This window comes from Achromobacter sp. NPDC008082 (assembly GCF_042957345.1).
GTDB lineage: Bacteria > Pseudomonadota > Gammaproteobacteria > Burkholderiales > Burkholderiaceae_B > Achromobacter > Achromobacter kerstersii_A.
Genome location: NZ_JBIBIB010000001.1, coordinates 1081937 through 1194786, shown reverse-complemented (window position 1 = coordinate 1194786; position 112850 = coordinate 1081937). Strand labels below are relative to the sequence as shown.

At 64.6% G+C, this 112850-nt stretch carries 105 protein-coding genes (2 of these 105 running past the window's edge); 51 read left to right on the top strand and 54 right to left on the bottom strand.

Annotated elements, in window-relative coordinates; translation table 11 throughout:
* Both ACFZAI_RS05270 and ACFZAI_RS05265 read left to right on the top strand, forming a co-directional pair.
* Positions 1-628: the 3' portion of a hypothetical protein gene (locus ACFZAI_RS05270; protein WP_391565921.1), read on the top strand. It extends 236 nt beyond the left edge of the window; 628 of the gene's 864 nt are visible here — the last part of the coding sequence; the start codon falls outside the window, past its left edge; its stop codon occupies positions 626-628.
* Positions 625-1593, top strand: a complete 969-nt coding sequence (locus ACFZAI_RS05265; protein WP_391565920.1) for a hypothetical protein — start codon at positions 625-627, stop codon at positions 1591-1593. Before ACFZAI_RS05270 ends, ACFZAI_RS05265 begins: the two co-directional genes overlap by 4 nt.
* Here ACFZAI_RS05265 and ACFZAI_RS05260 read toward each other — a convergent pair.
* Together ACFZAI_RS05260 and ACFZAI_RS05255 are read right to left on the bottom strand one after the other, a co-directional pair.
* Positions 1574-2089 carry a GNAT family N-acetyltransferase gene (locus ACFZAI_RS05260; RefSeq protein WP_391565919.1) on the bottom strand — a complete coding sequence of 172 codons (516 nt, stop codon included), beginning with the start codon at positions 2087-2089 and terminating at the stop codon, positions 1574-1576. The two genes, ACFZAI_RS05265 and ACFZAI_RS05260, sit on opposite strands and share 20 nt — an antisense overlap.
* A gap of 169 nt (positions 2090-2258) precedes the next feature.
* A complete protein-coding gene (locus ACFZAI_RS05255) occupies positions 2259-2828 on the bottom strand; it encodes a helix-turn-helix domain-containing protein (RefSeq protein ID WP_391565918.1) in 570 nt (189 codons plus the stop codon).
* A gap of 73 nt (positions 2829-2901) precedes the next feature.
* On the opposite strand from ACFZAI_RS05255, the gene ACFZAI_RS05250 reads away from it, so the two are divergent.
* From ACFZAI_RS05250 to ACFZAI_RS05215, 8 genes are all read left to right on the top strand, one after another.
* Entirely contained in the window at positions 2902-4446 is a 1545-nt protein-coding gene (locus tag ACFZAI_RS05250; protein ID WP_391565917.1) for a phospholipase D family protein, read from the top strand.
* A 170-nt stretch (positions 4447-4616) separates the two neighbouring features.
* Positions 4617-5327, top strand: coding sequence for a 2OG-Fe(II) oxygenase (locus ACFZAI_RS05245; protein WP_391565916.1), 711 nt, complete (start codon positions 4617-4619; stop codon positions 5325-5327).
* 2 nt (positions 5328-5329) lie between these two features.
* Positions 5330-5989, top strand: coding sequence for a DNA oxidative demethylase AlkB (alkB, locus tag ACFZAI_RS05240; protein ID WP_391565915.1), 660 nt, complete (start codon positions 5330-5332; stop codon positions 5987-5989).
* Positions 5990-6078: 89 nt separating this feature from the next.
* The gene (locus tag ACFZAI_RS05235) at positions 6079-7080 is read left to right on the top strand and encodes a formylglycine-generating enzyme family protein (RefSeq protein ID WP_391565914.1); all 1002 of its coding nucleotides are present in this window, start codon (positions 6079-6081) and stop codon (positions 7078-7080) included.
* Between the two features lie 60 nt (positions 7081-7140).
* On the top strand, positions 7141-7527 hold the full coding sequence (locus ACFZAI_RS05230; RefSeq protein WP_054422682.1) for a VOC family protein: 387 nt from the start codon (positions 7141-7143) through the stop codon (positions 7525-7527).
* An 18-nt stretch (positions 7528-7545) separates the two neighbouring features.
* Positions 7546-8355, top strand: a complete 810-nt coding sequence (locus ACFZAI_RS05225; RefSeq protein ID WP_391565913.1) for an AraC family ligand binding domain-containing protein — start codon at positions 7546-7548, stop codon at positions 8353-8355.
* A gap of 135 nt (positions 8356-8490) precedes the next feature.
* Positions 8491-8859: a cupin domain-containing protein gene (locus ACFZAI_RS05220; RefSeq protein WP_391565912.1), complete on the top strand. Its 369-nt coding sequence runs from the start codon at positions 8491-8493 to the stop codon at positions 8857-8859.
* Positions 8860-8902: 43 nt separating this feature from the next.
* Positions 8903-9649 carry an SDR family oxidoreductase gene (locus tag ACFZAI_RS05215; protein WP_391565911.1) on the top strand — a complete coding sequence of 249 codons (747 nt, stop codon included), beginning with the start codon at positions 8903-8905 and terminating at the stop codon, positions 9647-9649.
* A 6-nt stretch (positions 9650-9655) separates the two neighbouring features.
* On the opposite strand, the gene ACFZAI_RS05210 is transcribed toward ACFZAI_RS05215, so the two are convergent.
* The gene (locus tag ACFZAI_RS05210) at positions 9656-10189 is read right to left on the bottom strand and encodes an MgtC/SapB family protein (RefSeq protein ID WP_391565910.1); all 534 of its coding nucleotides are present in this window, start codon (positions 10187-10189) and stop codon (positions 9656-9658) included.
* Positions 10190-10338: 149 nt separating this feature from the next.
* On the opposite strand from ACFZAI_RS05210, the gene ACFZAI_RS05205 reads away from it, so the two are divergent.
* Positions 10339-11121: an SDR family oxidoreductase gene (locus tag ACFZAI_RS05205; RefSeq protein ID WP_391565909.1), complete on the top strand. Its 783-nt coding sequence runs from the start codon at positions 10339-10341 to the stop codon at positions 11119-11121.
* A 5-nt stretch (positions 11122-11126) separates the two neighbouring features.
* Here ACFZAI_RS05205 and ACFZAI_RS05200 read toward each other — a convergent pair whose 3' ends face one another.
* Positions 11127-11825, bottom strand: coding sequence for an HAD family hydrolase (locus ACFZAI_RS05200; protein ID WP_391565908.1), 699 nt, complete (start codon positions 11823-11825; stop codon positions 11127-11129).
* A 243-nt stretch (positions 11826-12068) separates the two neighbouring features.
* On the opposite strand from ACFZAI_RS05200, the gene ACFZAI_RS05195 reads away from it, so the two are divergent.
* Positions 12069-12707: a 2OG-Fe(II) oxygenase gene (locus ACFZAI_RS05195; RefSeq protein WP_391565907.1), complete on the top strand. Its 639-nt coding sequence runs from the start codon at positions 12069-12071 to the stop codon at positions 12705-12707.
* 8 nt (positions 12708-12715) lie between these two features.
* On the opposite strand, the gene ACFZAI_RS05190 is transcribed toward ACFZAI_RS05195, so the two are convergent.
* Together ACFZAI_RS05190 and ACFZAI_RS05185 are read right to left on the bottom strand one after the other, a co-directional pair.
* Positions 12716-13600, bottom strand: a complete 885-nt coding sequence (locus tag ACFZAI_RS05190) for an alpha/beta fold hydrolase (RefSeq protein WP_391565906.1) — start codon at positions 13598-13600, stop codon at positions 12716-12718.
* A gap of 17 nt (positions 13601-13617) precedes the next feature.
* The gene (locus ACFZAI_RS05185; RefSeq protein ID WP_391565905.1) at positions 13618-14673 is read right to left on the bottom strand and encodes a sugar phosphate isomerase/epimerase family protein; all 1056 of its coding nucleotides are present in this window, start codon (positions 14671-14673) and stop codon (positions 13618-13620) included.
* A 110-nt stretch (positions 14674-14783) separates the two neighbouring features.
* On the opposite strand from ACFZAI_RS05185, the gene ACFZAI_RS05180 reads away from it, so the two are divergent.
* Positions 14784-15380 carry a TetR/AcrR family transcriptional regulator gene (locus ACFZAI_RS05180; protein WP_391565904.1) on the top strand — a complete coding sequence of 199 codons (597 nt, stop codon included), beginning with the start codon at positions 14784-14786 and terminating at the stop codon, positions 15378-15380.
* 65 nt (positions 15381-15445) lie between these two features.
* Here ACFZAI_RS05180 and ACFZAI_RS05175 read toward each other — a convergent pair whose 3' ends face one another.
* Positions 15446-16468, bottom strand: coding sequence for a Bug family tripartite tricarboxylate transporter substrate binding protein (locus ACFZAI_RS05175; RefSeq protein WP_391565903.1), 1023 nt, complete (start codon positions 16466-16468; stop codon positions 15446-15448).
* A 96-nt stretch (positions 16469-16564) separates the two neighbouring features.
* On the opposite strand from ACFZAI_RS05175, the gene acnA reads away from it, so the two are divergent.
* Genes acnA through ACFZAI_RS05160 form a run of 3 tightly spaced genes read left to right on the top strand, consistent with a single transcriptional unit; the run spans position 16565 to position 21178 of the window.
* The gene (acnA, locus tag ACFZAI_RS05170) at positions 16565-19225 is read left to right on the top strand and encodes an aconitate hydratase AcnA (protein ID WP_391565902.1); all 2661 of its coding nucleotides are present in this window, start codon (positions 16565-16567) and stop codon (positions 19223-19225) included.
* On the top strand, positions 19222-20118 hold the full coding sequence (locus ACFZAI_RS05165) for an FCD domain-containing protein (RefSeq protein WP_391565901.1): 897 nt from the start codon (positions 19222-19224) through the stop codon (positions 20116-20118). The genes acnA and ACFZAI_RS05165 overlap by 4 nt, the downstream gene beginning before the upstream one ends.
* 4 nt (positions 20119-20122) lie before the next feature.
* Positions 20123-21178, top strand: coding sequence for a lactonase family protein (locus ACFZAI_RS05160; RefSeq protein ID WP_391565900.1), 1056 nt, complete (start codon positions 20123-20125; stop codon positions 21176-21178).
* Positions 21179-21265: 87 nt separating this feature from the next.
* Here ACFZAI_RS05160 and ACFZAI_RS05155 read toward each other — a convergent pair whose 3' ends face one another.
* From ACFZAI_RS05155 to ACFZAI_RS05145, 3 genes are all read right to left on the bottom strand, one after another.
* A complete protein-coding gene (locus tag ACFZAI_RS05155; protein WP_391565899.1) occupies positions 21266-23731 on the bottom strand; it encodes a TonB-dependent siderophore receptor in 2466 nt (821 codons plus the stop codon).
* A 96-nt stretch (positions 23732-23827) separates the two neighbouring features.
* The gene (locus ACFZAI_RS05150; RefSeq protein ID WP_391565898.1) at positions 23828-24799 is read right to left on the bottom strand and encodes a FecR domain-containing protein; all 972 of its coding nucleotides are present in this window, start codon (positions 24797-24799) and stop codon (positions 23828-23830) included.
* Entirely contained in the window at positions 24796-25317 is a 522-nt protein-coding gene (locus tag ACFZAI_RS05145) for a sigma-70 family RNA polymerase sigma factor (RefSeq protein ID WP_391565897.1), read from the bottom strand. The genes ACFZAI_RS05150 and ACFZAI_RS05145 overlap by 4 nt, the downstream gene beginning before the upstream one ends.
* 144 nt (positions 25318-25461) lie before the next feature.
* On the opposite strand from ACFZAI_RS05145, the gene ACFZAI_RS05140 reads away from it, so the two are divergent.
* Positions 25462-27111, top strand: coding sequence for an ATP-binding protein (locus ACFZAI_RS05140; protein WP_391565896.1), 1650 nt, complete (start codon positions 25462-25464; stop codon positions 27109-27111).
* 63 nt (positions 27112-27174) lie between these two features.
* Here ACFZAI_RS05140 and ACFZAI_RS05135 read toward each other — a convergent pair whose 3' ends face one another.
* The 9 genes from ACFZAI_RS05135 to ACFZAI_RS05095 all read right to left on the bottom strand — a co-directional run bounded on the left by ACFZAI_RS05135 (position 27175) and on the right by ACFZAI_RS05095 (position 38036).
* Positions 27175-29718 carry a TonB-dependent siderophore receptor gene (locus ACFZAI_RS05135; RefSeq protein WP_391565895.1) on the bottom strand — a complete coding sequence of 848 codons (2544 nt, stop codon included), beginning with the start codon at positions 29716-29718 and terminating at the stop codon, positions 27175-27177.
* A 141-nt stretch (positions 29719-29859) separates the two neighbouring features.
* Positions 29860-30879, bottom strand: a complete 1020-nt coding sequence (locus tag ACFZAI_RS05130; protein ID WP_391565894.1) for a FecR domain-containing protein — start codon at positions 30877-30879, stop codon at positions 29860-29862.
* Positions 30876-31385 (bottom strand): sigma-70 family RNA polymerase sigma factor, encoded by a 510-nt coding sequence (locus ACFZAI_RS05125; protein WP_391565893.1) that lies wholly within the window; start codon positions 31383-31385, stop codon positions 30876-30878. Before ACFZAI_RS05125 ends, ACFZAI_RS05130 begins: the two co-directional genes overlap by 4 nt.
* Before the next feature lie 160 nt (positions 31386-31545).
* Positions 31546-33930 carry a ferric-rhodotorulic acid/ferric-coprogen receptor FhuE gene (gene fhuE, locus ACFZAI_RS05120; RefSeq protein WP_391566272.1) on the bottom strand — a complete coding sequence of 795 codons (2385 nt, stop codon included), beginning with the start codon at positions 33928-33930 and terminating at the stop codon, positions 31546-31548.
* A gap of 152 nt (positions 33931-34082) precedes the next feature.
* Positions 34083-35159 carry a FecR family protein gene (locus tag ACFZAI_RS05115; protein WP_391565892.1) on the bottom strand — a complete coding sequence of 359 codons (1077 nt, stop codon included), beginning with the start codon at positions 35157-35159 and terminating at the stop codon, positions 34083-34085.
* Positions 35156-35659 carry an RNA polymerase sigma factor gene (locus ACFZAI_RS05110; protein WP_391565891.1) on the bottom strand — a complete coding sequence of 168 codons (504 nt, stop codon included), beginning with the start codon at positions 35657-35659 and terminating at the stop codon, positions 35156-35158. Before ACFZAI_RS05110 ends, ACFZAI_RS05115 begins: the two co-directional genes overlap by 4 nt.
* Before the next feature lie 93 nt (positions 35660-35752).
* Positions 35753-35995, bottom strand: a complete 243-nt coding sequence (locus tag ACFZAI_RS05105; protein WP_054422718.1) for a hypothetical protein — start codon at positions 35993-35995, stop codon at positions 35753-35755.
* A gap of 263 nt (positions 35996-36258) precedes the next feature.
* On the bottom strand, positions 36259-37140 hold the full coding sequence (locus ACFZAI_RS05100) for an SPFH domain-containing protein (RefSeq protein WP_391566271.1): 882 nt from the start codon (positions 37138-37140) through the stop codon (positions 36259-36261).
* 260 nt (positions 37141-37400) lie between these two features.
* Complete coding sequence (locus ACFZAI_RS05095) at positions 37401-38036, bottom strand: DUF4375 domain-containing protein (RefSeq protein WP_391565890.1); 636 nt, start codon at positions 38034-38036, stop codon at positions 37401-37403.
* Positions 38037-38210: 174 nt separating this feature from the next.
* Between ACFZAI_RS05095 and ACFZAI_RS05090 the strand changes: the two genes are divergently transcribed.
* Both ACFZAI_RS05090 and ACFZAI_RS05085 read left to right on the top strand, forming a co-directional pair.
* Positions 38211-39275, top strand: a complete 1065-nt coding sequence (locus tag ACFZAI_RS05090; RefSeq protein ID WP_391565889.1) for a M4 family metallopeptidase — start codon at positions 38211-38213, stop codon at positions 39273-39275.
* Positions 39272-39604: a protealysin inhibitor emfourin gene (locus ACFZAI_RS05085; RefSeq protein WP_391565888.1), complete on the top strand. Its 333-nt coding sequence runs from the start codon at positions 39272-39274 to the stop codon at positions 39602-39604. The genes ACFZAI_RS05090 and ACFZAI_RS05085 overlap by 4 nt, the downstream gene beginning before the upstream one ends.
* 12 nt (positions 39605-39616) lie before the next feature.
* On the opposite strand, the gene ACFZAI_RS05080 is transcribed toward ACFZAI_RS05085, so the two are convergent.
* A complete protein-coding gene (locus tag ACFZAI_RS05080) occupies positions 39617-40747 on the bottom strand; it encodes an MFS transporter (RefSeq protein ID WP_391566270.1) in 1131 nt (376 codons plus the stop codon).
* Between the two features lie 227 nt (positions 40748-40974).
* Here ACFZAI_RS05080 and ACFZAI_RS05075 point away from each other — a divergent pair, with 227 nt between their 5' ends.
* Entirely contained in the window at positions 40975-41778 is an 804-nt protein-coding gene (locus ACFZAI_RS05075) for an AraC family transcriptional regulator (protein WP_391566269.1), read from the top strand.
* A 127-nt stretch (positions 41779-41905) separates the two neighbouring features.
* Here ACFZAI_RS05075 and tam read toward each other — a convergent pair whose 3' ends face one another.
* Positions 41906-42685, bottom strand: coding sequence for a trans-aconitate 2-methyltransferase (tam, locus tag ACFZAI_RS05070; RefSeq protein ID WP_391565887.1), 780 nt, complete (start codon positions 42683-42685; stop codon positions 41906-41908).
* 168 nt (positions 42686-42853) lie between these two features.
* Entirely contained in the window at positions 42854-43840 is a 987-nt protein-coding gene (locus ACFZAI_RS05065) for a TerC family protein (RefSeq protein WP_175170124.1), read from the bottom strand.
* Positions 43841-43946: 106 nt separating this feature from the next.
* Here ACFZAI_RS05065 and ACFZAI_RS05060 point away from each other — a divergent pair, with 106 nt between their 5' ends.
* From ACFZAI_RS05060 to ACFZAI_RS05050, 3 genes are all read left to right on the top strand, one after another.
* Positions 43947-44840: a LysR family transcriptional regulator gene (locus tag ACFZAI_RS05060; RefSeq protein WP_391566268.1), complete on the top strand. Its 894-nt coding sequence runs from the start codon at positions 43947-43949 to the stop codon at positions 44838-44840.
* Between the two features lie 83 nt (positions 44841-44923).
* Positions 44924-45325: a hypothetical protein gene (locus ACFZAI_RS05055; RefSeq protein ID WP_391565886.1), complete on the top strand. Its 402-nt coding sequence runs from the start codon at positions 44924-44926 to the stop codon at positions 45323-45325.
* A 51-nt stretch (positions 45326-45376) separates the two neighbouring features.
* Entirely contained in the window at positions 45377-45985 is a 609-nt protein-coding gene (locus ACFZAI_RS05050) for a hypothetical protein (protein ID WP_391565885.1), read from the top strand.
* On the opposite strand, the gene ACFZAI_RS05045 is transcribed toward ACFZAI_RS05050, so the two are convergent.
* Positions 45986-46387 carry a hypothetical protein gene (locus tag ACFZAI_RS05045; RefSeq protein ID WP_391565884.1) on the bottom strand — a complete coding sequence of 134 codons (402 nt, stop codon included), beginning with the start codon at positions 46385-46387 and terminating at the stop codon, positions 45986-45988.
* Between the two features lie 165 nt (positions 46388-46552).
* Here ACFZAI_RS05045 and ACFZAI_RS05040 point away from each other — a divergent pair, with 165 nt between their 5' ends.
* The 3 genes from ACFZAI_RS05040 to ACFZAI_RS05030 all read left to right on the top strand — a co-directional run bounded on the left by ACFZAI_RS05040 (position 46553) and on the right by ACFZAI_RS05030 (position 49602).
* Positions 46553-47839: an SH3 domain-containing protein gene (locus ACFZAI_RS05040; RefSeq protein ID WP_391565883.1), complete on the top strand. Its 1287-nt coding sequence runs from the start codon at positions 46553-46555 to the stop codon at positions 47837-47839.
* 24 nt (positions 47840-47863) lie between these two features.
* Positions 47864-48466, top strand: coding sequence for a YdcF family protein (locus ACFZAI_RS05035; protein ID WP_391565881.1), 603 nt, complete (start codon positions 47864-47866; stop codon positions 48464-48466).
* A gap of 92 nt (positions 48467-48558) precedes the next feature.
* Positions 48559-49602: a histone deacetylase family protein gene (locus tag ACFZAI_RS05030; RefSeq protein ID WP_391565880.1), complete on the top strand. Its 1044-nt coding sequence runs from the start codon at positions 48559-48561 to the stop codon at positions 49600-49602.
* 111 nt (positions 49603-49713) lie between these two features.
* Here the strand turns inward: ACFZAI_RS05030 and ACFZAI_RS05025 are convergent, their stop codons facing one another.
* Positions 49714-51048: an MFS transporter gene (locus ACFZAI_RS05025; protein WP_391565879.1), complete on the bottom strand. Its 1335-nt coding sequence runs from the start codon at positions 51046-51048 to the stop codon at positions 49714-49716.
* A gap of 132 nt (positions 51049-51180) precedes the next feature.
* Between ACFZAI_RS05025 and cyoA the strand changes: the two genes are divergently transcribed.
* The 5 genes from cyoA to ACFZAI_RS05000 all read left to right on the top strand — a co-directional run bounded on the left by cyoA (position 51181) and on the right by ACFZAI_RS05000 (position 56160).
* Positions 51181-52224 (top strand): ubiquinol oxidase subunit II, encoded by a 1044-nt coding sequence (gene cyoA / locus ACFZAI_RS05020; RefSeq protein ID WP_391565878.1) that lies wholly within the window; start codon positions 51181-51183, stop codon positions 52222-52224.
* A gap of 73 nt (positions 52225-52297) precedes the next feature.
* Positions 52298-54301, top strand: a complete 2004-nt coding sequence (gene cyoB, locus ACFZAI_RS05015) for a cytochrome o ubiquinol oxidase subunit I (protein WP_391565877.1) — start codon at positions 52298-52300, stop codon at positions 54299-54301.
* On the top strand, positions 54294-54935 hold the full coding sequence (cyoC, locus tag ACFZAI_RS05010; protein ID WP_054422759.1) for a cytochrome o ubiquinol oxidase subunit III: 642 nt from the start codon (positions 54294-54296) through the stop codon (positions 54933-54935). Before cyoB ends, cyoC begins: the two co-directional genes overlap by 8 nt.
* Entirely contained in the window at positions 54932-55375 is a 444-nt protein-coding gene (cyoD, locus tag ACFZAI_RS05005; RefSeq protein WP_391565876.1) for a cytochrome o ubiquinol oxidase subunit IV, read from the top strand. Before cyoC ends, cyoD begins: the two co-directional genes overlap by 4 nt.
* Positions 55375-56160: an SURF1 family protein gene (locus ACFZAI_RS05000; protein WP_391565875.1), complete on the top strand. Its 786-nt coding sequence runs from the start codon at positions 55375-55377 to the stop codon at positions 56158-56160. Before cyoD ends, ACFZAI_RS05000 begins: the two co-directional genes overlap by 1 nt.
* Here the strand turns inward: ACFZAI_RS05000 and ACFZAI_RS04995 are convergent.
* The 3 genes from ACFZAI_RS04995 to ACFZAI_RS04985 form a co-directional block, all read right to left on the bottom strand.
* Entirely contained in the window at positions 56157-57848 is a 1692-nt protein-coding gene (locus tag ACFZAI_RS04995; protein WP_391565874.1) for a nicotinate phosphoribosyltransferase, read from the bottom strand. The two genes, ACFZAI_RS05000 and ACFZAI_RS04995, sit on opposite strands and share 4 nt — an antisense overlap.
* A 22-nt stretch (positions 57849-57870) precedes the next feature.
* Complete coding sequence (gene prs / locus ACFZAI_RS04990) at positions 57871-58713, bottom strand: ribose-phosphate diphosphokinase (protein ID WP_391565873.1); 843 nt, start codon at positions 58711-58713, stop codon at positions 57871-57873.
* A gap of 96 nt (positions 58714-58809) precedes the next feature.
* Complete coding sequence (locus ACFZAI_RS04985) at positions 58810-59463, bottom strand: NUDIX domain-containing protein (RefSeq protein ID WP_391565872.1); 654 nt, start codon at positions 59461-59463, stop codon at positions 58810-58812.
* A 276-nt stretch (positions 59464-59739) separates the two neighbouring features.
* Here ACFZAI_RS04985 and ACFZAI_RS04980 point away from each other — a divergent pair, with 276 nt between their 5' ends.
* Positions 59740-60849, top strand: coding sequence for a porin (locus ACFZAI_RS04980; RefSeq protein WP_391565871.1), 1110 nt, complete (start codon positions 59740-59742; stop codon positions 60847-60849).
* A gap of 47 nt (positions 60850-60896) precedes the next feature.
* Here the strand turns inward: ACFZAI_RS04980 and ACFZAI_RS04975 are convergent, their stop codons facing one another.
* The gene (locus ACFZAI_RS04975) at positions 60897-61568 is read right to left on the bottom strand and encodes an ankyrin repeat domain-containing protein (RefSeq protein WP_391565870.1); all 672 of its coding nucleotides are present in this window, start codon (positions 61566-61568) and stop codon (positions 60897-60899) included.
* A gap of 149 nt (positions 61569-61717) precedes the next feature.
* On the opposite strand from ACFZAI_RS04975, the gene ACFZAI_RS04970 reads away from it, so the two are divergent.
* A complete protein-coding gene (locus ACFZAI_RS04970; RefSeq protein WP_391565869.1) occupies positions 61718-63100 on the top strand; it encodes a ParB/Srx family N-terminal domain-containing protein in 1383 nt (460 codons plus the stop codon).
* Positions 63101-63146: 46 nt separating this feature from the next.
* Positions 63147-63590: a gas vesicle protein gene (locus tag ACFZAI_RS04965; RefSeq protein WP_391565868.1), complete on the top strand. Its 444-nt coding sequence runs from the start codon at positions 63147-63149 to the stop codon at positions 63588-63590.
* Between the two features lie 39 nt (positions 63591-63629).
* Here the strand turns inward: ACFZAI_RS04965 and ACFZAI_RS04960 are convergent, their stop codons facing one another.
* Positions 63630-64439: a hypothetical protein gene (locus ACFZAI_RS04960; protein ID WP_391565867.1), complete on the bottom strand. Its 810-nt coding sequence runs from the start codon at positions 64437-64439 to the stop codon at positions 63630-63632.
* A 287-nt stretch (positions 64440-64726) separates the two neighbouring features.
* Between ACFZAI_RS04960 and ACFZAI_RS04955 the strand changes: the two genes are divergently transcribed.
* The 5 genes from ACFZAI_RS04955 (at position 64727) to ACFZAI_RS04935 (ending at position 73712) form a co-directional block, all read left to right on the top strand.
* Complete coding sequence (locus ACFZAI_RS04955; RefSeq protein ID WP_391565866.1) at positions 64727-67561, top strand: ATP-binding protein; 2835 nt, start codon at positions 64727-64729, stop codon at positions 67559-67561.
* Positions 67562-67563: 2 nt separating this feature from the next.
* Positions 67564-68781, top strand: coding sequence for an EAL domain-containing protein (locus ACFZAI_RS04950; RefSeq protein ID WP_391565865.1), 1218 nt, complete (start codon positions 67564-67566; stop codon positions 68779-68781).
* A 14-nt stretch (positions 68782-68795) separates the two neighbouring features.
* On the top strand, positions 68796-72191 hold the full coding sequence (locus ACFZAI_RS04945) for a response regulator (protein WP_391565864.1): 3396 nt from the start codon (positions 68796-68798) through the stop codon (positions 72189-72191).
* Between the two features lie 54 nt (positions 72192-72245).
* On the top strand, positions 72246-72896 hold the full coding sequence (locus ACFZAI_RS04940; protein ID WP_391565863.1) for a response regulator: 651 nt from the start codon (positions 72246-72248) through the stop codon (positions 72894-72896).
* Between the two features lie 120 nt (positions 72897-73016).
* Positions 73017-73712 carry a pentapeptide repeat-containing protein gene (locus tag ACFZAI_RS04935; RefSeq protein ID WP_391565862.1) on the top strand — a complete coding sequence of 232 codons (696 nt, stop codon included), beginning with the start codon at positions 73017-73019 and terminating at the stop codon, positions 73710-73712.
* Between the two features lie 12 nt (positions 73713-73724).
* Here ACFZAI_RS04935 and ACFZAI_RS04930 read toward each other — a convergent pair whose 3' ends face one another.
* The 8 genes from ACFZAI_RS04930 to ACFZAI_RS04895 all read right to left on the bottom strand — a co-directional run bounded on the left by ACFZAI_RS04930 (position 73725) and on the right by ACFZAI_RS04895 (position 81771).
* Entirely contained in the window at positions 73725-75962 is a 2238-nt protein-coding gene (locus ACFZAI_RS04930; protein WP_391565861.1) for a phosphocholine-specific phospholipase C, read from the bottom strand.
* A 50-nt stretch (positions 75963-76012) separates the two neighbouring features.
* Positions 76013-76192, bottom strand: a complete 180-nt coding sequence (locus ACFZAI_RS04925; RefSeq protein ID WP_391565860.1) for a hypothetical protein — start codon at positions 76190-76192, stop codon at positions 76013-76015.
* Positions 76193-76367: 175 nt separating this feature from the next.
* On the bottom strand, positions 76368-77333 hold the full coding sequence (locus tag ACFZAI_RS04920; protein WP_391565859.1) for a GNAT family N-acetyltransferase: 966 nt from the start codon (positions 77331-77333) through the stop codon (positions 76368-76370).
* Between the two features lie 141 nt (positions 77334-77474).
* On the bottom strand, positions 77475-77912 hold the full coding sequence (locus tag ACFZAI_RS04915) for a nuclear transport factor 2 family protein (RefSeq protein ID WP_391565858.1): 438 nt from the start codon (positions 77910-77912) through the stop codon (positions 77475-77477).
* The gene (locus tag ACFZAI_RS04910; protein ID WP_391565857.1) at positions 77909-79138 is read right to left on the bottom strand and encodes a class I SAM-dependent methyltransferase; all 1230 of its coding nucleotides are present in this window, start codon (positions 79136-79138) and stop codon (positions 77909-77911) included. Before ACFZAI_RS04910 ends, ACFZAI_RS04915 begins: the two co-directional genes overlap by 4 nt.
* A complete protein-coding gene (locus ACFZAI_RS04905) occupies positions 79128-79958 on the bottom strand; it encodes a DUF1365 domain-containing protein (RefSeq protein ID WP_391565856.1) in 831 nt (276 codons plus the stop codon). The genes ACFZAI_RS04910 and ACFZAI_RS04905 overlap by 11 nt, the downstream gene beginning before the upstream one ends.
* Positions 79955-81244, bottom strand: a complete 1290-nt coding sequence (locus tag ACFZAI_RS04900) for an NAD(P)/FAD-dependent oxidoreductase (protein ID WP_391565855.1) — start codon at positions 81242-81244, stop codon at positions 79955-79957. Before ACFZAI_RS04900 ends, ACFZAI_RS04905 begins: the two co-directional genes overlap by 4 nt.
* Positions 81241-81771, bottom strand: coding sequence for a chalcone isomerase family protein (locus tag ACFZAI_RS04895; RefSeq protein WP_391565854.1), 531 nt, complete (start codon positions 81769-81771; stop codon positions 81241-81243). Before ACFZAI_RS04895 ends, ACFZAI_RS04900 begins: the two co-directional genes overlap by 4 nt.
* 118 nt (positions 81772-81889) lie before the next feature.
* On the opposite strand from ACFZAI_RS04895, the gene ACFZAI_RS04890 reads away from it, so the two are divergent.
* Positions 81890-82510 (top strand): TetR/AcrR family transcriptional regulator, encoded by a 621-nt coding sequence (locus ACFZAI_RS04890; protein ID WP_391565853.1) that lies wholly within the window; start codon positions 81890-81892, stop codon positions 82508-82510.
* A 9-nt stretch (positions 82511-82519) separates the two neighbouring features.
* Here the strand turns inward: ACFZAI_RS04890 and ACFZAI_RS04885 are convergent, their stop codons facing one another.
* Together ACFZAI_RS04885 and ACFZAI_RS04880 are read right to left on the bottom strand one after the other, a co-directional pair.
* Positions 82520-83188 carry a DNA-3-methyladenine glycosylase I gene (locus tag ACFZAI_RS04885; protein WP_391565852.1) on the bottom strand — a complete coding sequence of 223 codons (669 nt, stop codon included), beginning with the start codon at positions 83186-83188 and terminating at the stop codon, positions 82520-82522.
* On the bottom strand, positions 83185-83595 hold the full coding sequence (locus tag ACFZAI_RS04880; protein WP_391565851.1) for a lysozyme inhibitor LprI family protein: 411 nt from the start codon (positions 83593-83595) through the stop codon (positions 83185-83187). Before ACFZAI_RS04880 ends, ACFZAI_RS04885 begins: the two co-directional genes overlap by 4 nt.
* A gap of 130 nt (positions 83596-83725) precedes the next feature.
* On the opposite strand from ACFZAI_RS04880, the gene ACFZAI_RS04875 reads away from it, so the two are divergent.
* Entirely contained in the window at positions 83726-84535 is an 810-nt protein-coding gene (locus tag ACFZAI_RS04875; RefSeq protein WP_391565850.1) for a metallophosphoesterase, read from the top strand.
* On the opposite strand, the gene ACFZAI_RS04870 is transcribed toward ACFZAI_RS04875, so the two are convergent.
* From ACFZAI_RS04870 to ACFZAI_RS04860, 3 genes are all read right to left on the bottom strand, one after another.
* Positions 84532-86697: a TonB-dependent siderophore receptor gene (locus ACFZAI_RS04870; protein ID WP_391565849.1), complete on the bottom strand. Its 2166-nt coding sequence runs from the start codon at positions 86695-86697 to the stop codon at positions 84532-84534. The two genes, ACFZAI_RS04875 and ACFZAI_RS04870, sit on opposite strands and share 4 nt — an antisense overlap.
* A gap of 208 nt (positions 86698-86905) precedes the next feature.
* Positions 86906-87514 (bottom strand): hypothetical protein, encoded by a 609-nt coding sequence (locus ACFZAI_RS04865; RefSeq protein ID WP_391565848.1) that lies wholly within the window; start codon positions 87512-87514, stop codon positions 86906-86908.
* A 14-nt stretch (positions 87515-87528) separates the two neighbouring features.
* Positions 87529-88578 (bottom strand): NADP(H)-dependent aldo-keto reductase, encoded by a 1050-nt coding sequence (locus tag ACFZAI_RS04860; RefSeq protein ID WP_391565847.1) that lies wholly within the window; start codon positions 88576-88578, stop codon positions 87529-87531.
* Between the two features lie 143 nt (positions 88579-88721).
* Here ACFZAI_RS04860 and ACFZAI_RS04855 point away from each other — a divergent pair, with 143 nt between their 5' ends.
* A complete protein-coding gene (locus tag ACFZAI_RS04855; protein ID WP_391565846.1) occupies positions 88722-89498 on the top strand; it encodes a hypothetical protein in 777 nt (258 codons plus the stop codon).
* 100 nt (positions 89499-89598) lie between these two features.
* Here ACFZAI_RS04855 and ACFZAI_RS04850 read toward each other — a convergent pair whose 3' ends face one another.
* The 5 genes from ACFZAI_RS04850 to ACFZAI_RS04830 form a co-directional block, all read right to left on the bottom strand.
* Complete coding sequence (locus tag ACFZAI_RS04850) at positions 89599-90048, bottom strand: GNAT family N-acetyltransferase (protein WP_391565845.1); 450 nt, start codon at positions 90046-90048, stop codon at positions 89599-89601.
* Positions 90049-90079: 31 nt separating this feature from the next.
* Positions 90080-92608: an excinuclease ABC subunit UvrA gene (gene uvrA / locus ACFZAI_RS04845; protein ID WP_391565844.1), complete on the bottom strand. Its 2529-nt coding sequence runs from the start codon at positions 92606-92608 to the stop codon at positions 90080-90082.
* A 177-nt stretch (positions 92609-92785) separates the two neighbouring features.
* Positions 92786-94330 carry a hypothetical protein gene (locus ACFZAI_RS04840; RefSeq protein WP_391565843.1) on the bottom strand — a complete coding sequence of 515 codons (1545 nt, stop codon included), beginning with the start codon at positions 94328-94330 and terminating at the stop codon, positions 92786-92788.
* A gap of 216 nt (positions 94331-94546) precedes the next feature.
* Positions 94547-95353 carry an alpha/beta fold hydrolase gene (locus ACFZAI_RS04835; RefSeq protein ID WP_391565842.1) on the bottom strand — a complete coding sequence of 269 codons (807 nt, stop codon included), beginning with the start codon at positions 95351-95353 and terminating at the stop codon, positions 94547-94549.
* Positions 95354-95445: 92 nt separating this feature from the next.
* On the bottom strand, positions 95446-97305 hold the full coding sequence (locus ACFZAI_RS04830) for a methyl-accepting chemotaxis protein (RefSeq protein ID WP_391565841.1): 1860 nt from the start codon (positions 97303-97305) through the stop codon (positions 95446-95448).
* A 232-nt stretch (positions 97306-97537) separates the two neighbouring features.
* On the opposite strand from ACFZAI_RS04830, the gene ACFZAI_RS04825 reads away from it, so the two are divergent.
* The 3 genes from ACFZAI_RS04825 (at position 97538) to ACFZAI_RS04815 (ending at position 102001) form a co-directional block, all read left to right on the top strand.
* The gene (locus ACFZAI_RS04825) at positions 97538-98221 is read left to right on the top strand and encodes a LuxR C-terminal-related transcriptional regulator (RefSeq protein ID WP_391565840.1); all 684 of its coding nucleotides are present in this window, start codon (positions 97538-97540) and stop codon (positions 98219-98221) included.
* A gap of 167 nt (positions 98222-98388) precedes the next feature.
* Positions 98389-100176: a 7TM diverse intracellular signaling domain-containing protein gene (locus ACFZAI_RS04820; RefSeq protein WP_391565839.1), complete on the top strand. Its 1788-nt coding sequence runs from the start codon at positions 98389-98391 to the stop codon at positions 100174-100176.
* 4 nt (positions 100177-100180) lie between these two features.
* A complete protein-coding gene (locus ACFZAI_RS04815) occupies positions 100181-102001 on the top strand; it encodes a hybrid sensor histidine kinase/response regulator (protein ID WP_391565838.1) in 1821 nt (606 codons plus the stop codon).
* Positions 102002-102034: 33 nt separating this feature from the next.
* On the opposite strand, the gene ACFZAI_RS04810 is transcribed toward ACFZAI_RS04815, so the two are convergent.
* The 5 genes from ACFZAI_RS04810 to ACFZAI_RS04790 form a co-directional block, all read right to left on the bottom strand.
* Positions 102035-103075, bottom strand: a complete 1041-nt coding sequence (locus tag ACFZAI_RS04810; protein ID WP_391565837.1) for a hypothetical protein — start codon at positions 103073-103075, stop codon at positions 102035-102037.
* Positions 103076-103111: 36 nt separating this feature from the next.
* Positions 103112-104158: a FecR domain-containing protein gene (locus ACFZAI_RS04805; RefSeq protein ID WP_391565836.1), complete on the bottom strand. Its 1047-nt coding sequence runs from the start codon at positions 104156-104158 to the stop codon at positions 103112-103114.
* 8 nt (positions 104159-104166) lie between these two features.
* Positions 104167-104679 carry a sigma-70 family RNA polymerase sigma factor gene (locus ACFZAI_RS04800; protein ID WP_391565835.1) on the bottom strand — a complete coding sequence of 171 codons (513 nt, stop codon included), beginning with the start codon at positions 104677-104679 and terminating at the stop codon, positions 104167-104169.
* Positions 104680-104833: 154 nt separating this feature from the next.
* The gene (locus tag ACFZAI_RS04795; RefSeq protein WP_391566267.1) at positions 104834-105841 is read right to left on the bottom strand and encodes a Dyp-type peroxidase; all 1008 of its coding nucleotides are present in this window, start codon (positions 105839-105841) and stop codon (positions 104834-104836) included.
* A gap of 150 nt (positions 105842-105991) precedes the next feature.
* Positions 105992-106756: a MipA/OmpV family protein gene (locus ACFZAI_RS04790; protein ID WP_391565834.1), complete on the bottom strand. Its 765-nt coding sequence runs from the start codon at positions 106754-106756 to the stop codon at positions 105992-105994.
* Between the two features lie 132 nt (positions 106757-106888).
* On the opposite strand from ACFZAI_RS04790, the gene ACFZAI_RS04785 reads away from it, so the two are divergent.
* The 6 genes from ACFZAI_RS04785 to ACFZAI_RS04760 all read left to right on the top strand — a co-directional run bounded on the left by ACFZAI_RS04785 (position 106889) and on the right by ACFZAI_RS04760 (position 111884).
* On the top strand, positions 106889-107557 hold the full coding sequence (locus ACFZAI_RS04785) for a response regulator transcription factor (RefSeq protein ID WP_391565833.1): 669 nt from the start codon (positions 106889-106891) through the stop codon (positions 107555-107557).
* A complete protein-coding gene (locus ACFZAI_RS04780) occupies positions 107554-108909 on the top strand; it encodes an ATP-binding protein (RefSeq protein ID WP_391565832.1) in 1356 nt (451 codons plus the stop codon). The genes ACFZAI_RS04785 and ACFZAI_RS04780 overlap by 4 nt, the downstream gene beginning before the upstream one ends.
* A gap of 198 nt (positions 108910-109107) precedes the next feature.
* Positions 109108-109707 (top strand): DUF6088 family protein, encoded by a 600-nt coding sequence (locus ACFZAI_RS04775; RefSeq protein WP_391565831.1) that lies wholly within the window; start codon positions 109108-109110, stop codon positions 109705-109707.
* A complete protein-coding gene (locus ACFZAI_RS04770) occupies positions 109697-110749 on the top strand; it encodes a nucleotidyl transferase AbiEii/AbiGii toxin family protein (protein ID WP_391565830.1) in 1053 nt (350 codons plus the stop codon). Before ACFZAI_RS04775 ends, ACFZAI_RS04770 begins: the two co-directional genes overlap by 11 nt.
* Positions 110750-110816: 67 nt before the next feature.
* On the top strand, positions 110817-111482 hold the full coding sequence (locus tag ACFZAI_RS04765; protein WP_391565829.1) for a GntR family transcriptional regulator: 666 nt from the start codon (positions 110817-110819) through the stop codon (positions 111480-111482).
* 39 nt (positions 111483-111521) lie between these two features.
* Positions 111522-111884 (top strand): hypothetical protein, encoded by a 363-nt coding sequence (locus tag ACFZAI_RS04760; protein ID WP_391565828.1) that lies wholly within the window; start codon positions 111522-111524, stop codon positions 111882-111884.
* A 195-nt stretch (positions 111885-112079) separates the two neighbouring features.
* Here the strand turns inward: ACFZAI_RS04760 and ACFZAI_RS04755 are convergent, their stop codons facing one another.
* Positions 112080-112748, bottom strand: a complete 669-nt coding sequence (locus tag ACFZAI_RS04755) for an RraA family protein (protein ID WP_391565827.1) — start codon at positions 112746-112748, stop codon at positions 112080-112082.
* Between the two features lie 36 nt (positions 112749-112784).
* Positions 112785-112850: the 3' end of a tripartite tricarboxylate transporter substrate binding protein gene (locus ACFZAI_RS04750; protein ID WP_054422832.1), read on the bottom strand. Its footprint extends 900 nt past the window's final position; the window shows 66 of its 966 coding nt (coding positions 901-966); its start codon lies beyond the right edge, outside the window; its stop codon occupies positions 112785-112787.

Sequence of the window (112850 nt, the reverse complement as noted above, 5' to 3'; positions counted from 1 at the left end):
CCTAGGCCTTACCCCAGGCGGATGGGCAGTCATTGCCCTCCTCGCAATGGGTGCCGTCATCTACTTCACCCTTCAAGCCGATGACGCCCAGCACAGCCCAATTGAGATCTGGCTCAAGCACACTGCCTGGGGCGTAGTTACGCCACGATTCACGCTGGCGCAAGAATTGGATGCCTGGCACAGCTTGCACTTCAGCCCCCGCATTACGCCAAAGTGGGAAGCCCATCGCGGTATTGCAGGTACTTTGCGTTTGCATTGCACCCTGCCCGAGGTGTATGGGCAGAGCGACTTTCAATCCAAAATCCACGTCACGCTCTACGGCGCGCCCCTGAAGTCCGTAGATGCCGCCGCCGCGTTGCGCACGCCCGGCGCTATCGTGGATCTCAACACGCAGTACGTCATCGGCCCATTGACCGATGGCCCGGGCGCCGATCGCGGATGGCGCATCGGCATGCACGAAGATGCCAAGGTCAAGCTGGAGTATCTCTACCGGCCCGATCCCGAAAACCTGCCTTCAATTGGTCTGGAACAACCAGGCGCGCCAGACCCGCTGGTGTTCACTTCATCGAGCTTTCTTTTTGACTCCATCGACCCCGCCAAGCTTGCTCCCGTCAAGGCTCCGAAATGAGCCAGGACAACGACATCATCAAGAAGCTCCCTCGCAGCCTGTTTCTCGGAGCCAGAAAATTCGCTCGACAGCACTTGACGGCCGACGATGTGCCCATGGGCGGAGCGCGGCTTCCCGAAATAATCGGACTACGCCGAATAAATGATCAATGCATAGAGCTGGAACCCTACGGTAACCAGGTGAGAAGCAACCACGCCAGAAGCATCGGATTCCTTTTCTCCCTGGGCGTCGCCCTTGCGATATTCATCGCTTGGATAATGCCTCCCCCCGTTCCCGCGTCGGTATGGACCCTGTTGGGACTAATGCCGTTGATCGTCGCAACCTTTGGTGGCGTCATGTACCTCTGCGTCGGCAAGCTGTCGGGCCAATTCCGTGGCGGCTTCGTTCGTATCCATCGCGGCACCCGCAAACTCTATTTCGTCATGCCGCATGATGCGTACCTGCTGACACTGGAATGGGACCAGCTTCAAGCCATGGCCGGATATATTCCCATCGTGGGTGCGGGTGGCTACACAAGCCGTTATCCGTTGTACCTGCTCGCCGTCGACTGGAACCCAACTCCGCCGCGGGAAGTCTGCGTCGCCTGCGGCAATCTTGGCTGGCGTGATGATGGAGATTCCGCCAAACAACTGTGGGACTGCCTACAAGTCTTTATGGAACACGGCCCAGCATCCCTGCCAAAGCCACCACCCATTCCTGCCCGTCTTTCACGTATACAGACCTTCCTGCACGGCTATCGCGAATGGGCTGAAAACTTCAGCCGCGACCTCGCCACGCCTAGAGCCAAGAGATGGGCGCCGCTGATGATCCCCGCCAAGATTCTTGAACTGATGTTCGTGGTGATCCCCGACAGCCTCGCCGAGTTCATCGAATACAACGTGCCCTACACGTCCTTCCCCAAAGAGATCGACGAACTCTGTGGCTTCGCCGACCCCCTGCCCCCGATCACACGCGCTTGTACATGATCGTTGTCGCATCCAGCTTGCCCGCATCATGCGGGTCGCGGCTGAAGCCGGGGATCTGGCCTACCGTCACGTAACCCAGCGACGCGTATAGGGGTTCTGCGCTGTCGCCCGTGCGCGTGTCCAGCGTAAGTAACGTGCGGCCAAGCTGGACCGCCTGCGCTTCGGCCGCGCGCATCAGTTCGCGCGCGATGCCCTGGCGGCGAAACGCGGGGTGGACGAGCAGTTTGCGGAATTCGGCGCGATGCGGCTGGTTGGGCGGCGTGTCGATGTCCAGTTGCACCGCTCCCGCGATGCGGCCGTTCTGGCGCGCCACCCACAGCGACAGCTTGCCGCCTTCCACGGCTGGCAGGACCTTGTTGCGCCAGAAGGCTTCGGCGTCTTCGGGCGAATACGGCAGGACGAAGCTGACGCTGGCGCCGCCGTGCACGCAGGCGTGCAGCACGGCGCCCAGTTCATTCAGGCAGGCGCGGGCGGCTTCGGCCGACAGCGGGATCACTTCTATCCCGCTCGCTTGGGTCCGGCTTGTTTCAGTCCGGCTTGTTTCAATCCGGCTTGTTTCAGCCCGGCTCGCTTCAGTCCGGCCCTCGGGGGTCTGGGCCGATTCAATCCGGCTCGCTTCAATCCGGTTCACTTCAGTACTTGCTTGGTCTAGGCTCATGGCGGGTTCAGACGATGAAGAGCAGATAACGGGCGCCGCGGTGCGGCGGGGTGACAAACAGGCTGGCGCCAAAGAGCTGGTAGCGCAGGCAGTCGCCGGGGGCCAGGTCATACGTCTGGCCATCGACGGTGATGCGCAGTTCGCCTTCAAGCATCAGCAGATGGTGCTCAAGACCCGGGCGGGGGGATTGTTCGTAGGCGATGCGTGCGCCGGGGGCCAGTTCGCAGGCCAGGACTTCGCCCGCCAGTTGCTGGGCGGGCGGCGACACCGAGCGGCGGCGAAAGCCTGCGCTGTCGTCGACCCACACGGCTTGCGCGTGTTCGGGCACCAGGGGCGCGAAGTCGTCTTCAACCATCATCATCAGGCGCGACATGGTCAGGCCGTGCGCCGCGCATAGTTTGCCGAGCACGGCGGCGGTGGGGCTGACCTCGGCGTTTTCCAGGCGCGACAAGGTGGCGCGGCTGACGCCCGCCACGCCCGCAAGTTCATCCAGCGACCAGCCCCGCTCTAGGCGCAGGGCTTTCAGGCGCTGGGCGATGCGGCGGTCAAGATCCGTGTCGAGATTCGTATTTTCCATATCCGGGAATTTCTCTCAAATGCGAAAACCTGTCAAGCGCCAGGGCTGGCGGAAAATTTCGGCACAATACGGCATGCTTCTGGCCAAACCCCTCCTCATGACCGCCCTCTGCCTTTCATTTTTAAGCGGGTGCAGCCTGCCCCCGCTGGACAAGCGCAGCGAATCTACCGCGCTGACGCCCGAGCAATCGGCGGATACGCCGCTGGGCCGCGGCATCGCTCCCGTGGCGGCGGTGCATCCCGGCAAGTCGGGCATCCACCCGCTGGCCGACGCTTATGACGCTTTCGCCGCGCGCATGATGCTGGCGCGCGCGGCCGAGCGCAGCCTGGATGTGCAGTACTACATCTGGCACAACGACATGACCGGCACCATGCTGCTGGAAGCGCTGCACGAAGCTGCCGACCGTGGCGTGCGCGTGCGCCTGCTGCTGGACGACAACGGCACGGCCGGGCTGGACCCGGTGCTATCCGCGATGAACGAGCACACCAATATCGAGGTGCGGCTGTATAACCCCTTCGTGCTGCGCTGGCCGAAGCCGCTGGGCTACGTCACGGATTTCAAGCGGTTGAACCGCCGCATGCACAATAAGTCCTTCACCGCCGACAACCAGGCCACCATCATCGGCGGGCGCAATATCGGCGACGAGTATTTCGGGGCCACTACCGACGTGCTGTTCACCGACCTGGACGTGCTGGCCATCGGCGCGGCCGTGAATGATGTGTCGATGGATTTCGACCGCTACTGGGCCAGCGATTCCGCCTACCCGGTGGATCGTTTGTTGAAGCCGGCCGAACCTGGGGCACTTCAGGCCCTGGCGCAACAGGCCAGCAAAGTCGAGCGCTCGCCCGAAGCCGCCGCCTACGCCGAAGCCATGCGGCAGTTGCCCTTCATCCGGCAACTGATGCAGGGCGATCTGACCCTGGAATGGGCGACAACCCGCATGGTCAGCGACGACCCGCGTAAAACGCTCGGCACCGCGCCGCCCGAGGCCATGCTGCCGCATCAGCTGCATGAAATCATCGGCGCCCCCAAGACCGACCTGGAACTGGTGTCCCCGTATTTTGTGCCGACGGCAACCGGCACGGAGGCTTTTGCGAAGCTGGCGCAACGCGGCGTCAAGGTGCAGGTGCTGACCAATGCGCTAGAGGCGACCGACGTGGCCGTGGTGCATTCCGGTTACGCCAAGCGCCGCAAGGATTTACTGGCGAGCGGCATCGAACTGTTTGAAATGAAGCGCAAGGCGGGAGGTGTGGAGCGCAACAAAAGCATGGGTCCGTTCGGCAGCTCGGGCTCAAGCCTGCACGCCAAGACTTTCGCCGTGGACGGAGAGCGCATTTTTGTGGGGTCGTTCAACTTTGATCCGCGTTCGGCCACGCTGAACACGGAACTGGGCTTTGTCATCGACAGCCCCACGCTGGCCAGCCGCATTGCGCAGGCGTTCAAAGAAGACATTCCGAATGTGGCGTACCGGGTTTGCCTGGACGACAAGGGCGATCTCTATTGGCTAGAACAACGCGACGGCAAGACCATTCGCCATGACACCGAGCCGGGCACGACGATGTGGAAACGGTTTTCGGTATGGTTCGTGTCGCTGCTGCCGCTGGAGCCGCTGCTTTGAAGCCAGCGCAACAAGCGGAGTTCGGCGTGAGCCGCGCGGGCGTAGACTGAAAGTTTCTGCCGCATGAGCTGGGACTGCTGCCTCGGGCCGCGATCTGCCGCAACAAAGCCGCATACCAAGCCGCATACCAAGCCGCACACAAAGCCGCAACAAAGCCTTAACGAAACCCCATGACCGCCCTGCCCGCCGCCCCCTTGCCTGACCTGGATTGGACCGCGATCACCCATTCTTTGGATGCGCACGGCAACGCGATTGCGCCCGCGCTGCTGACGCCGGCGCAATGCATCGCACTGGCGGCGGGCTATTCAGCGGCGGACCGTTACCGCAGCCGTATCGTGATGGCGCGCCATGGCTTCGGGCGGGGGGAATACCAATACTTTGCCTATCCGCTGCCGCCCCTGCTGCAAGACTTGCGCACGTCGCTGTATCCGCGGCTGGCGCCGATTGCCAACCGATGGAACCGGCAGATGGGCATCGCCGTGCAGTACCCCGACGATCACGCAGCCTTTCTGCAACGCTGCCATGACGCCGGACAACGGCGGCCCACGCCCCTGATCCTGCAATACGGCCCTGGCGACTACAACTGCCTGCATCAGGACTTGTACGGCGAACATGTGTTTCCGCTGCAAGTCGCCATTTTGCTGTCACGCCCCGGTGAAGACTTCACGGGCGGCGAATTCGTCATGACCGAAACCAGCAGCCGCGAACAGCGCGCCGAGGTTCTGCCGCTGCAACAGGGCGATGCGCTGATCTTCACGGTGAACCAACGCCCGGTGCCAGGCGTGCGCGGGTGGCGCAAGACCGCCATGCGGCACGGCGTCAGCGCCCTGCGCAGCGGGCGGCGCCACACGCTGGGCCTGATCTTTCACGACGCCCAATAGCCATGCCCCCCACCCTTGATCTGTTTGGCGACGACGACACCGCGCAGCAAGGGCGCGAGGCGATCGGCCCGCAGTCCTTTGTGCTGCGCAGCTTTGCGCTGCCCTACGCAGACGCGCTGCTGCAAGGCGTGGACGACGTCACGGCGCAATCCCCCTTCCGGCATATGGACACCCCGGGCGGCTACACGATGTCGGTTGCGCTGACCAATTGCGGGCAGCTGGGCTGGACGACGGATGCACGCGGCTATCGCTACGCGCGCATCGACCCGATGACCGGTCAACCCTGGCCCGATCTTCCAGACGCCTTTCTGCGGCTGGCCCAGGCGGCGGCAGCCGAAGCCGGCTTTCCGGGTTTTACGCCGGATGCCTGCCTGGTCAACCGGTACGAGCCGGGTTCGCGGCTGTCGCTGCATCAGGACAAGAACGAACGCGACTACGACGCGCCCATCGTGTCCGTGTCGCTGGGCATGCCGGCCATGTTCCTGTTTGGCGGCAACGAACGTGCCGACAAGGCCCTGCGCGTGCCGCTGTTTCATGGCGACGTCGTGGTCTGGGGCGGCGTAGACCGGCTGCGCTATCACGGCGTCATGCCCATGAAAGACCTGCCGCATCCCAAGCTGGGCAGTCAGCGCATCAACTTCACGCTGCGCAAAGCGGGCTGACTATCAGGGTTCCCCGCGTCTGGCAGCGTCCGCGCGGCGGCCCTACTATGGCGCACCTTTGGCCCTGCGCCCCGCGCGCCGACATGCTCATGCCTTCCCTGCGCCCCCGTCCCCGTCTGTTGCTTGCCTGCCTGCTGCTATCGGCCCCGGCGTGGTCCGCCGAGCCTGCCGCAGTGATCGAAAATTCGCTGGGCATGCGATTCGTTCATGTGCCGGCTGGCACGTTTCAGATGGGCAGCGACGAATCGGCCGCGACCCTGGCCCGCGACTACCCGCAATATCCCAAAGACCGCTTCGCCCAGCTGTTTGACGAAGCGCCCGTGCACACCGTGCGGATCACGCGCCCGTTCTATCTGGAGCGCACCGAAGTCACGGTGGGACAGTTCCGGCGCTTTATCGAAGCATCGGGCTACGTGCCAGAGTCCGAGGCTGACGGCACGGGCGGCTACGGCTACAACGCCGCCTACGACCCCGACAAATCCGAACGCGGCGACGCCTTCGAAGGACGCGACCGGCGCTATTCCTGGAAGAACCCCGGCTTTGCGCAGACGGACGACCACCCTGTCGTCAACATCAGCTGGAACGACGCCACCGCGCTGGCCCGCTGGCTGACCCAGACAGAGGGGCACGTCTACCGCCTGCCCACGGAAGCCGAATGGGAATACGCCTGCCGCGCCGGCACCCGAACGCGGTATCAGAATGGCGATGACCCCTTGAACATGCCCGATGTGGGCAATGGCTTTGACGCCGACGCCGAACCGCTGTGGCCGAAATGGCACGCTTTTGCCTCGCCCCGCCACGATGGCCACGCCTTCACGGCGCCTGTCGCCAGCTACGCGCCCAACGCCTTCGGCCTGTACGACATGCACGGCAACGCCTGGGAATGGGTGTCGGACTGGTACGGCGAAGACTATTACGCGCACTCGCCCGCTGATGACCCGAAAGGTCCGGACAGCGGCAATGTGCGGGTGCGGCGCGGCGGCTCCTGGCATACCTGGGCGCTGTACACGCGCTCGTCTTACCGCAATTGGAATACCCAGGAAACGCGTTACCCGCTGGTCGGCCTGCGGCTATTGCGCGAGGCCGATTAAGGGAAAGCCCGCCCGACGGGTTAGCATAGCCGCACGCTTAACCTCAAAGAGAGTCCTGACATGCATTCGCTGGGCCGTCTCGTCCTTCTCGTGAACGACTACGACACCGCCATTTCCTTCTATCAAGACAAGCTGGGCATGGAGGTGTTCGTTGATATGCCCGTGGGCCAGCAACGGTATGTGCACCTGCGCCTGCCGGAACAACCCGCGGTGGGCGTCTGGCTGTTGCAAGCGCTGACCCAGGCGCAACGCGACCGCGTCGGCGACCAGACCGGTGGCCAGCCGGTGGGCGTGTTCTACACCGACGACGTGGTGCGCGACCACAGCAACTTCGCCGCCCGCGGCGTGCGCTTCACCAAAGAGCCCGTCCATGACGACACCACGGTTTACGCCCACTTCATCGATCTGTACGGAAACGAATTCGTACTGGTGCAGGTGAAGAAGTAAGCCCTACGCACGTCCGCCATGGCAGCCGCCACACCGAAACAGGACTGGATACTCCGCGCCGCGCCTGGTGGCCACGTGGAGCGCATCGAAGCCTACTTCGGCGGCCATGGCTACGACATGCACCGCCACGACACGTACGCCATCGGGCGCACGCTGTCGGGCGTGCAAAGCTTCAACTACCGGCGCGACTATCGCCATAGCCTGCCCGGCGGCACCATCGTGCTGCATCCCGACGAGCCCCACGACGGGCAAGCCGGCACCGACGCCGGCTTTCACTACCGCATGATTTACGTTGAGCCCGCGCTGATTCAGCAGATTCTGGGCGGCCGGCCCTTGCCGTTCATCGCGGGCGGCATCTCGGACGACGTACGGCTGCGGGCGGCAAGCGACACCCTGCTGCAAAGCACGCGCGCGGCCATCGACCCCTTGCAGGAAGACGACGCGCTGTATGAGCTGGCGCAGGCGCTTAGCGCCGCGGCCGGACGCCCCCAAGGCCGGCGCCGCCCCAACTACCCGGCCGCCGAACGCGCCCGGCAGTTCATCCATGACGCGCTGGATCAACCCTTCACGCTGGACCAGCTGGCGCACGCCGCCGGCCAGGACCGCTGGACCTTGTCGCGGGATTTCCGCGCGCTGTTCGGCACCAGCCCCTACCGCTACGTGATGCTGCGCCGCCTGGATCTGGCGCGCCGGCTGATCGCCACCGGCCTGCCGCTGGCGGCCGCTGCGGCCACGGCCGGCTTCACCGACCAGAGCCATCTGACGCACCGCCACGTGCAAACCTACGGCATGACGCCCGACCGCTGGCGGCGCATGCTGCACGCATAGCGCAGGCCCGGCTTTCGTTAACAAGCCGCCGAGACGCGGCCAAGCAGCCACCGGCGAAAACCTGCAAGAACGTACAAGACGGCGCGCCTGGCCGCGCCCTATGCTCAGGCATCTTCCACTCCAGCAGGTGCGCCTATGTCCCCGATTCCCGCCATCAACATCGCCGGCAAACTGTCGCTGTTTTCTGAACAGTGGCGCCCCAAGGTCATTGCGCAGATGAACGACTACCAATTCAAGGTCGTCAAGGTGCAGGGCGAATTCGTCTGGCACAGCCATGCGGATACCGACGAGACGTTCATTGTCATCAGCGGCCGGCTGCGCATCGACTTGCGCGACGGCCATATCGATCTTGGCCCCGGTGACATGACCGTCATTCCCAAAGGCGTAGAGCACAAGCCCTGCGCGGTTGACGAAGCGCATCTGATGCTGGTGGAACCCTGTGGCGTCGTCAATACCGGAGATCAGGGCGGCGAGCGCAGCGCCCCGAATGACGTCTGGATTTGATGCTGGCCATTCTGCTACCGTGAAGAACACGCAGGAGAAAATCATGTCCAGAGTCATGCTTGTCACCGGCGGCAGCCGGGGCATTGGCGCCGCCGTCGCCAAACTTGCCGCCCGCCGCGGCTACGCCGTGGGCGTTAACTACCGCACCCATTCCGACGCCGCCGATGCCGTCGTCGCCGAGATCCAACGCGAAGGCGGCAACGCGCTGGCCATTCAGGCTGATGTGTCGCAGGAAGATCAGGTTGTCCACATGTTCCGCACGCTGGACGACCGGCTGGGCCGGCTGGATGCGCTGGTCAACAACGCGGGCATTCTTGAAACCCAGATGCGGCTGGATCAAATGGATGCCGACCGCCTGATGCGCGTGCTGTCGACAAACGTGATCGGCGCATTCCTGTGCGCCCGCGAAGCCGTGCGGCGGATGTCGACACGCCATGGCGGCCAAGGCGGCGCCATCGTCAACGTGTCGTCTGCGGCTGCGCGGCTGGGTTCGCCCAATGAATATGTGGATTACGCCGCCTCGAAAGGCGCGCTGGACACGCTCACGATCGGGCTATCCAAGGAAGTGGCGCCGGAAGGCATTCGCGTAAATGGCGTACGCCCCGGCACCATCTACACCGACATGCATGCCAGCGGCGGCGAACCCGGCCGGGTGGATCGGCTGAAGAACGTGATCCCGCTGCGCCGGGGCGGCTCGGTGGACGAAGTGGCGGGCGCGGTCATGTGGCTGTTCTCTGACGAAGCGGGTTACACCAGCGGCTCGTTCATCGACGTGTCCGGCGGCAGTTGAGGCCATTCAACCATTGCGTACCGGCTTGCCGTCAGACGCGATCACGTTTTTTTCCTGCTTGGCGGAGATGCGCGCCTCAACGCGGCGCAACACCGCCAGCACGAATAGCGCCAGCAAGGTGCTGACCAGCGCCGTGGCCTCGCGGCCCATGCCTGCGGCGACGCCAATGGCCGCCGTCATCCAGATGCTGGCCGATGTGGTCAGGCCGTGGATCTCGCGTTCGTTGCTGAGCTTGATGATGGCGCCCGCGCCCAAAAAGCCGATGCCGGCGATCACCCCTTGCAGCACGCGGCTGATGTCGCCCACTTGCATGCCGCCTTGCAACGGCACCAGCACAAAGATGGCCGCGCCCAACGCCACCAGCATGTGCGTGCGCAAGCCCGCGGCCTTGCCGCTGCGTTCGCGCTCATACCCCAGCAAGCCGCCCAAGATCACCGCCATGCCTAAGCGCAGCACGATGCGCGTGGCTTCGCCGACGTCAGGAATATCCGCAAATTCGCTACGCACGGTGGACCAGATTTCCAGCCAGATTTCCGTCATCGCCGCTTCCTCTTGGCACAGGTGAAACGCAGCATAGCAGGGTGCCGCGGCGAAACGCCATGACGCTTTCAGGCTGACAGGAAAGTCGCATCTGGTTTACAACCATCGAGTGCGCCGCGCGTGCGGGCGTGAACCAACAGGAGGTTTCCATGGACTTGCAGCTGGCCGGAAAGCGCGTGCTCATCACGGGCGCATCCAAGGGCATAGGCTTGGCGTGCGCCATCTCCTTTGCGCGCGAAGGCGCAGACCCTATTCTCGTAGCGCGCGACGATGCGGCGCTGCATCAGGCCACGGCGTCAATCCGTGAACAGAGCGGCCGCGACACGCGCGCCATCACACTGGACCTGGCCGCGCCGGGCGCGGCCGAAAAGCTGGCGAAGGAAACCGGCCCCATCGACATCCTGGTGAACAACGCGGGCGCGGTGCCGGGCGGCGCGCTGGACCAGGTGCAAGACGAACGCTGGCGCGCGGGATGGGAATTGAAGGTGCACGGCTACATCAGCCTGGCGCGGCACTACTACCCCCAAATGCGGGACGCGGGAGCCGGCGTCATCGCCAACATCATCGGCATGGCGGGCTCGGCGCCGCGCGCCGACTACATCTGCGGCGCGGCGGCCAACGCGTCGCTTATCGCTTTCACCCGCGCGTTGGGCGGTGAAGCGCCGCGCCACGGGGTGCGCGTCTTTGGCGTGAACCCGTCGCGCACCCGCACCGACCGCGTGCTGACCTTGGCGCGCCAGCGCGCGCACGCCCGTTGGGGCGATGAATCGCGCTGGCAGGAAACCTTGTCCGACCTGCCGTTCAACCGCCTGATGGAACCGGAAGAAGTGGCCGACATGATTGTGTTCGGCGCATCGCCCCGTGCCGGCTATTTAAGCGGCACGGTGATCGATCTGGATGGCGGCGAGCAGTACGCGAACCACGCGAGGTAGATCGCTCAGGCGCGTGGGGCCGCCGCTTGCCAGCCGGCCAGCAACGCCGGCAGCTGCTTCATATCGGTGAACACATGCGCCACGCCTACGCTGCGCAGCGCTTCGGCGCCGCTGTGGCCGTTGGCATCCGGGCTGTAGCCGAACACGGTGGCGCCTGCCGCCACGCCGGCCGTTGCCCCCGTGACGGTGTCTTCCACGATGGCGCAACGCGCCGGGTCCACGCCCAGCGCTTTCGCGGCGGCCAGGTACACGTCAGGAAACGGCTTGCTGCGCGGCATTTCGTGGCCGCTGAAGACGCGTCCATCAAAGCATTCCGCGATGCCGACCTTAGCCAATTGCAGTTCCACCTTGCGGCGGTCGGCGCCCGAGGCCACCGCGATGCGTCCATCCAGCGCTTGGTGCAAGGCGCGCACGGCGTCCGGCGCACCGGGAATTTCCAGCAAATCGCGGTCCAGCGCGGCGTTGCGGCGCTGGCGGAATTCGTCGAACCATTCGGGTCCCAGCTTGGCGCCGGTTTCGGCTTCGATGCGCGGCAGTTCGTCGCGCACGGCTTTCCCCGTGAAAATACGCATCGTCTCGTCGTGCGTGATGTTCCAGCCCAGTTCATTCAACATCTGGGTCAGCACGTAGCTGGTGATGGGTTCGGAATCAACCAGCACGCCGTCGCAATCAAAGAGCACGGCGTCAAAGGGAAAATCAGTCATTGCGGGGGCATGGGGCGGGTTCGTGAAGCGGATAAGCATACTGCATGGCTCGCTGGCGGCTGGGAACCGAAAATGGACAGACAACTGCGGACAGCCACCGCGGACAGCCGGAAGCCGACTGCCCGCAGCCAGAATCCGGCCAAGCCGCCAGGCGTTCTTTCAGCGCAAGCTTCGGAGTGACTGGGGCCCGCGCATGCGCATAAGCTATTGCCGATGCCAATTGCCGGACACGCGCCCTTTTCCATGACACCCGCCTGCACCCCGCTCGACCACTACGACTGGACCCGTGTCGCGCGCGACCTGGACGCCGAAGGCTGGGCGCTGCTGCCGGGGTTCTTTGCGCAAGCGGCCGCGCACCAGTTATCGCAACCGTCTTCTGAAGCCGCTGCCCGGCACACCCTGGAGGCGCTGCGCCGCGACCTGTACCCGCGCCTGCTTCCCGTCGCCCGCGCTTGGGCGGCTGCCCTGCAAAGCGGCGCGCACTATCCCGACGACGTCGACGCCTGGCTGGATTGCAACCGCGCCGCCGGCCAGACGCATCCGCTTTCCGCGGTGCACCGGCATCGGCCCGGCGACGGGCAAGCGCTGATGCAGCACGCCGACGGCGAACACATCTTTGCGCTGCAACTGGTGGCGCTGCTGTCAGCCCCGGGTACGGACTTCACGGGTGGCGAGTTCGTTATGACGGAACAACGCCCCCGCATGCAATCGCGTCCGATGGTGCTGCCTCTGCAACAAGGCGATGCGGCCGTCATCGCCGTCTCGCATCGCCCGGTCCAAGGCGCACACAACGTTTATCGCGTCACGGCCAGGCAAGCCATCAGCCGGGTGCGCTCGGGCGAGCGCGTGGGCCTGGAAGTGGTGCTGCACAACGGACGCTAGCGCCGCGATCACCCCTGTGGCGACAAAAACGCCAGCACGTGTTCGGAGAATGCCTCGTGGCATTCCTCTGTCACGAAGTGGCCGCAGTCGGCAATGATCACGCCGGTGAGATCGGTCGCGTTATCGCGCAGGGTGACCAGCGGCGCATCGCGCGTGGCGTGTTCCGCGCCGATGGCCAGCGTGGGCATGCGCAGAGGCGTCTTTGACCGTTCCAGGTTCTGGCGGATGGTTTCCGGAATGGCGCGGTAATAGGCAAACCCCGCGCGCAACGCGCCCGGCGACGAATACGCGTCGATATAGACGTCGGCCGCTACGCGGTCGCGGCGATGCGACCACTTGTCGAACATGAAGCTCAAGTAGGCGCGTTCGCGTCCGGTGATCAGCGCTTCCGGCAAGTCATGCAGCTGGTTGAACAGGAAGTGCCACAAGAAGATGTTGTCCTCGGGCGGCACGAATATCGGAGGGGCTGGCGCCAGGCCGGGAATCACGGCCTCGGTCAGCACCAGCCGGCGAATGGCGTCGGGGTAGTCGCTGGCCATTGCATAGGCCACCCACATGCCGATGTCATGGCCGATGACCTGATAGACCGGGTGCCCCAATTGCCCCATCAGGCGGTGCAGCACGCGGGCCACGGCGCCGGTGTCATAACCATGCGCGGGGCGGTCGGAATCCCCCGTGCCAGGCGGGTCCACGGCGATGGCGGTATAGCCGGCCTGCGCCAGCGACTTCATGATGTGGCGCCACGTGAACCAGGTTTGCGGCCAGCCGGGAACCAGCAGCACGGGCGGCCCGTCGCCCATGACGGCGCAATGAATGCGCTTGCCATCCACCTGCACATATTGGTGCGATACCGCGTCGGCGGCCGTAAAAAAAGTGTTGATCTGATGCGTCATGATGAAACCCGTTGCGCCTACGCCATGCCCAGCAAGGCGTGAATCTGTTGCTTGTCGATGGCGGCGCCCGCAAAGTCGTCGAACACTTTGGACGTCACCGGAATGATGTGCCGATTAATGAACTCAACGCCTTCGCGCGCGCCGGTTTCCTGGTCCTTCAAGCAGCACTCCCACTCCAGCGTGGCCCAGCCCGCGTAATCGTGCTGAGCGAGTTTCGAGAAGATGGACTTGAAGTCCACCTGCCCATCGCCCAGCGAACGGAAGCGGCCGGCGCGATTGATCCACGATTGATAACCGCCATAGATGCCTTGGCGGCCCGTCGGATTGAATTCGGCATCCTTCACATGGAACATGCGAATGTGGTCCTTGTAGATGTCCAGATACTCCAGGTAGTTCAGCTGCTGCAAAACGAAGTGGCTGGGATCGAACAGAATGGCGCAACGCGCATGCCCGCCGACACGTTCATGGAACATCTCGAACGTGATGCCGTCATGCAGGTCTTCGCTGGGGTGGATCTCAAAGCACAGGTTCACGCCCTGCTCATCGCACGCGTTCAGCACGGGCAGCCAGCGTTTGGCCAGCTCGTCAAAAGCGGTCTCGATCAGCCCTTCGGGGCGCTGCGGAAACGGGAACAGATAAGGCCACGCCAGCGAGCCCGAGAACGTGCCCATGTCGCTCAGCCCTAAGCGCTTTGAGGCGCGCGCCGAATTCAGCAGCCCTTGCCGCGCCCACGTGGTTCTGGCCTGCGCATTGCCGCGAGCCTCAACAGGCGCGAAGTTGTCGGCCATGGCGTCATACGCCGGGTGCACGGCCAGCAACTGGCCGTAGATGTGCGTGGTCAGCTCGCTGATGACCAGGCCGTGCGCGGCCAGCGTCCCCACGATCTCATCACAGTAGTCCTGGCTGACGGCCGCGGTGCCGGCGTCGAAAAAACGCTTGTCCCATGCGGGAATCTGCAATGCCTTGAAGCCCACGCCCGCCGCCCACTCGGCAATGGCCGGCAGGCTGTTGAATGGCGCGACGGCGTCGCTGAATTGCGCGAGATGCAGGCTGGGTCCTTTGATCGTCTTCATATCGATTCCTTAATTGTTTGTCGATCGACAAAGAATAGGCGATAAATGGCGGCGATGCAAACGCGCAGGCCGGCGTTACACTGCGTGCAGTTCATTTCACCGAGACCGTAATGGCAGGCAGACCCAGGGAATTCGACCGCGACCTCGCGCTTCAGCAGGCCATGCTGGCGTTCTGGAAACAGGGATACGAAGGCACGTCGATGGCGGACCTGGTGGCGGCCACGGGCCTGGCCTCGGCGCGGCTCTATGCGGCGTTTGGGTCCAAGCAGGACCTGTTTCGCGAAGCGGTGGCGCGCTATGAAGCGGGCGACGGATCGTTTGCGGAAGTGGCGCTGGAAACGCCCGCGGATGTGCGCGGCGCCATCCAGAAATTGTTGACCGACGCGGTATTGACCTACACCCGCCGCGGCCGGCCTCAAGGATGCATGGTGGTCAGCGCCGCCACCAACTACGCCGCCGAAAATGAAGACGTGATGGCCTGGCTGACCACGCATCGCAAAGCCCGCACGCAAGGCATCATTGACCGCTTGGACGCCGCCCTGCAACAGGGAGAACTCAAGCCCGGCACTGATGTGCAGGCCTTGGGCGACTACTACGCCGTCGTGCTGCACGGCCTGTCGGTGCAGGCCCGCGACGGCGTCGGCAAGGCGCGCCTGCTGGCGATGATTCCATCCGCGCTCAGCGCACTGGATGCGATGTTGCGCTGAACGCTATGGGTACGCAGGTTGCGCTCAGCGCACTGGGGCCAGCTTGCGCTGAACGCGCAGGGCGTTCAGTTCTCGGCCGTGATGTGCCCGTCGGCCACCACCTTCGCAAACACTTCCGTCTGCGCCTTGATGAACGCGCTGAATTCCGCCTGGCTCATGGGCTGCACTTCCCCGCCCAGGTCTCGAATGCTGGCCACGAACTTCTCGTCGCGCAAGGCGCGGTTGATGGCGTCGGCCAGCTTTTGCTGCACGGCGGGCGGCGTGCCGGCAGCCACGAAGACGCCAAACCAGTTTTCCAGCGCGTAGTCTTTCAGCGGCGCGGTTTCAGCGATGGCGGGAATGTCGGGCGCAAATGACGCGCGCTTGGCCGACGTCACGGCCAGCGGTTTGACCTTGCCGCTCTGGATGAAGGGCAATGCGCCCGCCAGGCTCACAAACGTCAGGTCGACGCTGCCCGAGGCCACATCCACCAACTGCGCGGATGCGCCCTTGTACGGCACATGCACCATCTTGATTCCCGCCAGCGATTGCAGCAGTTCGCCGTTCAGATGCTGCGGATTGCCCACGCCGCTGGTTGCGTACGTGAGCTTGTCGGGATGCGCGCGCCCATAGGCCACCAGTTGCTCCACGTTGGCCACCGGCAGTTTGGGGTTGGCGACCAGCACGTTCGGCACGCGCGCAATCAGCGCAATCGGCGCCAGATCCTTTTCCGGCTGGTACTGCATCTTCCCCTTGAACACGAGCGGGTTGATGGCGGTTTCGCCCGCTGAACCCAGCAGCAGTGTCGTGCCGTCGGGCGCGGACCGCACCACCGCCTGCGCGCCCAGCATGCCGCTGGCGCCGGGTTTGTTTTCAACGACCACGCCTTGCGGCATCTCTGCGCGCAAGCGCTCGGCCAGCAGGCGGCCCATACCGTCCACGCCACCGCCTGCGGCAAAAGGCACGATCAGCGTCACGGGGCGTCCGGCGTCAGCCGCATGGGCGGACGGCAAGGCCGCCAGCGCCGCCAAGGATAGCGCCGCGGCGGCGGCCAGCGGACGCATCAGCAAGGAAATTCGGGGTCGAATGCGGGGTCGGATTTGGGGCATGGTTTGTCTCCTGTTCGGTCTGTTCAGCCTGTTCGAATGACGGCCGGGTTTTTACTTAATTGCATTTTATAGATGCAATATGCAAAACTGGCATCTATGGAAAACACCAATGCTGGCCTGCGCCCCGCGTTTCAGCCCCTGCCCCAGACCGCCTTGACGCGGGACGGCGCGGCGTCCAATGGCGCCCCCGCCACCTTCATTGATCTGCCCGCCCGCTTCGGCGCTGATTACTTTCGCCTGCCCGTCGTGCTGCGCCTGCTGCTGGAGAACGCGCTGCGCAACATGCAGGGGGATGAACGCGACGCCGCCGTCGCCGCGCTGTTTGCCTGGCTGGATCACGGCACCAGTGACGCCGAGATCGCCTTCCAACCCGGCCGCGTGCTGATGCACGACACCACCAGCACGCCCGCGCTGGTCGACATCGCCGCCATGCGCGACGCGCTGGCCGAGGCCGGCATGGACCCCGCCGTGCTGAACCCCGTGCTGCCGGTGGATGTATCGGTGGACCACTCCCTTGCCGTGGAGGCGTATGCGCAGCCCGACGCGGCCACGTTGAACCTGGACTTGGAACTGCGCCGCAACGCCGAGCGCTACCGCTTTCTGCGCTGGGCGTCCAAGGCGCTATCCAATGTGCGCATTCATCCGCCCGGCACCGGCATCATGCACACCATCAACCTGGAGCAGCTGGCCACGGTGGTCTGTGATGACGGCAACGGTGCGCTGTATCCCGACATGATGATCGGCACCGACAGCCACACCCCCATGATCAACGGCATCGGCGTGCTGGGCTGGGGGGTGGGCGGGCTGGAAGCGCAGACGGTGATGTTCGGCATGCCCACCTTGCTGCGCATTCCCGACGTGATTGGCGTGCGGCTGACTGGCGCGCTCGCGCCCGGCGTCACGGCGACCGATCTGGCATTGACCGTGACGCAACGGCTGCGCGCCATCGGCGTGTCGGGTGAGTTCGTGGAATTCTTCGGACCCGGCGTCAGCACGCTGTCGGCCGGCAGCCGCTGCGTGGTGGCGAACATGGCGCCCGAATACGGCGCCACCACCGGCTACTTTCCCATCGACGGCGAAACGCTGGCGTACCTGCGCCAAACGGGCCGCAGCGAATCCCATATCGCCCGCGTCGGGGCGTATGCCGAACGCATCGGCATCGCGCTGGACCCGGACGCATCGCCGCGCTACACCCGCGTCATCGAGATTGCGTTGGACAAAGTGCGGATGCATGTGGCCGGCCCCAAGCGCCCGCAAGACCTGCACCCGTACACCGACACCAAAGCGATTCTGGCGGCGTTGAATTTCACGCCCGCGGCACAAGCCAGCGCCACCCTGCCGCGCCACGCCGTCGCCATCGCCGCCATCACCAGTTGCACCAACACGTCCGACCCGCGCCTGTTGATGGCCGCCGGGCTATTGGCGCGCAAGGCGCGTCAGGCGGGCTTGCGTGTGCCGGCCTGGGTCAAGACCTCGCTCGGTCCCGGTTCGCCTGCGGCGGCCGACTACCTGGCCCGCGCCGGCCTGCTGGATGATTTGGCGGCCGTGGGCTTTGACATCGTGGGCTACGGCTGCACGACCTGCATCGGCAACTCCGGCCCCTTGCCCGCGCCGGTGCGCGCCGCCATGGAGGCAGGCGCGATGCATCCGGTGGCCGTGCTGTCGGGCAATCGCAATTTCACGGGCCGCATTCATCCCGACCTGGACCTGGGCTTTTTGATGTCGCCGCCGCTGGTCATCGCGTTCGCCTTGGCGGGCGACGCCGAGCGTGACCTGAGCCACGAACCCGTCCAGATCAACGCCAGCGGCCAGCCCGTTTACCTGCGCGACCTGTGGCCGGATGAGGCCGACATCACCGCCGCGCTGGCGCAAGGGTTGCAGCCCAAGGACTTCCGCGCCGCGTTCAAGATCGCCAGCGCGAACCCGGCATGGCAAGCCCTGCAATCACCCGACACGCCGCGCTTTCCGTGGGACCCGGCCTCGACCGCTCTGCGCCGCCCGCCCTTTGCCTCGACGGAGGCCGGTAGCCAACTGGGCCATTACGTGGCGCATCCGCTACTGGTGCTGGGCGACGACGTCACGACCGATCACCTGTCGCCCGCCAGCGCGATTCCGCCGGACAGTCTTATCGCTGATTTCCTCGTCGCGCGTGGCGACGACCGCAACGACCTGAACGTGTTCGCATCGCGCCGGGGCAATTGGGAAGTGATGATGCGCGCCGCGTTCTACAGCAAGAGCCTGAAGAATCTGCTGTGCCCGGACGCGCCCGTGGGCCACACCCTGCATGCGCCCAGCGGCCGCGTCGAACCCATCTGGGAAGCCGCCGAACACTATCGGCAAGACGCGCAGCCCGTCGTCTTGTTGGCCGGCGCGCGCTTTGGCACGGGCTCGTCGCGCGACTGGGCCGCCAAAGGCCAACGGCTGCTGGGCATCCGCGCCGTGCTGGCCGTAAGCTTCGAACGCATCCATCGGTCAAACCTGATCGGCATGGGCATCTTGCCGTTGCGCCTGCCGGAAGGCGTGACGCCAGCCACGCTGGATGTGCAGTCAGGCGACCGCATCGAGATCGACGCCCCCGCCGCGACGATGGCGCCGCGCATGCCGGTCGCGGTGCGCATTGTGCGCGCGAAGGGCACGGTGGATACCTTGCACGCCACTGCCGCCGTCGAGACCCAGCTTGAGGTTCGCTTGTTGCGGATGGGCGGCGTCATTCCCGCTATCCTATCGGATACCCTCCGCCCGGCCAGCACCCCATGAGCGCGCAAACCAATACCGTCACCAAAATTCTGGAATTGATCCGGCAAGACCGCCTGCCCGAAGGCGCGCACCTGACCGCGCAAAAGCTGGCAGACCGCTTGCGGCTGTCGCGCTCGCCCGTCAACGATGCGCTGGGCGTTCTAGAGCAGCACGGCATTGTGGCGCGCAAGCCCAACCGCGGCTATTTCCTGCAACAGAACTTCGACGCCCTGCCCGGCGCGCCAGCCGAACTGGCCGCGCCATCGGTAGACGACATCGTCACGCAAAGCTATTTCAAGCTGGCCGATGAATTGCTGCGCGGCGAATTGCCCATGCAATGCAGCGAGGCTCAGCTGCGCGTGCGCTACGCCTTGACCCATGCGCAGACGCAAGCCTTGCTGGGCCGCATTTCGCAGGAAGGCTGGGCGCAGCGCCGCCCGGGGTATGGCTGGGAATTCTCGTCGATGATGACCACGCCCGACAGCCTGTTGCAGTCGTACCGGCTGCGCTTGGCGCTGGAACCCGCCGCCTTGCTTGAGCCATCATTTCGCATTGAAAAAAGCGTGATCGAACGGTGCCGCGCAGCAGAAAAACACTTGCTGGATGGCGGCATCGCCACCGACACGGCCGACCAGCTCCATGATCGCGGCGTGCGTTTTCATGAATCGCTGGTGGAAGCGTCCGGCAACCCGTTTTTCATCGACACGATCAAACGCGTGAATCGCGTGCGCCGGCTGCTGTCATACCGTTCCATGCAAGACCGCAGCCGCTACCGCCAGCATTGCGACCAGCACCTGGCCATCCTGGATTTGCTGGAACGTGAACGCAACGAAGACGCGGCGGCCGCCCTGTCCAGCCATTTGCGCAGCACGCTGGATAACCTGGCCCGCATCAGCGGCATCCTGAAAGGCTAGCGCCATGCACGTCTATATCGGTTCGCGCACCACCCGCGAACGCCACGCCCGCGGTGAGGGCATCAGCGTTTTCAACTACGCGCCCGACACTGGCGCGCTGAGCTTGACGCAAGTGGTCGGCGGCTTGCTGAACCCGTCGTACCTGTTGCCGCATCCCTCGCTGCCCGTGCTGTACACCGTGCATGGCGACAGCCACGAAGTCAGCGCCTTGCATCGCGACACGCACAGCGGCGCATTGACGCCGTGGCATCAGCAGCCGTGCGAAGGCCGCAACCCGGTGCATCTGGCGCTGGCGCCGTCGGGCCGCTACCTGATGGTGTCGAACCACCTGACCGGCACGCTCGCCGTGCTGCCGGTTGAAGCCGACGGCGCGCTGGGCCCCGTCACACAAACGTTGCCCATGACGGGCGAGCCCGGTCCGCACCGCAAGGAGCAGCCTTTCGCCAAGCCGCACTACAACCTGGTGGACCCGTCGGGCCGCTATGTCGTGGTGCCGGACAAGGGCTTGGACCGCGTGTTTCTCTTTGCGCTGAACGCGCAGGGCGTGGGCGCGGAGCCTGTCTGCGTGGTCAGCACGCGCGAAGGCGCAGGCCCCCGCCATGCGGTGTTTCATCCGGCGGGCCGCTGGTTGTATGCGGTCAATGAGCTGGACAACACGGTGGCCGCGTACACGTTGGAAGACAATGCGTTGCGGCCGTTCCAGGTGCTGCCGACGCTGCCCGACACGTACACGGACAACAGCCGCGCGGCCGGCATCACGACAGACGCGCACGGCCGCCACCTGTATGTGTCGAACCGGGGCGATGACAGCATCGCGGTGTTCGGCGTGGACGCCGTCAATGGCCGCCTGACGCCGGTGCAACACGCGGCCAGCGGCGGCAAGACGCCGCGCTTTTTCACGCTGTCGCCTGACGGCCGCTTCCTGTTCGCGTTGAACGAAGACAGCGACACGCTCGTGCGCTTTCGCGTCAATGCGCAAGATGGCACGTTGATGCGCGACGGCTACGAACTACACGTGGGCAGCCCCGTGTGCATGGTGTTCGCCCGCCGCCGCACGTGACGGCGTTGCGGCGAGCGGCGAACGGCGAACGGCGAGCGGGTAGTCGCGCACGGCTAGTGACAAGTGGCGCACGGCGCACCGCCCCGATCAGAAATCCATCGATGCCGACAGCATCAACGTGCGCGGCACACCCTGCGACACCGTGCCGTAAGACGCCACGCCGGACCAATAGGCGCGGTTGGTGACATTGACCACATTGGCGCGGAAGGTCACGTCCTTGCCCTGGATCTTGGTGGCGTAGCGTGCGCCCACGTCAAACGTCGTCCACGATGGCACTGACTGCGTGTTGGCCTGGTTCACGTATTCGCGGCCGGTGTACATCATGCCGCCCGTCAGCGTCAGGCCCGCCACCCACGGCGTGTCCCATTCCGCGCTGAGATTGGCCGAAAACTTCGGCACGCCCACCGGCTGGTTGCCGACGGTGGCGGCGCTGTTGGTGCGTGTGAGCTCGGCGTTCAGATACGTCACGCCGCCCAGCAAGCGCAGCCCGCGCACGGGTTCGCCTGACAGGTTCAATTCCAGGCCACGGTTGCGCTGCTCGCTGTCGGCGCCGTACACGCCGTTGGTCAGCTGGCCGCTGGGCTTGGTGATTTCAAACGCGCTGAACGTCAGCATCGCATGGTCCAGGTCTACCTTGATGCCCACCTCCTTCTGCTTGGCCTTGTAGGGCTTGAACACCTGGCCCGCATTGGTCGCCGTGGCCGGCGCCACGTCGCCTTTGCTCAGGCCTTCGATGTAGTTTGCGTACAGCGACACATTGCTCCACGGCTTGATGACCAGCCCCGCCAGCGGCGTGGTCGCGCTTTCGTCATAGCTGACGGTGCGCACGCCGGTGGTGGCGTTGAAGTTGCGCGACTCGATGCGTTGCTGGCGCACGCCCAACGTCAGCTGCGCGCGTTCATCCAGAATGCTCATCGTGTCCGCCAGCGCCAGACCGGACAGGTCCGACGACGACACCTTGGGCACATTGGCCGGCGCGGGAATGTTCTGCTCGGGGCGCGCGATGGGGTGATAGATGTTGGACGTGAGCGGCGTGCCGGACACGCTGGCTTGCAGGTTGCGGTCGCTATACATGCTGCCCATGAAACTGATGGCGTGACGCACCGGGCCCGTGTCCAGCTTGGCGCGCAGGCCGGCGTTGTAGGTGCTGCGGTTCACCTGGAAGCGGAAGTTGTTGGGCGTGACCAGCGTGTCGCCCGCGCTGTTGACGATGGTGGGCGTCTGGTCTGACAGGCGCGACACCCTCGTGTCCGATCCGCCCGCATCGGCGAATACGGTCAGGCGGTCGCTGATGTCGTACTCCACGCGCAGCAACGCCGATTCCCCTTCCGACTTCCACCAGCCCCACGCCTGCGTTGCATTGCGGCGGCCATCGGCCGCGCGTGGCACGTCGATGCCGGAGGCCACCAGGAACGGCCGCGTCGGCGCGTCCACCTTTTCGTTCTGCACCAGCAGGTCCAGCGATGCGCGCAGGCGCTCGCCCTGATAGTCCAGCGACAAGGCGCCGATGTCTGTGCGCGAATACAGGTTGTCCAGCGGCGTGTCGCCCTGGCGATGCATGCCGTTGACCCGCACGCCCCATTCACCGTCGTTGCCGAAGCGACGGCTCAGGTCAACGCGGCCGCCGAATTGCGAATCGCCCACGTAGTCGGCGGACAGGCGCGTCAGGTCTTGCGGCAGCGAACGCTTGGGCACCATGTTGATGACACCGCCCACGCCACTGTTGGGCGACATGCCATAGAGCAACGCCGCCGGCCCTTTCAGCACTTCGACGCGTTCGATGTAGTCGGTGAAGACGTGATAGTTCGGCGCCACGCCGTACACGCCGTCAAACGCGATTTCGCCCAGGTTGCCTTCACCGATGGGAAAGCCGCGGATGTAGAACGAATCCGTCACGCCGCCGATCTGGCCGGTGAAGCGCACCGAGGGTTCGGCGTTCAGCGCGTCGGCCAAGGTCACGGCCTGGCGGTTCGCCAGCAATTCCGACGTGTAGCTGGTGATGTTGAACGGGGTGTCCATGACGTCGCGATTCCCCAGCAGGCCCAGACGGCCGCCGCGGGCGACCTGGCCGCCTGCGTATTCGGATGGCAATGCCGACGGGCTGACCCCCGCGCCCGCCACGGTGATGCTGGGCAACGTCGTGGCCGCATCGGCCTCGCCCGCGGGCAGACGGCGCAAGGAATACGCGCCCGCGCCCTGCTCGGCCAAGGCGTAGCCCGACCCGGCCAAAAGGCGCGCGAAGCCTTCGCGCACGGTGTAGACGCCCGACAAGCCCGCGCTTTGTTGCCCCGCCACCAGCGCCGGGTCGAACGACAGCGGCACGCCCGCAGCGGCTGCAAACTGAGCCAGCACGTCACCCAGCGGACCACCGGCAATGGTGTAGGTCTGGCGAGCCGACGCCGCAGGGGCATCTGCCGCCGTGGCAGGCGCGGGCGTGCCTGCCATCGCCAGCAGTATCAGCCCCATGCCGGTGGCCTGGATCATCGCCGCCAACGGCGGTAGAACGGCCTTGCTACGGGGCAGGCGCGGCAAATGGGAAAGTCGGGAAACCATGAAACGATCCTTCGTTGATGACGGGGTGATTCGCGTGCTGCGACGATTCACCCGGTACACCGGACGAAGCGAAAAAAAGTATCAGCCGATGGGCAATTAATGTGTAACGGCGGCGCGCGGGGCTACCGTCGTCCAGAACGGCGTCACGTGGCTGATCCGCACCGGCAGCGTTTTTTCCAGCAGGCGCAGGCTGCCATCGATGTCGGCCAGCGGGAATGCGCCCGACACACGCAGGTCCGCCACCGCGGGATCGCAACGCAAGACGCCGCGGCGATACCGCGCCAACTCATCCACCAGATCAGCCAACCGCCCGTTGCGCACGGCCAGCATGCCTTGCTCCCACGACGCCGCGCCCGCGTCCACCGCCGCCTGCGGCGCCACGGCGTGCGCGTCGAACACCGTCTGCTGCCCCGCCGGCAGCACAACCGCCGCCGCGCCCGCGTCCTGCGGGCGGATCTCTACCGCGCCGTCAAACACCGCCACGCGTATGCTGGCGCTTTCATCGCGCACCATGAAGCGCGTGCCCAGCGCGCGGATGGTGCCTTGGGTCGTACGCACGATGAAGGGGCGATAGGTGGGCGACGGGTCGTTGCCTGTCGTCAGCAGGATTTCGCCCGCGCGCAGCCACAGCACGCGCTGCGCTGGCGTGAACTGGATGTCGACGGCGCTGGCCGTGTTCAACACCAGCCGCGTGCCGTCGGCCAGCGCCAGGTGGCGCTGCTGCCCGGTGGCGGTGCGCACGTCGGCCGCCCATTCGCGCCACGGCAGCGCGCGCCAGCCCAGCCAGCCTGCTGGCCCCAGCACCAGCAACGCCCCCAACGCACGCATCGCCTGCCGCCGGCCCGGCCGTTCCAAACGCCGCAAGGTCTCGCCGCCAATGCCGGCCGGCACCTGCCCGAAGCCGCGCAGCATGGCTTCCACGCGCTGCCAGGCGGCGCCATGCGCGGCGCTGCGATGCCGCCATCGCTCAAACGCCGCATGGTCGGACGCGGACAGGGTTTCGGACTGGAAGCGCACGAGCCAGCCCGCGGCCTCTTCCAGAATCGCCGGGTCAATGACGCCGGTCATGCATGCACCTGATAGGCGATGAGGCAAGCGGTCAGCGCCTTCTGCATGTGCCGCTTGACGGTGGCCAGCGACACGCTCTGATGCGCCGCGATGTCCGTATAGGCCATGCCGTCGAATTGCGACAGCAGAAAAATCTCGCGCGTCTTGGCCGGCAGCGTGCGCAAGGTCGCGTCAATGGCGTGCAGCGTTTCAAGAATCAGCGCGCGCACTTCGGGCGACGGCGCTTCGGGCGCGGGAAGCTGGGAAACGACGGCCAGATAGGCGTCTTCCACCGCGCGGCGGCGCCAATGGTCCACCACCAGGCCTTTCGCAATATGGGTCAGCAGCGCGCGTGGCTCGGCGCCCGCGCCGGTCTTGCGGCGGCCGGTCATCAGGCGCACAAAGGTGTCGTGGGCCAGGTCGGCGGCGTCGAACGAGTTGCCCAATTTCTTGCGCAGCCAGGTCGACAGCCAGCCATGGTGGTCACGATAGAGCGTCGTGACGGTTTCGGCAGGCAAGGAGGAGTCGGGCGAAGACACGGCGCACCAGGCGGGGTTTGTAAATGGGAACGATTTTTATTTTATATGATCAACGGCCAGGCTCCTATCGGCACGTCGCGCCCCCATTTTTGAGCCGCGCTCAGATAAAATCGGTGACCCCTATGCCCCCCCTTTGATGCCGTCATGCAGAACGAATCCTCGAAGCTTTCCTTTCTCGCTGGCGGCGGCGAGATGGCGCGCCGGGTCGCCACCTTTGATTGGGCCTGCACGCCGCTGGGACCCATCTCGGAATGGCCCAGCGCCTTGCGCGTGGCGACCGGTATGGTGCTGTCGTCCCGCTTCCCTTCCTGCCTGGTCTGGGGCAAGGAACTGATCACGCTTTACAACGACGCGTTCAGGCCCATTCTGGGTTCGAAACCGGAGGCGTTGGGCCGGCCCTTCAGCGACGTCTGGAGCGAAGCGTGGCCCATGATCGGCCCCATCGCCGACCGCGCTTTCGCGGGCGAGGCGACGTTCATCGAAGACTATTCGCTGATCATCCAGCGGTCGGGACAGGCCGAGGAAGCTACCTTCACCTTCTGCTACAGCCCCGTGCGCGACGAGCATGGCGTCGTGGTGGGCATGATCGACACCGTCATTGAAACCACGTCGCGCATCCAGGCCGAACGCGCGCAGGCCGAAGCGCTTCGGCAGACCGAAGACAATCTGCGGCAGAGCCAGAAAATGGAAGCCATCGGGCAACTGGCGGGTGGGCTGGCGCACGATTTCAACAACCTGCTGATGGGGATCGCCGGCAGCCTTGAGCTGTTGAACCTGCGGCTGTCCCAGCACCGGCTGAGCGAACTGGAACGGCACATCGAAACCGCCCGGCGCAATACCGACCGCGCCGCCGCGCTGACGCAACGCCTGCTGGTGTTTGCGCGCAACCAGCCGCTGAATCCCCAGGCGGTGGACATCAATCAGCTGGTGCGCGGCATGGACGATCTGGTGCGCCGCAGCGTCGGCCCGCGCATCATGATCGACCTGGACTGCGAGCCCAACCTATGGCCCGCCTGGGTCGACCCCCATCAGGTTGAAAACGCGCTGCTCAATTTGTGCCTGAACGCCCGCGACGCGATGGCCGGCCAAGGCAGGCTGGGCATTGAAACCGCCAAGGTGACGCTGGCCGAAGCCCAAGCGCACGAGCGCGGGCTGCCGGCGGGCGACTATCTGCGCCTGACCGTGACGGACACGGGTTGCGGCATGACGCCGCAGACCGTGGACCGTATTTTCGAACCCTTCTTCACCACCAAGTCGCCGGGGCAAGGCACCGGGCTGGGCCTGTCATTGCTATACGGATTCGTGCGGCAATCGGGCGGCCAGGTGCAGGTGACGTCGCGCCCGGGCGTTGGCACGGCGATGAGCTTGTACTTTCCGCGAGGGGAATCCGCCTTGGCGCCCATTGAGCCCGGCATCACGCGCCAAGCGCCCCGCGCCGCATCCGGCCTGACGGTGCTGGTGGCGGAAGACGACGTAGCGGTCATGGCAGTCGTCAGCGAAACGTTGAGCGAACTGGGCTACCTTGTCATCAGCGCCGTGGATGGGGCCAGCGCGCTGCGCCTGCTGTCCGCGCCCGCCCCGATCCATCTGTTGATTTGCGATGTGGGCCTGCCCGGCGGCATGGACGGCCGCCAGGTCGCCGACGCGGGGCGCATGCTGCGCCCGGATCTGAGGGTGCTTTTCATCACCGGGTCGGGCATGCGCGCAAGCGACGAACCCGGCGCGCCAACGCTGGCCAAGCCTTTCTCGCTGGACGAGCTGGCGCGCCAGGTGCACGCGCTGACCCCCGCCTGAGCCGTCCCGGGGCTGCGGCGGGGTCTGGGTCTGCCTCTGCCCCTCGCGCCGCGGCCACCGCGTTTACAGCTTCGGCGCGTAGCGGAACGTCAGCATGAAGTTGCGCGGCTGGCCGTAGTAGTTGTTGCTGCTTAACGTGTTGTAGGACGGCACGTAGTACTTCTTGTCGAACACGTTGTTGACGTTCAGCCCGATGCTCAATTCCGGCGTGGCCTGATAGCCCACGCGCGCATTCCAGATCGTGAAGCCCGCCAGCTTGAACTCGCGGTCCGAGCTGATCGTGTCGGTCTGCGTGTTGACGCCCGCGCCCACGCTCAGGCGGTTCATCATGCCCGGCAGCTTGTAGTTGGCCCACAGGCGCAACATGTGCTTGGGCGTCCAGGTGTTGAAGACCTTGCCCTGGTTGTCGGGGTCGCTCAGATACTTGGTGGTGTTGTAGGTGTAGCCCGCGTATAGCTCCAGGCCCTTGACCACTTCACCCGACACCTCGGCTTCCACGCCCTGGCTGCGCACCTTGCCCGATGCGCGCGAGCAGTACCAGCCGTCGCACGCAAAGCCGGCGGCGTAATCATTGACCGCGCGGTTCTTATGGTCGTAGCGGAACAGCGCCAGCATCGTGTTGATGCGGCCGTCGGCCAGCTCACCCTTGATGCCGACTTCGTAGTTATTGCCTTCGATGGGCTTGAGCAGGCCGCCGTCCAGGCTGCGTTCAGTCTGCGGTTCGAACACGGTGGTGTAGCTGGTGTAGGCGGACCAGTTGTCGCTCAACGCATACACGATGCCGGCGTAAGGAATGACCTTGCCCGATGTGCTGGACGTGGTGGCGCTGCCGCCGCCGGTGTAGGAATAGTCGAACCAGCCGACGCGGCCGCCCGCGATCAGCGCCAGGGACTCGGTGGGCTTGACGCGCCACGTGCCGTAGATGCCTTTCTGGCGGATGTCGTACGCGCTGCGCGAGTCATAGCCGCTGGCCGCGGCGATGGTGTCGATGTCCTGCCAGGGGCGATGGTGATCCAGGTCGAAGATGTTGCCGCCGTCTTCCCACGCCCGCGTGAAGCGGTCGTTCGTGGTCAGCTTCGAATAGTTCGCGCCCAGCACCACCTCCTGCTGCATGCCCAGCGCGGTGAAGTTGCCGTTCACCGACATGTCCAGGCCGCGCTGCTTGCTATTGAAGTCCACCCCGAAATTGCCGTACGACAAGCCGCTGCCGTCAGGCTCCACTGCGCCGGCCACGCGCTGGTGCACCGTCGTGTTCTTCTCGTTCATGGCCACGCCCGCCAGCTTGAAGCGCCACGCGTCATTGAAGCGGTGCGTGACGTCGGCGTTGAAGATGGTCTGATCGTTCTTCGCGCGGTTCCAGGTGGAGCCGGTGAACGTGGAGCGCGGCAAGTCGATGTCGCCGCCATCCGCATAGCGCGGATAGCCCACCAGCATCGGACGCGAACGGCTGAACCGGTTGCTGATGCCGATGCCCACCGTCGTGTCTTCGGTGACGTCGAAGTCCAGGGCGGCGTACAGGTTGCGCGTCTTGTCCCACACGTAGTCGATGAAGGAATGGCTCTGGTCTTCGTCCACCACCACGCGGCCGCGCAGGGTGCCCGCCGCGTTCAGCGGGCCGCCCGCATCCAGCGTCAATCCGTAGTGGTCCCACGAACCGGCCTTGCCTGACAGCACCACCGACGGTTCCGCGCCGCCGCGCTTGCGCACCAGGTTGATCGCGCCGCCAGGGCTGCCTGCGCCTTGCAGCAGGCCAGCCGCGCCGCGCAGGATTTCCACACGGTCATAGAACACCAGCGAGTCCTGCTCCCAGTTGCCCAGGCTGTAGCTGTTGCGCAGCAAGGCCACGCCGTCGTATTGCAGCAGGTCCACCGGGAAGCCGCGCGCATTGATCGCGACCCCCGGCCCCACGCCCTGCACGCCGACCATGCCGGCCGTGTTGTTCACGGCGTCCGGCAGGCTCGTCATGAGCTGGTCGTCCATGCGTTGGCGCGTCAACACGGTGATGGATTGCGGAATGTCCTTCAGCGCCTGCGTGCTCTTGCCAATGGTGACGGCGGGCGTCGTGTACGAACCCGTGCCGTCAGTGGTGGGGTTGTAGCTGCCCGTCACCGTCACCGGCGCCAGCGTGGCCGCCTGCCCCGGCGTGGGCGCCGGCCGCAAGCGATAGCCGCCATCGGACCGCGCCACGGCTTGCAGGCCGGTGCCAGCCAGCAAGCGTTCAAGCGCCGCATCCACCGCATACGTGCCAGACACGCCCTCGGTGCGGGCGCTGGCCGTCAACGCCGGGTCGGACGCCACCATGACGCCCGCCTGCACGCCGAACGCGCCCAGCGCCGCGCTGAGCGGCCCGGCTGGAATGTCAAAGGTCACCGATTGCCGAAGCGCCCCGGCTGCCTGCGCGTGCACGGCGGACGGCCACGGCGCGGCCAGCACGACGGCGGGCAAGGCCAGATGCAGCGCAATGCTCAAGCGGGTGCGCGGCAACAGGCGGGCAGACAAAGAACGGATAGGCAACGGCTGGGCAGGCAATGAACGGGCAGGCAACACAGGGACAGGCGATGCAGGCAGGCGGGCAAGCGACGCCGCGCGTACAGGGCGGGTAGACATCAAGGGATTCCTGGCTCAAGAAGGAGGGGCGCAGGCTCGGGCGTGGGAAGGCATCCGGGCTGCTTTCCTTACATGAAGCGCGAGATCGAGAGTTCCGCCGTTTCGGTTACACATTCATGGCTAACGGGCCAGGCCACCGGCTCAGGCCAGGCCCACGCGCACCCAATAGCGGGTGATGTGGCGCACGCGCACGGGCAGCACGTCTTGCAGCATGGCCAGCACCTTGTCGCTGTCCGCCAATGGGAACGCGCCCACCACACGCAACGCCCCCGCCTCGTCCGAACAGCTCAAGCGGCCCGGGCGATAGCGCGAGAGTTCTTGCAGGAATGCCGCCAGCGGCATTTCATTGGCGATCAACATGCCGGAGGTCCACGCGGACGTGGCGGGCTCCAAGGCTTGCGACGCAAAGCCGCCCGCTGCCGAGTAGTCGGCCTGCTCGCCAGCATGCACCCGCCGGGGCGCGTCAGCCGGGTCCAGCCCGCACACATCCACCGCACCTTGCAGCACGGCCACGCGCAGCGCGCGGCCGTCGTCCAGGTCGCGCACCACAAAGCGCGTGCCGACCGGCGTCAGGATGCCGCTGCGCGTACGCACCGTGAAGGGCCGGCCCTGCCGGTCTTGCGCGGTGGTGACGAGTATTTCACCTTCGCGCAGCACCACTTCGCGCTGGCGGGCGGTGTAGCGCAGGTCGACGGCGCTGGCGGTGTTCAGTTCCAGCCGGGTGCCGTCTGGCAGCGTCACCGCCCGGCGTTCGCCCGTGCCGGTGCGCAGGTCGGCCGACAGGCGGCGGATGGCGCCGCGTTCGCCCACCGCCCAGGCGCCCAGCCCAAGACCTGCCGCCGACACCATCCAGCGGATGGCGTTGCGGCGCGACTGGATCAGCGGCGCCTGCCGCAAGGTGCGGCCCGCGACGTCTTGGCCCGCTTCGGCCACGCCCGCCTCCACATCGCGCGTCAACGCCACCAGCCGCAACCAGGCCAGCTCGTGCGCCGGCTGCGCATGCCGCCAGCGTTCGAAGCTGGCCCGGTCCTCGTCGCTTGCGCCTTCACGCAAGCGCGCCCACCAGTCGGCGGCCTGACGCACAATCTTGGGATCTATCCGCCCGGCTTCCGGCGCGTGGGGCCGTAGCAGCTTGGCGCCTTCCATCACGCCGTGGCTCACCCGTACACCGCCGTGTAGCAATGCACCAGCGCACGCGCCAGCGACTTCTGCACCGCGTTGGGGGTCAGGCCTAGCTGCTGGCCGATCTCGGCATAAGACAAGCCATCCACCTGCGCCATCAGGAAGATGCGGCGGCTGGTCATGGGCAGGCTGTCGAGCAATTCGCAGACTTGCTCCAGCGCTTCCAGGATCAAGGCGCGCGCTTCAACGGAAGGCTCCACCGCCACCGGTTGCAGGGCGAGCGATTCCGCATACGCCGTTTCCAGCGCGGCGCGGCGGGCGCGGCCGATCAACAAGCGGGTGGCGATGGTGCGCAGATAAGCGCGCGGTTCGGCAAGCGGTTCACGCACATTGGCGCGGATCAGCCGTTCAAACGTGTCGTGCGCCACATCCGCCGCATCGGACGCATTGCCCAGCTTACGTTGCAGCATGCCGCGCAGCCACTGGTGATGCGCCTGATAGACGGTTTGCACCTCGGCGTGCGGGGCGTAGGAAGAGGAAGACATGGCGGGTGCGCCCCCGGCGTCGCCGCCAGATATACAAACAAAATGAAAATGATTCGCAATTATAAATATCTTCGAACTGTTTTCAAGGGCGGCATTGCGAGTCTGTCTTCCCGCAGGCGTCATCCGGCACCCCGGATCACGCCTGCGCGCCCCGCCCCGCTTAGAACTTCGCGGTCAGGTTCACGAACACGCTGCGGGGTTCGCCGTAGTAGACCTGGTTGGCCACGCCGCCCAGGTAGTACTTCTTGTCAAACAGGTTGTTCAGGTTCACCTGCGCGGACAAGGTCGAGCTGAAGTCATAGCGCGCCATCAGGTTGTAGATGGCGTAGGCCTTTTGCTTGGCGGTGACGGTGCCGGCGCCCGCGCTGACTTCGCTATACGTCGAGATCTGCCAGTTCACGCCGCCGCCCACGGTCAGCTTGTTCCAGTCGCCCGGCAAGCGGTAGGTTGTGAACAGCTTGGCCATGGCGCGCGGGCGCTCGGGGTTGACCGACACGCCGTCGGCATCGCGGCTGGTGTAGTACGTGCCGCCCGCGTAGGCGTTCCAGCCCGGCGCCAGTTGCCCGCTGACTTCCAGCTCGACGCCCTTGGTCGTGACGCCATCGGCGGTGGTGTAGGCCTGTTCGAACGAGCCGGGCACCAACGCATCGCCATCCAGCACCGCGACCTTGCTTTGCTTGACCTTGAACAGCGCGATGGACGTGTTCAACCTGCCGTCCAGGTACTCGCCCTTTACGCCGATTTCATAGTTCTTGCCTTGCACCGGGTCCAGGTACGAACCGTTGCGGTCGCGATTGTCTTGCGGCTGGAAGATGTCGGTGTAGCTGACGTAGGTGGAGTATGTGTCGTTGATGTCGTAGACCACGCCCGCATAGGGAATGAACTGCGAGTCTTTCTGGTCGCGCGTGTCCGACTTGGACTTCCACGTGGCGTACCGGCCGCCCGTGATCGCTGTCAGGTTATCGGTCAGCGACCAGCGCACCGCGCCATAGGTGCCCGTTTGATGCGTGATCGTGTCGCGCAGCGTAGAAGCCGTCCAGGTGGGCTGCGCGAACGAGCCGTCCCATTGATAGAAGTTGCCGGTACTGGCCAGCGTGGCGCTATCGAAACCGTAGCGGTAGAAGTCTTCGCCGTAGCGGCTGCGCATCGCGCCCACCACCACTTCGTGCTTACGGCCCAGCAGATTGAACGGGCCCTTCACCTGAAGATCCAGCGACGTCTGCTGCGCGTAGGAATTCCAGTAGCCCGGCAGCGCGCGCAGGCCCGTGCCGGTTTCGCGGTCCAGCGCGCCGTACAGGTACAACAGCTTGGCGTCGTATTTGCTCTTGCGTTGCGACCAGTCGGCCTTCACTTCCCAGTCGTTCTCAAAGCGGTGCGACAGCGTGGCGAACATGGTCTGGTTCGTCGTGTGCCAATAGGTCCAGTCCGCCGCCGTGGTCTTTGACCGGCGCCAGTCCGTTTGCGTGCCGTCGCTGAACACCACAGGCAAACTGCCCCAGGTGGAGCCGCGCGGGCGCTTGTCTTGGTAATCCGCGCCCACGCTCAAGCGCGTGTTCGGGGTGAGGTCGGCATCAATCACGCCGTAGAACACTTTCTTGTTGGCGTGATACAGGTCGATGTAGGAATCGCGGCCCTGATACAGCGCCACCATGCGCGCGCGCACCGTGCCTTCCTCGTTTAACGGCGTCGACATATCGACCGTGCCGCGGTACTGGTTCCACGAGCCAAAGCCCGCGCTGACCGATCCCGTGAAGGTCTTGCTGTTGGCGTGCTTGCGCACCAGGTTGATCGACGCGCCGGGGTTGCCTGCGCCGGTCATCAGGCCCGTTGCGCCGCGCACGACTTCGATGCGGTCATAGATGAAGGAATCGTTATCTGACTCGCCATACATCGACAGGCCGATGGTGGTGGGCACGCCGTCGTATTGCAGGCTGTCGATATAGAAGCCGCGCGACCAGAAGTCAGTGCGGTCCGAGTCTTCGCTGACCACCTGCACGCCCACCACGTTGCCCATCACTTCGTCCAGCGAACGCAGGTTCTGGTCTTCGATGCGCTGGCGCGTCACCACGCTGACGGACTGCGGCGTTTCGCGCAGCGACAGCGTCAGGCCGGTGGCGGCGGACGTTGCGGGCGTGGTGTACGAGCCCGTGCCTTCGGTCACCGACGGATCGGAATTGCCCAGCACCGTCACGGGCGCCAGGCTGGTGACGCCGCCGTCGCGCGTCAAGATGATGCTGTCGCCCTGCCAGCGGTACGCCACGCCCGTGCCTTGCAGCAGGCCGCGCAAGGCTTCCTCGGGGGCCAGGCTGCCGCGCAGGCCGCGCGTGCTCAAGCCCGCCACCACATCGGGCGCATAGAACACGCGCACCTTCGTCTGCGCCGCCCATTGCATCAGCGCATCGCCCAGCGGCTGCGCGCCGATGTTGATCGACACGGCAGCGCCTTGCGCACGGGCCGCATCGGGCGCCGCGCTCAAGGCGCAGGCCAGCGCCAGCGCAAACGAAGAAAGCATGAAGCGCGGGGCTGCGCTGGCGTGGCGGGTCATCGCCCGGGGGGTCTTGTCTGCTGAGAGAGTCACAACTACCTGCTGTTTGGGTTCGACGTTGGGAGCGGCGCGGGCTAATCAATCACATACGGCGCCAGGGCCTTCCTTCGTAGAACGTCTCAAATGCAGATAAACCTGAATCTCATTTACATTTATTTTGTAACAGCGCCGGGATCGTCCTGACGCCGCTGGATGTCGATGGGGCCGCCAGGCTGCGGCGTCACGCGCACCGGCGCAATCGACGGCAAGGCGTCCACCAGCGCCTCGGGGCGGTCCAGCGTAAAGGATGCCGACACCCGCAAGCGGCCGGCCTTGTCATCGGCCAGGCGCAGCGGCGTGGCCAGATAGCGGTTCATCTCGGTCACCACGTCCGACAGCGGAGCGTTCTTGAACACCACGCGGCCCTCACGCCAGGCGGTGGCGGTTTGCACGTCGGCGGGCGCGGGCACGCCGATGGCGCCGCTGCCCGGCACGCGGATGCCATGCCCCGCGCGCAACACCGCGTGGCCCAGGTTCCACCAATGTCCGCCCGACACCTGCACGGTGCCAGACTCCACCAGCACCGCCACGTGATTCGCATCGCGGCGCACGTCGAATACCGTGCCCGTCACCCGCACCACGCCGCTGCCGGCATCCACGATGAAGGGGCGCGCGGCATCGGGGCTGACGGTGAAGTTGATCTCGCCGCTGTCCAGCACCACGTCGCGGCGGGCGGCGTACAGCAGGACCCGCGCCTGCGTGCCGCCGTTGATGTCCAGCACGGAGCCATCGGGCAAGGTCAGCTGGCGGCGCTCGCCCCGCTCGGTGCTGATCGCGGCGGTGAACGTGGGCGTTTCCACCGGCAGGCTCCACCACACGCCTAACGCCATGGCGGCCACGCCCGCACAGGCGAACGCGGCGCGCAGGGCGAACTGACGCGGGCTACGCCTGCCGCCTTCGCTCGATTTCTCGCGCGCCGTGGATTGCAGACCCGGCCCCAACCCTGGCCGCGCCGGCACCGGCCCGCCCAACAAAGATTCGACCTGTTCGCGCGGCAGGCCGGCAGCCGCCGCCCCCAGTTGCTGCATGCGGTCGAACTCACGCGCGCGCTCGGGATGGCCGCGACGCCACCGGGCAAACGCGCGCCGGTCGCGGCGCGTCAGTTCGCCCGAGTGCCAGCGCGCAAACCACCACGCGGCGGTGGCCGGGTCGCGCGGATCATCGCGGTCGTTGAAGGAAGACATCGTCATGGAGTGTAGTCACGCAGCCGGTCGCGCACATGTTCAATGGCGCGCATGACGTAGCGCTCGATCATATTTTTGGACAGGCTCATATGCGCCGCCACTTCGGCCTGCGTCCAGCCTTCAATGCGGTTCAGCACAAAAGCCTGGCGGCACTTGGGGGGCAATTCTGCCAGGACGCGGGCCAGGTCGTCGGCCAGCCGGGCCGCGCGCACCGGCGCATCGGGGTCATCCACGATCAATTGATCGGCGTCGCTCAGCTCGTCCAGCGGCACATGTTCGGCGCGGTCCTGACGCCGCCAGCGGTCGATCAAGCGATGTCCGGCTGCCTGGAACAAGTAGCCGCGCGCCTTAAGCGCCACGCTGGCGTCCGCTTTCAGCAGGCGTTCGACGGCGTCATGCGCCGCGTCTTCGGCGTCGTGCCGGTTGCCCGTGCGGCGGCTCCAAACGCCCACCAGCTCGTCGTAATAGGCGAGCCAGCCACTGCGAGGCGAGGAAGAGCGGGACATGTTCCGGACGGAAAGCGCGAAAGGACAGGGTTGCGAATTTTACAAATAATTCTCATTATCGCAACTGCTGTTTTTCAACGCCGGCGTGTCCGGCTAGTAATCCATGGGGATATGGCTTTGCGCCGCGCGCAGTTCCTGGATATGGCGTTCGGCCTCTTCCCTCTCGGCCGCGGGCGGCAATGGCCGCCATCCCACCATGTTGCCGGGCGTCTTCACCGGCATCCAGCCCAGCACGCTGTAGAGCGTGATGGCCGTGCGTCCCGTATCGAAGCGTGTTTCGTAGTAGCCCTGCCGATCTGGCGCGGTATCGCCAGACGTCCAATCCAACTGAGACATCCATGTCTCCCTATGCTGAAGCTTATTGGCAAGCGCGCCAGCCCCGCGATTTGGTCCGGCGCTGCTTGATCGTAAAGCGTGCTCCGTCTGCTTGTGCATTCACCTTGCTCCCCCTTTGCGATTCTTGACAGAGGGAAATCCCTAGGGTGATCGCGCAGGGCGCGATTCCGCGCGGGAAAGCCACGCAAAAGCAGCGGGAAAGCCACGGAAGGCGGATAGGGATGCGGCAAGACGGGACACCGTCCCGTCTGCGAGGGGTGGGCTTACTTGATGCCGATGAACGGCAGCGCGGCGCCCGGCACTTGCGTGGACGGCAGCACGCCGTCCCACTTCTCCACGGCGTTCAGGCTCACCAGGTTGGTGTTGGCGGCCAGCGCCTCGGCCTTGGCGCGAATGGACGCGGCTTCGGCTTCACCGCGCATGCGGATGCCATCGGCTTCGGCCGTGAATTGCTGGCGGCGCGCATCGGCTTCGGCCTTCGCCTTCACCACTTGGATCTCGGCGGTGATCATCGCCGTTTCCTTTTGCTGGCGCGTGGTTTCAATCTGCACCTGGGCCAGCATGCGCTGTTCAATCGAATGCTCATAGGCTTGCGAGAAACCCACTTCTTCGATCTGCACGCCCACCACTTGCACGGGCGCGCCGTCCATGGCCTTGAGCACCGCGCTGTTCACATCCAGGCCCAGCTTCTGGCGTTCCTGAATGGCGCGCACGGCGGTGTATTGGCCGAACACGTTCTTCACGGCGTCGGGCGTTTTGCGTTCCAGCACGCGCATTTGCAGATTGTCGATCGTGCCGTATTCCGAATAGAGCTCGGCCACATGTTCCGGCGGCACGCGGTACGTGACCGACACGCGCAGATGCGCGGGCTGTTGGTCATAGCTATAGGCTTCAAGCTTTTCGAACACGAAGGTGTGGTCGCGCACCGACACCGTGCGCACGTCGTCGATGAAGGGCGTCTTGAAATCCAGGCCCGGGTCCGACACGCGCACAAGCTTGCCATTGCGCAGCACCACGCCGCGCTCGCCCTGGTCTACCTGAAACCACGAGCCGAACGCCATGAACAAGATCAGGAAAAACAGAATCACGGCCACAATGGCGACCTTCACATTGCGCGGTTTGACCGCGCCGATCGTCTTGACCATCTGAATGTCTGTCGGCTTCACTTTGAGTCCCTGTCTGATTTTGTACGTTTACGGTCCGAGAACACGGCCGCGATGCCACGAGCGAGCAAATAGGCGACCACGGCCGCCCCCACCAAGATCAGGAAATAACGCATCGCGAGTCCCCCCCGGGAAAGAAGCACCGGATTCTATCCCGTGATCGGCGCGGAATCCGCATTCAAAACGCCACCATTGTTGCCAGACTTTTCCGAACGTTGCGAGGCATGCAAAAACCCCTGTTTTCAGGCCCCGTAGTGCCGCAATCCCAGCCGTGACAAGGCGTCGGGATAGTCCCAAAACGCGTGGTCCAGCGTTTCCATTTCCTCTTGCTCCGCCTCGGTCATGGCGCCGTAGATATCGTTCAATTCAATGACCTCGGGCGATGCTTCAAAGCGGTCGATCAACCCGCGCATGCGCGACAGCACGGCCAGCATATGCGTGGCGCCGATCTTCTTTAACGCCTGCAACGCCAACTGGCACGTCGGGTCGCCCCAATTGCACAGGAACTGCATGAAGCCGCCATTGTTGATATCGGCTTCCATGCGCCACAGCGCCACCAGCTCTTGCTCAATCAAGGGCAGGCGGTCGAGCTTCCAGTCGGCCGCCTGCAACGCGGCCATCGCTTTTTCGTAGCGCTGATCCCACAGGATGTCGTGCACATTCACCATGCCCTGAGGTGATGGTTCCCACAGCGCGGGCCACACCACGCCATGGCCGTCATCCACCAGCTGCCATTGCTCGCGTTCGGCGGGCGTTGCCTTATCAAGCCGGATATGGCGCTTGATGGGCTCTGACAAGGTCTGCCCATCAGCCAGCCTCAATTGCAGATGCGTGGGCGTCAGCGTGATGGATTGAATGCGGTAATCGGGTGTTTGCATGGGAAGGGCCGGCATGGAAAAGCCATGGAAAGTACCGGAAGGCCGTCACCCTGTCGAGGCGCACGCTTTGCTCGCATCAGGCCGCAGACTGTTACGTCATCGCCCTTCTTTGATCTGCTACCGTCAAGTTTCGCCCCGCCGGCATTGCGCCGGCGCAGAAAGACGGAGACCCGAATGCCACGTCCTTCCGAGTCCACCCCCTTGATCGGCGTGATCCCCCCGTATGTGCTGGACCGCCTGGCGCAGCATACCGACGCACGTGTCAGCATGCCCGCCGTCAAGACCTTGATCATTGACCAGCAGCAGCGCGGCTTGCGCGAAATGGGCGCGCAGCCGCCACGCGCAACGCTCGCCCCCGCCGCCCCGCCCTCGCCCCCCGGCACGCCGCAGCGCGCCGTTCACGATGCCCACAACAGCACGACGCTGCCCGGCACACTGATCCGCGCCGAAGGCCGCCCTGCCAGCGGCGACGTTGCGGTGGACGAAGCCTATGCGCATCTGGGCGCTACCTACAAACTGTTCTGGGATATCTACAAACGCCATTCCATCGACGGCCACGGCCTGCCGCTGGTGGGCACCGTGCATTACGGCGATGACTACGACAACGCGTTCTGGAACGGCGCGCAGATGGTGTTTGGCGATGGCGACGGTGAAGTGTTCAACCGCTTCACCGTTGCGGTGGACATCATCGGCCACGAACTCACGCACGGCGTCATCGACGCCGAAGCCGCCTTGCTCTACCAAGGCCAGTCTGGCGCGCTGAACGAATCGCTGTGCGATGTCTTTGGCGCGCTGGTCAAGCAATATGCCCTGGGGCAATCGGCGCGCCAGGCCGACTGGCTGGTCGGCGCAGGACTCTTCACCGAAAAGATCAGCGCCCGCGCGCTGCGCTCAATGTCGGAACCCGGCAGCGCGTACGACGACCCGGTGATCGGCAAAGACCCGCAGCCGGCGCACATGCGCGACTACGTCGACACGCCCCGCGACAACGGCGGCGTCCACATCAATTCCGGCATTCCGAACCGCGCATTTTTCCTGGCCGCGACAACGCTGGACGGCCCCGCGTGGAAAAGCGCGGGGCGTGTCTGGTACGACACCTTGTGCGACAAGCGGCTGCGCCACGACGCCGACTTCAAGACCTTCGCCGCGCTTACCGTCACCGTGGCCACGGAGCGCTTTGATGCCGCCGTGCAGCGCGCGGTCAAAGAAGCCTGGGCCGCCGTAGGAGTGCTGACATGATCGAACTGCCTTCCCTGGACCTTGCGCTGCTGGTGCGGCTGACGCGCGAAGGCGGCGTGGCGTATCTGCCTGGCCTGACGCAGCCGCGCAGCATCAACCTGGCGACCTGCCCGCCCACTGTGCGCCAGGAAGTGTGCGATGTGCTGCAACGCGCGGCCCCGTTGGCGGTGCCTGAATGCGGGCAGGCAGGCGGCGACCAGCGCTACTTTCACATCGAAATCGTAATGGACCGCGACGAAGGCACGGCCATCAGTTTCGACGTGCCTGAAGCCGATGCGCCCGACACGCTGGTGCAGTTGTGGAAGGCGCATGCCGCGCCGGGGCCGTAATCACCCCCCGCATCAATGCGCGCGGAACCCGCCGATCTGAATCGCGCGGCCCGCGTACAGGCCGATGATGGCCATCGCCATGCACAAGGCGGCGCACACGCCCAGCGCCACGCCCCAACCCCCCAGGCGATCATGCATGGCCCCTACCAGCGCGGGGCCGGTGGCGGCGAACAGATAGCCGACGCATTGCGCCATGCCCGATAACGCGGCCGCCTGTTGCGCATGGCTGGCGCGCAGGCCTACGAACGCCAAACCCAGAATGATGCCGCCGCCCGTGCCCAAGCCCATCAACACAATCCACAACGTGGCCCAGCCGGGCGCCATGATCAAGCCCGCGAAAGCAAGGGCTGACGCCGCGGCCGAGCAGAACGCCGCCCCGCGCTGATCCTTCATGCGGCGCACGACAGGCGCCATGAACAGCGCCGGACCCGCCGACATCAATTGCAGCAGCCCATGCAGCGACCCCGCGCGTTCCGCCGAATAGCCCGCGTCGTGCAAGATGGCGGGCAGCCAGCTCACGCCCACATAGAACACGAACGAGTTGATGCCCAGGTACAACGTCACCTGCCACGCCAGCGGCGAATGCCACAGCCGGCCGCCGTGCGGCGCGTGCGCGGTGGTGGACGCAGGCGCCGTGTGCTGCGCCAATTGCGGCAGCCACAGCAGCATGCTCACCACCGGCACCACCAGCAAGCACAGCGTTGAAAAGCGCCAGCCGTCCGCCGACAAATTGGCCAGCGGAATTGCGATGGCCGACGCCACGCCCGCCGCGATGCCCATCGTCAACACATAGGCCGACGTCATGCCCGCCACGCGTTGCGGAAAATCGCGCTTGACCAGGCTGGGCAGCAACACGTTGCCAATGGCGATGCCCGAACCGATGATCGCCGTGCCCGCATACAAGCCCCACGCCGCGCCCTGGATGCGCACGACGATGCCGGCGGCGATCAGCAGCAGCGCGCCGAACAAGGTGCGTTCCAGCCCGAAGCGGCGTGCAAGCCCCGCCGCAAACAGCGAGACCACCGCAAACGCCAACAGCGGCAAGGTGATCAGCATGCCGGCCGCGGTGGAAGACAGGCCCAGCTGTTCGCGGATCATGCTGATCAGCGGCGCCACGCCTGTCACTGGCGCGCGCAACGCCATGGCGATGCAAAGAATGCCCAAGAGGAGCCACACCAGGCGGCTGCCGGAACCCAACGCCGCTGAGGGACGGGAAGCAGAGGGACGGGAAGCAGACGGATTGGAAGCAGAGGGATTTCGAGTCATGCCGCAGAGCTTAACCACGCGCGCCTTTACCGAATTTCGAGACAATGACAAACTATCCTCAAATTCTGCCAACCCTGAGCGTGGCGCACTACGCGCGGCTCCCCATGCGCCCGAACCCCATCCCGTTGACCCCTTTCGACCCCGACTCCATCACGCAGCGCACTTTCGCCATGCCGGTGAACGCGGCGGATCGGGACAATGAATCCCCCACGCATCACCACAACATGGGCCAGCTGGTGCTGGCGCTGCGCGGCGGGGTGACATGCTCGGTGCCGCAAGGCTTGTGGATGGTGCCGCCGCAATGTGGGGTGTGGATTCCAGGCGGCATGCCGCACAGCAATCGCGTCACCGCCAATGCCAGCGTGTGCTTTCTGTTTGTGCCGGCCGATGTGGCCGGCCTGCCGGACCACTGCTGCACGCTGACGATTACGCCGCTGGTGCGCGAGCTGATCGTGCACTTGTCCGCGCTGTCTGAAGCCGACATTGAAGCGCCCGCCAACCGACAGCTGGCCGACGTGCTGATCGAACAATTGCGCCGCATGCCCGCCGAACATCTGCATCTGCCGCTATCCGACCACCCCCGCCTGCGCGAAATCGCCAGCGCGTTGAACGCTGACCCCGCCGACCGCAGCACGGTGGCGCAATGGGGCAAGCGCGTCGCGATGAGCGAACGCACGCTGGCGCGTCTGGTGCAGCAGGAAGTCGGCATGAGCTTCGGACGCTGGCGCCAGCAGCTGCACCTGATCCTGGCCTTGCAGCGCTTGTCGGCAGGCGTGTCGGTGCAGCGCACCGCCGATGACCTGGGCTATGAATCGGTCAGCGCCTTCATCACGATGTTCAAGAAGATGCTGGGCAAGACACCCGCGCGATACTTCGCGGACAAGTCCGAAGGGCCGGCTGCCCCGTGACAGCCGCGCGGTGATTGGGACAGCCGTGCGTTGATCGGGACAGCCGTGCGGTAATTGGGACAGCCGTGCGTTGGTCGGGACAGCCGTGCGTTGACCGGGACAGGCGCGCGTTGACCGTGACAGCCGCTTATGCCTGCTTCGGCCCCGCCACGATGAACAGGCGCGGGAACGGCAGCAGCACGGTGCCGTCGGCCAACGCAGGATAGGCCTCGGCGATCAGCGCCTGATAGCGCGCCAGAAAGCTGGCCTGCTCGGCGGCGTCCAGCGTGTCCAGGTAGGGCCGCAACGCGGTGCCTTTGAACCATTCAACGACCGCCGCCGCGCCCGCCAGCGGGTGGTGATAGGTCGTGCGCCACACGTCCAGCACGCCGCAATGCGGCTTCAGCAGCTCGTAGTACCACGCGGCGCTGTGGCGCGGCGGGTGTTTCACGCCGCTCGTTTTCGCGGCCCACGGCGCTTCACTCGCCACCTGGCGCGCAAGGCGATGCGCAGGCTCTTCCATGTTGTCGGGCGTTTGCACGGCCAGGATGCCGCCCGGCGCCAGCTTGCTGATCAGCCGGGGATACAGCGTGGCGTGGTCAGGCACCCATTGCAGCGCGGCGTTCGCCAGAATCACGTCGTACTGTTGCGGCGGATTCCAGGTGGCGATATCGGCCAGCTCGAACGCCAGCGCCGGCAGCCGCTTGCGCGCAGCCTGGACCATGTCTTCCGAGCTATCCATGCCCGTGACTGTCGCGTCCGGGTAGCGGCTGGCCAGCACTTCAGTGGAATTGCCCGGGCCACACCCCAGGTCCACGGCAACCTTGACCGCGTCATTCGGCACGGCCGCCACCAGATCGCGCACCGGCCGGGTGCGTTCGTTTTCAAAAGCGGAGTACTGCTTGGCGGACCAACTGTTGTTGCTCATGACGGCTCCTTACCGAACGACGATGTACGGCTGAACTCTACGCCTGGCTTATCCATATTACAAATATAGAAATACGCGCTTATTCATATCTGAAAAATATGTCTTACGCAGAAAGAAAAAACCCGCCGGGGCCAAGCCGGCGGGTTTCGGGTGCAAGTTCAAGCAGGATTACTGGGTTTTCAGTTCCGCCGAGCGGGTTTTCCACAGCGAGAACAACACCCCGCCCAGGATCAGGCTGAACGTCACGCCCAACGAGATCACCGCAGGCACCTTGCCGATGAAGCCAACCAGGAAGATCTTCGTACCGATGAACACCAGGACCAGCGCCAGGGCGTACTTCAGGTAATGGAAGCGGTGAATCATGGCAGCCAGGGCAAAGTACAGCGCACGCAAACCCAGGATGGCGAAGATGTTGCTGGTATAGACGATGAACGGGTCGGTCGTGATGGCGAAGATGGCCGGCACGGAGTCCACCGCAAACACCAGGTCCACAAACTCGATCAGCACCAGGGCCAGCAGCAGCGGCGTCGCGAAACGCACCTTCTTCGACGTGGCCGGGTCGGTCTCGGTCACCACGAACGCGTTACCGCGCAGGCCTTCCGTCACACGCATATGGCGCTTCAGGAACTTCAGGATCGGGTTGGTGGCGATATCCGGCGTTTGGTCGGCAATCATCCACATCTTGATGCCCGTGAACACCAGGAACGCGCCAAACAGATACAGCAGCCAGCCGAAGTTGCTAACCAGCGCAGCGCCCAAACCAATCATGATGGCGCGCAGCACGATCACGCCCAGGATGCCCCAGAACAACACGCGATGCTGGTACTGGCGCGGAATCGCGAAGAAGCTGAAGATCAGCGCAATCACGAAAACGTTGTCCATCGACAGCGATTTTTCAATCATGAAGCCGGTGTAGTACGCCATGCCGCTGGTGGCGCCCAACTGCCACCAGACCCACGCGCCGAACAGCAGCGCGGCGCTGATGTAACCGGCGGACAGCAGCAGGCTTTCGCGCACGCCGATTTCGCGGTCTTCCTTGTGCAGCACGCCCAGGTCAAAGACCAGCAAGCTCACGACGATGCCGATGAATAGCAGCCAACTCCAGGTCGGTGTCCCCAGAAAATCGGCCATGAAGAAGGTGATCAAAGTGTCCATGAATGCCCCGCTGTGTTCGAAGGTGCCCATGATCCCGGTACTGGCCTAACCGAGAAATCAGCCTGAAAGTGAGTTAAGGTTCGGAAAAACCGAAGTGAGCCCCATCATGCTGAACTACCGACACCTGTATTACTTCTGGATGGTCGCCAAGGAAGGCGGCTTTTCCCGGGCCGCAGAACGCCTGGACATGGCCATCCAGACCATCAGCGCGCAAGTGCGTGAACTGGAAAAAAACCTGGGCCATCAACTGCTCAAGCCAGCGGGCCGGGGGGTGGCGCTGACGGATGCCGGCAAGGCGGCCTTTGCGCGCGCCGAAGAAATATTTCAGATCGGCCACACGCTGCCGCAGGAAGTGCGCGCGGCGGCCACGAAACCGGTCATCCGGCTGTCGGTGGGCTTGTCGGACGGCATATCCAAGCTGGCCGCGCACGCGCTGCTGGGGCCTGTGCTTAACACGCCCGACCTGCGCCTGACCTGCCATGAAGGCGAAGTGGAAGAACTGCTGGGCGAGTTGGCCCAGCACCACCTGGACTTGGTGCTGGCGGGCCAGGGCGCGCCAGCCAACCCCAACCTGCGCCTGACGAGCGACCGGCTCGTATCGTCCCCCGTTGATTGGTACGGCCCGGCAAAGCTCGTGCGCAAGTCCGACACGCAGGACTTCCCGCGCTGCCTGGAGCGCCTGCCCGTGTTGTTGCCCACCGGGCACTCGGTGCTGCGCCAGACGCTGGACCGCTGGTTCAACGAACGCGGCGTGCTGCCCAATGTGGTGGGAGAATTCGAAGACAGCGCGCTGATGTCGGTATTTGCCGCGCGCGGGCTGGGCGTTTTCCCGCTTAGCCGGCTGGGCGGCGACGATATCGGCCTGCTGCGCGGTTTGCGTCCGCTGGCCCGGTGCGACGACGTGCACGAAGAGATTCACGCCATCCGCAACCGCCGCGGCCAGCACCATCCCTTGGTCCAAACCATCCTCGCTCACGCGAAGACTTCGGTTTTTTCTTAATGTTTGTCACACAGGCTCTGGTTTTTCGGAAATAGAATCCGCTTTATCGTGGACCCTCTTTTGAATCTCGGAGTACCACTGCAATGAAAAAATTCATCTGGCTCGCTTTCGCCGTGCTCGCCGCACTATGGACCGGGCTGGTGGCGCTGACGCTGCAACTGACCAACTGGGTCCTGTCCACCCTTTCCACGGCGCAGGTGCCGGGCGCTGCGCTGGACACGTCTCAATGGGTCGCGCCCGCGTGGGCCGCAGGCTGGTTCGACCCGGCCTGGCTGCAAGGTTTACAAGGCGCTCTGGTGTGGGCCGCGCAAAGCCTGAACCAGATCCTGCCGTTTGCGGGCGGCCTGGGCACGCTGATCTCGGTGCTGGGCTGGATTGTCTGGGGCTTTGTCATCGCGGGCCTGCTGGTGCTGGCGCTGATCCTGAACTGGCTGAACGGCAAGCGCGAGCAGGCCGCCGCGGCCCAATCCCGCCAAGTGGTGTAATAGCGCAGGCAACGCGCCACCCGGCACGCTGCCTCCCAAGAGGAGCGTGCCGTGCTGACCCGAACTGCCCCTGCCCTGACCTTGTCTCTGGCGGCCCTGCTATCCGCAGGGCCTGCACAGGCTTCTCCCAGCCCTTCCGGCGTGGAAGTCTGCACCGTCACGGGCACATCGGGGCAGTACAGCGTGCGGGTGCGCAATACAGGCGAGACGACGCTTGCCCGCGTCGACATCACCGGTGTCCGCCTGGACCCAGCAGGCCAGGCGACCGACACCCTGACCGTCAACCTGACGGACATTCCCCGCGGCAAATACAAAACCGCCATCCTGGCGCGGCACGATGAATCGGCCGCGCTGGACCGCATCGTCACCTACGCCGTCGTCGACGGCACGGAAACCCCGCAGCAGGAACTGTTCGCCGGCAAGGTCGCGCACGTGTCGCACGGCACGACCCTGCAATACACGCTGGCGCCGCTGGCGGTGCGCGGCTGGACGGTGGCGTATGGTTCGGCCACATCGCCCAAGCTGGAAACCGGGGCTGCGGTCTTGCTCAGCTACCCCGTGCGCGGGGGCAAGAAGGTGGCGACCCGGCCCGAAGCAGGCCGCACACCCACCGCTGTCACGCCGCTTGCGCCGTGCCGGGAACCGGGCAAACAGTCCTGATCAAGTACCGCTCAGCAGGTCGCGCTCGTTCAGCAGCGCGTAGACAATTTCCGGGGTGTTATCGAAGCCGCGCCGAATGGCGGCGGGCAGCGCGGTGCGCGTCTTGCGGCACAGGCCGGGCGCCTCTTCCAGCTGAATTGAAATCCCGCGCGACGTGCGCACCTCGTTGTCGCTGGGCGTAATCACAATCACGATGCCCAGCTGCGCCTGGATACGGCCCTGCATGGCGCGCAGGTCTTCCAGGCTGCGGATGTTTTCCAGCCGCGCGACCAAGCGTTTTTCCTCTTCCTTCGTCAGCCGAAGGATGCGCACGTCTGCTGCCGGATCGGCCAGCAGACGGTCGCGGTCGCACATACAGGCGCCCGGCGGACATTCTTGGCGAATCGGAAAGGGAAGGTTCATGGCGGACTGACGCGCAATGGCTCGGCGCAAATTCGATAAGCGTGGACAACAGCCAACGATCAATTCTACTCAGGTTGCCGGGCCGCCCTCATCCAGGCACTACTCGTTTTCCCGCAATCGGCTGCGGTATATTGCCCGACTCAATTCGAAGTGTGGGGGAAGCAGGTGAAACGGATTTTGCTTGCGGCCGCTCTGGCCGCGCTGGGCGCAGCAAGCCAGGCCACGCACGCGCAGGCCGCCCCGCGCGAATTCCCCTACCCCATCGCGCCCGGCCTGTCGGCGGTGGTGAAGATCAGCGGCGGCGACGCGCAACGCGCCACCGTGCGCATCGGCAATGGCCCCGAACAATCGTTGGGCAACTTCGACGACGAAGATGTCGATCAGATGGCGTCGGTGGACATCAACCACGACGGCTATCGCGACCTGGTGCTGGGGCAAAGCGGCGGCAGCACGCAAATCTATTCCCGGCTGTTCCTGTATCGGCCCGACAGCGGCGCCTTGCAGGAAATTGCGCATCCCGACAAGACGAGTCCGTGCCGGGGCTTCGTGAACCCCGTCATCGACGACAAGCAGGCGGTGATCCGCGTCGCGTGCCGCTATGGCGCCGCCAGCTATGGCTCCGAGGAATACGTGCTGCGTCCCGACGGCACGGTGCACGCCACATCGTGGACCACGCAAGCGCTGTTCGGCCTGGAGAGCGAAGCCGCCGAACTCACCTACCGCTTTAATGAAGACGGGTCCACCGCAAGCATCGAGATCGAAGGCGAAGGCTCGCCGTTGGAAGGCGGCGCCGTGCCGGTCAGCAAGCTGGACTTGTACGACGCCCCCGACGTGAACGCCCGGCCCGCCATGACGGCCGCCGAAGGCGAACACCTGGATGTTGTGGCCATCCGTCCGCGCGACTGGCTGCAAGTGCGCTACGCCAGCAAGACGGCGGGCGAGGTACTGAAATGGGTGCGCTATGGCGACCTGCGCGTGGACAAGCATCAGCTTGCCGCGCCATCCGCCCAAGGCGGCCTGGAACTGGATCTTGCCGACACGCTGGCCGACTGGAACGGCGAAGACGGCGGCCTGTTCAGGGTAAGCGTGGCCAACAACGGTGACACGCCCGTGCCGCTTAACGCGCCGCGCATCTGGCTGCTGCTGACCAATGCGCAGGGTGACCGTATCGTGCACCCGCTATATCAACGCCAAGGCGACACCCTGCACCCGGCCAACCCGCTGGGCTTTGCCCGCGACCCTGTCGTCTGGGCCGCAGGCGAAGACGGCAAGCCGGCCTATCTGGTTAACGACAACGGCTACAGCAACGTCCCGTTCCTGCCTGCGCTTGCGCCTGGCAAGTACCGCGCGGCGGCCGTGCTGACCGACCCCGGCAATCTTGCCCAGCCGATCGTTTCGAATGACATCACGTTCGACTATCCGTTGCCGAAGCGGCCGCCTGCGCCGCAATAAGCGCTGGCCCCTGCTGCGTCCCCCATGCCACCGCTTTCTCATTCCCCGCATGCCCATCCCGCCCGGCATCTGGCCGGCCGGCTGATCGCGCTGCTGGCGCTTGCCGTGCTGCTGGCCGCCATCGCCTTGGCCGCAACCGGCCTGCTCACCCGCGCCCGGCCCGCCGACGTGGCTATCGTCTTGGGCAACACCGTGCTGCCCAGCGGCCAGCCCTCGCCGCGCTTGGCCGCGCGCCTTGACCGGGCGTATGACTGCTTTGCCGCCTTGCAATGCCGCATCCTGTTCGTCAGCGGCGGCGTGGACCCGGCTGGCGCCGACGAAGCCGCTGTGATGCGCGACTATCTGCTGGCGCGCGGCGTGCCGGCAGATCGCATCGTGACCGACAGCGCGGGCGTGGATTCCTGGTCCACCGCCCGCCACGCCAGCGCCTATATGCGCGAACACGGCTACGTCAGCGCGCTGGCCGTCACGCAGTATTTCCATGTGCCGCGCACCGTACTGGCGTTGCGCCGGCATGGCGTGCAAGACGTCAGCGGCGGCTATCCGAAATTTTTTGAATGGCGCGACCTGTATTCCACGTTTCGCGAGCTGCCCGCCGTAGCGTGGTACGGCTTGCGGCCGCTATAGTGACGCGCGATACCCTTCATTGCCACCCGCCTGATTGCCACCCGCCTCATCGCCACCCGCCTTATTGCCTACCCCATCAAGGACCCGACGCCGTGCAGATCTTTCACAACCCCGTCCATGACAAACATGCTGGCCGCCAGGAAATGTTCCGCGGCAAGCTGGTGCCTTGCCACGAAACGCCGGCGCGTCTGGAGTATGTGCTCGACGCGTTGCGTCAGCGCGGCATCGGCGAGCTGCGCGCGCCGTCGGCCCCGGACATGGATGTGATCAAGCGCGTGCACACGCCGCGCTATGTGGATTTTCTGGCCAGCGCCTGGCAAGACTGGGTGGCGCTGGACCCGGCGAACGCAGACATCGATATCCTGCCGTCCGTCTGGCCCGTGCGCGGCTTTCGTCACGACATCGAACCCACCAACTTCGCCGCGCGCGTCGGCCTGTTTTCGTTTGATAGCGGCTGCCCGTTAACGGCCGGCACGTGGGAAGCCGCAACCGCTGGCGCGGCCTGCGCGATTGATGCGGCGCGCGCCGTCATCACCGCAGGCGGCCCGCGCGCGGCCATGGCGCTGACGCGTCCGCCGGGCCACCACGCCGGCGCGGACTTCTTCGGCGGCTACTGCTTCCTGAACAACGCCGCGCTGGCCGCGCAAGCGCTGCGCGATGCGGGCGCTGCGCGCGTGGCGATTCTTGATGTCGACTATCACCACGGCAACGGCACGCAAAGCATTTTCTACGAGCGCGGCGACGTGTTGACGGTGTCGATCCATGGCGACCCCACCACCGAATATCCGTTCTTCCTGGGCTACGCCGACGAACACGGCGAAGGCGCGGGTCTGGGCGCGAACTTGAACCTGCCGCTGCCCGCCGGCGCCGATTTCGCCACGTGGACGCAAGCGCTGCAACAAGGCTTGGCCGCCATCCAGGCCTTCAAGGCCGACGCCGTCGTCATCGCGCTGGGCGTGGACACGTACGAAGGCGACCCGATATCCAAGTTCAAGCTGAAAAGCGTGGATTATCTGGAAGTCGGCCGCGCGCTGGCCAGCCTGGGCCTGCCCACGGTGTTCACGATGGAAGGCGGCTATGCCGTGGCGGATGTGGGCATCAATGTGGCGAACGTGCTGGAAGGCTACGGCGGCTGACGCGGCCACCGCTATCGCTACGTGTCACAGGCATCCGCCAACGGCTGTCAAGCCACTGCTGTCAAGCCACCGCTGTCAAGCCAACGGCCGTCAAGCCACGGCTGGAAACGCTCAGTCCCGCGTTTCCAGCACTTTGTTGATGCGCAACGCAATCAGGGTGCAGGCGGTGCCGGACAGCAGGTAGATGCTGACGGCCACCAGCCCGAAGCGTGCCGACAAGCCCAGCGCCACCACCGGCGCAAAGGCCGCGCCGATCAGCCAGGCCATGTCGGACGTCAACGCCGCGCCCGTGTAACGGAAACGCCGCGTGAAGTTGGCGGTGACGGTGCCGGAGGCTTGTCCATATGACAAGCCCAGCAGCGTGAAGCCCACCAGAATGAAAGCGTCTTGCGCCGCCGGCCCGCCGCCCAACAGCCATGGCGTGAACAGCGCGAAGATGCCGATCAGGACGGCCAGCAAACCCAGCGTGGTGCGCCGGCCGATGCGGTCGGCCAGCCAGCCCGAGGCCACCGTGCCTACGATGCCCAGCATCGCGCCAAAGATCTGCACGATGAGCACATCGGTGATTTGCTGCGTGGCGCTGATGGCAATCCACGACAACGGAAACACCGTCACCAGGTGGAACAGCGCGTAGCTCGCCAGCGCGGCGAACGCGCCGATGAACAGGTTGTAGCCTTGTGAACGCACCATCTCGGCAATGCTGATGGGTTCGAGTTCGCCCTCTTCGAGCAGCTGCGTGTATTCCTCGGTGACCACCAGGCGCAGCCGCGCGAACAGCGCCACCACGTTGATGGCGAAGGCGACGAAGAACGGATAGCGCCAGCCCCATTCCAGGAAGTCGGCCTGTGTCAGCGTGACGTGCAGGTACAGGAACAAGGCGCTGGCCACCAGGAAGCCGACCGGCGCGCCCAACTGCCCCATCATGGAATACCAGCCGCGCCGGTTGGGCGGCGCGTTCAGCGCCAGCAACGACGGCAGGCCGTCCCACGACCCGCCAAACGCCAAGCCCTGCAAACAACGGAAAACTGCCAACAATGTAATGGCGTGCACGCCGATGGATTCGTAGCTGGGCAGAAACGCCATGCCGACGGTCGCCGTGCCAAGCACGAACAACGCGACAGTCAGCTTTGTGGCGCGGCCCCAACGCCGCTGGATCGCCATCGACAACGCCGTGCCGATGGGCCGCATGATGAATGCAAAAGAGAAGATGACGAAGGCCCAGAGCGTGCCTTCCAGCGGGGCTTCGAAGGGAAAGAACACCTTCGGAAAAACCAGCACGCAAGCGATGCCGAATACGAAAAAGTCGAAGTATTCAGAGGCTCGTCCGACGACCACGCCGACGGCGATTTCACCGGGGGCCACCTTGGCGTGGCTGGCCCCGCCGGCCGTCGCCCCCGGGCCGGGAACGGAGGGGGCATGACCGGGATACTGCGTGGTGGTCGACATGGGTTTGCTCACTATAGGAGGTCCGAAATACGCCACTGCCTTGCAGACTTTTGTTCTTTTTACCCTAGATTTTTCGCGGCTTCCAGCGTAGTGTTGCGTTTACCTCCCACGGTTACGTTTCGAGGTATGGCCATGTTGTCCATCACCAGGTTCCGCGGATTGATCCTGATTGCCGCTCTGCCCTTGCTGGCAGGATGCAATGCGGTGCTGCTGTCGCCATCGGGCGATGTGGCGCTTCAGCAGCGGAATCTGATCATCATTTCAACCGGCTTGATGTTGTTGATCATCGTGCCGGTGATCTTCCTGACCTTTCTGTTTGCATGGCGCTATCGGGCCAGCAACAAAGAGGCTCACTACGATCCGGAATGGAACCACTCCACGATGCTGGAGCTTCTGATCTGGGCCGCCCCGCTGCTGATCATCATCGCGTTGGGCGCGCTGACCTGGGTCAGCACCCATCAGCTTGATCCCTACCGCCCGCTTGCCCGTTTGTCTGAAGGCCGCGAGGTGCCTGCCGGCACGAAGCCGCTGGTGGTGGAAGTGGTGGCGCTGGATTGGAAATGGCTGTTCCTGTACCCCGAGCAAGGGGTAGCCACCGTGAACGAATTGGCCGCGCCGGTTGACCGCCCCATCCAGTTCAAGATCACGTCGTCGACCGTGATGAATTCATTCTTCGTGCCCGCGCTGGCTGGCCAGATCTACGCCATGCCCGGCATGCAGACCACGCTGCACGCGGTGATCAACCACCCCGGTGAATACGAAGGCCTGTCCGCCAACTACAGCGGCTCGGGCTTCTCGGGCATGCGCTTCAAATTCCACGGGCTGGACCAGCAGGGCTTTGACAAGTGGGTGGCCGACGCCCGCGCGTCCAGCGCCGCGCTCAGCCGCGACGTCTACCTGAAGCTTGAACAGCCCAGCGAACGCAACCCGGTCCAGCGCTACGCCTCCGTTGCGCCCGGCCTGTTCGACGCCATCGTGAACCGCTGCGTCGAAGGCAACCGCATGTGCATGAAAGACGCGATGGCCATTGATTCGCAAGGCGGCATGGGCATTCCGGGCGCACTCAACATCACCACGCTAGACCCGGAAACGCGCGAGCGTCTGGGCTTGACCGGTACGCCGCCGCGCAAGTACGTCGGCGCCATGTGCACCTCTACCGAGGGTTTGGTGTTGTAGCGCCGCGCGTCGGCCGTCCGCTCGGGATGACGCAGGGGCAACATGACATTGTGGTCTTTACGCTGGAATCGAGATGCCTGATCAACCAGACCTCATCAAGCTGTTCTTTGGCCGCCTGACCTGGGACGCCATCCCCTTTCACGAACCGATCCTGCTCGCCACCTTCTTCATGGTGGCGGCGGGCGGCATCGTCGTGCTGGGCTCCATCACGTACTACAAGAAGTGGGGCTATCTGTGGCGCGAATGGTTCACCAGCATCGACCACAAGAAGATCGGGATCATGTATGTGATTCTGGGCATCGTGATGCTGCTGCGCGGCTTTGCCGACGCCATCATGATGCGCTTGCAGCAGGCGGTGGCTTTTGGCGATTCAACAGGCTATTTGCCGCCGCACCACTACGACCAGATCTTCACCGCGCACGGCGTGATCATGATTTTCTTCGTGGCCATGCCGCTGGTCACGGGCTTGATGAACTACATCGTGCCGCTACAGATCGGCGCGCGCGACGTGGCGTTTCCCTTCCTGAACAACTTCAGCTTCTGGATGACGACAGGCGGCGTCGTGCTGGTGATGATGTCGCTCTTCGTGGGCGAATTCGCGCGCACCGGCTGGCTGGCGTATCCACCGTTATCGGGGATCATGCAAAGCCCGGATGTGGGGGTGGATTACTACATATGGGCCTTGCAGATAGCGGGGGTGGGAACCCTGCTATCCGGCGTGAATCTGCTGGTCACCATTGTGAAGATGCGCGCGCCCGGCATGACGATGATGCGCATGCCCATCTTCACGTGGACGGCGCTGTGCACCAACGTGCTGATCGTGGCGGCCTTCCCCGTGCTGACGGCCGTGCTGGCGCTTTTGTCGATGGACCGCTACGTAGGCACCAACTTCTTCACCGCGGACTTCGGCGGCAACGCCATGATGTACGTGAACCTGATTTGGATCTGGGGCCACCCCGAGGTCTACATCCTGATCCTGCCCGCCTTCGGCATTTTTTCGGAAGTGGTGTCCACGTTCTGCCGCAAGCGTTTGTTCGGCTACGCGTCCATGGTGTACGCCACCGTCGTGATCACGGTGCTGTCGTATCTGGTTTGGCTGCATCACTTCTTCACCATGGGGTCGGGCGCCAGCGTGAACTCGTTCTTCGGGATCACAACCATGATCATCTCGATCCCGACCGGGGCGAAGATCTTCAACTGGCTGTTCACCATGTACCGCGGCCGCATCCGCTTTGAAGTGCCGATGCTGTGGACGCTGGGCTTCATGGTCACCTTTGTGATTGGCGGTATGACGGGTGTGCTGCTGGCGGTGCCGCCCGCTGACTTTGCGCTGCATAACAGCCTGTTTCTGATCGCCCACTTTCACAACGTGATCATCGGCGGCGTGCTGTTCGGGCTGATGGCCGGCATCACGTACTGGTTCCCCAAGGCATTCGGCTACAAGCTTGATCCCTTCTGGGGCAAGTGCTCGTTCTGGTTTTGGCTGGTGGGCTTCTATGTGGCCTTCATGCCGCTGTACGTGCTGGGGCTGATGGGCGTCACGCGCCGCGTGAATCACTTCGAAGACATGTCGCTGCAAATCTGGTTCCAGGTGGCCGCCTTCGGCGCCTTGCTGATTGCCTGCGGCATCGCCAGCTTCATCATCCAGCTGGTGGTCAGCTACCGCCGCCGCGACCAGCTGCGCGACGATTCCGGCGACCCCTGGGATGGCCGCACGCTGGAATGGTCGACGTCGTCGCCGCCGCCCAACTACAACTTCGCCTTCACGCCCCGCGTGCATGACCTGGACGCCTGGTGGCAGATGAAGCAGCACGGCTACGAACGGCCGCAGCAGGGCTTCATTCCCATCCACATGCCGAAGAACACCTGGGCCGGCATCGTGCTGGCGGCGATCAGCGTGGTGATGGGGTTTGCGCTGATCTGGCACATGTGGCCGCTGGCCGTGCTGTCGTTCGCGGCGCTGATCCTGGTGTCCATCATCCATACCTTCAACTACAAGCGCGACTACTACGTGCCGGCCGCTGAGGTCGTAAGCGTAGAAGACGCCCGCACGAGGTTGTTAGCGAAACATGTCTGATACCTTGGCCCCCACCCTGCCCGGCGGCACCGCGCCGCCCCCGGAGCCCGTGTTCTACGTTGCGGGCGAACACCATCCCCAGAACGGCACCCTGCTTGGGTTCTGGGTCTACCTGATGAGCGACTGCCTCATCTTCGCGTGCCTGTTCGCCACCTACGGCGTGCTGGGCCGCAGTTACGCGGCGGGGCCGTCGGGCGCTGACCTGTTCGACCTGCCGCTGGTGGCGGTGAACACGTCGCTGCTGCTGCTGTCATCCATCACGTATGGCTTCGCCATGCTGGAGATGCGGCGCAACCGGATCGGCGCGACCCAGCTGTGGCTGGCGGTTACCGGCATTCTGGGCCTGGGCTTTCTGTCGCTGGAACTGTATGAATTTGCGCACCTGATCCACCAGGGCGCAGGCCCGCAGCGCAGCGCCTTTCTGTCGTCGTTCTTCACGCTGGTGGGCACGCACGGCCTGCACGTCACCTTCGGCATCGTCTGGCTGGTGACGATGATGATTCAGGTGCAGATGCACGGCCTGATCCCTGAAAACCGCCGCCGCCTGATGTGCCTGTCGATGTTCTGGCACTTCCTGGACCTGATCTGGGTGGGTGTGTTCACCTTCGTGTATCTGATGGGAGTGCTGCCATGAGCTCGCACATGGATAACCTGGCTGATCGCGGACATGGCGGACACGGCGGCCATGGCGGCGGCCACGGCCACGGCCATGGTCATGGTCATGACGACCATGACGACGGCGCCGGCCACGGCACCCTGAAAAGCTACGTCACCGGCTTCGTGCTGGCGGCCATTCTGACGGCCATTCCGTTCTGGCTGGTGATGGACCGCGTCTTCGCCAACTCGCGTACAACGGCGTTGGTGATCCTGGCGTTTGCCGTGGTGCAGATCGTGGTCCACATCGTTTACTTCCTGCACATGGACGCCAAGTCCGAAAGCGGCTGGAATATGTTGGCGTTAATATTCACGCTGGTGCTGGTCGTAATCACGCTCAGCGGGTCAATCTGGATCATGTATCACTTGAACTCCAATATGATGCCCATGTCCACACACGACATGCGGAAAATGCCCTGATGGCTGTAGTAAAAAACACTCAACAACACCCCGGCGACACCCCCCGTAGTCCGCGCAGCAAAACCACCCTGGTCATTCTGGGGGTGGTTGCTGTTGCGCTGTTCGCGGGGCTGTGCGCCCTGGGCACCTGGCAGGTGCACCGTCTGGCCTGGAAGCGTGACCTGATCGCGCAAGTGAACCAGCGGGCGCATGCGCCCACCACGCCGGCCCCCGGCAAGCGTGACTGGCGCGCACTGAGCTTCAACAACGCCGAATACCGCCATGTGTCGGCCACGGGCAAGTACCTGTACGACCAGCAGACGCTGGTGCAGGCCGCCACCGAGCTGGGCAGCGGCTACTGGGTCATGACGCCGCTGCAACTGCCCGAGGGCGGCACGGTGCTGGTCAACCGCGGTTTCGTGCTGCCGGAATGGCGCAAGAGCCAGGCCAACACCGCGCAACCGCCCGCCGAAGGCAGCGTGACCGGGCTGCTCCGCATGGGAGAACCGGGCAGCGGCTTTCTGCGCAACAACGATCCCGCATCCAACCTTTGGTATTCGCGCGACCTGCCGGCCATCGCCACGGCGCGCGGGCTGACGGACGTGGCGCCGTACTTCATCGACGCCGACGCCGCGTCCAGCCCCAGCCGCGACCCGGCCCGCGACCCCGTCGGCGGTTTGACGGTGCTGACCTTCCCGAACAATCACCTGGTCTATGCCATCACCTGGTATGCGCTGGCGCTGATGATCATCGTCGGCGTGGTGATTTTCGTGCGCGAAGAAAAGCGCGCACGGGGCAAAGCCTAGACAGGCCAGTGAATGCTGCCGGGCTCGGGGCACGTCCACGAGCCTTGCAGCCGTTCACGGATTTGCGCCAGGCTTTGCTCAACCAGCAACTCGCCGTTGCGAAACACCGGCACCAGCGCGCCGCCTTCGGCCGCATCCGCCGTCTGCTGATCGTGCAGCACATAGCCCGTGGCGGTAGCATCCACCCGCAACAAGCCCTTGGCCGAACGCTTGACGCCGGAATCCGTCACCGGGTCTTTCACCAGTTCCTGCGGTTCGCCGTTGACTTCCGCGTAGGTGGCCTTTAACGCCCAGCCGAACGTGTCGCGCGTCAGGTATTGATAGGTGTAGGAGCCAATGCCCAGCACCACGTTGCCCGAGGCGAAGCCCTTCTTTTCCAGCCGGACCAGAATGTCGCGGCCGCGCGTCAGCGTGATGGAGTCGCCGTAGATCAGGCCCACGTGCGGGTCCAGCAGCTTGTAGCCGCGGTCAGTGACGACGCCGCCAAAAATATCCCACAGGCATTGCACGGCGCCCTTCACTTCGGGCTCGCGCAGGGTTTGAACGGCGCGGCCGTTGTCATCCAGCAGCCAGTACGTGCCGGTTGCCGCATCGCGCACCGCTTCGAACCCCTCGCGGCGGGCGGTGGCCAAGGCGGCCACGTCTTCCACGCGGGACACGTCGGTGCAGTAATAACCGGTCAGAATCTTCACGGGGTCGCCGGAGTCGGGGCGGAACACCACCTTGGCGTTGCCGAACGCATCCGGCTCGCGCGCCAGGATTTCGCCCTTCAACGCTGACGCAAAATCCGTCACCACTTGCCAGAAGTCCCAGGTGTCCGACACCACCGACACGATGCCCGCCGGGTAAACCTGCGTGACCAGACGGCGGATCGTTTCGATTTCACCTTCCTTGCTGCCCAGGCACATTACCGAGTGTTCGGTCGCGGGCACGGAACCGCCGATCAATTCGCGGTCGGAGTCGGCGCCGTAGATGTCTTCCAGATAATCGATGGCGGGAATGGTGTCGGTGCCGGTGAATGACAGCAAGTGGCCCGCGCCGCTCTTGCGGGCGTCATACAGGCCCGACATGCCACGCATGGAAAAGTCGTGGCCCTGCCAGTTCACGAAGTCCATCGGGCTGCCCGTCAGGCGTGCGAAGTAGGTCAAGAGCTTGCGGTATTCAAAGGCGATGGTCGCCACCGTCGATGGCTTCCACGATTCGCAACTGAACAGGGTTTCGATGTAGGTCACCAGCCACGCGAAGTCGGGATGCGTGTTGATGAAAGTGACGGGCGGCACACGGATATCCACACGCGCGCCTTCCGGCAACGAACGGATTTCCAGCGGCAGATAGCCCAGCTCATACAAGGCCTGCAAGTGGTCCACGGTGACCGCGCCCTTGCCCAACGCGTTATCCACACGGCGCTGATATTGGCGCACGGCGGCGCCTGCCGGCTTGCCGAAAAATTCACGGTCGAAGAGATCGATCAGAATTTCCTTGATGAACCCTTGCAGGCCAAACCAGACGATCTTGTCGTCGAACAGTTCAGGCAACACCGGCGCCAGGCGAGCCGAGCGCGGCGTGAAGTTGGCCAGAATCTTGTTGGTGCCCTTGGGGTACTGGAACGGGTGGCCCGTCTTGTAGAAATCGGCTTGCAGGAAGGGATTGATGCCGTTCTTGACGGTGAGGCGATCGGAGGCATTCATGGTGCAGGTTCCTTCTTGGCGTTCAGTTTTCAATATTGACGAGCACCGGCGCATTCGCGCCTGTCGCGTCCGTCCAGTCATAGGCGGTGAAGATGCCGGCGTAGCGGGCGTTCAGTTCGGCCAGCCCCTTGCTGAAGATGCCGTGCGTGACATACAGGTAGAGCGGCTGGCGGGTCTTGTCGCTCAACGCGGCGGCCAGTTCCAGGAAGGTGCGGCCGCCGTCGCAGATGTCGTCGACCACCAGCACGGGCTGATCGGGGATATCGTCCGGCACGCGCGTTTCAGTGATGCGGCCGGTTTGCGTGTCGCGCACCTTTTCGGCGTAGCGCACGTGCGCCACGCCCAGCGTCTTGGCCAGGGCCTGCACGCGCTTGCGGGCGCCCGCGTCAGGCGCCATCAACGTGACGCCTTTGGCAAAGGCGGGAGCGGCCAGCGCGTTCTTCAGGAAGGCGGCGGCGTCCACCACGCGCAAACGTTGCAGCAACGCCGGCGTCACATCGCTGTGCGGTTCCACGACCGTCACGGTGGCGTACTGCTGGTCATTGATCAGCTTGCAGAAGACGGCGGCGCCCAAGGCTTCGCCGGGATTGCAGACGCGGTCCTGGCGCGCGTACGGCACGTAAGGCATGTCCAGGTGAACCGGCACGCCCGGGTTCAGGCGGCGCAGCGCGTCCGTCAGCATCAGCAATTGCATGACGTCGTTGGCCGACTTCAGCAAGGCGTGAATGCGGAACGCGCTGGCGGCATCGGCTTGGGCCTGCAAGCTGGCCGGCACCGTAACCTGGCTTTCGCCGCCGGGAAATACAAACGCGGCCGGCGTGCCGGTGATGCGTTGTCCTTCTACTACCGCAGTGATGGTGAACATGATCAGCCCTTAGTGGCATTTCAAAACTAAGTGAAGCGAGTATAAACCTACTTATTGTTTGTTTGCAACTAAGTAGTGAATGGACGTCGCCCAGTGCTATCCGACGCTGCGGTCGAACAAGGTGAAGTCCTTCAGGCGGTACAGGCGCGCGGGCCGTTGCGCGCCCCCGACTTGCTCGCCGGTATCTTCCAGCACACCCCAGGCGTCCATCTTGCGGCGGAAGTTCGATTTCTCGAGCCGCGTCTGCAAGATCGCTTCGTAGGTGTGTTGCAGTTCCGTCAGCGTGAAGCGTTCGGGCAGCAGGAAGAACGGCAAGGTGGAATAGCTGGACTTGTTGCGCAACCGGGTGACGGCCGCGGCGACGATATCGGCGTGGTCAAACGCCAGGAGCGGCAGCGCGTCCACGCTGACGAAACGGAAACCGGCTTGGCTGGCCGCTTCCAATTCCGCGGCCGGCACCAGCGCCACGTACGACACCGACAACGACCACTGGCGCGGGTCGCGCTCTTTGCCCGAGAACACCTGCAACTGTTCCAGATAGCGGGGTTCAAAGCCGGTCTTTTCCCGCAGCACACGGCGAATGCTGGCTTCGGTGTGGTCGTCTTCGTCCGCATGCACCACGCCGCCCGGCAAGGCCATCGCGCCCTTGAACGGCGCGCGGTCGCGCTGATGCAGGGCAATTTCCAAACCGCCTGCCCGCAAGGTGAGCAAGACGGCGTCGACAGTGACTAGAGGCAGTGGATAGTCCACGGGCGGGTTCCATGAATGCGGGTTCGGGGCAAGATGCCACTATGGCGTGCAGCCGTCAAATGACGCCCATCAGGCGGGTCATCAACACGCCATCTTGCCGGTACCCAAGCGCCAAGAATTAGACGCAATAGACGGAACATCCCAGGCAGTAAACAGCAAATGACGCAGAAAATAACGTAATTGTTTTATACTTCCGGCCGGGAACACCGTTCGGCTCACTGCCGGATGTGCTGTTCCCTTTGTTTTTTCCCACCCCAATTCCCAGGAGATCCCCGGATGAAAAAGACGCTGCTCGCCGCTGCGATGCTGACCGCTTTTACAGGCATTGCTCAGGCAGAACCGTCAGTCACCCTCTATGGTGTCATCGACACCGGCCTCGGCTACAACAAGATCAAGGGCGATGGCTACAGTGGTAGCAAGCTCGGCATGATCAACGGCATCCAGGCCGGCTCCCGCTGGGGCCTGCGTGGTTCCGAAGATCTGGGCGACGGCCTGCGCGCCGTCTTCAAGCTGGAAAGCGGGTTTGACTCCGCCAACGGCCAGCGCGGACAATCGGGCCGCCTGTTCGGCCGCCAAGCCACCATCGGCCTGGCCAACGACGCCTGGGGCCAGTTGGACTTCGGCCGCCAAGCCACGATCGGCTCGAACTACCTGGCCGACATCGATCCCTTCTACACCAGCTACACCCAATCCAACCTGGGCCTGGGTTTCAGCGCGGCCAACACCATGCGCTGGGACAACATGGTCATGTACCGCACCCCTTCGGTGAACGGTTTTGAATTCGGCATCGGCTACTCGTTCAACGCCGACGACACGACCGCTGACCAAACGGGCTTCCGCACCGCCGACAACACGCGCGGCATCACCGCCGGCCTGCGCTATGTGCAAGGCCCGCTGAACGTTGCGCTGACGTACGACCAATTGAACGGCGCCAACCGCAGCACCACCATCGACAGCAACGCTACGCCGCGCCAGTACGCGCTGGGCGTGTCGTATGACCTGGAAGTCGTGAAGCTGGCCGCCGCCTATGGCCGCACCACTGACGGCTGGTTCGTCGGCCAGGACCTGCCCGCCGGCACCCCGTTCAGCGACGAGTTCGGCACCAACCGTTTCGTGGACGGCTTCAAGGCCAACTCGTACATGCTGGGCGCGACCTTGCCGGTTGGCGGCGCCAGCAGCGTGTTCGCCTCGTGGCAGCACGTGGCCCCGTCCAACGACAAGCTGACGGGCGGCGACGCCAACATGAACGTGTACAGCGTGGGCTACACCTACGACCTGTCCAAGCGCACCAACCTGTACGCCTACGGTTCGTACGGTACGGACTACGCGTTCATCGACGGTTTGAAGAGCACCGCCGCAGGCCTGGGCATCCGCCACCAGTTCTAAGCGGATGACGAAACGTGGCCCGCCGTACTGGCGGGCCACGTTGCCGTTCAGCGCGCGTGCGCGCGCTCTAGCATCTGCACAATTTCCGCCTGCCCGCGTTGCCGGGCATGCTGAAGCGGGGTCCGGCCATCGCGGTCGGCCAGGTTCACATCGGCGCCCGCCGCGATCAGCAACGCGACAATCGCCTGATGCCGCGGCCCGCCGTCGCTCAGGATGATGGCTTCCAGCAAGCCCGTCCACCCCAGCCGGTTCACGTGATCGGGATCAACGCCCGCTTGCAGCAGCGTCTTCACCACTTCCACATGCCCGCGTTCGCACGCGGGGATCAGCGCCGTGCCGCCATAGCGGTTGGTGCTTTTCAAGTCAGCGCCATGCCGCAAGGCCAGGTCCAGGATCTCGCGATAGCCTTCGGCTCCCGCTAGCAGATAGGCGCTGTCCTGCATCCGGTTCTGCGCATTCACATCGGCGCCCGCTTCGATCAGCGCACGCGCGGCGTCCACCTGATTCGCTTGCGTCGCCCGCAGCAAAGCCGTGTTGCCCTGCACGTCCCGCCCTTCCAGCGGCACACCTTGCGCCAGCAATTCGCGCACCCGCGCCGTTTGTCCCTGCGCGGCGGCATCGCGCAATTGCGCAGCCGGGTCCACCGCGGCATGGGCGCCCGCCCCGAGCGCGCTGACCGCCAACACAAAACAGGCCCGCCAGAATTTGATGATCGCCATTGCCGGTATCCTCCTGTCTGAATCGACCGATGATTATGGACAAGCCTGTAAGGAATAGGAAATCGGCGCGCTGTCTTTTCGGTGCAATACGGGGGAAACACGCGGCAGTCATGATTGGATACCTTTAGAACGCAGACGCATCTCGGCCCATGACTCCTGAAATCCTCCCTCCGAAGCCCGCCCTTTCGCCCCGCCGCAGCGTGTCTGCGCTGCGGTCCAAGCAGGGATCACCGGGGGTATCTCCGCTGGTGCGCGTGCTGGCCGCCGCCCTGCTGCCGCTGGCGCTTGCCGCGTGCAATGGCGGTGGCGGCGATGACGATGAAGACTCTCCCATCGTCACGCCCCCGCCCGCCGTCGTCGAACCCACGCCGGAACCGGAGCCCCAACCCGAAACGCCGTCGCGCAACACCGCCTATCTGAACGCGAAACCCGGTGACGTCATTCAGGTGCGCATCGAAGAACTGCACCCCACGCAAGCCGCCATCGGCTACGACCAGATCTATTACAAGCTGGGCCGCTGGCAAGGCGACTTCAACCGCCCCACCTGGTCGGCCGACGCCACCCTGCAGCTGGACTATCTGGACCGCACCGTCGGCAAGAAATTCGACGACTACTGCGAAGACATGGGCGGCACCGAACGGGCGCAGAAATTCGCTGACATCGCCGCCGCCCGCGCCGCCCGCCTGGACCAGCCCGCCACCTTCGCCTGCAAGGACGCGCCCGGCACGCATACCGAAAACCTGAAGACGGTCGTGGTCGGCTGGGATGGGAATCTGTATCTGACCGACGGCCATCACACGTTCTCGTCGCTGCGGGAAATTTTCGACGGCGGCCCGAAGCTGCCGGTGTGGGTCAAGGTAGACGCGAATTACAGCGGCCTCACCACCGCCGCCGCGTTCTGGCAACGCATGGTTGACGAGCGCCGCGCCTGGCTGCGCGACGGCCAGAACCAGCCGATCACCGTCGACCAACTGCCCAGCCGCCTGGGGCTGGCCAGCACGGACGAAGCCGGCGGCATGCAGGAAGACCGCTACCGCTCGCTGGTGTATTTCACGCGCGACGTCGCCTACAAGAACGGCAGCCTGCCGGAGTTTGCGGAATTTCTGTGGGGTGACTGGCTGCGGCGTCAGGTGGCCAGCGGCCAACTGCCCGCGCTGGACCAGTACAAGATGGTGGCGCCCGCAACGCCCGCGCAAATTCTGGCGGCCAGCACGATGAACGCCACGCTGGCGCCAGGCGGCGCCAACGACAGCTACGCCGCCGCCGTGCGCGACGCCGCATTGAAGATGGGCGCCCTGGCCCCGACGGACGTCGTGTTCGAAGACCTTACCGCCGCCAGCCTGGGCGGCATCCCGTTGACCGCCAACGTGGCCAATGGCGTCTCGGTGAAGGATTCACGCGACGCGCTGGAAGAGCTGCCCCGCGTGGACCGCAAGACCGATGGCTCGCCGCGCAACGCCGGCAAGCTGTGGTTCGCCGTCAACTACCGTGCTTGCGGCAAACCCGCCACCGGCACCTGCTGGGGCTGGTAATCGAGTATCTTGTCGCACTTCCGACCCATTTTCAGAGACGTCACCCATGAGCATCGACTCCCCCATCGCCGCCAGCGCCAATTCGAACGCGGCTCCCAGCGCGGACGCCTTTCTTCAGTTCCTGGTCAATCTGGTGAACAACGGCAGCCAGCTCGAAAGCATCGGCGTGACGTTGCAGATGGGCGGCATGCTGGTGTCGGGGTCGATTGTGTCGGGCGCCGATTACTTTGACCGCTTCGCCGCCAGCTTTACCGAATCGTTGGACACGCTGGATGCGGATACGCGTAATGGTGTGCGCACGTCGCTGGCGGAATTGGGCGATGTCTTCCGCGTGCCGCAGCCGGTGGACCCGCTGCCCAATTACATCCACCTGGCCGACGCGCTGTTCTTCTCGGCAGACGGTTCGCCCATCGCCGGTCAGCCCACGCTGTGGCGCGGCCGCACGAGCTCGGTAGACGGCTTCATCCTGGGCCGCCTGCAAGCGGGCTAAGGCTGGGGCGGGCGGGCTGGAGCGGACGGGTTCAGCGGCTTACAACCCGTCTGCGCCGACATAGCGCGTGGTGCAGGCGTTGAAGCTACGCCACGCGCTACTATCGGCTTGCAGCCAGGAATCCAGGCATTCCGCGCTAAGCGGCGCAGACAGCGCATGGCCGCGAAACAGCAGATCGCTGTGCAAGCGCATCCAGGCAAAGTCGCGGATATCATCGACGCCGCCCGCCACGACGTGCAGCTTGGCGTTCCATGCGCGTTCCATCAGCGTGAAGAAGCGGCCCTGCAAGGAACGGTTTTCGGACAAGCCCAACGGAATATGCACTTGCAAGCCGTCGGGGCGCAATGTGCCGCATTCCAGAACGCGGCCATTGCTGCTGGCAGGCACCAGACGCGCGCGCAGGCGAGCCTGAAATTCGGGGTATCGCGCCAGCACGTCCGCGCGTTCCGATAGCCGTTCGGTTAGCGGCAACGTGAACATGAGCCGCTTGCTCGCCAGCATCAAGGGCAATTCGTCATCGTGGTGGGCCGACTTGTTGATCCAGATGCGATCGCCTTCCAGGCCAATGCCCAGTTCCGCGCACAAGCGTTCGGCAAGATCGCCTGTGCCCGTGACATCAAGCGGATGTTCGAACGAGATGTCGATTGGGGCATGGAACTTCTTGAAGAAGGCCGCCCCCGCCTGAAGGCCTGCTCCCAAGCAGGAGGGATTCAATCCGCTCCAGGGAGACGGGCGGCTGCGCCCCAGCACGGCATATTCGTAGACCTGCCCTTGCGCTGTGAATACGGGCTGAAAGCGCAACAACACGGATTCGCTGCAACGAGACCAGAATCGAGCGTCGTCTCTCATGGCGTCACCCGGGCGTGGCGATGCGCGGAAGGTCGGGTCCGGGACAATTTCATTCAGTTCTCGATTAACGTATACCCGCCGTAGGCAGTGGCGGCGCGGCGCCTGAGCCCGGTGCGCAGCTGGATCGTGGCGGAGTCCGATATCTTGGGAATGGTGCCTAACGCCGCCCGCAGAATGAACAAGAAGATTCTTAATCCCTGCGCAATGTTGGCCTTGCCAGGGGCGGCGTCAACGTCTTACCTACTTTGAGATTCTTCTTATTCTCTGGGTAAGCAGGTGTTTCTACCATGCGTCAAATGCTGGTAGAAGACCGTGGCGCACTCGCCCTAGAACCTCAGGCCGCGCCACGCGCCGCCTCTTTACTGCTGCACTTTCTGGCAGTGGCGCTGCTCGTCTGCATCGCGGCGGGCGCAACCTTCTATCTGTACTGGACCTTCAGCAACGTCGTGTCCACGTATCGCCGCCATATGAACGCGGCGGCTTACGAAGCGCAGCTTTTCTTTGATCAGCGTGAAGCCTTGCTGCGGTCGATTGCGGCGTCGGCGGTGCGCAACGCCAACCACACGCCCATCAGCGAAACGCCTGCGCATTTCGGCCAGACAGGCCAAATTGAAGTGCTGCCCTTGCAAGACGCGCCCGACGCGTTCGATTGGGCGTTGATCCTCACCCCTCGCGACTTGCGGCGCATGGCGTTGGCCAACACCAAAGTCGTCTACAGCTCGCTACGCAACGCCACCACCACGCGCGTCGCCGCACACGGCCAGATCGTCGTATCCACCATTCCCCCGGCTATTCAACAGTGGCTGGCGCTGACGCTGACCGATATCGAAACGCGCCCCGCCCCGCACGGGCAAGCGCCCATCGTCTGGCTGCACCCGCCGCAAGATACGGTCAAGCGCCTGTTCCTGTTCACCCCGCTAGACCCCGTTCACCCCGAAGCCGGCTGGATCGGGCTTGAAGTGCACGGCGTGGAAACCGCCGTGAACGCGCCGCGTTTCGGCGCGGGAAATTATGTGCTGTTCGACGAGCAAATCCGCCCCGTGCTGCATAGCCCCGACGGCAACGCCGTTGAACACACGTTGACCAAAAGCATGCGCGAAGACGCCTTCGGCCTTCAGGGCCGGGGTTGGCTGCCCGAGTATCTCGTCCTGAGCAAATCGGTGGGTGACGACGGCTGGCGGCTCGTGTACTACACGCCCATCCTGCATGTGCTGCGCGACAACGCCTTCGCCTTGCAGATGGCGTCCATTACCTCGTTGATGCTGATCATCATGGTGGTCTTGCGGGTGCGCTACATCCGCCGCAGGCTGGTGCTGCCGGCGCTGCGCCAATATGAAGCGCTGGCCGACAGCGTGTCGCTGAACCGCAAGCTGATCGAAGTTGCACCCGTGGGCCTGTGCCTGCTGCGGCGTTCTGACGGCGCAGTGGTCCTGTCCAACGACATGGCGCGCCGCTGGTTCCAAGGCACACCGGGCTGGCGCGCGGAAATTCTGTCTCATCAGGGCGATGAAATGGGCCGCGAGCACAAGCTGAAGGATGGACGCACGGCGTACCTGACATTCGCGCCGACCACCTATCGCGGTGAAGCCGTGGTGCTGTGCGGCATCAGCGACATCTCGGCGCTCAAGCGTATCGAGTATTCGCTGCTGCAAGCCAAGCGCGACGCCGAGGCCGCCAATCAGGCCAAGACCGTATTCCTCACAACCATGAGCCACGAAATCCGCACGCCGCTCTACGGCATTCTTGGCACGCTTGAACTGTTTTCGCTGACGCGCGTGAATGGCCAGCAGTCGCAATACCTTGAAACCATCCAGCAATCTTCTTCCACGTTGTTGCGCACCATCAACGACACGCTGGACCTGTCACGCATCGAGGCCGGCCACACCGTCCTGGAACGCGCAGCGTTCTCGCCCGTCGAGCTGCTGAACAATGTCGTCGCCAGCTTCTCTGCGCGCGCGCACGCCAAGGGCTTGCGCAGCTACGCCGTGGCCGACGCGGACACGCCCCCCTCGGTCGAAGGCGACGCCACGCGCATCCGGCAGATTCTCGACAACCTGGTCAGCAACGCCATCAAGTTCACGGACTCCGGGCAAATCGTCCTGCGCCTGAAGGTCAACAGCCGTTGCAGGGACGCCGTCGACCTGTGCTTCCAAATCGCCGACACCGGCGCCGGCATCGCGCCCGAGCATCAGGCCCGCTTGTTTGAACCGTACTACCAGGTGGATGCCGATAACGGCGTTTCAGCGCCTGGCACGGGGCTGGGCCTGTCCATCTGCCGACGCTTGTCCGACATGATGAACGGCCGCTTGAACGCCGTCAGCGAACCCGGCCTGGGCACCAGCATCACCTTCGAAGTGCGCCTGCCGCTGGCGCCGGACGCCCCGGAGGCCGCTTGCGCGCCTCTGGATAACAGCACCGTCTACGTGCAAGGGGCCGTCCCCGAGATCGTCAACAATCTGTGCGACTGGCTGCGCCGGTGGGGCGCGATAGCGCTGCCGTTCACAGGCGAAAGCACCCCATCGGCGGAACCCTCGGTGCTGGTGCAGGCCTGGCCGCACGCGCAAAAGATCAGTAACTGGACGGGCCCGCAGGTCATCATTCATCCGCCCGGCTTGCGCCCGCGCATTGACGACAGCCATCGCAATTGGTTCGCCACCGCCTACAACCAGGCCAGCATCCAGCACGCCGTACGTCTGGCCCAAGGCGGCGCGGCGCGCCTGGCTTCCCTGGACGCGAAGGCCAAGCCGGAACTGCTGAGCCTGCGCGTGCTGGTCACGGAAGACAACCCCATCAGCCAATTGATCCTGCGCGAGCAGCTTGAGCATCTGGGCTGCACCGTCACCTTGGCGGGCAACGGCCAGGAAGCGTTGAACCTGCCCGAGCTGATGAGCTTTGACGCCGTGCTGACCGACTTGAACATGCCCTTGGTCGACGGCTACGAGTTCACGCGCATCCTGCGAAAGCGCGGATACGACAAGCCCATCCTCGGGGTCACCGCGAACGCATTTCCCACTGAACAGCGGCGCGGCATGAATGCGGGCATGACCAGCCTGTTGGTCAAGCCCTTGCCCCTAGCCGTTCTGCGTCAAACCCTGCAAACGGTCAAAGAACCCCGGAGTTAACGATGCTTTCCGTTTACAAGGTACTGGTCCTTGACGACCACGCTTTCCAATGCGCGCAGATGCGCAGCCTGCTCGAAGACGCGGGTTTCGAACATGTGGACATGGCGAGCACGGCAGAAGAGGCGCTGGAAAAAACGCGATCGCATTCCTATGAACTGATTCTGATGGAGCTGAACATGCCGGGCATGGACGGCGTGCAGTTCATCCATGAATTGGCCCGCCAGCACTTGAGCCCGATGCTGGCGATCACCACCGCGTGCTCGCGCCGCATCATGAATAGCGTCAGCTTGATGGCCAAGGAAAAGGGGCTGGCCGTGATTGGCGCTTACACCAAACCCGTCACGCGGGAAAATGCGCAGGCGCTGGCGAACCGGCTTTGCCAGGCGCGCCCGGACCCCGCCGCGCATCTGGCGCCGGCGCTGGACGCCGCCCGGCTGTTTAAACGCCAAACCTTGGAAAAGGCGCTGAACACCGGCCAGATTCAGGCGTGGTTCCAGCCCAAGAAGGCGTTGGCCACCGGCAATATCGTGGGAGCGGAAGCGTTGGCGCGCTGGCATCACCAGGAGTTCGGCTTCATGCTGCCCGCGTCTTTCCTGGGCGCAGTGCGGCATCATGGCCTGGATCACGCCCTGTTGATGCGGATGCTGGAAGACGCGCTGACGGCCTACCGCCGTTGGCGCCACTTGGGGTTCAAGATGCCGGTTTCGGTCAATCTGCCCACGCGGTTACTTGATGAACCTGAGCTGCCCGACCAGCTTTACAATCTTGTCGCGGAACACGGCGTCCCTTTCGAAGACGTCACCTTTGAACTGCTGGAAGACGACACCGCAACGCTTCCAGGCCAGTACTACATGGGGGCAAGCCGCCTGCGCTTGAAGGGTTTCGGTTTGGCGCAGGACGATTTCGGCAAAGGATACAACTCCATGTACACCTTGATTTCCACTCCCTTCACCGAATTGAAGATTGACCGCGCCTTCGTCAACGGCGTGGTCGAAGATGGAGTCCGCGCCGCCGCCTTGCTATCCTCGGTGCAACTCGGCCGCCAGTTAGGGCTGCTGATTACCGCCGAAGGGGTGGAAACCACGAAAGAACTGGAGTTTTTGCGCGATATCGGCTGTGATTTCGCCCAAGGCTTCCTGATATCCGCCGCCGTCAACGCCCACGACTTCACCGATTTGCTGGCTAACGAACCCCGCCCGTACGCCACCCATCCGCTATAGGACCACTGCCGCGTATGCAGGAAACGCCGTTAAGCAGGATCGCTCGCTCGTCTCGCCGCCTGAATACCGCCCTGTTCGGCATTCTGCCCGTTGCCTTGATCCTGATCGGCGCTCTGCTGTGGGGCGCACAACGCATCATCAAGCAGGAAGAAGACCGTCTGCTGATGGATTTCGCCGTGCTCGTGGGCTATATCCACGAACAGGAAGGCTTCCTGATCCAGTTCAGCAAAGAAAATCAACGCCTGGATAACCGGCCGCCGATCGAACACGTTGAGCTGGGCGCCCCGGTGCCGGCTTCGCGCCCCGGTTTTCGGCTCTACCGCGGTCAGCATGCGTTTGTGGCCATGCCGTTTTCGCTGCTTTGCCGCTACCCAGACGAATGCCCGGCGGCGGGCAGCCCCGTGCCGGCGGCGGCCGGCTACTTCGCCGATTTCTACAGCACGTTCTGGGCCAATTCGTACTTTCCGTCGGCGGCCGCCTTTCTGGTGAACCGAACCGACAGCCTCACGCTGGCCGTACCCGCCATCAACGTGAAGCCCGGCTACGGCATTCCGCTGAACGAAGGCACCTTGCTGTGGGTGGATGAAGGGGTGCGCGCGTGGCTGAACAGGCCGCTGCCCGTCACGACGCCCCCGGCTGACGCGGCCGACGCCGCCGACGGGGAACGCATCGACGAACCCGCCCGCGCCGTGCACTGGTTCCGCGCGCCGGGGCTGGACAACCGCATGATCGGCATCATGGCCGCCGGCCTGCCCAACGCCGCCTGGAGCAATCGCGACGGCAAGGCCGCCGACGTCTACGCCATTACCCTGCTCAGCCGTAACCGCATCAACATCTACGACAAGGCGCTGCCCTCCATCCAATACGACGCCTTCTGGCTGAGCCACCGTGATGAAGGCCTGATGATCGGCGACACCCCCGCCCCCGTGGGCGGCCACGATGGCCTGAACTACATGGCCGATGGCCTGGTCATGCAGGTGACAGACCCGGCGGGACGGTGGACGGCGCATTACCGCGTCAGTTATGGCAACTTCTTTCAAGACAATCTCTGGCTGCCGGTCAGCGCCTTGCTGGCGCTGCTGCTGAGCCTGGCAGGCGGCATCGGCTATCAGCGCTGGTACAACCGCCGCGTGATTGAGCCTGCGCAGATCGCGCATCGCGATATTGCCGAAAGCGAAGAATTCAATCGGACATTGATTCAGACCGCGCCCATCGCGCTATGCGTGTTGGCGCGAGCCGATGGCGATGTGCTGTTCGCCAACAGCCTGGCGTTGGAATGGCTGGGTGCGGCAGCCGGACAAGGGCTGCGCGACTCGCCTGCCGCGCAGCCCCTGCTGGACCAGGTGCTTGACGCCACGGAACCCGGCACCATCGAGACCTTCCACGCCGACGATGGCCGCCCGCTGTACGTGGCCTATTCGCCCACCCGCTACAAAAAGCAGAGCGTGGTGCTGTGCGCGTTCGCCGACATCAGCGCACGCGCCGAAATCGAACGCACGCTGGCGCAGGCCAAGCGCGATGCCGACAAAGCCAGCGAAGCCAAATCCACCTTTCTTGCCACGATGAGCCACGAAATCCGCACGCCGCTGTATGGCGTGCTGGGAACGTTGGAACTGATGGGCATGACCGAACTGAACACCGAACAACGCCAGCATCTGGAACGCATCCAGAACTCGTCGGTGATTCTGCTGCAACTGATCAGCGACATCCTGGACATCACCAAGATCGAGTCGGGTCAGCTGGCGCTGGAGTCCAGCGTCTTCAGCCCGCGCGAACTGGTGGAAAGCTGCACGCGCTCGTTTGCCGCCATGGCAGGGCAAAAGGGGCTGCTGCTGTTCGCCTGTGTAGAGGGTTCCGTCGCGCCGTGGACGATGGGCGACCCCGTGCGCATCCGGCAGATTCTCAGCAACCTGCTCAGCAACGCCATCAAATTCACCGAGTCCGGCCACGTCATCGTGCGGTTGCGAGGGGCGGACCTGGAAGACGGCACGCAACGGCTGACATTGCAGGTGGTGGACACCGGCATCGGTATCGGCAAAGCAGAGCAAAGCCAGCTCTTTTCTCCGTTCTACCAAATTGACAGCGCCAGCCACACCGTGCGCGGCGCGGGCATCGGCCTGTCGATCTGCGCCCGTCTGGCCAAGCTGATGAATAGCCAGATCCGCGTGACGAGCGAGCTGCGTCTGGGCAGCAGTTTCGCGCTGGACCTCGTCTTGCAGCACGCCGAAGGCCCCGACATCGAGCTGCCCGATCTGCGCGGCATCCGCATCCTTGTACGCAGCCCGCATCACGAACTGACGGACAACGTCTGCCTGTGGCTGAATCGCTGGGGCGGTACCGCGCTGCCCGCCACCGACGCGCAGCCGCGCGGCGAACGGGATGACGTCTACCTCGACCTGCTCGGCGCCAACGACGCTCAGCCCGTCAACTGGGCCGGGCATTACCTGGCGGCGGGCGACCCCTGGGCCAGCGCCGCCGGCGCGCCGGAACAGATCGACGGACACGACCTGGACAGCATTGGGTTCGCCATCGCGCGCCTGGTGCGAGGCGACCCTGTCGTGCCGCACAACGCCAGCGCCGACGCCATCCACGACCCGCTGGACCTGCGCGTCCTGGTGGCCGAAGACAACCCGATCAACCAGGCCACGCTGCGCCATCAGCTGGAGCAACTGGGCTGTACCGTCACGGTGGCCGCCGACGGCGCGGAAGCGCTGGCGCTGTGGGAGCTGGGCGACTACGACGTGCTGCTGACCGACGTCAACATGCCCAAGATGAACGGCTATGAACTGACCGGCACGCTGCGCGAACGCGGATTCACGCAGCCCATCATCGGCGTCACCGCCAACGCCATGCGCGACGAGGAAGCGCGCTGCATGGCGGCGGGCATGAACTCCTGGCTGGTCAAGCCGATTGAACTGAGCACCTTGCGGCACCACCTGGGCAACGTGGCGCCACGTCGCCACAGCAAGGCGGCGGCCCCGTCAGACACGCCCGGCACCGCTGCCGATGCGACCTCCGCTGCCGATGCAACCGCTGCTGCCGATGCAACCGCTGCTGCCGATACAACCGCCGCTGCCGATGCGAACGCCACTGCCGATGCGCCCCCCGCACCCGCCAACAACGAGGCGCTGTCTCCGCTCGTTCCCGCCAAGTACCGGCGGCTATTCCGGGACACCATGGAGTCGGATCTGGCCAAACTGGAAGCCGCCATCGCCAAGCGCGACCTGCTGGTGGCGCTGCAAATCATGCACCGCATGCGCGGCGCGCTGGTAATGGTAAAAATGACGCCACTGTCATCAGCGCTTGAAGCCATCGAATCCCGGCTCAAGCGCAATGACCGCGACGAACAAGCCTTGCAGGACGCTTTGACGCTGATGGTTGAACTCAAAGAGCTTCTGGTCCAAGTTTGATTCTTGGTGCAGAATAGGCCGACAAATCATCCCCTCAATACTCCGCGTCCCCGCATGGAACGACTCCGAATAGTCTTAGCTGACGATCACCCGCTTGTTCTCATGGGCATGCGGGATCTGCTCGTAAAGGATCTCAGCTTTGAGGTCACGGCAACACTCGCCAGCCCCACCGAGCTGGTCGAACACCTGACGCATGATCTGCCGAATGTGATCATCACCGACTACTCCATGCCCGGCGACGAAACCTATGGCGACGGCATCCGGCTGGTGAAATACCTGACCCGGCATTTCCCGCGCGCGCAGGTCGTGGTGCTGACGATGGTGTCCAACCCGATGATCATTTCGGCACTGTACGACGCAGGGGTTGCGGCGGTGGTGCTCAAGCGCGACGACTTGGCCGAAATCGTCACGGCATTGCGAACGCTGCAAGCCGGGCGCAAATACTATCCTCCCGGCTTTCAACGCGACGGCACGGTAGATTCCCGCACCAAGTTCATCGGCGAACGCATCAACAGCCTGTCCCCCAAAGAATTCGAAGTGCTGCGCCATTTCATTCGTGGTGAATCCATGATGCAAGTGGCCGACACGCTCAAACGCAGCGTCAAGACCGTGAGCGGACAAAAGATATCCGCCATGCGCAAGCTGAACGTGCAGACAGACCAGGAACTGGTGGCGTTCTGCGTGGAAACTGAAATCTTCCAATAACGCCGCCGACGTTCGGCTGGCCCTGCGCGGGCGCCGCGGCTTGGTATCCTTGCAGGCTTGCCCGAGCGGACGCAACGCCTTTACGTCTGCGGTGCTCGGGCGCATCACCGAGACCGTGGCATGACGCAAGACCCATTTGAATCCATCACTGGCCAGGAAGTCGACCGCAACGCCATGCTGGCGCTGCTTGAACAGGCGGCGGGCCGCCCGTTGTTTTTCCAGGACTGCGATTTCCAGCACGCTGACTTTTCCCGGCTGGATCTGCGCGGCGCGCAATTCACCGCCTGCGCCATCGCCGATGCCTCGTTCCAAGGCGCCACGCTGGCCGACACCGCCTGGGTGCGTTGCCGGGGTGGCCGTGCCAATTTTGCGTCGGTGGATGCCAGCGACGCGGTCTTCCAGAATTGCGATCTGAACAACGCCAACTGGCGCCGTGCACGCCTGGCCGCCGCCCGCTTTCAGGGATGCAAACTGACCGGTTCCGACTTCGACGGCATCGCCTGCCTGGGCTGGACGGTTGAAGAATGCTTGTTCGTCGGCGCACTGCTGCGCGGCGTGTCGTTCCGCAAGACTGCTCTCATGCAGCTGGACTTTTCGGATGCCGACCTGGCGGGAAGTGATTTCCGCGACACCGTCTTTCACGGCGGCAGCCTGCGCAACGCCAACCTGAAAAACGTGCGCTTCGAAGGCGCCGACCTGCGCGAAGTGGATTTAAGCGGCATCGACCTGACCGCCGCCGCGCGGCTGGCCGGCGCCACCATTTCCAAGACGCAGGCCGCCGCGCTGCTGGCCGAGCTGCGCATCAGTGTGATCTGACGCGCAGGGGCTTTAGCTTTCCGAGCCCATCGCCGGGTCGCTCACCGTGTGTTTGCCCGTCTCGACCCGGCCCGCGAAGCGGCGGTAAAAGGCAGGGTCGCTTGCGCACGTGACGGCGAAGTCATACCACTGGCCGCTATCGGCAAGCGCCCAGTGCAACGATGCCGTCGCGCCGCCTGCCACCGATTGCTTCCATGGGCCGTCTTGCCGATAAGCCAACGCGGTGACCGTGAAGTCACCGGCGTTGGCGCCCGCATTCATCAGCTCTGCATAGACGTCGCCATTGGCGATGTCATAGCAAACGCGGATCTCGGGCGCGACACCCGTGTCCGCAATGCGGTTCGTATCGCCCTTGAAATGGCGATGCAGGCCATTGGGCCCCAGCACCCACAAGTCATAGCGGCCCAGATTGTCCTGGAATGCGTTCCAGGTATCCGACAGCGACTTGCCGGCTTCCACCACGTAACGGCGCGGCACGCGATCCAGGTTCAACCGGTCATACACATGGAACACCGCCGCCTGCGTGCCGGTATTGGAGAACAGCAATTCCACCGTACCCACGGCGCTGCAACGCGCGCTGGCGTGCAGTTCATACGGCAAGGCGCGCGACGGACGCGTGCCGCTGGCCTGAATGGGCAGCTGCATGTCCGTGGGCAAAGGCATGGCGGGCAACGCTTCCTGCGCGCTGCGTAACTGGTCGGCGGCGCTGCGCGTGCTGCGGCCGGCCAACGTGGGCAAGGCCTCGGTATTGGGCGTCTGGAAATTGAACGCGCTGGTCAGGTCGCCGCACACGGCACGGCGGTACGGGCTGATGTTGGGTTCCTGCACGCCAAAGCGTGCTTCCAGAAAGCGCAGCACCGAGGTGTGGTCGAACACCTGCGAATTGACCCAGCCGCCACGGCTCCAGGGCGAGATGACGAACAGCGGCACACGCGGGCCAGGGCCATAGACGCGGCCATCCGGCGCGGGCTGGCTGCCGCTGCCGGCGGGTGCGGGATGCGTGAAATATTCAAACGCCATGTCCGTGTCGCTAAGCGTAGACTTGCCCGCCTTGCCCATGCCCGAATCGGGCGACGGCGCAGAGGGCGACGGCACGTGATCGAAGTAGCCGTCGTTCTCGTCGAAGTTCACCAGCACCACCGTCTTGCTCCAGACTTCCGGCACGGCGGTCAGCGCGTCCAGCACTTCTTGCAGGAACCACGCGCCTTGCACCGGGCTGGACGGCCCCGGGTGTTCGCAATAGATCGACGGCGCGTTCATCCAGCTGACTTGCGGCAGCTTGCCTTCGCGGATGTCGCGCTTGAAGGCGTCCAGATAGTTCTCGGGCGACGTGCCGGGCAAGGTATTCGCCACGCCCTTGTACAGCGGGTTGTGCGCGTTGTCGGTGGCGGCGTCATAGGCTTTATACGGCAATGCCTGGCCGGTGTTGGCATAAGGCACGCCGGGCTCGCCCCCGCTGGATACCGGAAAGCCGGACGCGATGTTCGCGCGGCGGAATTGCTGGAAGGCGCCCAGCATGTTGTCGCCCCACTCGTCCGGCATGTTCTGGTACGAGATCCAGCTCACGCCGGCGGCTTCCAAGCGTTCGGCATAGGTCGTCCAGGTGTAGCCGGTGTTCTGCGACGCCGGCCGGCCGTCGATCCAGTCCCACTCATTGTTCACGAACGACGCGCCGCCTGCGGTGGCGCCATTGGTGCCCGTCAGGTGGAACGAACGGTTGGCGTCGGTGCCGGTGTGCATCGAACAGTGATAGGCGTCGCACAAGGTGAACGCGTTGGCCAAGGCGAACTGGAACGGAATCTCGCGTTCCTTGAAGTAGCCCATCGCGATGTCGGTCTTGTGCGCAGGCCAGTGCGTCATGCGGCCGTGGTCCCACGCAGCCTGGCTGTCCACCCAGGTGTGGTGCGCGCCGTCTGCGCGCTGCGCGTTGTTGGCGCTGCCGTCCAGGTGATAGGGCGTGAGCACGGCGCCATTGGCGCGCTCTTGCTGCCAGACGCGGCGGCCGTTGGCCAGCGGGATGGTGAAGCGGTCGCCAAAGCCGCGCACGCCTTTGAGCGTGCCGAAGTAATGGTCAAACGACCGGTTCTCTTGCATCAGGATGATGACGTGCTCCACATCCTTGATGGTGCCCGTGGCGTTGTTGGCGGGTATGGCCAGCGCGCGGCGGATGCTGGGCGGAAACGCAGCCAGCGCGGCGGCGGCAAAGCCTGCGCCCGTGGCGGTCTGAAGAAAATTGCGGCGTGAATTCATCTCGAAGCTTCTCGGTCGTTGGAGTCAGGGCAAGGCAGCGCGGCGCTGTTTCAGGGCGCGCATCGCAGCAGCGGCGCAGGCGCGGGCGGCTGGGGTTGGGGCTGCTCGGTAACGGGAGGCTCGGGATTGGGTGCGGACGACTCGTCGTCGTCATCGCCGCCACAGGCGGACAAGGTGATGGCCACGACCAAGGCGGCCGCAAGCGTTCGTGCAATGCGTTTGGGAGGCATGGGGGAGTCGGTGGGGTGAGGAAAAAACTTTCATGCCGCTTTCAATCGGCACGACCCCAGCGAGTCTAGGAACGCGACGTGACAACCCCGTGAATCCTCACGGGGTGATTCCGGCCGCGTTGTATCGGCGTATGTCCACGCGGACATACGCGTGTCATGGGCGTAAGCCGCGAGGTCAGCGGCGGCGCAAAAAGCGCTGTTCGACGACGACGCTGCCCCACTGCCGGCCTTCGGATTCGTCGGTCAGCACAAAGCCCGCTGACTCATACAAGTGGCGGGCGGCGTCCAGCCCCTTGAAGGTCCACAGATAGGTCTCGTCGTAGTGCGCGTCGGCAAACGCCAGCGCACGTTCAAGCAGCGCGCGGCCCACGCCCATGCCGCGCAAGGCGTCGTCCACGATGAACCAGCGCAGGTGCGCCTGGCGCTTGGCAAGATCGCCGTCGATCACGATGCTGGCCAACACCCTGCCCCCGTCCACATACAGCCATATGCCTTTGCCCTGTGCGGGCAGGCCTTCGGCGAAGGCCGCCAGCTCGCTGGCGACCTTGCGTTCGAAGTACACGCCAAAGCCCGACGTTTGCGCGTAGTAGCGCGCGTGCAGGCTGGCCACGTCGCCAATGCAGCCGGGCACATAGCCGTCGTGAATCGAATCGCTGAGGGATGTGGCGGGCGGCGCCAGGTTGGGGTTTTCGCGTGACAGCGCATCGGCATACAGCGACATGAAGCGGAGCAGCGATTGCTGGTCGTCAGGCGCCAGTTGGCGCAACGCGCGCGACACCTGATCGGTGGCGAACTGGTCGATGCGCGCGCGAAGCGCCAGGCCAGCCGCCGTCAACGTCAAGCGGGATGATCGCGCATCATCGGCGTCGGTTTCACGCGCCACCAGGCCGGCCGATTCCAGCTTGGCCAATTGGCGGCTGGTGTTGGATTTGTCCAGCCTGAGAATCCCCGCCAGGTCGCGCGCCTGGATGCCGGGCTGCAAACCGATTTCGATGATGGCGTGAACGGCGGAAGGGGCGAGATCGCTGCCGGCCAGCGACGTGCGCATGAAGCCGAGTTCGCGGACCAGCTTGCGGGAAAACTCCCGCAAGTCCCGGATGGTCTGGTCGCGGGACTGAGGAGGAAAATCGATGAGATCCATGGGGCGCCCCCAATAAGTTGCGGTTCGCAACCAATATAATTGCGAGCCGCAACCAAATCAAGGAATTTTCCGCGTCACCGCCATTCACCCCGGCCGCAGACGTGCACTTTCATGGCACCGCAGCCCCCAATCGCATACCCCCTATCGCATACCCCCCTGTCGCGCGGAAAGCTTGCGCCGCAACCGGCGCAGCACGGCGCCGAGCATCGGAATGCGCTCGTAAATATGCGCCGCCGGGTCCCAGTAATCCTGGTGGTCGATGATCAGGCCTTGCGAGTCCAGCACCAGTGCGCTGGCCCCTTCGAAGTCGAAGGCGTGGCCTCGCAACGCGCCGTCAAAGCGCCACACCAGAAAGGCGTCCACGCCCTGCCCGCCCTGCCGCAAGATATGAAAACGCGGCTGCTCCAGATTCTGGAACATGTGGGCATAAACGTGCGCGATGCCGGGCAGGCCGTGCACGTCGTTGAACGGATCAGCGAAGTGCGCATCGGGCGCGTAGACGGTATCAATACTGGGCAGCGTTTGCGGCGTCAGCGCTTCAAACCAGGCTCCGATTTCTTGCAGGCGTGCGTTCATCATTGCGTCCTTTTCTCTAAGACCCAGTGCCGGACATCCGTGCGGCCTTCGCGAAAACCGGCTTCGCAATAGCACAGATACATGCGCCACAAGCGGATGAAGGCGTCGTCGAACCCTTGCGCGCGCACCGCCTGCACCTGCGCGTCAAACGCGTGGCGCCAGCGCAGCAGCGTATCGGCGTAGTCCAGGCCGAACGCATGTTCGTCGATGATGGCGAGCCCGGCGCGTGCGGACTGTTCACGGATCACGCGTGGGCAGGGCAGCATGCCGCCGGGAAAAATGTATTGCTGAATAAAGTCGGTGCCGCGCCGGTAGGACTCGAACGCGTCGTCGGCAATGTCGATGGATTGCAGCGCGACGCGGCCGCCGCTGCGCACGTTACGCGCCAAGGTATCGAAGTACACGGGCCAGCGGCGCTCGCCCACGGCTTCGACCATTTCAATCGAGACGATGTGGTCGTACTGCCGGGCGCCCAGGTCGCGATAGTCGCGCAGTTCCAGCGTGACGCGGCCGTCCAGCCCTTGCGTTTGCATGCGCGCGCGAGCCCATTGCAATTGCGCGTCGGACAAGGTGATTCCGTGCACGTGCAACCCGCGTTGCGCGGCGCGCTCGGCAAAGCCGCCCCACCCGCAGCCGATCTCCAGCACATGCTGGCCGGGCCGGGCGTTCAAGGCATCCAGCAGCCGGTCGATCTTGCGGTGTTGCGCGGCCTGAAGCGATTCCGTGCGATCCGCGCCGAACAGCGCGGCGGAATAGCTCATCGACGGGTCCAGCCACAAGCGATAAAAATCGTTGCCCAGGTCGTAGTGGGAAAGAATATTGCGGCGGCTGCCTTTGCGCGAGTTGTCGCGCAAGAACAGATGTGACAAGCGCCGCGCCAGCAACGCCCACCACTTGCCTGCCATCGCTTGAGACAGCGCCGCCTCGTTGCGCAAGGCCAAGGTGAACAGCGCAAGCAGATCGGGGCTGTCGACCCAGCCGCGGCGCAGGCTTTCCGCAAAGCCGATGTCGCCCTGGCGCAAGATGGCGGACGCCGCCCGCCAATCGCGGATGATCAGTTCGGCGTGCGGCCCGCCGCCAGGCTCGCCATATAGCGCGTGCCCGCCTGAAGGGTCCGTCAAGGCCAGCGTGCCGACGCGCAAGCGCGCCGCCATCGCCATCAATCCGCGTGCGGCCCAGCTGGGTCTGGCGGCAGCGCATTCAACGCTGAGTTCGTCTTCACTCATCATGGCCCTCGCGCGGGTAGGTCACTTCGCTTGGCGGCGCAGCGGGTTTGCGTTGGTATGGCACCTTGCGCAAGAACAGGCGCAAGGCTTGGAGATGAATGCGCGCCACCACGCCCAGCGTCATGAAGGGCATGGCGAGCAGCGCGCGCAGCAAGGCCGCTGTGGTCAGCGGCGTAGCCACACTTTGAATCGCGGTGTGCAGCAAGGGCGTGGGCAAGGCCGGATCATCGAAGTAGTCGATGGCGACGCGATGCGTATCGCCCTGCTCATGCACGCGAAAGCGGTACACGCCCATGACGCGGCAGAACGGCGACACATGGAATTCCTTCGTGGTTTGCAGGGCGTCGCCATCATGAATGGCCCCGCCATCCGGCGCGCGCAACACATATTGATGGCGTTCGCCAAAGGTGTTGTTGACCTCGGCCACCAGCACGCGCAGCACGCCATCGGTGTCATGCACGTACCAGAAGCTGACCGGGTTGAAGACATAACCGAACACGCGGGGAAAGCTCTGCAACCACACGGCGCCCACGTCCATGTGGATGCCGGCGATGTCCAGCCGGGAACGCAGCCATTCCATCGGATTGCCGCCACGGCGGTCGCCGTGATCAGAAAAATGAAACGCCACGGGACGGCGGCGGTTGACGCCGAACAGCCATGACGATTGGCCATCCACATCTGCCGCCTGGTCGACGCGCACGCGCAGGCAAAACACGGGGTACGTGAAGCGGTGCGCAACGGGACGCGTGCGCGCATGCACCACGCGCGCGCGGGCAAGTTCGATCGGGGCGGCGATCATTGGCGCAGTCGTTGGCGCAGTCATGACGCGGCGCTCCACGGCGGCGACACGCCAAAGTCCGCCGCCACGCGGATGGCGGACGCCAGGCCGTCCTCATGAAACCCGTAACCGGTCCACGCGCCGCAGAACCACGTGCGCGCGCGGCCCTGAATGCCGGCCAGCTGGCCTTGCGCCGCCACGGTGTCGGCGTCCAGGATGGGGTGTTCGTATTCGAACCGGCCCAACACGCTGCTGGGCGCCGGTTCCTGTTGCGGGTTCAGCGTGACAATCACCGGCCGCTTGAACGGCAGCGGTTGCAGGTGGTTGAGCAGATAGCTGACCGACATGGGCGCATCCGCCGTTGGGCCGGCCAGATAATTCCACGCCGACCACACCGCGCGCCGCCGCGGCAACAAGGCCGTGTCCGTGTGCAGTACGGCCACGTTGGGCTGATAGCGCACGCGCGACAGCACCTCGCGTTCGTCTTCGCTGGCATCCAGCATGGCAAGCGATGTCGGCGCATGGCAGGCCAGCACCACGGCGTCGTAGCGGTCCACATGCCCGGCCGACCGCACTTCCACGCCGTCGGCCAGCCGTTTGACGGTGTGCACCGCGCTGGACACGCGCACCTCTGCAATGCGCGGCAGCATCGCCTTCACATACTGGCGCGCGCCGCCCTTGACCGTTTTCCATTGCGGGCGGCCGGCCACTTGCAGCAGGCGGTGGTTCAGGCAGAACGACAGGAACGTGCGGGCCGGTTGCTGCAACACCATGCTGGGCGGCGTGGACCAGATGGCGCCCGCCATCGGCAGCAAATACCAGTCGCGCATGGCCTGGCCGTAGCCTTCGTCATCCAGCAGATCGCCCAAGAGCGCATAGGGGCCGCAACGCGCCAGATAACGCGCGGCGTGCCGATTGAAGCGGAGAATGTCGCGCAGCATGCCCAGGAACGCGGGGCGCATCAGGTTGCGGCGTTGCGCGAATACGGTGCCAAGGCTGGTGCCAGCCCATTCCAGATCGGGCTGCGCAAGCGACACGCTGAACGTCATGTCACTCGCGTGCACGGGTACATCCAGATGGCGGAACAGTTGCACCAGGTTGGGATAGGTCAGGTCGTTATGCACCAGAAAACCGGTGTCGACCGGATAGCGTATGCCGTCGACCTCGGCGTCCACGGTGTTCGTGTGGCCGCCCACGTAGGGGCCGGCTTCAAACAAGGTCACGCTGTATTTTTCAGACAGCAGCCACGCCGCGCTCAAGCCCGACACGCCGCCACCGACCACCGCAATGCGGCCGCCCGGCGGGACTGGCGCGGACAGGGCGCGGTTCATGCGGCGTCCTGACGATTCAGGCCAAGCAGGTTCGCGCGCAAGCCCGGGCTGCGGGTACGCGGGTCGAGCCAGATGGCGGCAAAGGCGCGGGCGAAGGCCGGGCTGTCGATGTCGCCCGCGGGCGTGTCGCCACGGAAAAAGCGCACGCCCTCGCCGCGGCGGAACCAGCCGGTCAGGCGGTCGCCTGCGGCCACGTCCGGAAAGCGTTCGCGCATGGCCTGCGTCCAGGCGGCCAAGTCGTCGGCGGGCGTGTCGGTCAGGCGGGCGATTTCTTCCGTGGACGTCGCGACGATCTGCTCGCCCGGAATGTTGCGCAGGTAGCGCAGCATCAGGACGAAGTCGCCATCGGGATCAAACGACGCGGAAACGTCTGAAGACGACGCCGGCACATACAGGTAGGCGTGATACAGCCGGAACACGCTCCACGTAAGCAAGCCATGGCCGATCAGCCGCCAATCGGCGGGATGCGCCGTCAGCAACGCGGACGGCAACGCAATTTCCTGGGACTTCGATGTGGGGGTGGCCATGTCGGCGCCTGGTTGTGAACCGATTAGTCACGATTAAACCATCAAGTTTAAAAAAGTACTATGCAGTTTAGATTTAGACTATGCAGGCAAATTTCTGCCTGAATGGTCTGTCCCCCTCATGCCCGCTGCCAACCCCGTCAAGAAACTGTCCTTCAAACAACAGCAACTGTTGCTGCGCGAAGATGCCATCCTGGATTCGGTCAACCGGATGCTGGCGGTGAAGGGCTATGACCTGATGACGATGGACGAAGTCGCGGCCGATGTCGGAATTTCCAAGGCCAGCCTGTACAAACATTTCGCGTCCAAGGACGCGTTGGCGGCGGCGTCGATGACGCGGCTGCTGGACCGCACGCTGGCGGTAATTGCCGCGCTGCCGGAATCGCTGGGGCCGGTAGACCGGCTGAAGGAAGTGGTGCGCTGGGCCGTCAGGACGCACCTGGACGACGAGATGCCGCTTTTGCCGTCCACCCGGTCTACGATTCAGCAGGCGCTGATCACGCACACGCCCTACCTGGAACGCTTAAGCCAGGTCACTGAAACGCTGGGCGGCTGGATTCTGGCGGCGCAGGAAAGCGGTGAACTGTCGTCAGACTTGCCGGGCGAAGTGATCCTCTACACAATCTACGCGCGGTCGTGCGACCCGGTGGGCAACTTCCTGAAGATGGGCGGCGCGTTCCAGCCCGATGAGATCGTCGAGTATTTGATCACCACCACGTTTAACGGGCTGGCCGCGCGCTGACGCTCTGCGCTACCCCGGCCGCTTGAAGCCGACGCGCGCCTGTTCGATGGCGGCGTGGCAGACGCAGCCGCTCATGTGGTCATTGACCATGCCCACGGCCTGCATGAAGGCATACATGGTGGTGGGCCCCACGTACGTCCAGCCGCGCTTTTTCAGCGCACGCGATAGCGCCGTGGACGCGGCGGAGGTCGGGTTGTTGTTCCAGTAATCCAGATCAATTGCCGGGGGCCGTTCAGCCGCCTGCGGTTCGTGCCGCCATAACCAGCCCGCCAGCGAACCGGTTTCTTCGGCCAGCGCCACGGCGCGGCGCGCGTTGTTGATGGTGGACACGATCTTCGCGCGGTTGCGCACGATGCCCGGGTTGCCCATCAGGCGGTCCACGTCTTGCTCGGTATAGCGCGCCACGCGTTCAAAATCGAAATCGTCGAAGGCCTCGCGAAACGCCTCGCGCTTACGCAAGATGGTGATCCACGCCATGCCCGCCTGAAAGCCTTCCAGGCAGATCTTTTCATACAGCCGATGGTCGCCGCCTACCGGCCGCCCCCATTCGTGATCGTGATATTCCGGCATGGATGGCTGCCAGAAGCAGCGCGGCACGCCCGCTGCGTCAAGAATCAGGCCGGGCTTGCCGGGCGCGGGTGACGTGCCCGCGGCGTCTTCACGCGCGGGCATCGTCATTGCTTACCGGGTACGGGGCAGCTCATGTCGCCTTCTTCGCACTTCAGATACGCGCGCAGTTCTTTCGTACGGGCCTGCGTCAGCTTGTCCAGGCACTGGCTCAGCACCATGGGATAGGCGCTGCCGCCGGTGGTGCCGGCTGACGAGAACGCACATTCCGCATCGCGAAAAAACAGCCACGCCTTTTGCGCGGCCTGCAATTGGGTCAGCTTGGTCTTATCGTCTTTCAGCCGTTGCGTGACCTCTTTGTACGACGCGTTCAAGTCGGCGTCGGACTGTCGGTAGGCCTGATCGGCGCACAGATTCATGTCGGTCTGCGTTTCGGCATTGCCGCAATTCTTCAGCGGCTGCGCCTGTGCGCTGGCCGCCAGAATCAGCGCGGCTGCCGTGGCGATTGCGATACGCATAAACGTTTCTCCTATTGAGCGGGTGAGTCGGTAAGTAACGGCGCCCGAAGGGTGCGTTTGATGGGAAAGTGTCGCATGGATGGGCACGGTGGCGCATGCCGCAGCCGGCCCATCGCCTAAGATATCGGCCATGAAGATTCAACTGCTCTCTGATCTGCACCTGGAATCCGACCCGACCTTTCTGGCGCGGCCTGCCCCCGGCGCCGACCTGCTGGTGCTGGCGGGCGACATCGGCTCGTACCGTGAAGGCTCGAAACTTGCCACCGCCGACTTCGGGCTGGGCAGCTACGCGCCGCGCAACGGCTGGCCCACGCCGGTGGTGTTCGTACCGGGCAACCATGAATACGACAACCTGGATTTCGACGACACGCATCATCGCCTGCGCGAGCTCTGCCACACGCTCGGCATCCAATGGCTGGAACGTGAAACCTGCGTCATCGACGGCGTGCGCCTGATCGGCACCACGCTATGGACGGATTTCGATGCGCTAGCGGCAGACAGCGACGCGCTAGGCGTGGCGCTGGCCAAACGCGCCAAGGCGTTTCGCGCGGCTGATTTCTATCTGGAAAAAGCGCAGATGCGCCGCCAGGGCGCGCCGTTCATGGCGGAGCAGATGCGCGAACAAGGGCTTGTGTGCCAGCAGTGGCTGGACGCCGCGCTGCGCGTGCCGTTTGACGGCCCGACGGTGGCCATCACCCACTTTGCGCCCACGCTTGCCAGCGCCGACCCGCGCTACGGCGTCACGCCCGGCACGGCCGGCTTCTGCAATGCGCTGGACGCGTTGCTGCCGCTAGCCGACATGTGGATGCACGGCCATCTGCATTGCGCGCATGACTACGTGAAAGACGGTTGCCGGGTGGTGGCCAACCCGCTGGGCTATGCCAAAAAAGGCGAACAGGCGGACTTTTCGCCTGATCGCCTTTGGGAAGTGCACGCTTAGAACTTCAGGCTGGCGCTCAGGCCGTAGGTGCGGGGGTCGCCAGCCTTTACGTAATCCGACGACTGGAACAGCCAGTAGCGCTTGTCCGCCAGATTGTTGATGCCGGCGCGGAACGTGGTCTCGTAGCCGTAGATGCGCGTGTCGTAGGTGGCGCCGATGTTGATGATGGCGTAGTCATCCACGCGCACATTGTTCGACGCGCCCAGCATGGTGTTGCCGGTGTATTTGACATCGGCGCGCAGCTTCAGGCCCGGCAGTTGCGGCACCGAGTACGACACCTGCGCCGCCGCCACCAGCTTGGGCGCGCCCGCCACGCGGTTGCCGGTGTAGGCGTTGCCCTTCTTGTATTCCGAATCCAGGAACATCAGGCTGCCGCCCACGTTCCAGTTGGTGGCCACACGCGCCGACGCGCCCAGCTCCAGGCCCTGATAAATCGACTTGCCGTCCTGCGTCAGTTCGTTCGCCGAGTTCGCGTATTCCGCCTTTTTCTCGATACGGAAGAGCGCCGCCGTGGCTGCCCAATCGTCCTGATCGGTCTTCAGCCCCAACTCGTACTGCTTGCTCTTGAGCGGGTCCAACAACGCGCCATAGTTCGTGTAGAGGTTGCCCACCGACGAACCCGGCTCCAACGATTCGATGTAGCTGGCGTAGGCCATCGTCTGCGGCGTGATCTTGTACATCAAGGCCACGGTCGGCGTCAGCACGCCGTTCTTGTCGTAGCGCGAAGACTGCGCGCCCGTTGCATCAAAGCCCACCTGCTCGTAATTCGTATAGCGCAGGCCGCCCAGCAGCGACCAGCCGCCGGTAAGGTCGATGGTGTCGCTGGCGAACATCGCCTTTTGCGTGATCTCGGCCGCGCGATACAGGTTCTGGCTGCCCACGCTGTAGTACGTGTTTGTGTTCTGCGACCGCAGGTTGCCCGTGCCTTGCAGCTGGTACACGCCATCGGCGCTGTAGTCGTTCTTTTGCTTCTGCCACGACGCCCCCGCCACCACGTGATGCTTCAGCGGGCCGGTGGCGAACTTGCCTTCGACCATGCCCTGCCATTGGTTGTAGCCATAGGCCTCGCCATAGTCGGAGCGGTAGTCGTTGTAGTCGCCTGCCTGGTTTTGCAGGAACAGCACGGATTCATTGCGGCGTGTGCGCGTCGAGCTGTAGCTGTAATCGGTGCGCACGCTCCAGTCGGACGACAACTGGTACTTCAGGCCCGTCGAGTAGTAGCGAAAGGCGTTGTCGGCGTAGGGGCCTTCGCCTACCAGCTTGCCGTTGTCATTGCGCACGGGCGAGGGCAACTCGTTGCCCGCCAGCTGGGCCGCGTAAATGGTGGGCTCTTGGCCGATGGCCTTGCGGTCCTGGTAGATGGACTGGAAGTCCCACGTCAGCTTGTCGGTCAGGCGCGCGTCCAGCGCCAGCGAGACGGAGTCGCGATACAAGGAGCCGCCGTTATACGTATTGCCTTCTTCGTGCGTCGCGTTCAGGCGGTAGCCGAACGTGCCGCTTTGGCCCACGCGCCCGCCCAGGTCCACCTGTTCACGCAGCAGGCCTTTGGACACATAGCCCAGTTCGATGCTGCGCACCGGCTCGTCCGTGGGCTTCTTCGTCACGTAGTTGACCAGGCCGCCCGGCGAACCAAAGCCATACATGAAGCCCGAGGCGCCCTTCAACAAATCAATCTGCTCGAATTGTTCAAAGGGCAGGGTCGTCACATAGCTCAGGAACGGCTTGCCATCGATGCGGTAAGAATTCTGCCAATCCAGCGGCAGGCCGCGCACGGTCAGATAGCTGGCCCAGGCGCCGTAAGACGCGCTGTTATCGCTGACGGACGCGTCCAGCGCGAACACATCGCCCAGCTTGTTGACCTGCCGGTCCTGAATGTCTGCCGCGGTCACGACCGTGGTGGAAAACGGCGTCTCCAACTGGCTGCGATTGCCCAGCGCGCCCGTGTTCACGGGTGCGGACAGATGCTCCAAGGTGTCGTCGATTGATGTTGCGTTGACGGTCACGGCCGGCAATTGCGCCACGCCCTGCGAGCTGGCGGCGGACTGGGCCTGTGCTGCCCCAGAGAAAACCACGCCCAACGCCAGGGCAAGAACAGAAGGCGTAACAGCAGACCGTGCAAGCTTGCGCGCACGGCACTTCCGGTTGGAAGTCGGACGGACCACGTTGAATTCTCCAGAGCAGACAGGCAGAAAGATTGGATTTTTATTATTAACGATACTGATTCGCAATAATATTTACGAATCAGTGCAACCCTGACTGTTGGCTGGATCGCGTGCGTCTTTCAAAACGTTTGATGGATCAATCACTTGCGCCGGATTGCCCCCTTGCGGGGCATGTCGCGCGGCGACAACAGCACACAGGCGGCGCGGCCTAAGGCTCCAGCCCCGCCACCGGCAAGGCGAACAGCACGATCGCCGGATTCGCCACCACGAACCCCGTACCCGCTAGGAACATCACGGGCGACAGCGCGCGCGCCATGTCCGCGCTGCCTTGCGAGTCTTGCACCGTGATGCGATACGACTGATCCAACGCCGTCTGGGTCGCCCCGCCCGCCTGCGCCGCGCTGGGCGTGCCGGGCCGGGCCAGGTAGCGCTTGCCCTTGAGGCGATGGGTGTAATAGACCATGCCTTGCTTTGTGGTTTGGAAGTGCATGGCCAGCGCCTGTTCACGATCACGCGGCGTGGCGTTGTCCATCAGCTGCAAGCGCACATAGCCCCACGTGAAGCCATCGGCCCCCACATGAAAGTCGCGCGGAATCCCGGCGGTCAGCCGGGTCCGGAAGTCCGCTTGCATCGCCTGCGCCATCGCAGGCGGCATGTCGAACAGATAGTGATACTGCGGGCCCAGCACCGCAAACGTCTTGCCGTCCGATGACACCATCAGGGTGGAGACGTTTTCCGTGTACGTCTTGGTCGACGCGCAGCCCGCCATCAGCAAGGCAAGCGCGGAGAGCAGCAGCGTAGTCAGGACGCGTTGCATGGGCCGGGTATCGATCAAGGCGCCGGATTCGGATAGCGCGTGTGGATCGCGTCGATCGCCTTCAGCACGTCCGGCGACAAGGTGACGTCGACGCTGTCGATGTTTTCCTTCAGCTGTTCCAGCGTGGTCGCCCCGATCAAATTGCTGGTGACGAACGGGCGCTGGTTGACCCAGGCCAGCGCCAGGTGCGTGGGCGAGATGCCGTGCTCGCGCGCCAGCGCCACGTACTCGCTGGTGGCCGCTTCGGCCTGCGGGTTGCTGTAACGCGTGAACCGCGTGTAGCGCGTCAGGCGAGCGCCTTCGGGCCGTGCGCCGTTCAGGTACTTGCCGCAAAGCATGCCCATCGCCAACGGCGAGTACGCCAGCAGGCCCACGCCTTCGTGGTGCGTGAATTCCGACAGGCCGATTTCGAACACGCGGTTCAGCAGGCTGTACGCGTTCTGGATCGACACGACGCGCGGCAGGTTCTGGGTGTCGGCATGACGCAGGAACTGCGACAGGCCCCACGGCGTTTCATTGGACACGCCCACGTGGCGCACCTTGCCGGCGCGCACGAAATCCTGCAATACCGACAGGGTTTCTTCGATCGGCACGGTGTGCTCGTCTTCGACCCACGGGTAGTTCAGCTGGCCGAACGTGGCGGTGGTGCGGTCAGGCCAATGCAACTGATACAGGTCCAGGTAATCCGTCTGCAAGCGCTTCAGGCTGGCGTCCAGCGCTTCGGTCAGGTTCTTGCGGTCAAGAAAAGTCTTGCCATCGCGGATGTGGCCGGGGCGCTTGGGGTCGCGCACCGGGCCGGCCACCTTGCTGGCCAGCACGATGTCCTGGCGGCGCTTGCTCTTCGCGAGCCACGTGCCGATATAGGTTTCGGTCAGGCCCTGGGTTTCGGGCTTGGGCGGCACCGGGTACATTTCGGCCACGTCGACCAGGTTCACACCGCGCGAGAGCGCGTAGTCCAGTTGTTGATGAGCGTCGGCCTCGGTGTTCTGTTCGCCCCAGGTCATGGTGCCCAATCCAATCAGGCTGACATCCAGGTCGGTACGGCCGAGTTTGCGGGTTTTCAAGTTCTGCTCCGTGCGGGGTCTTAGAGAGGAACCGACACCTTACCGCAAGTACTTGGCGTTTCGCTGACAAAATCAGGGCATCCGGCAGCTTGCCACCCGCCCGCAAATCCGCATACGCTGGCCTCTTCGCGACGGGGAGCGCCATGCTCAGGAATTTCGACGAGTCTTATCTCTTCTTCATCGGCGTCATCGTTTTCCTGGCCATCATCGAGCTCTGCTTCCGGCTGGGCCTGCGCCAGCGCAAGCCCGGCGATGAAACGCACCGCACGCACATCACCGCGCTGCAAACCGCCCTGCTCGGCCTGCTGGCCTTGCTGCTGGGCTTTACCTTTGCGATGTCGGTCACGCGCTTCGAGGCGCGCAAGAACCTGGTGCTGGAAGAAGCCAACGCGGTGGGCAACGCCTACTGGCGTTCGCAATTGATTGCGCCGGCCGCGCGGGCGCAGGTGCCGAAACTGCTGCTGGAATACACGAAGGCGGCGCTGGAACTGCATGACGCGGAAAACGACGCGCCGCGCTTTGACGCCGCCAGCGCCACGTCACGCCGCATCGAACGCCAGATCCGCGCGCTCGCCGCCGCCACCGCCGACAACCCGCCCGCGATTTCCACCATCATGTTCATTCAGGCCATCAACGAGATGGCGCAAGTCAACGAGAAGCGCCGCGTAGCGCTTGAAAACCACGTCCCCGAGCCCGTTTTCTATCTGCTGTTCATCGTCAGCGCGGGCTCCGTGGCATTCATCGCGTACGGCACGGGCCTGCATGGGCGCAGGCGATTGATTTCAACCGGCCTCTTCGCCGCGCTGATTGCGCTGGTGCTGACGTTCATCGTGGACATCGATCAGCCCGGCACCGGCGTGATCCAGGTCAATCAGGAAAGCATGGAGCGGATGCAGAAGACGCTGGAGCAGGAGATGTAGACGGGCGGCGTGGCCGTTAGCCTAGTGCTGGGGCTGGGCTTGGGCTTGGGCTTGGGCTTGGGCTTGGGCTTGGGTTTGGGCTGCGCTTAGCGTCGGGCGTTCAGAACACGTACTCCAGCACCTCATCACCCGCCGCATCGAACGTGCCCGTCGAGCGCCACCCCAAATGGCGATAGAACCCGTAAGACCGCACAGCAGGATCGGTGGCGCAACCCAGGAACAATCGCTTGAAACCGCGCTGATGCAGCAAGTCGCGGGTCATGCCCAACACCGTCTTCCCCACCCCGCGCCCTTCGTATTCGGGCAACAGCGCCAGCACAACGATTTCCCCCGTGTCGCGATGCCCGAAGCAATAGCCAGCAAGCTTGGTGCCGTCCAGCGCGACAAAGCCGGGATACAAGCCCGCTTCAATCCCCGCGCTCCACGTTTCACACGTGATGCCGGCGTCGGCGAGCTGCGCTTCAGTGACGGCGTTCTCGCGGGTGCGCGTGCGCAGCGCGATGCAAGCGGCGGCGTCTTCAGGGATGGCGGGACGGTAGGTGATGGTCATGTTGACAAGGATACGGCCGTAGAAAAAGACGTCAACCGCCCCCCAACATCCGCTTCAAAAACGGCGCCGTCACGCCCTTGGCTTTACGGCTGACGGACTCGGGGGTTCCTTCGGCGACGATGTGGCCGCCCTCTTCGCCTGCGCCGGGGCCTACGTCGATCATCCAGTCGCTGCCTGCGACCACGCGCAGGTCGTGTTCGACGACGACGACCGTGTTGCCGGCGTCGACCAGGCCGTGCAGTTGCGCCATCAGCTTATCCACATCCGCCGCGTGCAGGCCGGTCGTGGGTTCGTCCAGGACGTACAGCGTGTTGCCGCGCTGACTGCGTTGCAGTTCGGTCGCCAGCTTGATGCGCTGCGCTTCGCCGCCAGACAATTCGGTAGCGGGCTGGCCCAGACGCAGATAGCCCAGGCCAATCTCGTGCAGCAGCGTCAGCGGCCGGTGCACCACCGGTTCGTCTTTGAAGAAGGCCAGCGCCTCGTCGACCGTCATCGCCAGCACTTGCGCGATGTTGCGGCCGTTCCATTCGATCTCTAGCGTCTTGGCGTTGTAGCGGCTGCCGTGGCAAGTTGGGCATGGCGCGTAGACACTCGGCATGAACAGCAGTTCGACGTGGACGAAGCCTTCGCCCTCGCAGGTTTCGCACCGGCCTTGCGCCACGTTGAACGAGAAGCGGCCGGCGCTGTAGCGGCGCGACTTGGCCTTCTTGGTATCGGCAAACAGTTTGCGGACGTGGTCGAACAAGCCGGTGTAGGTCGCCAGATTCGAACGCGGCGTGCGGCCGATGGGCTTTTGGTCCACATTCACCAGCCGCTTGATCGCGTCAACGCCCGCGTCGATCCGGCCCGTGGTGCGCGCCACGCTGCCCGGTTGCGGCAAGTCGCCTTCGGCGTCTTCGACGACCGGTTCGTGGCCCAGGTGTTCACCCACCAGTTCCACCAGCGCCTGGCTGACCAGGCTGGATTTACCCGAGCCCGACACCCCTGTCACCGCCGTGAAGGCGCCCAACGGAAAGCGTGCGTCGATGCCATGCAGGTTGTTGCGATGGATGCCGCGCAACGACAGCCATCCCGCGGGTTCGCGCGGTGTCTTGCGTACGGGAGCCGGCGCGCCAAACAGATAGCGCGCCGTGAGCGACTCGCCCACGTGGCGCAAGCCCTCTGGCGGGCCGCTGTACAGCACCTGCCCGCCGTGCTGGCCCGCGCCGGGGCCTACGTCCACCAGCCAGTCCGCGCGGCGCAGCGTTTCCAGGTCGTGTTCAACAACAAAGAGCGTATTGCCCGCGGCCTTCAATTGATCCAGCGCGCGATGCAGGGCCTGCCCGTCGGCGGGATGCAAGCCGGCCGAGGGTTCATCCAGCACATACACCACGCCAAACAGATTCGAGCGGATCTGCGTCGCCAGCCGCAAGCGTTGCAATTCGCCCGGCGACAAGGTGGGCGTGGACCGGTCCATCGCCAGATAGCCCAGCCCCAGCGCCTGCAAGGTGCCGATACGCTCGACCAGGTCTTGCGACAGCCGTTGCGCGGCGATGCGCTTTTCTGGCGACATATCCGGCTGATCCACGCTGCCGTTGGCGGCGGGCGCCAGCGCCTCGGCGATGCGGGTCAGCGGCAGTTGCGTCAGCGTTCCAATATCCATGCCGGCAAACGTCACCGACAAGGCTTCGCGTTTCAAGCGCCGCCCATTACAGACGGGGCAAGGCGTGCCCGTCAGAAAGCGCGCCACGCGCTTTTTCATCATGGCGCTTTGCGTCGTCGCGAAGGTGTGCATCACGTATCGGCGCGCGCCGGTATAGGTGCCCATATAGCTGGGTTCCTGCTTGGCGCGCACCGCCGCGCGGGTCTCGGCGGGCGTGAAGCCGGCGTAGACAGGCACGGTCGGCTGCTCGTCGGTGTACAGAATCCAGTCGCGGTCTTTCTTGGGCAGGTCGCGCCACGGTTTGTCCACGTCGTAGCCCAGCGTGACCAGGATGTCGCGCAGATTCTGCCCGTGCCAGGCGGGCGGCCAGGACGCAATGGCGCGCTCGCGGATGGTCAGCGACGGGTCCGGCACCATGGATTGCTCGGTCACGTCATACACATGGCCCAGGCCGTGGCAATTCGGGCAGGCGCCCTGCGGCGTGTTGGGCGAAAAGTCTTCCGCGTACAGCATGGGCTGGCGCGGCGGGTAGGCGCCTGCGCGCGAATACAGCATGCGCAACATGCTGGACAGCGTCGTAATGCTGCCCACCGTCGACCGCACATTCGGCGTGCCGCGCTGCTGCTGCAAGGCCACAGCAGGCGGCAAGCCATCGATGGCGTCGACGTCTGGCACACCCACCTGATCGATCAGGCGGCGAGCATACGGGGACAGGGACTCCAGGTAGCGCCGCTGCGCTTCGGCGTACAGCGTGCCGAACGCCAACGACGATTTCCCCGACCCGGATACGCCCGAGAACACGACAAGCGCGTCCCTCGGGATATCCACATCCACGTTCTTCAGGTTGTGCTCACGCGCGCCCCGGACGCGAATACAAGCGTCGGCGCGCAATTTGGCGGAGTTCTTTCGCTGGCTCATGGAGCCATGATAATGGACGCCGCGATAGCCGTCGCGGGCGTCCCATAGGCTTTCTGCTGGCGTCCGATCCGTCAGCAGAATCGGGCGCGCAGCAAGCGGGCCGTCCGATCACACCGCCGAATCAGCACTGGCGCAAACTGGCGGCAGAATCAGAACTGCCGCAAGCTGCCCGCCGAATCAGAACTGCCGCAAGCTGGCGGCAGAACGCGCCAGGTCCAGGAATTTCTGGCGCAGCGTTTCTTCGGCCTGATCGCGCGGAATCAGCGGGTCGTTCAGATCTTCATCCAGCTTGGCGGCGCGCACCAGCGGCAGCAAATCGCGCTTGTTCGATTCCGTCACCGGGGTCGTCGTCTGATCAATCAGCTTGCCCTTCACATACATCGTGACTTGCGTCGTTTGGCTGCGCGACTCGTTCAGCGTCGCCTTGCGCAACACGCCTTCTTCATACGCCACATCCGTCTGGCTGCGGGTGGTGTCGTGAATCTGGTAGTACAGATAGGTCTGCGAATCCTTATCCGTCGTCAGCTTCAAGTCCGTCTGTGGGGTCAGCCCGCGATGGAAGCTGGCGGTCAGCGTGCTCTGCTGCTCTTGCGACACGGCCAGATCCCAACGCGGCGATCCCGACACCGAACTGGTCTGCGACGTCTGGTACGAGAACCCGTCCGTTTCTTTCGGCTGGGCCGGGTTGGTGGCCTGGCGCGCCTGCTCAATGGACGCCGAGAAATCCGCCAGCCCCGACAACAGGCTGCGATGCGCTTCTGCCGCCGGCTTGCGGAACGTGGTGCCGTCCGCCGCCGGCACTTGCGCCGAGCCGTAGCTGCCGTGCATCGCCGAGAACATGTCTTTGAATGTGGACGTCAGCGTCTCGTCGCCCGCGCCTCGGCGTTGGGCGCGATCAAACTGCTGCAAGTATTTGTTGACCGCCGCCGCTTGTTGCTCGGAAGACCCCAGCGTGACCGGCTTCGTCAGGTCCAGCGCTACCTTGACCACACCGGTCAGGCCCGACACCGTCATCGTGCGCTGCGTGCTGTCAGCATCAAAATCAATGGTCTGCACCACTTCGCCCGCGATCAGGCGGCTGTCGCGCAGGCTGATCGACGACAGCAGCGGCGAGCTGGCGTTGGCCAGACGCGCCAGCGACCAGCGCGGCGGGTCTTCCGCCAAGCCATCAAGAGCGTCCTGGAAAGCGCCCGCCAAGCCGGCAATGGCTTTGCGTTCGTCTTCGTTCAGCTCCTGGCCTTCAGCCACTTCGATCTGCACCGCCATGCCCTGCGGACCGCTTTGCAGCGCGATCTCGACCTTGACGCCGCTGGCGGTATTGATGCGCAGCGACACGGTGTTGTCGGGGCGCAATGATGATTGCGACACGGCATCCGTGACGGCATCCGTTGCGCCAACAGTCTGCGTGGCCGGCACCCACAACGACAGGTTGCCGCCGTCGGTTCTGAAGCGGTTCAACACCGCTGCCGCAACATCGGTGAAAGGTCCGGCCAGACCCCGGGTGCCCACGTTCCGGTTCATCAAGCCCGTGATCGCATCGGATACCGCGCCCGTCTGCGTATAGGTCGACGCGCCAATGTCGGCGCCGCCTTGGCTCAGGCGCACGACGGTGGACGCGGGCGCATCGGCGGGCACGGCGGTGTCCACCGCTCTCTGTTGAGTGATTGGGGTACTGAACGGCGCGACGCTCTGCACGCTTCCCGACGAACTGATGATGGTCATGGGCGGTGTCATCCAAACGCGTGGGCAGTGTGCCTGCCCGGATTTTTGTCGATGTCTCTCCGAGTTGTAACGGCACGCGGGGCGAGAAATTAAGGCCCGGCCTTCATGGGGTGTGGCGCGATGGCGGTTGCCGTCCGCGTGCGGCAAGGCACGCCGCACCGCCTCGGCCGGCCCCGGCATTGCCGGAGAAGCCCGCCACCGGTTCGCCCGCGGGAATCAAACGCCCCGCTGATCCAGAAACGCGCGCACGGCATCCAGAACAACATCCTCGCGCTCGCGGTGCGGCACGTGGCCGCATCCGGGCAACGGCAGCATGGCCGACGGGCCGCCCGCCAGCGCCACCAGCTTTTCGGGATGGCGCATGGACCCGTACTCATCGTTTTCGCCGTGAATGGCCAACAGCGGCACAGTCAGGCGCGGCAAGGTCGTGTCCAGATTCCAGCCGGCGAATTCCGCCGACAGCCAGGTCTGCACCCAGGCGTCCAGCACCCATTGCGCTTTCTCGCCGTGATAGCGCTTCAAGCGGTCCAGTTGGGCGGGGTCGCGGAATTGTTCGCCGGCCACGCGGATGCCTTGCAGCGTGCGGTCTTCGACGAATTCCTGGGCTGATTCCGTAATGACGCCGATGCAGCGGCCGGGATACGCCGCCGCGATGGATACCGACATGCCGCCCCCCACGCTATGGCCGAACACGATAAAGCGGGCCAGCTTGAAATGGCCGACAAGCGCGGCGAAGGCGTCTTGCGCTTCGCTGGCGACAAAGTCCGGCAGCAGGCGGTGGGGGTTGGGGTCGGACTGGCCGAAGCCCAGCCGGTCATAGGCGATGACGGTGCGGCCGGTGGCCTGCGCCAGCTTGGCGGGAAAGTCGCGCCACAAATCCACACTGCCCAGCGAGTCATGCAGCAGGATGATCGGGGCGCCCTCGCCTTGCGGCGAACCCGGCCAGCGCCGGGCGTGGACCCGGCCGTGGGCGGTCGGGATCAGCGTGTCTTCAGGCGCGCGAGCGGCGGGGTCGGCCATCATTCATCCTCTGTTCAGTCCATGGGCTTCGCAGATTCTGCTGCCTTCCGGGCCGGCAGGCAACTGCCGCCCGGATGACGCGATGGCCGTGCCGGTCAGTACGCCGAGGCGGTCTGCGGCAGGGCCAGCATTTTCTGGCCCGCGGCGTGCGTGTCGCCACGCAGCTTGAACAGGCCCACCGTGTCGGCCAGCACACGCGCCTGATCGCTCAGCATGGCGGACGCCGCGGCGGATTCCTCGACCAGGGCCGCGTTCTGTTGCGTGGCCTGGTCCATGTCGGCCACGCTGCGGTCGATCTGGCTGATGCCCACGCTTTGCTCGGTCATGGCGCCGTGAATTTCCGTGACCAGGCGCTGCACGCGGGCAATGCCGTCCACGATCTCGCCCATGGTCGCGCCCGCAGCCTGCACGCGTTCGGTGCCGCTCTTGACGTTCTCGACCGACGCCTGGATCAGCGTGCGGATTTCCTGTGCGGACGCCGCGCTGCGTTGGGCCAGCGTGCGCACCTCGCCCGCCACCACCGCAAAGCCGCGGCCTTGCTCACCCGCACGCGCGGCTTCCACCGCGGCGTTCAGCGCCAGAATGTTGGTCTGGAAGGCGATGCTGTCGATCACGCTGATGATTTCGGTAATGCGTTGCGACGACTGCGAAATGGCGCTCATCGTCGTCACGGCATCCGTCACCACCTTGCCGCCGCGTTCGGCGGCCGAGCTGGCTTCGGTGGCCAGGCGCGTGGCGTGTTCGGCGGCTTCTTCGGTCTGGCGCACGCTGGAGGTCAGCTGCGTCAGCGCAGAGGAGGTTTCTTGCAAGGAGCCAGCCGACGTTTCTGTGCGCTGCGACAAGTCGCGGTTGCCCATGTCGATTTCGCTGGTGGCGGCCGACATCGAGTGCACGCCCGACCGCACTTCCAACATCACATGGCTGATTTTGTCGACAAACGCGTTGAACGACGCCGAGATCTGCGCCACTTCATCGTGGCCGACCACATCCAGCCGGTGCGTCATGTCGCCGTCGCCCGAACCGATGGTGTCCATGGCGTCGCGCACGGCGGACAGGCGCTTGAAGGCGCGAGACGTCGCCACGCTGGCGATGGCCACGGCGGCCAGCGTCAGCACGACCAACGAAATCAGCGTGGCGTTCAGCACTTGCGTGAGGCCGGCCGTGGCTTCGGCGCGGTCCAGCGCAATGACCAGCGACCAGTCGGTGCCAGGAACCTGGCGCGCCTTGATCAGCTTCGGCACGCCATCCAGCGCCACGGTGATGGGTTCGGCGCCGTCACGCGCCATGGCGGCCAGCGCGGCGGGCGTGAGCTCAGGCGCCACATCGGTGGACGGCTTCAACGCCAGCTTGTCGTTCACGTGCGAAATGACCTGCCCGTCGGTGGCCACGACAAAGGCCAGGCTGGACGGGGTGGGACGAATGGCGCGGATGATGCTCTGGATGCCGTCCAGCGGCACGGCGCCGCTTAGCACGCCGGTGGTTTGGCCGCCGCGAATCATCGGCGCGGTGAAGGCCACGTAGAGCTTGCCCGAGCTGGAATCGCCATAGGGCTTGGTGACGGTGAGCTTGCCTGCCGCCACCGCGCTCTTGTACCAGGGGCGGGCCGTGGGGTCATAGTCGGCTGCGACCTGCGTGGTCGAGAAAAACGTTTTGTCGGACCAGCCGACGGTGGAAATCGGGAAGCCGTTGGTTTCGCCCATCAGCTTGGTGAAGCCGCGGGGGTCGCCCTTTTCAATGACGGCGGCGGTGGCGGAGACCGCTTGGGCCTTGTCCGCCGACCAGCGTTCGATCGCGCTGGCGTTGCCAGCCGCGATGGCGTCCAGGTTGCCGGAAATCGTGGCCATCATATTGCTGCGCACGATCTGGTAGGTGGTTATCCCCGAAAGAACCAGCGCGCCCACCACGGTAAAGCACGAGATCAATAGAATTCGGTTGCGCAACGACGTAATTTTCATGCCTGCCTTCTTAACCTGCTTTCGTACAGCCCCCGCCCACGCCGAACGGCGCGGGTATCTGGCCCGCCCACAAAACCGGCGGCCACGATGGACTTACGGCATAGGCGGCGCGGACTTTAGGGTAAACACCAATTCCGAGCGTCAAATACCCAGTTCAAGGGATACCCGGGCGCGCGCGCCGACAGCACAATTAGAATCGGTCAATCCTGGCCCTCTTTCCGCCTTCTCTCCTATGTCCGCCTCCCCCCTTGCCTCCGAATTGACGCTGCCCGCTCCGGTGCTGCTGGTGGAGGACGAACCGCTGGTCTGCCGCCGGCTTGAAGGCCTGCTGTTGCAGCTGGGCTATCAGCCTGACGCCCTGATTTTCGCGGGATCGCTGGCCGAGGCGCGCGCCTGCCTGGCCAGCCAGCCGGTGGCCCTGGCGCTGGTGGACTTGGGGCTGCCCGACGGCAGCGGCATCGAGCTCATCGCCGACATGCACGCCGCCGACCCCGGCCTGGCCATTCTGGTTATTTCCGCCTGGTGCACCGAAGACGCCATCCTGGCCGCGCTGCGGGCCGGCGCCACGGGGTATGTGTTGAAGGAACGCGACGACATGGAGGTTTCGTTGTCGCTGCGCAGCGTGCTGCGCGGCGGTGCGCCCATCGACCCCTTCGTGGCCCGCCGCATCATCGACGAGTTGCGGCCCCGGCCCACGGAGCAGACGGGCACGGCAAGCGGTGAGATACTTAGCCCCCGCGAAAGCCAGATTCTTCGTCTGGTGGCTGAAGGGCTGGCCAACCGCGAAATCGCCGAACAGCTGTTCCTGTCGCGCTACACCGTCGAATGCCACATCAAGCACATCTACCGCAAACTGGCTGTCTCTTCGCGTACGCGGGCGATCCACGCCGCGCGGTCGCGTGGTTTGCTGGACTAAGCGCAACGGCGCGTGTTGCTGGACGATGCGCATCGGCGTGGCTTGCTGGACTGAAATGGTGGCTGGCCTGCTGGCTGGTGTTGTGCGTGGCGCCGGCCTTTGCCTCCGCTTCAAACCCCGCTTCAGCGTCCGCACCTGATTCCCCTCCCGCCGCATGCACCGTTCAGGTGCTGTCGGTCTCGGCGGCAAAGACCTCCCCCGATGGCGGCCGGCCGCCTTCCGCCGACTGGGCGCCAGTCACGTTACCGGACGACTGGAACCTGCGCTGGCCGGGCTATAGCGGATCGGTCTGGTATCGCATCGACTGGCAGCCGCAATGCACGGGCGGCCACGCCGGCCCCATCGGCCTGACGCTGAAATCGGTGGTGATGGCGGGTGAAGTCTTCGTGAACGATGACTTGATCTGGAGCGATCCGCAGCTGGTGGAACCGCTGACGCGCAGCTGGAACATGCCGCGTTACTGGCATCTGCCAGACACCCTCGTGCGCGATGGCGTGAACACGTTGTGGGTGCGCGTGGTGGGCCTTGCGCAGCAGACGCCCGGGCTGGGCCCGGTGTATCTGGGCGATGCGCGCGCCATGCAGGCCATTCAGGAAGACTTGTGGTGGCGCAACCGTTCGCTGTTCATTCTGAATGTGATTGTTTCGTGCGTATTGGGCGGGCTGTTCTTCTGCATCTGGGTGGTCCGGCGCGAACAGACGACGTATGGCTGGTACGCGCTGATGTCGCTCTTCTGGGTGCTGTTCATCTGCAATGTGCTGTTGACCAGCCCCTGGCCTTTTCCGGATACGCTGTCGCTGGCGCGCGCCAACATCATGGCGCTGGTGCTGTACGTGCCGTGCTTCTGCCTGTTTACCTGGCGCTTTGGCGAACAACGGTTGCCGCGCACGGAACGGGCGCTGTGGGTGCTGACCGCGGCGCTGCTGATCATGATGGTGGTCACGCCTGATGACGCTCTGCCCACGGCGCTAAGCGTCGGCGTGCTCGCGCCCGCCGCCGTTTTCCTGATCAACTGCCTGCAATTTCCGGTGCATGCGTGGCGCACGCGCCGCCCCGAACACATCATGCTGGCCGCCTGTCTGCTGGTGTTCTTTGTGCTCTGCCTGCACGATCTGCTGCAGATGCTGAACCTGACGGCTCCGAGCCAGTCATCCACGCCTTACTCCAGCGTCGTGGTCACGCTGTGCATGTCGGCCATCCTGGGCTTGCGCCACGCGCGCAACGTGCGGCAGATCGAACGCTTCAACCAGGAGCTGGCCGACGCCATCTTCCAGGCGCGCCACGAACTGGCCACCACGCTGGAACGCGAACACGCGCTGGCCATGGCCAACACGCGGCTGCACGAACGGCTGCAAATTGCGCACGATCTGCATGATGGGCTGGGCGGCTCGCTGGTGCGCATGATGGCCATGGTGGAACAGGCCGACCGGCCGTTGCAAGGCCAACAATTCCTGTCGATGTTGAAGTTGCTGCGCGATGACTTGCGCCAGACTATCGACAGCGGTTCCAGCGCGGGCGTCAAGGTGCCGGAGACGCCGCAGGAATGGGCCGCGCCCCTGCGCCACCGCTTCGTGCAGCTGTTCGACGAGATCGACCTGGATTCCCGCTGGCAATTCCCGCCGCAATGGCGCACGCCCCCGAATCCGCTGCAATGCCTGGCGTTGACGCGCCTGGTGGAAGAAGCGCTGACCAATGTCGTCAAGCACAGCCGCGCCCGCCGCGTGGCGCTGCACCTGAATCAACCCGAACCCGACCGCCTGGAGCTGCGCATTGAAGACGACGGCGCGGGGTTTGATGTGGCGGCGGTGCGGCAGGCGGGTGTCAGCGTGGGCATGCGCAGCATGCACGCCCGCATCGCCCGCGTGCAAGGCACGCTGGACATCGTGTCAGCGCCGGGCCGCACGGTACTGACCGCCGTATTGCAACTGCGTCCCGCCGCGTCCCAATCGGCCTAAAACCATGCCCCATCGCCCTGTACAGACCGAACCCGGCTCGTCGTCTTCCGCCCCGCCGCCCGCCTCGACCTACGACGCCCGCATCCGGCAGGTGCAGATCGATGCGCTGCGCCGAAGCTTTCCCTTTGCGCTGGCGGGCTCGCTGATCACGGCCTGCTTCTCGGCTTTTGCGCTGCACGACGTGCTGCCCTTGCACGAAGTGCTGTGGTGGATCGGCGCCACGCTCATCGTCGGCATGCTGCGCACCGCGGCCGTGATCGCTTACGACCGCCACCGCGCCGACCCCACGGCCGCGGCGCGCTGGCTACGGCGCATGCTGATCGGCAACCTGTGCTCGGGCATCCTCTGGGGCCTGCCGTTTGCGTACTGGACCTTCTTTGTCCCGCTGGAATATCAGCTGTTTTTCATCGTGCTGTTGTTTGGCCTGGGCACGGGCGCCATCTATTCGAACTACATGCTGCTGCCAGTCATGTACGCGTTCGAGGTCCCCGCCTTTGCGCCGATGTTCATTGCGCTGGCGGTGCAACCGTCGGCCATCCACCTGGCGTTGGTGACGAGCGGCCTGGCGTATCTGGTCGCCACGCTGGCCTTCATTCACCGCATGAATCGCACGCACCTGGACGCGTTGCGGCTGGGCTACGAAAACCTGGCGCTGCTGGAGCAGGTGCGGCAGGAAAAGACCGCGGCCGAACGCAGCGACCTGGAGAAATCCCGCTTCCTGGCCGCCGCCAGCCACGATCTGCGCCAGCCCGTGCACGCCGTCAATCTGTTCCTGGGGCTGCTGACGAACGAGCCGCTGTCGCGCCATGGCCGCTATCTGGTGGACAACATCGCCAGCGCCATCTCGGCGATGGGCCATCTGTTTGACGCGCTGTTGAACCTGTCGCGGCTGGACGCGGGGGTGATCGAAGCGCGCTGGGAAGCGTTTTCCTTGAACCCGCTGCTGGATCAACTGCGCGCGGAATATGCGCCGCAAGCCCACGAAAAAGGCATGTCGCTGCGCGTGCGCGGCTGCGCCGCCTACGTGTGGTCAGACCCGGTGCTGCTGGAACGCGTGCTGCGCAACCTGATCAGCAACGCCATCACGCATGCGTCCGGCACCCGCGTGCTGGTGGGCTGCCGCCGGGCCGCCGGGCACTTGCGGCTAGAGGTTTGGGACAACGGCAAAGGCATTCCCAACGCGGAACGTGAACGCGTGTTCTGGGAATTCCATCAGCTGGGTAACCCCGAGCGCGACCGCAGCAAGGGCCTGGGACTCGGCCTGGCCATCGTGCGCCGCACGGCGCGGCTGCTGGGCCATGCGCTGGCGATGCGCTCCGAAGACGGCCGTGGCACCGTGTTCACGGTGACGGTGCCGCTTGCCAATGCCGATCAGGCCGGCCTGCCGGACGCGGCCACCTTGCCCGCCCACCCGCACGTGGAGAGCGACGGGGCGAACCTGCACGGGCAACTGGCGCTGCTGGTGGACGACGATGCGCAGAATCTTGCCGGCCTGACGATGTTGTTCGAAAGCTGGGGCTGCCGCGTCATTGCCGCCACCAGCGGCAACGCGTTGTTCGATCGCGTGCTGCCGCTGGCCGAACGCCCGGCGCTGATCGTCAGCGACTACCGCTTGCGCGACCACGAAACCGGCATCCACGTCATCGAGCGTCTGCGCGAGGAATACAACGACCCGGAGCTGCCTGCGCTGCTGGTCAGCGGCGACACCGACCCGGCGCGCCTTGCCGAAGCCGCGGCGCGTGGCATTCCGCTGCTGCACAAGCCGGTGTCCGTGCCGGCGTTGCGTGAGCGCGTGGCCAGGCTGGTGCAGACGGCGCGCGCGTAATAGCGGTGCGCCACGTGGGGTGCGCCGGACGGATCACTGGTCTGGCGGCCCTGGCCTGACACGCTCGGCAGGCGCGCGCAGCGCCACGCGCAAACACCCATAGGCAATCGACGCCAACAACAGCACGCCGAAGATTTCGATGGCGACGTTGACGGAAAACCAGACGGGTTCTTCCGCAACGCGCGCAACGTGCGTGCCGCGCGAAAAGCGGCTGCCGCTGGTGACCAGGCGCCCGCTGAACAAACCGCTGAACACCGCGAAAACATTGTTGACGGCCACCAGGCTGAAGAACACGCCGAGCAGACCCAGCGAGACCCGCAGCGGCATCGAGACCGGCGGCGGCTCGGACGCCCATGCCGATTCGGCCGGTGGCGGCAATGCCTGATGCTTCGTCGCCAGCGTGCGGGATTTTCCAGCAAGCTTTCCCTGCGGCATGCCGCGCGGCGTTTCCCGCGGCTTCTGCTGCTGCATCAGCTGTTGCCACACCGCTTGATCCGCAACCGCTTCGGGCCAGGGCTTGCCGAAATAGCCGGACAGCGCCGCCAGATAGCCCTCGGCCCGCGCCGACCCCGGCTTGAGCAGGCCCGTTTGAAAACTGAGCAGGTGCGGCTCGCCGTATTTATCCACCAGCACCGGCTCCAGATAAACATGTTCGCCCGCCTTGCCTTGCCGCAAGAACAAGCCGCGCATGCCTTCCAGCGAGAACGTGTCGGCAACACGCTGGCGGCGGCCAAACACATTGCGGGTGATGCGCCAGCCGCGTTGATCCGGCTGCGACAGCAACAATGACTCGCGCACCGGCCACCACCACAAGCCCGCCGGCCCCGCCACGGTCAGCATGGCCAGCCCAAGCATTGCAATGGCCTGCACCAAGGCAGGCCTGCCGTTCAGGTTGGCAAAGGGATGGCTGCCGGACAGCAGATCAGCGGTAAAGCCGGCCGGTATGCCCATCAGCGTCACGCAGACGATGACCAACAACGCGATCATGGGCCATTGCCGCAAGCGCACGCGCATCACACCCGGCGCGGGCGCATCGATTCGATAAGAGATCAGCGTGTCGATCATCGAAGACAAAGCGGGTTCGCTGTAATCGGAAAACCCGTTTTTACACTAGTTCAGGCGTGCCGCTTTGTACGACGATGGCAGCGCCGGAACCAGGCGCAGCACCTTGGCGCGCCACAGCGGCGTCTGCGTTTCGATCTTCAAGTCCAACGTGACGGCAAGCGCCGCCAAGCCCTTGCGGATATCGTTGACGGGAAACGATCCCGATAGCCGCAAGCCCGCCACCGCCGGGTCGCACGACAGCGTGTCGTCGCTATAGCGCGCCAGCTCGGCCAGGAAATCGTCCAGACGCATGCTGCGGGCCACGATGAAGCCGTCTTTCCACGCAATGGTGGTGTCATCAGCCACGCCGGCGGGCGCAGCGGCGTCCGCCGAATAGTCGCCGCGTTCCCCCGCGTGCAAGACCAACGTCTGCCCAGCATGATGCCGGGGCTCGATCTGCACCGCGCCCGCGTACACACTGACCTGCGTCGATGCCTCCAGCTGGCGCACGGCGTACTCCGTGCCCAACGCGCGTGCGGTGCCAAATGCGGTCTCGACCAGGAACGGGCGATAAACGGCGCGGCCCTCTTGGGCGGTTTTGATCAGGATTTCACCGGCAATCAGAACGATCCGCCGTTCGGTGTCGGTGAACGCCACATTGATTGCACTGCCCGTATTCAGGACCAGTTGCGTGCCGTCTGGCAACGGCAGCGTGCGGCGTTCGCCGATACGCGTGCGGTAATCAGACGACCATTCGCGCCATGGCGTGGACCGCTCGGCAAGCCAGCCCGCCCCGCCCGCCACCGCCAGGAAGCTCAACGCTTTCAGCGTGCGCCGCCGGTGCTGGGACGCGGCCGGCGTCAACGCCGCCTGCGCAATCGCCGACGACTGCGGCGACGACAAAGGCTGTAAACGCCCGCGCACCGACTCGATGCGCAGCCACGCGCGCTCGTGCTCGGGGTGCGCGGCGCGCCAGCGCTCCCACTCGCTCACGACCTCAGGCGCGACGGCATCAGCCTGCAACGCCACCAGCCATTGCACCGCGCGCTGCGCCACCGCGGCGGACACGGCCGTCGCGCCGCTTGTACTGCGATACCAGGGGAAGGCGGACATGGCTCAGTTCATCCTGTAAAGGACAGGTCCGCGAAATAGCAGCGTTGCAATGCCTTGACCAGATACCGCTTGACGGTAGGAATGGAGATGCCCAGCGCTTCTGCCACCTGCGCATGCGTCTTGCCATCCAGTTGCGACAACAGAAACGCCCGCCGCACGATGGCAGGCAGGCCGTCCAGCAGGCGGTCCAGTTCCAGCAGCGTTTCAAGCATGATGGCGCGGTCTTCCGGCGACCAGCACGTGGGTTGCGGCGCCTGCGCCAGCGCTTCCAGATAAGCGCGTTCCAACTTTTCCCGCCGCCGGTGATTCGACAACAGGTTCATCGCAACGGTCGTCAGAAACGCACGCGGCTCGGCCAGCGCCGACGGCACGCGCTCGCTGGTCAACAGCCGGATGAACGTGTCATGCGCCAGATCTTCAGCCTGCTCCCCACAGCGCAGCCGACGACGCAACCACCCCTTCAACCAGGGGTGATGATCGCTATACAGCGTTTCGATGGGGGTGGGGGTAGCGCAGGACAAAGCACACGCAGAGAAGATTGGAAATAATAATGGTTATTATTGCCGATTCCACCTGCGGTCTGTCAAATGGGCCGGCGCGCGTTGTGGACGGGATACCACTTTTGCGCGCCAGCGCCCTGCGGTGTCAGCCCCTGCGGTGTCAGCCCCTGCGGTGTCAGCCCGCATTCACGGCGGGCGCCGCGGCCGCTGCCGGCGCGGCTTCCGATTGCGTTGCGGCGTTTTCGCGCCCCGCCAATTCTTCCAGCAGATCCGCCGACGGCACGAAAAACAAGCTGCCCGTCACTGCGCGGCTGTAGTCCAGCAGGCGGTCGTAGTTGCCAGCGGGCCGGCCCACGAACATGTTTTCAAGCATCTGTTCGATCGGGGCGGGGTTGCGGGCATAACCGATGAAGTAGGTGCCGAACTCGCCCATGCCCGCGCGGCCAAAGGGCATGTTGTCGCGCAGGATTTTCACTTCTTCGCCGTTCTCTTCCAGCGTGGTCAGCGCGCTGTGCGAGGACGCGGGTTTGATGTCGTCGTCCAGCTCCACGTTCGACAGTTTGTGGCGGCCGATGATGCCTTCCTGGCTTTCGACGCTAAGCGAATTCCAGCCCGCCATGTCGTGCAAGTACTTCTGCACCAGCACGTAGCTGCCGCCCGCAAAGTCAGCGTCTTCGTCGCCGATCATCGTGAAGTGGACGGCCTCGCGCCCTTCGGGGTTCTCGGTGCCGTCTACAAAACCGATGATGGCGCGGCGGTCGAAGTAGCGAAAGCCATGCGTCTCGTCGACGACCGTCACCGCATCGCCCAGCCCATTCATCAGCAAGGTGGCCAGCTCAAAGCACATGTCCATGGATTCGGCGCGGATGTGCAGCAGGATGTCGCCCGGGGTCGACACCGCCTGGCGCGCGCCTTCGCCGAACACCCGGAACGGGTGCAGCCCGGCCGGGCGCGGCTGCCCGAACAGCGTGTCCCACGCCTCGGAGCCGAACGCGCAAATACAGGACAGGTTTTCCGACGGCGAACGCGTGCTGACCGTACGGGTCAGCGTAGCCACGTCTTCGCACCACGCGCGCACGGTGGCGGCTGCGTCGGCGCCCGGATTGAGCGTGGCGACAAGAAAGATCGCGTGGCGCGTGTTGGGGCTGTGGACGGCTTGCGGTTCAGGCGGGAAGTCGGGCATGGGCGGCGTAAGGCTCAAGACGTGTTGAAGAATGACAGGCGGAAATTGTATCCGCCTGCCCGGGTTTGCCAACGGGGTTGCCCTTGCCTGCGCCCGGGCGTGTGCCCTCCAACCGCCGCGGCTTCCCGGCAATCGCCTGTGCGCCTTACCTTAAAAGCGGTACGCCACACCCACCGAACCGAACACGTTCGTCTCGCGATCAACCAGCGGGCTGTCGCGCGCGTCACCCAACAAGGTCGACACGCCGACGGTAGCCACCGTGCTCCAGCTGGGGTCGATGCGATATGACCACGTCGTGAACAGCGCCGCCGACTTGAAGCCCGAGGACGGGCTGTACGTGGACAGCCCCGCCTTGCTGCGCGCCGCCTGCGACGACGTCACGCCGTACCAGGTCTGCATGGCGTCCTGGTTGGCCCATTCCGTGCGGACGCCGACCTGCACCGTGTGCTTCTCGGTCATCAGCGCGGCGTAGGACGCGCGCAATTCGATGTTGCCGCCGTAGCCGCTGCGCGCCGCCTGCTTGTAGCCCGCGCCCAGCGCATAACGGCCCGGCCGCCATTCCACATAGGCCCCATACGCGGCGTGGAACTTGATGTCATCCAACCCTTTGGTGAGGTCAGCGTCATCCGCCTTGCGGCCCAGGCTCATGCCCACGAAGACGCCCGCGTCCAGGTCAGACGCCAGCGACGTCTTCAAGCCCATCGCCGGCAAACCCATGCGCGGCGTGATGAAGAAATTGCCCGAGTGGTAGTTGATAAGCGGCACGGGTAAGGCCCGGTATTCACTGGACCCTTCATAAACCGGGATCGCTCCGACCCCTAATCCAATGAAGTTTGTGCTCTGCGCGTGCGCGGCGCCTGCACCGCCAATTGCCACACCAGCCGCGAGGCCGCTTGCTACTATACCCATCCGCATCCGGGCTTCCTTCCGTTCAATTCACTGGCCGTGGGGCGACCGCCCCCGGGAATGGGCCGCATTGTCCCGAGCAACTTTTAATAATTCTTTAAGACTCCGCCGCCACGCGGCGGAGACGGCGCTGGAGTGTGTTTGCGTATCCTGCTTGTAGAAGATGACCCCATGCTGGGCGACGCCTTGCGCGCGGGCCTGATTCAAGATGGCACCGACGTGGACTGGGCGCGCGACATGCCCCAGGCGCACCTGGCGCTGGTGGACCACGGCTATCACGCGGTGCTGCTGGACCTGGGGCTGCCCGAGGGCAGCGGCCTGACCTTGCTCAAGACGTTGCGTGCCCGTTTCGATACCACGCCCGTGCTGATCATCACGGCGCGCGACCGCTTGAGCGAACGCATCCAGGGCCTGGACGCCGGCGCCGACGACTATCTGGTGAAACCGTTTCAGCTGGATGAGCTGCTGGCGCGCCTGCGCGCCGTGCTTCGGCGCAGCAGCAACAGCGTGGTGTCCGCACTGCGCTGCCGCGACGTGGTGCTGGAACCCGCGCGCCGCCTCGTGACGCAGGGCGGTGACGAAGTGTCGTTGAGCGCGCACGAATATCACACGCTGCTGGCGCTGATGCAGCGCATGGGCCACACCGTCAGCCGCGATCAGCTGGAAGTGGCCGTGTATGGCAGCAGCGGCACCATCGAAAGCAATACCGTTGCGGTCTACATCCATCAATTACGCCGCAAACTGGGCGACGGGCTGATCGAAACGCAGCACGGCCTGGGTTACCGCATTGTGCCGGACAGCGCGCCATGACCACGCTGCGCCGTCGCGTCGCCATCACCTTGCTGCTGGCCATGCTGGCCACCTGGGCCACGGTCTTTACGCTGATCTATCTTGAGCAGACGCGCGCCGAGACCGGCATGTCGGATCAGAACCTGCGCGACGGCGCGCAGAAAGCGCTGATGTCGCTGCCCACCAGCCTGATGCAGACCGGGCGTTCAGGCGAAGACCGTTTTGAATTGCCGGTGTCTACGCCCTTTGATGGCGAGTCGCTCAGCTTCCAGGTATGGTCCCTGGATGACAAGCGGCGGCTGGTGCAATCCCCCTGGTCACCCGACGAGCCGCTGGTGCCGGATTTTCGCGATGGCTTTCACGACGTCACGCTGGACGGTGCGCCCTGGCGCGCCTATGCGGTGTCGGACGCTGCGGGCCGCGTGCAGGTGCAGTTCGCCAAGTCGGCCGCGAAATTGCGGCGCGACACCGCCACCCGCATGGGTAGCGGCCTGGCGTTTCTGAGCGTGCTGTTTGTGGTGCTGACCGGGCTGACGTGGCTGGTGATACGCCGCGCGTTCCGCCCCGTGGACCGCGCGCGCGAGGCTATCCTCAACCGCACGGGCATGGACCTGACGCCGCTGCCCACGCACGGCATGCCCGGGGAATTGCAGCCCTTCATCGCGTCGATCAATGATCTGCTGGGGCGCTTATCGGCGTCACTGGAACGCGAGCGGCGCTTTCTGGCCGATGCCGCGCACGAGCTTCGAACGCCGCTGGCCGCGCTTAGCGCCTATGCCGAGCTGGCCGAGCGCAGCGATACCCCCGCCGCACGCGAACAGGCGGTGTTAAAACTGCGCGACGTCGCTACCCGCACCACCCGTCTGGCCGAACAGCTGCTGGACCAGGCGCGCATGGAAGCCCAGGCCGAAGGGGCTGCCGAACCCGTTGCGCTGGACCGCCTGGCGGAAATGATTGTGCGCGACAACGAAGGATTGGCGCATCGCAAACGCCAGCGCATCAGCCTGGACACTCAAGCGGCGGAAGTGCGCGGCGGCGTCGACGCCCTGGGCGTGCTGGTGCGCAACCTGCTGGACAACGCATTGCGCTACACCCCCGACGGCGGACGCGTGTCGGTGGCTTGCGGGCCGCTGGACGACGGCGGCGCGTGGTTGACGGTGCAAGACAATGGGCCGGGCATCGCGCCCGCCGAACGCGAACGCGTGTTCGACCGCTTCTACCGCAAGCCCGGCACAGCGGAACGCGGCAGCGGCATCGGCCTGTCACTGGTCGCGCAGATTGCCGCCAGCCACAATGCGCGCATCGAATGGGGACCGGGCCTGGATGGGCGCGGCGTCGGCATCACGATCCGGTTCGCAAACGGCGGCGCGTAAACCACAAACCCGCCGCCGCGAACTTCGCCTCGTCCTTCAAACGCCTGTTCGGCGTATCGCCCCGGGACCTGCGGCTGCCCGGGTGCATCCCCTCTGCTTTTTTATGAACTGGCGCCCCTCGCGGCTCATTCCAGTTGAAAATGTCAGATATTTATCTATAATCTGACATACCTGCGCTCAAACGCTTGGACAGTCATCATGAAATCCCTGCCCAAAACCATCCTCGACGTTGCCTTGTCCCTCCCCGAGGGCGGCACCGTATCGCCTCGTGAATTCCTGCATCTGGGATCTCGCGCAGCCGTGGATCAAGCTTTTTCGCGCTTGAGCAAGGCAGGAGAATTGCTGCGCGTAGGCCGAGGCGTGTACGCGGCGCCAGTCGCGGGCTCGTACGGCAAACGTGCGCCCTCCCCCGAAAAAGTGCTGCACGCGCTGGAAGCGCAGACGGGTGTAGCGTTTGTGCCCCATGGCGCAACCGAGGCCAATCGCCTTGGACTCACCACCCAGATGCCCATCCGCAAGGTCTACCTGTCTTCGGGGCCTCGCCGGGTGCTTTCGTTCGGCAAGAACAACGTGCAGGTGGAACACGTGCCGCCCGCCAGTTTTTTCCTTCGCAAAGAAGAGGCGGCGGCGGCGGCTCGCGCCATTGAATGGCTGGGGCCAGTTGCCGCTCCAAACGCCCTGCGTACCCTGCATCAAACACTTTCCCCTTCAGCGTGGGCGGCGCTTGTAAGCGCCCGCCGGCGTTTTCCTGCATGGATGTCCAAGGCCGTCGGCCTTGAGATGGGCTGTGCTGCCTAGCTTTCTTCAACAGCCTTCTGGTGATCGGCGCGAAGCCCTGCAATACGGAAGCGACCAATCAGGGCGCTTACCCGACTTGCTTGAGAAAGACGTCTGGGTCGTCTGGGGCCTTCAAACCATTTATGGTTCGCACCTTGGACCTAGCCTTACCTTCAAGGGCGGCACCTCGCTTTCCAAGGCCCACAAGATTATTGACCGCTTCTCCGAGGATGTGGACCTTACCTATGACATTCGCAGACTGATTCCCGCTCATACGGAATCAGGCGCCATCCCCGCTACGGCCAGCCAAGAGAAGAAGTGGCGCGCACGCATCGATGTTCTGCTGCCCGAGTGGATCAAATCCGAATTCATCCCCACGCTTCAAAGCGCGTTGACGGCGCAACAGCTCACGGCAGAAATCAAACCCTTTGCCGGTGCAGGCAAGGGGGAAGACAAAGTATTGCTGCGCTATCAAAGCGCGCTGGATGCGAGCGATAGCGCTTACGTGCAGCCTGCCGTCCTATTCGAATTCGGGGCGCGCGCGACGGGTGAACCGCACGCGGTGATGCCGGTGTCTTGCGACTTGGCCGGCGTTGACGCCCTGAACCGACAATTCAATTTCCCAACCGCTGCACCTTTGGTCATGAGCCTGAGCCGAACGTTCTGGGAAAAGGCCACCGCCGCGCACGTTTATTGCCTGCAAGCGCGCTTGCGCGGCGAACGATACGCCCGCCACTGGTACGACCTGGCAGAGATTTACCGCCATCCCAGTCAGGCCGTCTTTGACGATCACGCGGTAGCGGTTTTGGTCGCCACGCACAAATCCCGGTTCTATGCCGAGAAAGATGTTGCTGGCATCCCAATCAATTATCACGATGCCGTAGGTGGTAGCCTGACGCTGATCCCCGAAGGCGCGGCGCTCGTCACCCTGCGCGACGACTTTGAACGGATGACCGACGCCGGATTGCTGGCCGAGAATGCGGCCGGGTTTGATGACATCATGACCGTGTGCGCCGAAATCCAGAGCCACGCGAATCAGGTTTTCTCAAGGCCTAAAACGTGAGCGGATTTGGCCCCTCCTTCGGGTATAGTCTGGAACTCTTCGCGCCTTCCAGGAAAGCCTCGCCACCATGACCAGCGCCCGCGACCTTGTCTACGGGGAACTCCGCCGACGGCTGATGTCCGGCGTGTTCCTGCCCGGCGAGCGCTTGCGTGAAGAGCATATTGCGGCGGAGCTTTCGGTCAGCCGGACGCCGGTGCGCAGCGCCATTGAACGCTTGATTGCCGATGGGCTTGTCAAACGTGAAGGGCGGCGCGGCGCGGAAGTGTTGGGCTGGGTGGATCGTGACATCAACGAAGCGTTCGAGCTGCGTCTGCTGCTGGAGCCTTATGCCGCCCGCAGCGCCGCCGAGCGCGCCACGCCCGAACAGATCGACCATCTGGAACAGATCAACCAGCGCATGCTGGACGCGATTCTTTCCGACGACACCGACAAGGTCGCCCGCGTTCAGCATTGCAATAATCTGTTCCATCACGCACTGCTGGATGCGGCGCAATCGGCGCGCGTGCGCACGATGGTTGAGAACCTGCTGGACATGCCGATCATCATTGGCTCGTTTTACTTCTACACGCATGACGACATGCTGCGCAGCGTGGAGCATCACCGCCAGATCATCGCCGCGTTGCGCGCGCGCGATCCGGCGTGCGCCGACATCGCCATGCGCTTTCATCTGACCACCACGCACCTGCTTTTTCGCAGCCAGCGCAAGCCGCCAGCGCCGACGCCTGCCGCGTGACCCGGCTGCTGGTTTCAGCGCCCTTTCTGATTCGTTCCCATGTATTCGCCCCAGATTCTCGTCGCCCTTTTCGTCCTGCTGCTTGCCGTCGTCATTCCGCTGATTGCGCTGATGGTGCGCGTGGTGGAACTGGTTCGATGGCAGACCCAGCCCTACTCGCCCACGCGCGGCGAACGCCCGCGCTTCGCGGGCCCGCTGTTGACGCTGCTGTTCAGTTGCCTGGCGGTCAGTGACTTCACGGACTACGAGCCGTTTCGCACCATCGCCGAAATGAATCCCGTGCCGCTGTCGGCACGCGCGTATTTCACGGTGGCGATGCTGGTGCTGGCGGTGCTGTCGTGGGCGTATGGCAGCGCGATCATGGATCGCATTTTGGGCCGTGCGAAAAACGATAAGGGCTGAAGGAAACGACAAGGGCTGAAGGGCGCACGCAAGCGCCAGCCCTTCAGCCCTTCAACGGTTCCGAAATTCCGCAGAACCGCGGCTCTGCGGTGCTTCGCTTCTGCGGTGCTTCGCTTCTGCGGTGCTTCGCTTCTGCGGTTCCGCTGCGCTTCGGATCAGCGCTTCTGCGCTGCTCCGATATCTATCGCCCAGCGCTTAAGGCTTCCAGCCTTGCGCCTTCATCCGCGCATCGATCCACGACGTGTCCAGCGTGCCCGCCGCGATCTGCGCCAGCATCTGTTCTTCCACCGCGTGCTTGGCGGATGCGGCTTCGTACAGCGCTTCGACCTGGTCGTATGGCAACGACAGCAAGCCGTCTTCATCGCCCAGAATCAAGTCGCCCGGTTCGATCGTCATGCCGTCCAGCGAGATGACGGCGTTGATTTCGCCGGGGCCATCCTTGTACGGCCCGCGGTGCGTGACGCCCGCCGCATACACCGGGAAGGCGCTGCGGCGGATCGTGCCGCAATCGCGGATCGCACCGTTGATCACAATGCCGGCCAGGCCGCGCGTTTGCGCATAGGTCGTCATGATTTCACCGATGATGGCGTTGGTGAGGTCGCCCCCCGCATCCACCACCACCACATCGCCCGGCTCGGCCAGTTCCAGCGCCTTGTGCACCAGCAGGTTGTCACCCGGGCGCGTGCGCACCGTCAGCGCGGGGCCGGCCATCGGGTGGCCGTCGTGCATGGGCCGCAGGCGGGCGCCGCCTGCCGTCATGCGCGACATGCAGTCGCTGATGTTGGCAACGGGAATGCGGCGGAATTTCTCGACGAAGTCGCTGCTGACCGCGCGCTTGCGCGGGTGGATTTCAAAACCGATCATGGGTTGCTCCGTTGGCGTTCAGGGAATCTTGCGCGCTCATTGTTTGGGGATGCCGGCTTCCTGCACGACCTTGCCGAAGACGTCGTGGTCGGCGCGATGGCG

Bases quoted from the DNA above. Each gene is read 5' to 3' on its own strand.
- ACFZAI_RS05265 (WP_391565920.1), top strand. From the start codon at position 625: ATGAGCCAGGACAACGACATCATCAAGAAGCTCCCTCGCAGCCTGTTT.
- ACFZAI_RS05255 (WP_391565918.1), bottom strand. From the start codon at position 2,828: ATGGAAAATACGAATCTCGACACGGATCTTGACCGCCGCATCGCCCAG.
- ACFZAI_RS05250 (WP_391565917.1), top strand. From the start codon at position 2,902: ATGCTTCTGGCCAAACCCCTCCTCATGACCGCCCTCTGCCTTTCATTT.
- ACFZAI_RS05245 (WP_391565916.1), top strand. From the start codon at position 4,617: ATGACCGCCCTGCCCGCCGCCCCCTTGCCTGACCTGGATTGGACCGCG.
- alkB (WP_391565915.1), top strand. From the start codon at position 5,330: ATGCCCCCCACCCTTGATCTGTTTGGCGACGACGACACCGCGCAGCAA.
- ACFZAI_RS05235 (WP_391565914.1), top strand. From the start codon at position 6,079: ATGCCTTCCCTGCGCCCCCGTCCCCGTCTGTTGCTTGCCTGCCTGCTG.
- ACFZAI_RS05230 (WP_054422682.1), top strand. From the start codon at position 7,141: ATGCATTCGCTGGGCCGTCTCGTCCTTCTCGTGAACGACTACGACACC.
- ACFZAI_RS05225 (WP_391565913.1), top strand. From the start codon at position 7,546: ATGGCAGCCGCCACACCGAAACAGGACTGGATACTCCGCGCCGCGCCT.
- ACFZAI_RS05220 (WP_391565912.1), top strand. From the start codon at position 8,491: ATGTCCCCGATTCCCGCCATCAACATCGCCGGCAAACTGTCGCTGTTT.
- ACFZAI_RS05215 (WP_391565911.1), top strand. From the start codon at position 8,903: ATGTCCAGAGTCATGCTTGTCACCGGCGGCAGCCGGGGCATTGGCGCC.
- ACFZAI_RS05210 (WP_391565910.1), bottom strand. From the start codon at position 10,189: ATGACGGAAATCTGGCTGGAAATCTGGTCCACCGTGCGTAGCGAATTT.
- ACFZAI_RS05205 (WP_391565909.1), top strand. From the start codon at position 10,339: ATGGACTTGCAGCTGGCCGGAAAGCGCGTGCTCATCACGGGCGCATCC.
- ACFZAI_RS05200 (WP_391565908.1), bottom strand. From the start codon at position 11,825: ATGACTGATTTTCCCTTTGACGCCGTGCTCTTTGATTGCGACGGCGTG.
- ACFZAI_RS05195 (WP_391565907.1), top strand. From the start codon at position 12,069: ATGACACCCGCCTGCACCCCGCTCGACCACTACGACTGGACCCGTGTC.
- ACFZAI_RS05190 (WP_391565906.1), bottom strand. From the start codon at position 13,600: ATGACGCATCAGATCAACACTTTTTTTACGGCCGCCGACGCGGTATCG.
- ACFZAI_RS05185 (WP_391565905.1), bottom strand. From the start codon at position 14,673: ATGAAGACGATCAAAGGACCCAGCCTGCATCTCGCGCAATTCAGCGAC.
- ACFZAI_RS05180 (WP_391565904.1), top strand. From the start codon at position 14,784: ATGGCAGGCAGACCCAGGGAATTCGACCGCGACCTCGCGCTTCAGCAG.
- ACFZAI_RS05175 (WP_391565903.1), bottom strand. From the start codon at position 16,468: ATGCCCCAAATCCGACCCCGCATTCGACCCCGAATTTCCTTGCTGATG.
- acnA (WP_391565902.1), top strand. From the start codon at position 16,565: ATGGAAAACACCAATGCTGGCCTGCGCCCCGCGTTTCAGCCCCTGCCC.
- ACFZAI_RS05165 (WP_391565901.1), top strand. From the start codon at position 19,222: ATGAGCGCGCAAACCAATACCGTCACCAAAATTCTGGAATTGATCCGG.
- ACFZAI_RS05160 (WP_391565900.1), top strand. From the start codon at position 20,123: ATGCACGTCTATATCGGTTCGCGCACCACCCGCGAACGCCACGCCCGC.
- ACFZAI_RS05155 (WP_391565899.1), bottom strand. From the start codon at position 23,731: ATGGTTTCCCGACTTTCCCATTTGCCGCGCCTGCCCCGTAGCAAGGCC.
- ACFZAI_RS05150 (WP_391565898.1), bottom strand. From the start codon at position 24,799: ATGACCGGCGTCATTGACCCGGCGATTCTGGAAGAGGCCGCGGGCTGG.
- ACFZAI_RS05140 (WP_391565896.1), top strand. From the start codon at position 25,462: ATGCAGAACGAATCCTCGAAGCTTTCCTTTCTCGCTGGCGGCGGCGAG.
- ACFZAI_RS05135 (WP_391565895.1), bottom strand. From the start codon at position 29,718: ATGTCTACCCGCCCTGTACGCGCGGCGTCGCTTGCCCGCCTGCCTGCA.
- ACFZAI_RS05125 (WP_391565893.1), bottom strand. From the start codon at position 31,385: ATGTCTTCCTCTTCCTACGCCCCGCACGCCGAGGTGCAAACCGTCTAT.
- fhuE (WP_391566272.1), bottom strand. From the start codon at position 33,930: ATGACCCGCCACGCCAGCGCAGCCCCGCGCTTCATGCTTTCTTCGTTT.
- ACFZAI_RS05115 (WP_391565892.1), bottom strand. From the start codon at position 35,159: ATGACGATGTCTTCCTTCAACGACCGCGATGATCCGCGCGACCCGGCC.
- ACFZAI_RS05110 (WP_391565891.1), bottom strand. From the start codon at position 35,659: ATGTCCCGCTCTTCCTCGCCTCGCAGTGGCTGGCTCGCCTATTACGAC.
- ACFZAI_RS05105 (WP_054422718.1), bottom strand. From the start codon at position 35,995: ATGTCTCAGTTGGATTGGACGTCTGGCGATACCGCGCCAGATCGGCAG.
- ACFZAI_RS05100 (WP_391566271.1), bottom strand. From the start codon at position 37,140: ATGGTCAAGACGATCGGCGCGGTCAAACCGCGCAATGTGAAGGTCGCC.
- ACFZAI_RS05095 (WP_391565890.1), bottom strand. From the start codon at position 38,036: ATGCAAACACCCGATTACCGCATTCAATCCATCACGCTGACGCCCACG.
- ACFZAI_RS05090 (WP_391565889.1), top strand. From the start codon at position 38,211: ATGCCACGTCCTTCCGAGTCCACCCCCTTGATCGGCGTGATCCCCCCG.
- ACFZAI_RS05085 (WP_391565888.1), top strand. From the start codon at position 39,272: ATGATCGAACTGCCTTCCCTGGACCTTGCGCTGCTGGTGCGGCTGACG.
- ACFZAI_RS05080 (WP_391566270.1), bottom strand. From the start codon at position 40,747: ATGGCGTTGCGCGCGCCAGTGACAGGCGTGGCGCCGCTGATCAGCATG.
- ACFZAI_RS05075 (WP_391566269.1), top strand. From the start codon at position 40,975: ATGCGCCCGAACCCCATCCCGTTGACCCCTTTCGACCCCGACTCCATC.
- tam (WP_391565887.1), bottom strand. From the start codon at position 42,685: ATGAGCAACAACAGTTGGTCCGCCAAGCAGTACTCCGCTTTTGAAAAC.
- ACFZAI_RS05065 (WP_175170124.1), bottom strand. From the start codon at position 43,840: ATGGACACTTTGATCACCTTCTTCATGGCCGATTTTCTGGGGACACCG.
- ACFZAI_RS05060 (WP_391566268.1), top strand. From the start codon at position 43,947: ATGCTGAACTACCGACACCTGTATTACTTCTGGATGGTCGCCAAGGAA.
- ACFZAI_RS05055 (WP_391565886.1), top strand. From the start codon at position 44,924: ATGAAAAAATTCATCTGGCTCGCTTTCGCCGTGCTCGCCGCACTATGG.
- ACFZAI_RS05045 (WP_391565884.1), bottom strand. From the start codon at position 46,387: ATGAACCTTCCCTTTCCGATTCGCCAAGAATGTCCGCCGGGCGCCTGT.
- ACFZAI_RS05035 (WP_391565881.1), top strand. From the start codon at position 47,864: ATGCCACCGCTTTCTCATTCCCCGCATGCCCATCCCGCCCGGCATCTG.
- ACFZAI_RS05025 (WP_391565879.1), bottom strand. From the start codon at position 51,048: ATGTCGACCACCACGCAGTATCCCGGTCATGCCCCCTCCGTTCCCGGC.
- cyoA (WP_391565878.1), top strand. From the start codon at position 51,181: ATGTTGTCCATCACCAGGTTCCGCGGATTGATCCTGATTGCCGCTCTG.
- cyoB (WP_391565877.1), top strand. From the start codon at position 52,298: ATGCCTGATCAACCAGACCTCATCAAGCTGTTCTTTGGCCGCCTGACC.
- cyoC (WP_054422759.1), top strand. From the start codon at position 54,294: ATGTCTGATACCTTGGCCCCCACCCTGCCCGGCGGCACCGCGCCGCCC.
- cyoD (WP_391565876.1), top strand. From the start codon at position 54,932: ATGAGCTCGCACATGGATAACCTGGCTGATCGCGGACATGGCGGACAC.
- ACFZAI_RS05000 (WP_391565875.1), top strand. From the start codon at position 55,375: ATGGCTGTAGTAAAAAACACTCAACAACACCCCGGCGACACCCCCCGT.
- ACFZAI_RS04995 (WP_391565874.1), bottom strand. From the start codon at position 57,848: ATGAATGCCTCCGATCGCCTCACCGTCAAGAACGGCATCAATCCCTTC.
- prs (WP_391565873.1), bottom strand. From the start codon at position 58,713: ATGTTCACCATCACTGCGGTAGTAGAAGGACAACGCATCACCGGCACG.
- ACFZAI_RS04980 (WP_391565871.1), top strand. From the start codon at position 59,740: ATGAAAAAGACGCTGCTCGCCGCTGCGATGCTGACCGCTTTTACAGGC.
- ACFZAI_RS04975 (WP_391565870.1), bottom strand. From the start codon at position 61,568: ATGGCGATCATCAAATTCTGGCGGGCCTGTTTTGTGTTGGCGGTCAGC.
- ACFZAI_RS04970 (WP_391565869.1), top strand. From the start codon at position 61,718: ATGACTCCTGAAATCCTCCCTCCGAAGCCCGCCCTTTCGCCCCGCCGC.
- ACFZAI_RS04965 (WP_391565868.1), top strand. From the start codon at position 63,147: ATGAGCATCGACTCCCCCATCGCCGCCAGCGCCAATTCGAACGCGGCT.
- ACFZAI_RS04960 (WP_391565867.1), bottom strand. From the start codon at position 64,439: ATGAGAGACGACGCTCGATTCTGGTCTCGTTGCAGCGAATCCGTGTTG.
- ACFZAI_RS04955 (WP_391565866.1), top strand. From the start codon at position 64,727: ATGCGTCAAATGCTGGTAGAAGACCGTGGCGCACTCGCCCTAGAACCT.
- ACFZAI_RS04950 (WP_391565865.1), top strand. From the start codon at position 67,564: ATGCTTTCCGTTTACAAGGTACTGGTCCTTGACGACCACGCTTTCCAA.
- ACFZAI_RS04945 (WP_391565864.1), top strand. From the start codon at position 68,796: ATGCAGGAAACGCCGTTAAGCAGGATCGCTCGCTCGTCTCGCCGCCTG.
- ACFZAI_RS04940 (WP_391565863.1), top strand. From the start codon at position 72,246: ATGGAACGACTCCGAATAGTCTTAGCTGACGATCACCCGCTTGTTCTC.
- ACFZAI_RS04935 (WP_391565862.1), top strand. From the start codon at position 73,017: ATGACGCAAGACCCATTTGAATCCATCACTGGCCAGGAAGTCGACCGC.
- ACFZAI_RS04930 (WP_391565861.1), bottom strand. From the start codon at position 75,962: ATGAATTCACGCCGCAATTTTCTTCAGACCGCCACGGGCGCAGGCTTT.
- ACFZAI_RS04925 (WP_391565860.1), bottom strand. From the start codon at position 76,192: ATGCCTCCCAAACGCATTGCACGAACGCTTGCGGCCGCCTTGGTCGTG.
- ACFZAI_RS04920 (WP_391565859.1), bottom strand. From the start codon at position 77,333: ATGGATCTCATCGATTTTCCTCCTCAGTCCCGCGACCAGACCATCCGG.
- ACFZAI_RS04915 (WP_391565858.1), bottom strand. From the start codon at position 77,912: ATGATGAACGCACGCCTGCAAGAAATCGGAGCCTGGTTTGAAGCGCTG.
- ACFZAI_RS04910 (WP_391565857.1), bottom strand. From the start codon at position 79,138: ATGATGAGTGAAGACGAACTCAGCGTTGAATGCGCTGCCGCCAGACCC.
- ACFZAI_RS04905 (WP_391565856.1), bottom strand. From the start codon at position 79,958: ATGACTGCGCCAACGACTGCGCCAATGATCGCCGCCCCGATCGAACTT.
- ACFZAI_RS04900 (WP_391565855.1), bottom strand. From the start codon at position 81,244: ATGAACCGCGCCCTGTCCGCGCCAGTCCCGCCGGGCGGCCGCATTGCG.
- ACFZAI_RS04895 (WP_391565854.1), bottom strand. From the start codon at position 81,771: ATGGCCACCCCCACATCGAAGTCCCAGGAAATTGCGTTGCCGTCCGCG.
- ACFZAI_RS04890 (WP_391565853.1), top strand. From the start codon at position 81,890: ATGCCCGCTGCCAACCCCGTCAAGAAACTGTCCTTCAAACAACAGCAA.
- ACFZAI_RS04885 (WP_391565852.1), bottom strand. From the start codon at position 83,188: ATGACGATGCCCGCGCGTGAAGACGCCGCGGGCACGTCACCCGCGCCC.
- ACFZAI_RS04880 (WP_391565851.1), bottom strand. From the start codon at position 83,595: ATGCGTATCGCAATCGCCACGGCAGCCGCGCTGATTCTGGCGGCCAGC.
- ACFZAI_RS04875 (WP_391565850.1), top strand. From the start codon at position 83,726: ATGAAGATTCAACTGCTCTCTGATCTGCACCTGGAATCCGACCCGACC.
- ACFZAI_RS04865 (WP_391565848.1), bottom strand. From the start codon at position 87,514: ATGCAACGCGTCCTGACTACGCTGCTGCTCTCCGCGCTTGCCTTGCTG.
- ACFZAI_RS04855 (WP_391565846.1), top strand. From the start codon at position 88,722: ATGCTCAGGAATTTCGACGAGTCTTATCTCTTCTTCATCGGCGTCATC.
- ACFZAI_RS04850 (WP_391565845.1), bottom strand. From the start codon at position 90,048: ATGACCATCACCTACCGTCCCGCCATCCCTGAAGACGCCGCCGCTTGC.
- uvrA (WP_391565844.1), bottom strand. From the start codon at position 92,608: ATGAGCCAGCGAAAGAACTCCGCCAAATTGCGCGCCGACGCTTGTATT.
- ACFZAI_RS04840 (WP_391565843.1), bottom strand. From the start codon at position 94,330: ATGACCATCATCAGTTCGTCGGGAAGCGTGCAGAGCGTCGCGCCGTTC.
- ACFZAI_RS04835 (WP_391565842.1), bottom strand. From the start codon at position 95,353: ATGATGGCCGACCCCGCCGCTCGCGCGCCTGAAGACACGCTGATCCCG.
- ACFZAI_RS04830 (WP_391565841.1), bottom strand. From the start codon at position 97,305: ATGAAAATTACGTCGTTGCGCAACCGAATTCTATTGATCTCGTGCTTT.
- ACFZAI_RS04825 (WP_391565840.1), top strand. From the start codon at position 97,538: ATGTCCGCCTCCCCCCTTGCCTCCGAATTGACGCTGCCCGCTCCGGTG.
- ACFZAI_RS04815 (WP_391565838.1), top strand. From the start codon at position 100,181: ATGCCCCATCGCCCTGTACAGACCGAACCCGGCTCGTCGTCTTCCGCC.
- ACFZAI_RS04805 (WP_391565836.1), bottom strand. From the start codon at position 104,158: ATGTCCGCCTTCCCCTGGTATCGCAGTACAAGCGGCGCGACGGCCGTG.
- ACFZAI_RS04795 (WP_391566267.1), bottom strand. From the start codon at position 105,841: ATGCCCGACTTCCCGCCTGAACCGCAAGCCGTCCACAGCCCCAACACG.
- ACFZAI_RS04790 (WP_391565834.1), bottom strand. From the start codon at position 106,756: ATGCGGATGGGTATAGTAGCAAGCGGCCTCGCGGCTGGTGTGGCAATT.
- ACFZAI_RS04780 (WP_391565832.1), top strand. From the start codon at position 107,554: ATGACCACGCTGCGCCGTCGCGTCGCCATCACCTTGCTGCTGGCCATG.
- ACFZAI_RS04775 (WP_391565831.1), top strand. From the start codon at position 109,108: ATGAAATCCCTGCCCAAAACCATCCTCGACGTTGCCTTGTCCCTCCCC.
- ACFZAI_RS04765 (WP_391565829.1), top strand. From the start codon at position 110,817: ATGACCAGCGCCCGCGACCTTGTCTACGGGGAACTCCGCCGACGGCTG.
- ACFZAI_RS04760 (WP_391565828.1), top strand. From the start codon at position 111,522: ATGTATTCGCCCCAGATTCTCGTCGCCCTTTTCGTCCTGCTGCTTGCC.
- ACFZAI_RS04755 (WP_391565827.1), bottom strand. From the start codon at position 112,748: ATGATCGGTTTTGAAATCCACCCGCGCAAGCGCGCGGTCAGCAGCGAC.